This window comes from Arthrobacter koreensis, from assembly GCF_035792275.1.
GTDB classification, from domain to species: domain Bacteria; phylum Actinomycetota; class Actinomycetes; order Actinomycetales; family Micrococcaceae; genus Arthrobacter_B; species Arthrobacter_B koreensis_A.
Window position 1 is genome coordinate 168,961 of the sequence record NZ_JAMWKK010000003.1, and the last position, 112,255, is coordinate 281,215.

The 112,255-nt window shown below is 66.2% G+C and carries 106 protein-coding genes and 4 tRNA genes (2 of these 110 running past the window's edge); 37 read left to right on the top strand and 73 right to left on the bottom strand.

Annotated features, from left to right (window positions below; genetic code table 11):
- The 4 genes from NGB94_RS04315 to rpoB form a co-directional block, all read right to left on the bottom strand.
- Window positions 1-225: the 5' end (the start) of an IclR family transcriptional regulator gene (locus NGB94_RS04315; protein WP_325789303.1), read on the bottom strand. It extends 570 nt beyond the left edge of the window; 225 of the gene's 795 nt are visible here — the first part of the coding sequence; the start codon lies at window positions 223-225; the stop codon falls past the left edge of the window.
- 51 nt (window positions 226-276) lie between these two features.
- Window positions 277-1,002: a hemerythrin domain-containing protein gene (locus NGB94_RS04320; protein WP_325789305.1), complete on the bottom strand. Its 726-nt coding sequence runs from the start codon at window positions 1,000-1,002 to the stop codon at window positions 277-279.
- 209 nt (window positions 1,003-1,211) lie between these two features.
- Window positions 1,212-5,102, bottom strand: a complete 3,891-nt coding sequence (locus tag NGB94_RS04325) for a DNA-directed RNA polymerase subunit beta' (RefSeq protein ID WP_325789307.1) — start codon at window positions 5,100-5,102, stop codon at window positions 1,212-1,214.
- A gap of 191 nt (window positions 5,103-5,293) precedes the next feature.
- A complete protein-coding gene (gene rpoB, locus NGB94_RS04330) occupies window positions 5,294-8,794 on the bottom strand; it encodes a DNA-directed RNA polymerase subunit beta (RefSeq protein WP_325789309.1) in 3,501 nt (1,166 codons plus the stop codon).
- Window positions 8,795-9,353: 559 nt separating this feature from the next.
- Here rpoB and NGB94_RS04335 point away from each other — a divergent pair.
- Window positions 9,354-10,592: an acetyl-CoA C-acetyltransferase gene (locus NGB94_RS04335; protein WP_325789310.1), complete on the top strand. Its 1,239-nt coding sequence runs from the start codon at window positions 9,354-9,356 to the stop codon at window positions 10,590-10,592.
- Window positions 10,593-10,597: 5 nt separating this feature from the next.
- On the top strand, window positions 10,598-11,077 hold the full coding sequence (locus NGB94_RS04340; protein WP_325789312.1) for a YbaK/EbsC family protein: 480 nt from the start codon (window positions 10,598-10,600) through the stop codon (window positions 11,075-11,077).
- An 87-nt stretch (window positions 11,078-11,164) separates the two neighbouring features.
- Here NGB94_RS04340 and rplL read toward each other — a convergent pair whose 3' ends face one another.
- The 8 genes from rplL to NGB94_RS04380 form a co-directional block, all read right to left on the bottom strand.
- Window positions 11,165-11,542 carry a 50S ribosomal protein L7/L12 gene (rplL, locus tag NGB94_RS04345; RefSeq protein ID WP_091602597.1) on the bottom strand — a complete coding sequence of 126 codons (378 nt, stop codon included), beginning with the start codon at window positions 11,540-11,542 and terminating at the stop codon, window positions 11,165-11,167.
- A gap of 60 nt (window positions 11,543-11,602) precedes the next feature.
- On the bottom strand, window positions 11,603-12,169 hold the full coding sequence (gene rplJ, locus NGB94_RS04350; RefSeq protein WP_152226442.1) for a 50S ribosomal protein L10: 567 nt from the start codon (window positions 12,167-12,169) through the stop codon (window positions 11,603-11,605).
- Between the two features lie 272 nt (window positions 12,170-12,441).
- On the bottom strand, window positions 12,442-13,521 hold the full coding sequence (locus NGB94_RS04355) for a GNAT family N-acetyltransferase (RefSeq protein ID WP_325789314.1): 1,080 nt from the start codon (window positions 13,519-13,521) through the stop codon (window positions 12,442-12,444).
- A 123-nt stretch (window positions 13,522-13,644) separates the two neighbouring features.
- Window positions 13,645-14,352, bottom strand: coding sequence for a 50S ribosomal protein L1 (rplA, locus tag NGB94_RS04360; protein WP_325789315.1), 708 nt, complete (start codon window positions 14,350-14,352; stop codon window positions 13,645-13,647).
- A 134-nt stretch (window positions 14,353-14,486) separates the two neighbouring features.
- Window positions 14,487-14,918, bottom strand: a complete 432-nt coding sequence (gene rplK / locus NGB94_RS04365) for a 50S ribosomal protein L11 (RefSeq protein ID WP_091602584.1) — start codon at window positions 14,916-14,918, stop codon at window positions 14,487-14,489.
- 126 nt (window positions 14,919-15,044) lie between these two features.
- Window positions 15,045-15,842 carry a transcription termination/antitermination protein NusG gene (gene nusG / locus NGB94_RS04370; protein WP_325789316.1) on the bottom strand — a complete coding sequence of 266 codons (798 nt, stop codon included), beginning with the start codon at window positions 15,840-15,842 and terminating at the stop codon, window positions 15,045-15,047.
- A 98-nt stretch (window positions 15,843-15,940) separates the two neighbouring features.
- Complete coding sequence (gene secE, locus NGB94_RS04375; RefSeq protein ID WP_091602578.1) at window positions 15,941-16,210, bottom strand: preprotein translocase subunit SecE; 270 nt, start codon at window positions 16,208-16,210, stop codon at window positions 15,941-15,943.
- A gap of 102 nt (window positions 16,211-16,312) precedes the next feature.
- Window positions 16,313-16,385: transfer RNA gene (locus NGB94_RS04380), tRNA-Trp, on the bottom strand.
- Between the two features lie 305 nt (window positions 16,386-16,690).
- Here NGB94_RS04380 and NGB94_RS04385 point away from each other — a divergent pair.
- Window positions 16,691-17,914, top strand: coding sequence for a pyridoxal phosphate-dependent aminotransferase (locus tag NGB94_RS04385; protein ID WP_325789317.1), 1,224 nt, complete (start codon window positions 16,691-16,693; stop codon window positions 17,912-17,914).
- On the opposite strand, the gene NGB94_RS04390 is transcribed toward NGB94_RS04385, so the two are convergent.
- Entirely contained in the window at window positions 17,911-18,570 is a 660-nt protein-coding gene (locus tag NGB94_RS04390; RefSeq protein ID WP_325789319.1) for a response regulator transcription factor, read from the bottom strand. The genes NGB94_RS04385 and NGB94_RS04390 overlap by 4 nt on opposite strands.
- A complete protein-coding gene (locus tag NGB94_RS04395) occupies window positions 18,567-19,844 on the bottom strand; it encodes a PspC domain-containing protein (protein ID WP_325789321.1) in 1,278 nt (425 codons plus the stop codon). Before NGB94_RS04395 ends, NGB94_RS04390 begins: the two co-directional genes overlap by 4 nt.
- 134 nt (window positions 19,845-19,978) lie before the next feature.
- Between NGB94_RS04395 and NGB94_RS04400 the strand changes: the two genes are divergently transcribed.
- From NGB94_RS04400 to NGB94_RS04420, 5 genes are all read left to right on the top strand, one after another.
- On the top strand, window positions 19,979-21,493 hold the full coding sequence (locus NGB94_RS04400) for a PspC domain-containing protein (protein WP_325789322.1): 1,515 nt from the start codon (window positions 19,979-19,981) through the stop codon (window positions 21,491-21,493).
- Complete coding sequence (locus NGB94_RS04405; RefSeq protein ID WP_325789323.1) at window positions 21,490-21,777, top strand: hypothetical protein; 288 nt, start codon at window positions 21,490-21,492, stop codon at window positions 21,775-21,777. The genes NGB94_RS04400 and NGB94_RS04405 overlap by 4 nt, the downstream gene beginning before the upstream one ends.
- 79 nt (window positions 21,778-21,856) lie before the next feature.
- Complete coding sequence (locus NGB94_RS04410; protein ID WP_325789324.1) at window positions 21,857-22,096, top strand: PspC domain-containing protein; 240 nt, start codon at window positions 21,857-21,859, stop codon at window positions 22,094-22,096.
- A gap of 153 nt (window positions 22,097-22,249) precedes the next feature.
- Window positions 22,250-23,278: a 6-phosphofructokinase gene (locus NGB94_RS04415; protein ID WP_325789325.1), complete on the top strand. Its 1,029-nt coding sequence runs from the start codon at window positions 22,250-22,252 to the stop codon at window positions 23,276-23,278.
- A gap of 65 nt (window positions 23,279-23,343) precedes the next feature.
- The gene (locus NGB94_RS04420) at window positions 23,344-24,063 is read left to right on the top strand and encodes a GNAT family N-acetyltransferase (RefSeq protein ID WP_325789326.1); all 720 of its coding nucleotides are present in this window, start codon (window positions 23,344-23,346) and stop codon (window positions 24,061-24,063) included.
- Between the two features lie 57 nt (window positions 24,064-24,120).
- On the opposite strand, the gene NGB94_RS04425 is transcribed toward NGB94_RS04420, so the two are convergent.
- The 4 genes from NGB94_RS04425 to NGB94_RS04440 form a co-directional block, all read right to left on the bottom strand.
- The gene (locus tag NGB94_RS04425) at window positions 24,121-24,525 is read right to left on the bottom strand and encodes an ankyrin repeat domain-containing protein (RefSeq protein WP_325789328.1); all 405 of its coding nucleotides are present in this window, start codon (window positions 24,523-24,525) and stop codon (window positions 24,121-24,123) included.
- A 64-nt stretch (window positions 24,526-24,589) separates the two neighbouring features.
- Entirely contained in the window at window positions 24,590-25,687 is a 1,098-nt protein-coding gene (locus tag NGB94_RS04430; protein ID WP_325789329.1) for a YgfZ/GcvT domain-containing protein, read from the bottom strand.
- 61 nt (window positions 25,688-25,748) lie between these two features.
- Entirely contained in the window at window positions 25,749-26,348 is a 600-nt protein-coding gene (locus NGB94_RS04435; protein ID WP_325789331.1) for an FABP family protein, read from the bottom strand.
- A 223-nt stretch (window positions 26,349-26,571) separates the two neighbouring features.
- Window positions 26,572-27,324 carry a hypothetical protein gene (locus tag NGB94_RS04440; RefSeq protein ID WP_325789332.1) on the bottom strand — a complete coding sequence of 251 codons (753 nt, stop codon included), beginning with the start codon at window positions 27,322-27,324 and terminating at the stop codon, window positions 26,572-26,574.
- Between the two features lie 137 nt (window positions 27,325-27,461).
- Here NGB94_RS04440 and NGB94_RS04445 point away from each other — a divergent pair, with 137 nt between their 5' ends.
- The 10 genes from NGB94_RS04445 to asd all read left to right on the top strand — a co-directional run bounded on the left by NGB94_RS04445 (window position 27,462) and on the right by asd (window position 38,065).
- Entirely contained in the window at window positions 27,462-28,172 is a 711-nt protein-coding gene (locus NGB94_RS04445) for a response regulator transcription factor (protein ID WP_325789334.1), read from the top strand.
- Window positions 28,173-28,213: 41 nt separating this feature from the next.
- Window positions 28,214-29,185: a mycothiol synthase gene (gene mshD, locus NGB94_RS04450; RefSeq protein WP_325789335.1), complete on the top strand. Its 972-nt coding sequence runs from the start codon at window positions 28,214-28,216 to the stop codon at window positions 29,183-29,185.
- Window positions 29,186-29,277: 92 nt separating this feature from the next.
- Window positions 29,278-31,503: an RNA degradosome polyphosphate kinase gene (locus NGB94_RS04455; protein ID WP_325789336.1), complete on the top strand. Its 2,226-nt coding sequence runs from the start codon at window positions 29,278-29,280 to the stop codon at window positions 31,501-31,503.
- Window positions 31,500-32,549, top strand: coding sequence for an NUDIX hydrolase (locus tag NGB94_RS04460; protein ID WP_418910608.1), 1,050 nt, complete (start codon window positions 31,500-31,502; stop codon window positions 32,547-32,549). The genes NGB94_RS04455 and NGB94_RS04460 overlap by 4 nt, the downstream gene beginning before the upstream one ends.
- A gap of 91 nt (window positions 32,550-32,640) precedes the next feature.
- Window positions 32,641-33,165, top strand: coding sequence for a ferritin (locus NGB94_RS04465; protein ID WP_325789338.1), 525 nt, complete (start codon window positions 32,641-32,643; stop codon window positions 33,163-33,165).
- Between the two features lie 140 nt (window positions 33,166-33,305).
- The gene (locus tag NGB94_RS04470; RefSeq protein WP_325789339.1) at window positions 33,306-35,021 is read left to right on the top strand and encodes a hypothetical protein; all 1,716 of its coding nucleotides are present in this window, start codon (window positions 33,306-33,308) and stop codon (window positions 35,019-35,021) included.
- Window positions 35,018-35,419 (top strand): GntR family transcriptional regulator, encoded by a 402-nt coding sequence (locus NGB94_RS04475; RefSeq protein WP_325789340.1) that lies wholly within the window; start codon window positions 35,018-35,020, stop codon window positions 35,417-35,419. Before NGB94_RS04470 ends, NGB94_RS04475 begins: the two co-directional genes overlap by 4 nt.
- Complete coding sequence (locus NGB94_RS04480; RefSeq protein ID WP_263127466.1) at window positions 35,416-36,222, top strand: thymidylate synthase; 807 nt, start codon at window positions 35,416-35,418, stop codon at window positions 36,220-36,222. The genes NGB94_RS04475 and NGB94_RS04480 overlap by 4 nt, the downstream gene beginning before the upstream one ends.
- 13 nt (window positions 36,223-36,235) lie before the next feature.
- A complete protein-coding gene (locus NGB94_RS04485; protein ID WP_325789341.1) occupies window positions 36,236-36,913 on the top strand; it encodes a dihydrofolate reductase in 678 nt (225 codons plus the stop codon).
- A gap of 9 nt (window positions 36,914-36,922) precedes the next feature.
- The gene (gene asd, locus NGB94_RS04490) at window positions 36,923-38,065 is read left to right on the top strand and encodes an aspartate-semialdehyde dehydrogenase (RefSeq protein ID WP_325789342.1); all 1,143 of its coding nucleotides are present in this window, start codon (window positions 36,923-36,925) and stop codon (window positions 38,063-38,065) included.
- A gap of 93 nt (window positions 38,066-38,158) precedes the next feature.
- On the opposite strand, the gene NGB94_RS04495 is transcribed toward asd, so the two are convergent.
- The 9 genes from NGB94_RS04495 to NGB94_RS04535 form a co-directional block, all read right to left on the bottom strand.
- Window positions 38,159-39,400: an MFS transporter gene (locus NGB94_RS04495; protein WP_325789343.1), complete on the bottom strand. Its 1,242-nt coding sequence runs from the start codon at window positions 39,398-39,400 to the stop codon at window positions 38,159-38,161.
- Between the two features lie 25 nt (window positions 39,401-39,425).
- On the bottom strand, window positions 39,426-39,908 hold the full coding sequence (locus NGB94_RS04500; protein ID WP_325789344.1) for a MarR family transcriptional regulator: 483 nt from the start codon (window positions 39,906-39,908) through the stop codon (window positions 39,426-39,428).
- Between the two features lie 134 nt (window positions 39,909-40,042).
- Window positions 40,043-41,116 carry a UDP-N-acetylmuramate dehydrogenase gene (locus tag NGB94_RS04505; RefSeq protein ID WP_325789461.1) on the bottom strand — a complete coding sequence of 358 codons (1,074 nt, stop codon included), beginning with the start codon at window positions 41,114-41,116 and terminating at the stop codon, window positions 40,043-40,045.
- A 5-nt stretch (window positions 41,117-41,121) separates the two neighbouring features.
- Entirely contained in the window at window positions 41,122-41,553 is a 432-nt protein-coding gene (locus NGB94_RS04510) for a MaoC family dehydratase (protein WP_325789345.1), read from the bottom strand.
- A 2-nt stretch (window positions 41,554-41,555) separates the two neighbouring features.
- The gene (locus NGB94_RS04515) at window positions 41,556-42,005 is read right to left on the bottom strand and encodes an FAS1-like dehydratase domain-containing protein (protein WP_325789346.1); all 450 of its coding nucleotides are present in this window, start codon (window positions 42,003-42,005) and stop codon (window positions 41,556-41,558) included.
- The gene (locus NGB94_RS04520; RefSeq protein WP_325789347.1) at window positions 42,002-42,232 is read right to left on the bottom strand and encodes a hypothetical protein; all 231 of its coding nucleotides are present in this window, start codon (window positions 42,230-42,232) and stop codon (window positions 42,002-42,004) included. Before NGB94_RS04520 ends, NGB94_RS04515 begins: the two co-directional genes overlap by 4 nt.
- 58 nt (window positions 42,233-42,290) lie before the next feature.
- Window positions 42,291-43,202, bottom strand: a complete 912-nt coding sequence (locus tag NGB94_RS04525) for a DUF2797 domain-containing protein (RefSeq protein ID WP_325789348.1) — start codon at window positions 43,200-43,202, stop codon at window positions 42,291-42,293.
- A gap of 101 nt (window positions 43,203-43,303) precedes the next feature.
- Window positions 43,304-44,779 (bottom strand): aldehyde dehydrogenase family protein, encoded by a 1,476-nt coding sequence (locus NGB94_RS04530; RefSeq protein WP_325789349.1) that lies wholly within the window; start codon window positions 44,777-44,779, stop codon window positions 43,304-43,306.
- A 33-nt stretch (window positions 44,780-44,812) separates the two neighbouring features.
- Window positions 44,813-46,003 (bottom strand): acyl-CoA dehydrogenase family protein, encoded by a 1,191-nt coding sequence (locus NGB94_RS04535; protein WP_325789350.1) that lies wholly within the window; start codon window positions 46,001-46,003, stop codon window positions 44,813-44,815.
- 125 nt (window positions 46,004-46,128) lie between these two features.
- Between NGB94_RS04535 and NGB94_RS04540 the strand changes: the two genes are divergently transcribed.
- Window positions 46,129-47,652, top strand: coding sequence for a PucR family transcriptional regulator (locus NGB94_RS04540; RefSeq protein WP_325789351.1), 1,524 nt, complete (start codon window positions 46,129-46,131; stop codon window positions 47,650-47,652).
- Here NGB94_RS04540 and NGB94_RS04545 read toward each other — a convergent pair.
- From NGB94_RS04545 to NGB94_RS04565, 5 genes are all read right to left on the bottom strand, one after another.
- Window positions 47,637-48,851, bottom strand: a complete 1,215-nt coding sequence (locus NGB94_RS04545) for a CoA transferase (protein ID WP_325789352.1) — start codon at window positions 48,849-48,851, stop codon at window positions 47,637-47,639. The genes NGB94_RS04540 and NGB94_RS04545 overlap by 16 nt on opposite strands.
- A 174-nt stretch (window positions 48,852-49,025) precedes the next feature.
- Window positions 49,026-49,592, bottom strand: coding sequence for a type 1 glutamine amidotransferase domain-containing protein (locus tag NGB94_RS04550; protein WP_325789353.1), 567 nt, complete (start codon window positions 49,590-49,592; stop codon window positions 49,026-49,028).
- A 91-nt stretch (window positions 49,593-49,683) separates the two neighbouring features.
- Window positions 49,684-51,555 carry an AAA family ATPase gene (locus NGB94_RS04555; protein ID WP_325789355.1) on the bottom strand — a complete coding sequence of 624 codons (1,872 nt, stop codon included), beginning with the start codon at window positions 51,553-51,555 and terminating at the stop codon, window positions 49,684-49,686.
- A gap of 212 nt (window positions 51,556-51,767) precedes the next feature.
- Window positions 51,768-51,841, bottom strand: a tRNA-Met gene (locus tag NGB94_RS04560).
- Window positions 51,842-51,914: 73 nt separating this feature from the next.
- Window positions 51,915-51,986, bottom strand: a tRNA-Thr gene (locus tag NGB94_RS04565).
- 265 nt (window positions 51,987-52,251) lie between these two features.
- On the opposite strand from NGB94_RS04565, the gene NGB94_RS04570 reads away from it, so the two are divergent.
- Window positions 52,252-53,616 (top strand): GAF domain-containing serine/threonine-protein kinase, encoded by a 1,365-nt coding sequence (locus NGB94_RS04570; protein ID WP_325789357.1) that lies wholly within the window; start codon window positions 52,252-52,254, stop codon window positions 53,614-53,616.
- Between the two features lie 46 nt (window positions 53,617-53,662).
- The gene (locus NGB94_RS04575; protein ID WP_325789358.1) at window positions 53,663-53,947 is read left to right on the top strand and encodes a PLDc N-terminal domain-containing protein; all 285 of its coding nucleotides are present in this window, start codon (window positions 53,663-53,665) and stop codon (window positions 53,945-53,947) included.
- A 49-nt stretch (window positions 53,948-53,996) separates the two neighbouring features.
- Here NGB94_RS04575 and NGB94_RS04580 read toward each other — a convergent pair whose 3' ends face one another.
- The 3 genes from NGB94_RS04580 to NGB94_RS04590 form a co-directional block, all read right to left on the bottom strand.
- Window positions 53,997-55,913, bottom strand: a complete 1,917-nt coding sequence (locus tag NGB94_RS04580; protein WP_325789360.1) for a DEAD/DEAH box helicase — start codon at window positions 55,911-55,913, stop codon at window positions 53,997-53,999.
- 317 nt (window positions 55,914-56,230) lie between these two features.
- Window positions 56,231-56,896, bottom strand: coding sequence for an MOSC domain-containing protein (locus NGB94_RS04585; protein WP_325789362.1), 666 nt, complete (start codon window positions 56,894-56,896; stop codon window positions 56,231-56,233).
- Between the two features lie 10 nt (window positions 56,897-56,906).
- A complete protein-coding gene (locus NGB94_RS04590; RefSeq protein WP_325789364.1) occupies window positions 56,907-58,193 on the bottom strand; it encodes a glycosyltransferase 87 family protein in 1,287 nt (428 codons plus the stop codon).
- 243 nt (window positions 58,194-58,436) lie between these two features.
- On the opposite strand from NGB94_RS04590, the gene NGB94_RS04595 reads away from it, so the two are divergent.
- On the top strand, window positions 58,437-58,853 hold the full coding sequence (locus NGB94_RS04595) for a hypothetical protein (RefSeq protein ID WP_325789366.1): 417 nt from the start codon (window positions 58,437-58,439) through the stop codon (window positions 58,851-58,853).
- A gap of 21 nt (window positions 58,854-58,874) precedes the next feature.
- Here the strand turns inward: NGB94_RS04595 and NGB94_RS04600 are convergent, their stop codons facing one another.
- Both NGB94_RS04600 and NGB94_RS04605 read right to left on the bottom strand, forming a co-directional pair.
- Complete coding sequence (locus NGB94_RS04600) at window positions 58,875-60,023, bottom strand: cystathionine gamma-synthase (protein WP_325789368.1); 1,149 nt, start codon at window positions 60,021-60,023, stop codon at window positions 58,875-58,877.
- Window positions 60,024-60,080: 57 nt separating this feature from the next.
- Window positions 60,081-61,451, bottom strand: coding sequence for a cystathionine beta-synthase (locus NGB94_RS04605; RefSeq protein WP_325789369.1), 1,371 nt, complete (start codon window positions 61,449-61,451; stop codon window positions 60,081-60,083).
- A gap of 123 nt (window positions 61,452-61,574) precedes the next feature.
- On the opposite strand from NGB94_RS04605, the gene NGB94_RS04610 reads away from it, so the two are divergent.
- Window positions 61,575-62,528 (top strand): 3-methyladenine DNA glycosylase, encoded by a 954-nt coding sequence (locus NGB94_RS04610; RefSeq protein WP_325789370.1) that lies wholly within the window; start codon window positions 61,575-61,577, stop codon window positions 62,526-62,528.
- Window positions 62,529-62,566: 38 nt separating this feature from the next.
- The gene (locus tag NGB94_RS04615) at window positions 62,567-62,845 is read left to right on the top strand and encodes a putative quinol monooxygenase (RefSeq protein WP_325789371.1); all 279 of its coding nucleotides are present in this window, start codon (window positions 62,567-62,569) and stop codon (window positions 62,843-62,845) included.
- A gap of 70 nt (window positions 62,846-62,915) precedes the next feature.
- Here the strand turns inward: NGB94_RS04615 and amt are convergent, their stop codons facing one another.
- The 6 genes from amt to NGB94_RS04645 form a co-directional block, all read right to left on the bottom strand.
- Complete coding sequence (gene amt, locus NGB94_RS04620; RefSeq protein WP_325789372.1) at window positions 62,916-64,502, bottom strand: ammonium transporter; 1,587 nt, start codon at window positions 64,500-64,502, stop codon at window positions 62,916-62,918.
- Window positions 64,503-64,792: 290 nt separating this feature from the next.
- On the bottom strand, window positions 64,793-66,019 hold the full coding sequence (gene fdhA / locus NGB94_RS04625; RefSeq protein WP_325789373.1) for a formaldehyde dehydrogenase, glutathione-independent: 1,227 nt from the start codon (window positions 66,017-66,019) through the stop codon (window positions 64,793-64,795).
- Window positions 66,020-66,257: 238 nt separating this feature from the next.
- Window positions 66,258-66,656, bottom strand: a complete 399-nt coding sequence (gene trxA / locus NGB94_RS04630; RefSeq protein ID WP_325789374.1) for a thioredoxin — start codon at window positions 66,654-66,656, stop codon at window positions 66,258-66,260.
- A gap of 66 nt (window positions 66,657-66,722) precedes the next feature.
- Window positions 66,723-67,169 (bottom strand): MarR family winged helix-turn-helix transcriptional regulator, encoded by a 447-nt coding sequence (locus tag NGB94_RS04635; RefSeq protein WP_325789375.1) that lies wholly within the window; start codon window positions 67,167-67,169, stop codon window positions 66,723-66,725.
- 163 nt (window positions 67,170-67,332) lie between these two features.
- Window positions 67,333-67,414 (bottom strand) — tRNA-Tyr (locus NGB94_RS04640).
- Window positions 67,415-67,505: 91 nt separating this feature from the next.
- The gene (locus NGB94_RS04645) at window positions 67,506-67,877 is read right to left on the bottom strand and encodes a hypothetical protein (protein WP_325789377.1); all 372 of its coding nucleotides are present in this window, start codon (window positions 67,875-67,877) and stop codon (window positions 67,506-67,508) included.
- Between the two features lie 248 nt (window positions 67,878-68,125).
- On the opposite strand from NGB94_RS04645, the gene NGB94_RS04650 reads away from it, so the two are divergent.
- The gene (locus tag NGB94_RS04650) at window positions 68,126-68,617 is read left to right on the top strand and encodes a YajQ family cyclic di-GMP-binding protein (protein ID WP_055239270.1); all 492 of its coding nucleotides are present in this window, start codon (window positions 68,126-68,128) and stop codon (window positions 68,615-68,617) included.
- Between the two features lie 96 nt (window positions 68,618-68,713).
- On the opposite strand, the gene NGB94_RS04655 is transcribed toward NGB94_RS04650, so the two are convergent.
- From NGB94_RS04655 to NGB94_RS04665, 3 genes are all read right to left on the bottom strand, one after another.
- On the bottom strand, window positions 68,714-69,397 hold the full coding sequence (locus NGB94_RS04655; protein ID WP_325789378.1) for a histidine phosphatase family protein: 684 nt from the start codon (window positions 69,395-69,397) through the stop codon (window positions 68,714-68,716).
- A 33-nt stretch (window positions 69,398-69,430) separates the two neighbouring features.
- Entirely contained in the window at window positions 69,431-70,303 is an 873-nt protein-coding gene (gene htpX / locus NGB94_RS04660; protein ID WP_325789379.1) for a zinc metalloprotease HtpX, read from the bottom strand.
- 139 nt (window positions 70,304-70,442) lie between these two features.
- Window positions 70,443-71,714 carry an MFS transporter gene (locus NGB94_RS04665; protein ID WP_325789381.1) on the bottom strand — a complete coding sequence of 424 codons (1,272 nt, stop codon included), beginning with the start codon at window positions 71,712-71,714 and terminating at the stop codon, window positions 70,443-70,445.
- A 138-nt stretch (window positions 71,715-71,852) separates the two neighbouring features.
- On the opposite strand from NGB94_RS04665, the gene NGB94_RS04670 reads away from it, so the two are divergent.
- Complete coding sequence (locus NGB94_RS04670; protein WP_325789382.1) at window positions 71,853-72,596, top strand: MBL fold metallo-hydrolase; 744 nt, start codon at window positions 71,853-71,855, stop codon at window positions 72,594-72,596.
- Here the strand turns inward: NGB94_RS04670 and NGB94_RS04675 are convergent.
- Entirely contained in the window at window positions 72,593-73,333 is a 741-nt protein-coding gene (locus tag NGB94_RS04675) for an alpha/beta hydrolase (protein WP_325789383.1), read from the bottom strand. The two genes, NGB94_RS04670 and NGB94_RS04675, sit on opposite strands and share 4 nt — an antisense overlap.
- Window positions 73,330-74,088, bottom strand: a complete 759-nt coding sequence (locus tag NGB94_RS04680) for an alpha/beta hydrolase (RefSeq protein WP_325789384.1) — start codon at window positions 74,086-74,088, stop codon at window positions 73,330-73,332. Before NGB94_RS04680 ends, NGB94_RS04675 begins: the two co-directional genes overlap by 4 nt.
- Before the next feature lie 109 nt (window positions 74,089-74,197).
- Here NGB94_RS04680 and NGB94_RS04685 point away from each other — a divergent pair, with 109 nt between their 5' ends.
- Together NGB94_RS04685 and NGB94_RS04690 are read left to right on the top strand one after the other, a co-directional pair.
- Complete coding sequence (locus NGB94_RS04685) at window positions 74,198-74,665, top strand: Fur family transcriptional regulator (RefSeq protein ID WP_325789386.1); 468 nt, start codon at window positions 74,198-74,200, stop codon at window positions 74,663-74,665.
- A 43-nt stretch (window positions 74,666-74,708) separates the two neighbouring features.
- On the top strand, window positions 74,709-76,199 hold the full coding sequence (locus NGB94_RS04690; RefSeq protein WP_325789388.1) for a catalase: 1,491 nt from the start codon (window positions 74,709-74,711) through the stop codon (window positions 76,197-76,199).
- A 168-nt stretch (window positions 76,200-76,367) separates the two neighbouring features.
- On the opposite strand, the gene NGB94_RS04695 is transcribed toward NGB94_RS04690, so the two are convergent.
- Genes NGB94_RS04695 through NGB94_RS04720 form a run of 6 tightly spaced genes read right to left on the bottom strand, consistent with a single transcriptional unit; the run spans window position 76,368 to window position 81,519 of the window.
- A complete protein-coding gene (locus tag NGB94_RS04695; RefSeq protein WP_325789389.1) occupies window positions 76,368-77,255 on the bottom strand; it encodes a prenyltransferase in 888 nt (295 codons plus the stop codon).
- The gene (locus NGB94_RS04700; RefSeq protein ID WP_325789391.1) at window positions 77,252-77,590 is read right to left on the bottom strand and encodes a lycopene cyclase domain-containing protein; all 339 of its coding nucleotides are present in this window, start codon (window positions 77,588-77,590) and stop codon (window positions 77,252-77,254) included. Before NGB94_RS04700 ends, NGB94_RS04695 begins: the two co-directional genes overlap by 4 nt.
- A complete protein-coding gene (locus NGB94_RS04705) occupies window positions 77,587-77,937 on the bottom strand; it encodes a lycopene cyclase domain-containing protein (protein ID WP_325789393.1) in 351 nt (116 codons plus the stop codon). Before NGB94_RS04705 ends, NGB94_RS04700 begins: the two co-directional genes overlap by 4 nt.
- Window positions 77,937-79,547: a phytoene desaturase family protein gene (crtI, locus tag NGB94_RS04710; protein WP_325789394.1), complete on the bottom strand. Its 1,611-nt coding sequence runs from the start codon at window positions 79,545-79,547 to the stop codon at window positions 77,937-77,939. The genes NGB94_RS04705 and crtI overlap by 1 nt, the downstream gene beginning before the upstream one ends.
- On the bottom strand, window positions 79,544-80,464 hold the full coding sequence (locus tag NGB94_RS04715) for a phytoene/squalene synthase family protein (protein WP_325789396.1): 921 nt from the start codon (window positions 80,462-80,464) through the stop codon (window positions 79,544-79,546). Before NGB94_RS04715 ends, crtI begins: the two co-directional genes overlap by 4 nt.
- A 2-nt stretch (window positions 80,465-80,466) precedes the next feature.
- Entirely contained in the window at window positions 80,467-81,519 is a 1,053-nt protein-coding gene (locus tag NGB94_RS04720) for a polyprenyl synthetase family protein (RefSeq protein WP_325789398.1), read from the bottom strand.
- Between the two features lie 50 nt (window positions 81,520-81,569).
- Between NGB94_RS04720 and idi the strand changes: the two genes are divergently transcribed.
- Complete coding sequence (gene idi / locus NGB94_RS04725) at window positions 81,570-82,100, top strand: isopentenyl-diphosphate Delta-isomerase (RefSeq protein WP_325789400.1); 531 nt, start codon at window positions 81,570-81,572, stop codon at window positions 82,098-82,100.
- On the opposite strand, the gene NGB94_RS04730 is transcribed toward idi, so the two are convergent.
- On the bottom strand, window positions 82,048-82,833 hold the full coding sequence (locus NGB94_RS04730) for a glycosyltransferase family 2 protein (protein ID WP_325789402.1): 786 nt from the start codon (window positions 82,831-82,833) through the stop codon (window positions 82,048-82,050). The two genes, idi and NGB94_RS04730, sit on opposite strands and share 53 nt — an antisense overlap.
- Window positions 82,834-82,917: 84 nt before the next feature.
- On the opposite strand from NGB94_RS04730, the gene NGB94_RS04735 reads away from it, so the two are divergent.
- Window positions 82,918-83,547 carry a hypothetical protein gene (locus NGB94_RS04735; RefSeq protein WP_325789404.1) on the top strand — a complete coding sequence of 210 codons (630 nt, stop codon included), beginning with the start codon at window positions 82,918-82,920 and terminating at the stop codon, window positions 83,545-83,547.
- A 70-nt stretch (window positions 83,548-83,617) separates the two neighbouring features.
- Here NGB94_RS04735 and NGB94_RS04740 read toward each other — a convergent pair whose 3' ends face one another.
- The 9 genes from NGB94_RS04740 to NGB94_RS04780 all read right to left on the bottom strand — a co-directional run bounded on the left by NGB94_RS04740 (window position 83,618) and on the right by NGB94_RS04780 (window position 93,047).
- Window positions 83,618-84,805, bottom strand: a complete 1,188-nt coding sequence (locus tag NGB94_RS04740; RefSeq protein WP_325789405.1) for a TerC family protein — start codon at window positions 84,803-84,805, stop codon at window positions 83,618-83,620.
- A 182-nt stretch (window positions 84,806-84,987) separates the two neighbouring features.
- Window positions 84,988-85,611, bottom strand: coding sequence for a nucleotidyltransferase family protein (locus NGB94_RS04745; protein WP_325789406.1), 624 nt, complete (start codon window positions 85,609-85,611; stop codon window positions 84,988-84,990).
- Between the two features lie 98 nt (window positions 85,612-85,709).
- The gene (locus NGB94_RS04750; protein ID WP_091602360.1) at window positions 85,710-86,009 is read right to left on the bottom strand and encodes a DUF4193 domain-containing protein; all 300 of its coding nucleotides are present in this window, start codon (window positions 86,007-86,009) and stop codon (window positions 85,710-85,712) included.
- A gap of 118 nt (window positions 86,010-86,127) precedes the next feature.
- Entirely contained in the window at window positions 86,128-88,749 is a 2,622-nt protein-coding gene (locus NGB94_RS04755) for an MMPL family transporter (RefSeq protein WP_325789408.1), read from the bottom strand.
- A 36-nt stretch (window positions 88,750-88,785) separates the two neighbouring features.
- Entirely contained in the window at window positions 88,786-89,397 is a 612-nt protein-coding gene (locus NGB94_RS04760) for a TetR family transcriptional regulator (RefSeq protein ID WP_325789409.1), read from the bottom strand.
- Between the two features lie 140 nt (window positions 89,398-89,537).
- Window positions 89,538-89,924: a hypothetical protein gene (locus NGB94_RS04765; RefSeq protein ID WP_325789411.1), complete on the bottom strand. Its 387-nt coding sequence runs from the start codon at window positions 89,922-89,924 to the stop codon at window positions 89,538-89,540.
- A 116-nt stretch (window positions 89,925-90,040) separates the two neighbouring features.
- Window positions 90,041-90,445: a DUF779 domain-containing protein gene (locus NGB94_RS04770; RefSeq protein ID WP_325789412.1), complete on the bottom strand. Its 405-nt coding sequence runs from the start codon at window positions 90,443-90,445 to the stop codon at window positions 90,041-90,043.
- Window positions 90,445-91,464 carry an alcohol dehydrogenase AdhP gene (gene adhP, locus NGB94_RS04775; protein ID WP_325789413.1) on the bottom strand — a complete coding sequence of 340 codons (1,020 nt, stop codon included), beginning with the start codon at window positions 91,462-91,464 and terminating at the stop codon, window positions 90,445-90,447. Before adhP ends, NGB94_RS04770 begins: the two co-directional genes overlap by 1 nt.
- A gap of 59 nt (window positions 91,465-91,523) precedes the next feature.
- On the bottom strand, window positions 91,524-93,047 hold the full coding sequence (locus NGB94_RS04780; protein WP_325789415.1) for an aldehyde dehydrogenase family protein: 1,524 nt from the start codon (window positions 93,045-93,047) through the stop codon (window positions 91,524-91,526).
- Window positions 93,048-93,239: 192 nt separating this feature from the next.
- On the opposite strand from NGB94_RS04780, the gene NGB94_RS04785 reads away from it, so the two are divergent.
- Window positions 93,240-94,904, top strand: a complete 1,665-nt coding sequence (locus tag NGB94_RS04785) for a DHA2 family efflux MFS transporter permease subunit (RefSeq protein WP_325789417.1) — start codon at window positions 93,240-93,242, stop codon at window positions 94,902-94,904.
- On the opposite strand, the gene NGB94_RS04790 is transcribed toward NGB94_RS04785, so the two are convergent.
- Both NGB94_RS04790 and NGB94_RS04795 read right to left on the bottom strand, forming a co-directional pair.
- The gene (locus NGB94_RS04790) at window positions 94,901-96,229 is read right to left on the bottom strand and encodes a GAF domain-containing protein (protein ID WP_325789418.1); all 1,329 of its coding nucleotides are present in this window, start codon (window positions 96,227-96,229) and stop codon (window positions 94,901-94,903) included. The two genes, NGB94_RS04785 and NGB94_RS04790, sit on opposite strands and share 4 nt — an antisense overlap.
- 193 nt (window positions 96,230-96,422) lie before the next feature.
- Entirely contained in the window at window positions 96,423-97,850 is a 1,428-nt protein-coding gene (locus NGB94_RS04795; protein WP_325789419.1) for an FAD-dependent oxidoreductase, read from the bottom strand.
- A gap of 138 nt (window positions 97,851-97,988) precedes the next feature.
- On the opposite strand from NGB94_RS04795, the gene rarD reads away from it, so the two are divergent.
- Complete coding sequence (gene rarD, locus NGB94_RS04800) at window positions 97,989-99,017, top strand: EamA family transporter RarD (protein WP_325789420.1); 1,029 nt, start codon at window positions 97,989-97,991, stop codon at window positions 99,015-99,017.
- A gap of 58 nt (window positions 99,018-99,075) precedes the next feature.
- Here rarD and NGB94_RS04805 read toward each other — a convergent pair whose 3' ends face one another.
- From NGB94_RS04805 to NGB94_RS04815, 3 genes are read right to left on the bottom strand one after another with little or no spacing between them, the layout of a single operon-like run.
- Window positions 99,076-100,632, bottom strand: a complete 1,557-nt coding sequence (locus tag NGB94_RS04805) for an APC family permease (protein ID WP_325789421.1) — start codon at window positions 100,630-100,632, stop codon at window positions 99,076-99,078.
- On the bottom strand, window positions 100,629-101,510 hold the full coding sequence (locus tag NGB94_RS04810; protein WP_325789422.1) for a universal stress protein: 882 nt from the start codon (window positions 101,508-101,510) through the stop codon (window positions 100,629-100,631). Before NGB94_RS04810 ends, NGB94_RS04805 begins: the two co-directional genes overlap by 4 nt.
- A gap of 6 nt (window positions 101,511-101,516) precedes the next feature.
- Entirely contained in the window at window positions 101,517-102,881 is a 1,365-nt protein-coding gene (locus NGB94_RS04815; protein WP_325789423.1) for an NAD(P)/FAD-dependent oxidoreductase, read from the bottom strand.
- Window positions 102,882-103,079: 198 nt separating this feature from the next.
- On the opposite strand from NGB94_RS04815, the gene NGB94_RS04820 reads away from it, so the two are divergent.
- The gene (locus NGB94_RS04820; protein WP_325789424.1) at window positions 103,080-103,736 is read left to right on the top strand and encodes a TetR/AcrR family transcriptional regulator; all 657 of its coding nucleotides are present in this window, start codon (window positions 103,080-103,082) and stop codon (window positions 103,734-103,736) included.
- A 101-nt stretch (window positions 103,737-103,837) separates the two neighbouring features.
- Here NGB94_RS04820 and gabT read toward each other — a convergent pair whose 3' ends face one another.
- A complete protein-coding gene (gene gabT / locus NGB94_RS04825; protein WP_325789425.1) occupies window positions 103,838-105,193 on the bottom strand; it encodes a 4-aminobutyrate--2-oxoglutarate transaminase in 1,356 nt (451 codons plus the stop codon).
- Between the two features lie 170 nt (window positions 105,194-105,363).
- Between gabT and NGB94_RS04830 the strand changes: the two genes are divergently transcribed.
- The 3 genes from NGB94_RS04830 (at window position 105,364) to NGB94_RS04840 (ending at window position 108,020) form a co-directional block, all read left to right on the top strand.
- On the top strand, window positions 105,364-106,788 hold the full coding sequence (locus NGB94_RS04830) for a PucR family transcriptional regulator (RefSeq protein WP_325789427.1): 1,425 nt from the start codon (window positions 105,364-105,366) through the stop codon (window positions 106,786-106,788).
- A 79-nt stretch (window positions 106,789-106,867) separates the two neighbouring features.
- Entirely contained in the window at window positions 106,868-107,500 is a 633-nt protein-coding gene (locus tag NGB94_RS04835; RefSeq protein ID WP_325789429.1) for a putative glycolipid-binding domain-containing protein, read from the top strand.
- 97 nt (window positions 107,501-107,597) lie between these two features.
- Window positions 107,598-108,020, top strand: coding sequence for a hypothetical protein (locus tag NGB94_RS04840; RefSeq protein WP_325789431.1), 423 nt, complete (start codon window positions 107,598-107,600; stop codon window positions 108,018-108,020).
- Window positions 108,021-108,081: 61 nt separating this feature from the next.
- Here NGB94_RS04840 and NGB94_RS04845 read toward each other — a convergent pair whose 3' ends face one another.
- From NGB94_RS04845 to NGB94_RS04855, 3 genes are all read right to left on the bottom strand, one after another.
- A complete protein-coding gene (locus tag NGB94_RS04845) occupies window positions 108,082-109,092 on the bottom strand; it encodes a polyprenyl synthetase family protein (RefSeq protein WP_325789462.1) in 1,011 nt (336 codons plus the stop codon).
- An 88-nt stretch (window positions 109,093-109,180) separates the two neighbouring features.
- Window positions 109,181-110,518: a geranylgeranyl reductase family protein gene (locus NGB94_RS04850; protein ID WP_325789433.1), complete on the bottom strand. Its 1,338-nt coding sequence runs from the start codon at window positions 110,516-110,518 to the stop codon at window positions 109,181-109,183.
- Window positions 110,515-111,234, bottom strand: a complete 720-nt coding sequence (locus tag NGB94_RS04855; RefSeq protein WP_325789434.1) for a demethylmenaquinone methyltransferase — start codon at window positions 111,232-111,234, stop codon at window positions 110,515-110,517. The genes NGB94_RS04850 and NGB94_RS04855 overlap by 4 nt, the downstream gene beginning before the upstream one ends.
- A 140-nt stretch (window positions 111,235-111,374) precedes the next feature.
- On the opposite strand from NGB94_RS04855, the gene NGB94_RS04860 reads away from it, so the two are divergent.
- Window positions 111,375-112,255, top strand: partial view of an isochorismate synthase gene (locus tag NGB94_RS04860; RefSeq protein ID WP_325789463.1) — the 5' portion only. Its footprint extends 442 nt past the window's final position; the window shows 881 of its 1,323 coding nt (coding positions 1-881); its start codon is at window positions 111,375-111,377; its stop codon lies off the right edge, out of view.

The following is a 112,255-nucleotide window of genomic DNA, read 5'->3' on the forward strand; positions in this document are numbered from 1 at the left end:
CGCCAGTTCCCAGAGCCGCAGGCCCAGGCGCAGCTCACCGGTGTCCGAGCGCTGCAGCAGCCCCAGCGAGACCAGTTCCCCTGCCAGCCGGTGCGCGGTGGACAGCGGAAGGGCCGCCCGGCGGGCCAGGGTCGCCACAGGCATGGCCGGATGTTCGGCGTCGAACGCTGAAATCATGCGAACGATCCGCTCCGCCATTGAGTCGCCTGAGGGGGAATTGGCCATACCAGTACTTTGGCACAGGCCCGGACCGCCGAAGGACGCAGCGAGGGATGCCTAAAGCGTCTCCGGAATGCTGCGTCCGGGGAAAAGCGCCGAATACTGCCGCCGGTACAGCCGGCGTCCCACGACCAGGTAGGCGAGACGGACCGGCAACGGTATCTCCCTGAACAGGGCCTTCCGGTCCTCCAGCGGATTCGTGGCCAGCACCATCCCGAGATAGCCCACGAGGAATCTCTTGTCGAACTGCGCGATCCCGTGCTGACCGACCGCGTTCATTTCCTTTTCGCTGAGCACCCTGTCGGCAACAGGCATCATCTCGGTGACCTCGCGCCGGAGGTGGACCTTGAGCAGGGCGGACAGGTCCTCGTAGCGTTCAGCGGCTTCCTGGCCGGCGGCCGTGTCTGCCGTCTGCATCCAGCGCCGCCGGACCGGTTCAATTTGTTCAACGCGCTGTGCCACCTGGCGGTGGTGCTCCTGCATCTGGGCGATATGCAGTGCACACCCCGGTGCCCGGCTCTCCAGCCGGGGATACATCAGCAGGTCTTCGCCTTCATGGTGGATGTGGAGCGCCCGGTCAAAGTTGCCCAGCACGTCGCCAACATAGGCCGCGCGGACCGTATCCCCGGCATCGGCGGAGCGCACCAGGCCGGGTGCCTCGTCGTAGGCCCAGAGAAAGAAGCGGTGGATGCGCCGCATACCAGCGGTTCCCGTGCAGAGGACCGGCCCCGGCGGGAGCGGGGCCGGTGTCTCACCGGGTTCGGCCGTAAAGAAGTCAGCCATGTGGATTGCCCCTTACAGAAACTTCTGCGGGAGACGGGCCACTCCCCCGCCAAAAACTCTAGGCTCGTTGCCTCAGCCGGACAATGGCCCCTGCAAAATGGCCCCTGCAAGCGAATTTCGCCGGATCCCGGACTTAAACGGGGAAGGACCCCGCCTTTCGGCAGGGTCCTTCCTTCGCGGTGTGCGGTTCCGTTTAGCCTTTCAGCTCTTTAGCGGAACTCGCTGCCCATGTCGTAGTCATCCAGCGGGATGGCATGGAACTCAGGGCTCAGGCCACCGTCAACTCCGGCGTAGTCGAAGTCGCTGAAGGCGCTCGGGCCGGTGAAGAGATTGGCCTTTGCTTCCTCAGTCGGCTCAACCGTGACCTCGGTGTAACGGGGCAGGCCCGTTCCGGCCGGGATCAGCTTACCGATGATGACGTTCTCCTTCAGGCCGAGCAGCGGATCGCTCTTGCCTTCCATGGCCGCCTGCGTCAGGACGCGGGTGGTTTCCTGGAAGGAAGCAGCGGAGAGCCAGGACTCGGTCGCCAGGGATGCCTTGGTGATACCCATCAGTTCCGGACGGCCAGCGGCCGGACGGCGTCCTTCGGAAACCACGCGGCGGTTCTCGCTCTCGAACCGGCGGCGCTCGGCCAGCTCACCCGGGAGCAGGTCGGAATCGCCGGATTCGATCACGGTCACGCGGCGCAGCATCTGCCGGACGATGACTTCCACGTGCTTGTCGTGGATGCCTACACCCTGGCTGCGGTACACGCGCTGGACTTCGTCCACCAGGAACTCCTGAGCCTTGCGCGGGCCGAGGATGCGGAGGATCTGCTTGGGATCCACTGCACCTGCGACCAGCTGCTGGCCAACCTCAACGTGGTCGCCGTCGGCAACCAGCAGGCGGGCACGGCGCAGAACCGGGTAGGCGATTTCCTCGGAGCCGTCATCGGGAGTGACAACCAGACGCATCTGGCGGTCGGTCTCTTCGATGGTGACCCGGCCGGCCGTCTCGGAGATCGGAGCAACGCCCTTGGGGGTACGTGCTTCGAAGAGCTCCTGGATACGGGGCAGACCCTGGGTGATATCTTCCGCCGATGCAACACCACCGGTGTGGAAGGTACGCATGGTCAGCTGGGTACCGGGCTCGCCGATGGACTGTGCGGCGATGATGCCTACGGCTTCGCCAATGTCCACGGTCTTGCCGGTGGCCAGCGAACGGCCGTAGCAGAGGGCACAGGTTCCGACAGCCGACTCACAGGTCAGCACGGAGCGGACCTTGATGTCGGTGACGCCGGCCTTGAACAGCTTCTCGATCAGCACATCGCCGACGTCGTCGCCGCCCTTGGCCAGGACGTTGCCTTCAGCGTCGGAGACGTCGGTAGCCAGCGTACGGGCGTACGCCGAGTTCTCGACCTCTTCGTGCAGGACCAGTTCACCGTTGTGATCCGGAACAGCGATCGTGACGTTCAGGCCGCGCTCGGTACCGCAGTCCTCTTCGCGGACAATGACGTCCTGCGAAACGTCCACCAGACGACGGGTCAGGTAACCCGAGTTGGCGGTACGCAGTGCGGTATCGGCCAGACCCTTACGGGCACCGTGCGTGGCGATGAAGTATTCCAGAACCGACAGGCCTTCACGGTAGGAAGACTTGATCGGACGCGGGATGATCTCGCCCTTCGGGTTGGCCACCAGGCCACGGATACCGGCGATCTGCCGGACCTGCAGCCAGTTGCCTCGCGCACCGGAGGAAACCATGCGGTTGATGTTGTTCTGGATCGGCATGTTGTCGCGCATAGCCTTGGCAACCTCGTTCGTTGCCTGGTTCCAGATGTCGATCAGTTCCTGGCGGCGCTCGTCTTCAGCGATCAGGCCCTTGCCGTACTGGCTTTCAACCTTTGCGGCACGTGCTTCGTAAACCTCCATGATGGCAGGCTTGTCGATCGGAGCAGCGATGTCGGAGATGGCGACGGTGACGCCCGAGCGGGTGGCCCAGTAGAAACCGGCATCCTTCAGGTTATCCAGCGTTGCAGCGGTGACGACCTTCGGGTAGCGCTCGGCAAGATCGTTGACGATCTTGGAGAGCTGGCCCTTGTCCGCGACAGCCTCAACCCACGGGTAATCCACGGGCAGGGTCTGGTTGAACAGCACCTGGCCGAGGGTGGTCGGGATGAGGGCAGGAGTGCCTTCTTCCCAGCCTTCCGGAGCCGGCTGCTCATCGCTGGGCACGAAGCCTTCGACGCGGATCTTGACCGGAGCGTTCAGGTGCAGCTCGCCGAGGTCGTTCGCCATGATGGCTTCCGCCATCGAGGAGAACACACGGCCTTCGCCGGCTGCGCCCTCGCGCTTGGTGGTCAGGTGGTGCAGGCCGATGATCATATCCTGCGAAGGCAGGGTCACCGGACGGCCGTCCGACGGCTTCAGGATGTTGTTCGAGGACAGCATCAGGATGCGTGCTTCAGCCTGGGCCTCGGGGCTCAGCGGCAGGTGCACTGCCATCTGGTCACCGTCGAAGTCAGCGTTGAAGGCGCCGCAGACCAGCGGGTGCAGCTGAAGGGCCTTGCCCTCAACCAACTGCGGCTCGAAGGCCTGGATGCCGAGGCGGTGCAGGGTGGGTGCACGGTTGAGCAGCACCGGGTGTTCGGTGATGATCTCTTCCAGCACGTCCCAGACCTGCGGGCGGAAACGCTCGACCATGCGCTTGGCGCTCTTGATGTTCTGAGCGTGGTTGAGGTCAACCAGGCGCTTCATCACGAACGGCTTGAAGAGCTCCAGCGCCATCTGCTTCGGCAGGCCGCACTGGTGCAGCTTCAGCTGCGGGCCGACGACGATCACGGAACGGCCGGAGTAGTCAACGCGCTTGCCGAGCAGGTTCTGGCGGAACCGGCCCTGCTTGCCCTTGAGCATGTCCGAGAGCGACTTCAGCGGACGGTTGCCCGGTCCGGTGACCGGACGGCCGCGGCGGCCGTTGTCGAACAGGGAGTCAACGGCTTCCTGCAGCATGCGCTTTTCGTTGTTCACGATGATCTCGGGGGCACCGAGATCCAGCAGGCGCTTCAGGCGGTTGTTGCGGTTGATGACGCGGCGGTACAGGTCGTTCAGGTCGGAGGTCGCGAAACGGCCGCCGTCGAGCTGGACCATCGGGCGCAGTTCCGGCGGGATCACCGGGACGGCGTCGAGGACCATGCCCATGGGGCTGTTGGACGTCGTGAGGAACGCGTTGACAACCTTCAGGCGCTTCAGGGCACGCGTCTTGCGCTGGCCCTTGCCGTTCTGGATGATTTCGCGCAGGTTCTCGGACTCCTGCTGCATGTCGAAGTCTTCAAGACGCTTCTTGATGGCTTCGGCACCCATGGAGCCTTCGAAGTACAGGCCGTAGCGGTCGCGCAGTTCGCGGTACAGGCCTTCGTCACCTTCGAGGTCGCCGACCTTGAGGTTCTTGAAGCGTTCCCAGACCTGCTCGAGGCGCTCGATGTTGTTGTCGGCGTCGCGGCGGACCTTGGCCATCTGGCGGTCGGCGGAGTCGCGGGCCTTCTTCTTGTCCGCAGCCTTGGCGCCTTCGCCCTCGAGGCGAGCCAGCTCGTCTTCGAGGTCCTTGGCGATCGCGGCGATGTCGGAGTCGCGCTGGTCAACGAGGTGCTTGCGCTCCAGGTCGTGCTCGGCCTGCAGGTTCGGCAGCTCGGCGTGGCGGTTCTCCTCGTCGACCGAGGTGATCATGTAGGCAGCGAAGTAGATGACCTTTTCGAGGTCCTTCGGAGCCAGGTCAAGGAGGTAGCCCAGGCGGGAGGGAACACCCTTGAAGTACCAGATGTGGGTTACCGGAGCGGCGAGCTCAATGTGGCCCATCCGTTCGCGGCGAACCTTGGCGCGGGTAACTTCGACGCCGCAGCGCTCACAGATGATGCCCTTGAAGCGTACGCGCTTGTACTTGCCGCAGTAGCACTCCCAGTCACGGGAAGGACCGAAGATCTTTTCGCAGAAAAGACCGTCCTTCTCCGGCTTCAGGGTTCGGTAGTTGATGGTTTCCGGCTTTTTGACCTCGCCGTAAGACCAGTTGCGGATTTCGTCCGCAGTGGCAAGGCCGATTCGCATGAGGCCGAACGTGGAATCGTTGGACATGGGTCCCTGTTCTCTCTTGTTCTCTAAATCTGAATGTCTCGGGTACGGGAAGAAGCGAAAGGAAAGATCCAGCCCCAGCCCCGCGCCGGTGTCCGGAGGAAGGCGGCTTTAATATTCCTTGCGAGCTCTGCGAGCTAGGAATTTCGTTGCCGCCGTTCCGGTCACCGGTGCGGAGCCAGGACGGATGAAACCTAAACCTCTTCTACTGAGCTCGGCTCTGCGCGGGACAGATCAATACCCAGCTCTTCCGCGGCCCGGAAGACTTCTTCATCCGAGTCACGCATTTCAATCGTGTTGCCTTCGGTGGAAAGGACTTCCACGTTCAGGCAGAGCGACTGCATTTCCTTGATGAGCACCTTGAACGATTCCGGAACGCCGGGCTCCGGGATGTTCTCACCCTTGACGATGGCTTCGTAGACCTTGACGCGGCCGTGGATGTCATCGGACTTGATGGTGAGCAGTTCCTGCAGGGTGTAAGCGGCACCGTAGGCTTCCAGGGCCCAGACTTCCATTTCACCGAAGCGCTGGCCGCCGAACTGTGCCTTACCACCCAGCGGCTGCTGCGTGATCATGGAGTACGGACCCGTGGAGCGTGCGTGGATCTTGTCATCGACAAGGTGGTGCAGCTTCAGGATGTACATGTAGCCAACGGAGATCGGATCCGGGAACGGCTGGCCGGAGCGGCCGTCGAACAGGCGTGCCTTTCCGGAAGCACCGATCAGGCGGTCGCCGTCGCGGGTCACGTTCGTGGAGTCCAGGAGGTTGGTGATCTCATCCTCGCTGGCGCCGTCGAACACGGGGGTGGCAACGGTGGTGGGACCGGTTTCACGCGGCAGTGCGGGCAGGTCCTTGACCCAGTCCGGCTCGCCTTCGATCTTCCAGCCCTGCTTGGCAGCCCAGCCCAGGTGGATTTCCAGGACCTGTCCGACGTTCATTCGGCCCGGAACACCCAGCGGGTTCAGGACGATGTCGACGGGGGTGCCGTCTTCCAGGAACGGCATGTCTTCGATCGGGAGGATCTTGGAGATGACGCCCTTGTTGCCGTGGCGGCCGGCCAGCTTGTCGCCGTCCGTGATCTTGCGCTTGTGTGCCACGTAGACGCGGACCAGCTGGTTCACGCCCGGGGGCAGCTCGTCGTCGTTGTCGCGGTCGAAGATGCGCACGCCGATGACGGTTCCGGACTCGCCGTGGGGAACCTTCAGGGAGGTGTCGCGGACTTCGCGGCTCTTCTCACCGAAGATGGCGCGCAGCAGGCGCTCTTCGGGGGTCAGTTCCGTTTCGCCCTTCGGGGTCACGCGGCCAACCAGGATGTCTCCTGCTTCAACCTCGGCACCGATGTGGATGATGCCGCGCTCGTCGAGCTGGGAGAGGACTTCCTCGGACACGTTCGGGATGTCGCGGGTGATTTCCTCGGCACCAAGCTTGGTGTCGCGGGCGTCAACCTCGTGCTCCTCAATGTGGATCGAGGTCAGGACATCGTCGGAGACCATGCGCTGCGAGAGGATGATGGCATCTTCGTAGTTGTGGCCTTCCCAGGACATGAACGCAACGAGCAGGTTCTTGCCCAGTGCCAGTTCGCCCTGGTCCGTGGAGGGGCCGTCGGCGATGACGTCGTTGACCTCAACGCGGGTGCCTTCGGAGACGATCACGCGCTGGTTGTAGGCGTTGCCCTGGTTCGAGCGTGCGAACTTCATGATCGGGTAGCTGGTCTCGGTGCCGTCGTCGTTCATGACGGTAACCAGGTCAGCCGAAACCTCGGTGACGACGCCGGCCTTGGCGGCGGTGACGGAGTCACCGGCGTCGATGGCTGCGTACTTCTCCATGCCGGTGCCCACGACGGGACGCTCGGAACGGAGCAGCGGCACTGCCTGGCGCTGCATGTTCGCACCCATGAGGGCGCGGTTGGCATCGTCATGCTCGAGGAACGGAATCAGGGCCGTTGCGACCGACACCATCTGGCGCGGGGAAACGTCCATGTACTCCACGCCTTCGGGCTCGACGAGCACGGGCTCGCCGGATCCGCCGCGGGCACGGACGAGGACGAGGTCCTCTTCGAAGTGCATGTCTTCGCGCAGCGGGGCGTTTGCCTGTGCGATCGTGCGTTCGACTTCGTCATCTGCGGTCAGGTAATCGACCTGGTCGGTGACGACGCCGTCGACTACCTTGCGGTACGGCGTCTCGATGAAGCCGAAGGCGTTGATCCGGGCGTAGGACGCCAGCGAACCGATCAGGCCGATGTTCGGGCCTTCAGGGGTTTCGATGGGGCACATACGTCCGTAGTGCGAGGGGTGGACGTCTCGGACTTCCATGCCTGCACGGTCACGGGACAGACCGCCCGGGCCCAGGGCGGAGAGGCGGCGCTTGTGCGTCAGGCCTGCCAGCGGGTTGTTCTGGTCCATGAACTGCGAGAGCTGGGAGGTTCCGAAGAACTCCTTGATCGCAGCAACGACCGGACGGATGTTAATCAGGGTCTGCGGCGTGATTGCCTCGACGTCCTGGGTGGTCATCCGTTCGCGGACAACGCGCTCCATGCGGGAAAGGCCGGTGCGGATCTGGTTCTCGATCAGTTCGCCGACGGCGCGGATGCGGCGGTTGCCGAAGTGGTCGATGTCGTCGACCTCAACGCGGATGTCCACGTCCTGGCCGTCGCGCTTGCCCGGGATGGTCTTCTCGCCGGCGTGCAGTGCCACGAGGAACTTGATCATCGCGACGATGTCGTCGATGTTCAGGACCGAAGCGTCAGCATCGCCAATCGGCTTCTCGACGCCGAGCTTGCGGTTGATCTTGTAACGGCCAACCTTCGCCAGGTCGTAGCGCTTCGGGTTGAAGTACAGGTTCTCCAGCAGGGTCTTGGCTGCTTCGACCGTGGGCGGCTCTCCCGGACGGAGCTTGCGGTAGATGTCCAGCAGGGCATCTTCCTGGGTCTCCGTGGGGTCCTTCTCCAGGGTGGCGCGGATCGAGTCGTACTCGCCGAACGTTTCCAGGATCTGGCCTTCGGTCCAGCCAAGGGCCTTGAGCAGGATGGTGACGGACTGCTTGCGCTTGCGGTCGAGGCGGACGCCGACCTGGTCGCGCTTGTCGATTTCCAGCTCGAACCAGGCACCGCGGGAAGGAATGATCTTCGCGGTGTAGATGTCCTTGTCACTGGTCTTGTCGGCGGCACGCTCGAAGTAGGCGCCCGGGGAACGGACCAGCTGCGAGACGACGACGCGCTCGGTGCCGTTGATGACGAAGGTGCCCTTGTCGGTCATCAGCGGGAAATCGCCCATGAACACGGTCTGCTGCTTGATTTCGCCCGTGTTGTTGTTCATGAACTCGGCCTTGACGTACAGCGGCGCCGAGTACGTTGCGTCCCGGTCCTTGCACTCGGCCATGGTGTACTTCGGGTCAGCGAATTCCGGCTCCGAGAAGCTCAGGGACATGGTGCCCTGGAAGTCCTCGATCGGAGAGATTTCTTCGAAGATGTCCGCGAGGCCGGAGGTGGTGGCGAAACCTGCGTCGCCCTCTTCCTGGGCCTTCCGCAGGCGTTCCTTCCAGCGCTCGTTGCCTACGAGCCAGTCAAAGCTGTCCGTCTGCAGGGCAAGAAGATTGGGAACATCCAGCGGTTCGTGAATCTTTGCGAATGAAATCCGGGAAGCTGCGTTCTCCGGAGTGGTAGCGGTTGCATTATTAGAGGTGCTCGAGGCGACCAAGAGGGATCCTTCCACAGACCTTCAGGCGTGTTTCGCGCTCCCACTCTGCACTGACGGACCTGGTCCGCGTGCGTCCTGGCGGTCCCGGGCGCCGTAACTGTCCAGCGCGTGTGCGTGAAACGCCTGCGTGAACACTCCGGACGCCGCCTGGCCCGTGACACAGCCCACCGCTATATGAAGGCTGAAGGTTAAGAGAGGGAAGCAAATATCTACTATAGGGCATTGGGGACACAGAAGTCTACCCGGTAATCGAAACCCCTGCCAGCTCAACCCCGGATCCTGCGGCGGGAACTTCAAAGTTCCTCAGCTGCGGCTTCCTGTTGGGGAGCTGCGGGCGGTGCCAGCGAACCGATATGACGCTTGGCTACCCACATAGAGTACCCCAAGTCCGGCGGATCTGCGCGATTTCTTTCCGCTGACGCCGGTGCGCCTGCCTGTGCAGAAGAAAATGCGAATGCCGGCAGGTTCCCAATGTGTCCCGCACCACTGCAAGCGGGTAGCCTAAAGGCAAAATTCGCAGGACAAATCGGATCACCTTCTATGAGAGTGGATTAGCGGCATGAGCACTGACGCATATGCAGGAACCGGGGCACTTGCGGGATCCGGGACGGAGCCGGCACCCGAGGTTGTCATAGTCGGCGGGGCACGGACCCCGCAGGGACGGCTGAACGGCCAGCTTGCGCCCTTCACCGCCGTCGAACTCGGCGCGTTTGCCATCGCCGGCGCACTGGAGCGTTCAGGTGTGGACGCCTCCCAGGTGGACAGCGTAATCATGGGCCACGTGGTGCAGGCGGGCTGCGGCCAGAATCCGGCCCGGCAGTCCGCCATCAAGGCCGGCCTGGGCTGGGACGTCCCCACCGTCACCATCAACAAGGTCTGCCTCTCCGGGCTCGCTGCGGTGATCGACGCGGCACGGCTGATCCGCGGCGGCGAGGCCACCGTGGTGGTGGCCGGCGGCCAGGAATCAATGACGAGGGGCCCGCACCTCCTGCCGGGTTCCCGGCAGGGCTGGAACTACGGAAGCATGTCCGTGCTGGACTCCGTGGCACATGACGGCCTGACGGATGCCTTCGACAACGAGTCGATGGGCGTCTCGACTGAACGCGGCAACGGTGCCCTGGGCATCAGCCGAACCGCCCAGGACGAGGTGGCTGCCGCTTCGCACCAGCGCGCCGCCGCAGCCGCCGCAGCCAGCATTTTCGACGTCGAGATTGCACCGGTCACGGTTCCCCAGCGCAGGGGCGAGCCGCTGGTGCTTACCGCCGACGAGGGCGTCCGCCCGTCCACGACCGTTGAGACGCTGGCGGGCCTGAGGCCCGCGTTCGACCCTGAGGGCACCATCACCGCAGGGAACTCATCCCCGCTGTCCGACGGCGCCAGCGCCCTGGTCCTGACCACCCGGGCTTTCGCCGAGGAGCAGGGGCTGTCCATCCTGGCTGCAGTAGGCATGCCCGGACAGGTTGCCGGACCGGACAACAGCCTTCACTCACAGCCCTCGAATGCAATCTCCCAGGCGCTCAAGCGGGCCGGCTGGACCGCGGCGGACCTGGACTTTGTGGAGATCAACGAAGCGTTTGGTTCGGTCGCCGTGCAGTCGCTGCAGGAACTGGGCGTCGACCTGGCGGACTGCAACATCCACGGCGGTGCGATCGCCCTGGGCCACCCGATCGGTGCCTCCGGCGCGCGGCTGGCCCTGCACGCCGCGCATGAGCTGAACCGGCGCGGCTCCGGGCGTGCCGCCGTCGGGCTCTGCGGAGGCGGTGGCCAGGGTGAAGCCCTGCTGCTGTACCGGAACTAGGTTTGGTGCCCTCCCCCGCCGGCCGTGAGCGGGTGCTGGCAGCCGCGGACCGCCTTGGCCTCGACGTCGAGATCACCGAGCGGCCCGCGGCTTCCAGCCTGGCTGAAGCGGCCCGGCTGCTCGGCATCACCCCGGCAGACATCGTCAAATCCCTGGTTGTCCGCCGCAGGGCAGGTGAGTACCTGTTTGTCCTCGTTCCCGGCGACGCGCAGATTTCCTGGCCCAAGCTGAGGGCGGCTGCCGGCGCCAACAAGCTGATGCTGCCGCCTGCGGATGAGGCGTTCGAGGCCACGGGATATACCCGCGGGACCATCACACCGCTCGGCAGCACCATGGCGTGGCCGGTCTTCGCCGCACCGGATATCCGCGGCCGCCGCGTCTCGATGGGGGCCGGTGAGCACGGTGCCAGCCTCTTCGTCGACGGCGACGCCCTGCTTGCGGCCCTGGACGCTACCGTTGCGGACATCACCGATCCGCTTCCCTAAGCCGCCGGAACCCGGATACGCAAAACCCCCGCTTCGCGAACGAAACGGGGGTTTTGCGTATCCTGCGGCAGTGCCGCAGAAGCAGTACTACTTGAGGGTAACCGTGGCGCCGGCAGCCTCGAGGGCTTCCTTGGCCTTGTCGGCGGTCTCCTTGTTGGCGCCTTCGAGGATAGCCTTCGGAGCACCGTCAACCAGGTCCTTGGCTTCCTTCAGGCCCAGGGAAGTCAGCGCGCGGACTTCCTTGATCACTGCGATCTTCTTGTCGCCAGCGGCTTCGAGGATAACGTCGAATTCGCTCTTCTCTTCAGCAGCTTCAGCAGCGCCGCCGCCGGCCGGACCGGCAACTGCAACAGCAGCAGCGGTGACGTCGAAGGTCTCTTCGAAGAGCTTCACGAAGTCGGAGAGCTCGATGATGGACAGTTCCTTGAAAGCTTCAATGAGCTCTTCGTTGGTGAGCTTCGCCATGATGTGGCGTCCTTCCTATAAGTGGTGCGCGGAGCACCGGGAGTTGAGGGTGAAGAGTTATTACTCTTCGGTGGCTGCTTCGGCGGCCGGTGCTTCTTCTGCGGCAGCCGGAGCTTCTTCCGCAGCGGGAGCAGCAGCGCCGCCTTCTTCTTCGAGCTTGATGCGCAGGGCATCGACCGAGCGGGCCAGCATGGACATCGGGGCCTTGAGGACACCGGCGACCCGTGCAAGCTGGAACTCGCGGGACTCGAGCGCAGCCAGGGCAGCAACACCGGAGGCGTCAAGGGCGTTGCCCTCGAAGATACCGGTCTTGATGATCAGCTGCGGGTTGGTCTTTGCAAAATCCGTCAGGCTCTTCGCAGCGGCAACTGCGTCACCCTTGATGAAGGCGATTGCAGTGGGGCCGGAGAGCTGGCCATCGAACGCGTCGATGCCGGCTTCCTTGGCTGCAATGCCCGTCAGGGTGTTCTTGACGACCGAGTACTTGGTGTCCTGGCCGAGCGAACGGCGCAGCTCCTTGAGCTGTGCAACGGTGAGCCCGCGGTATTCGGTTAGGACAGCAGCGGTTGAATCCTTGAAATCGTTGGCGATTTCTTCAACTGCTGACACCTTGGTTGGCGTTGCCATAACCCTCCTTCCGGGGAAATAATGCCGGTTGATCGGGTCCCAAACACAAAAAACGCCCCGGGCAGATGCACGGGGCGGCACTCAACGGAACTGGATTCCGGAGTTCACTTCGTTCACCTGCGCAGGCCGCCCTTGGAAGGGACTTTCGGATGGTTCTCCAACCGGATTCCACACGCGGAAACTGAAGGTTCAGCTTGGCTGTGGGATTGAAGGCACATCGACCGACGGTCTTTGGTAGTTCAAGAGTACGTGAGATCCGGGCAGGGACCAAATCACCGTCCCAGCCGCTTCTGCCACTGGCCGGCCCAGCCCGCAGGGCGGAAACCCAGCGCCTCGTTGATCCGCAGCATGTGCCGGTTCTCTGCTGCGTTCCACGTGTACACGCGCCGCACATCCGGGTACTGCGAGCGGAGCCGGCCGAGGTTGGCAGCCTTGAGCAGCAGGCCCAGGCCGTTCCCCCGGTGCTCGCGGAGCACCAATGTGTCATCCTGCATGGCCACGTCGGGACGCTCCCTGTTGACCTCCAGCACCGTGTGTCCGGCAAGCTTTCCGGAGGCTGAGTCCCTAACGGCGGTGCACAGCACCTCGTAACCGGCGGCCGCGCGGGTCGCCTCGCTCAGCCGCACCCGGGAAGCGTCCCAGTCTTCCTCTTCCCAGTCGACGTTGCCCATCGGCGCGTCGGTGCTCATCCGGCGGCGGAGCAGTGCATAGTCCTCCAGCACGTCCTCCGGCGCACTTCCGGTCCATGCGACCAGCTCGTAGCGGCCCTGCAGCTCCTCGAGGGCGCGGTCCAGAACCGGTTCCGGATCTGTTTCAGCTGTCTGCAGCAGGCTGATCCGGTCCGCTTGTTCCAGCGTGAATCCCGCTGCGCCGGCGAAACGGGCCGCCCGGTCCGCAGGAACCTCCCCGGCACCGGTGGCGGGGACCAGCACGCGGCTGCCTTTGGAGGCAAAGCGGTGTTCTGTTTCCCCCTCCAGGACGGTTCGGCCCTGCTCCGCGGCGTACGCTTCCGCAGCCTGCAGCAGTGCCCTGCCGAGCCCCTGTCCCTCGGCACCGGGGTCCACCAGGATGTCCAGCCATGCAAGGTGGGTGTTGTCAGCCAGCGGCAGGATGAGCACGGCAGCACCGGCGGGTTCAGCACCCTCCGGAGCCAGGATGATCCGGATACCGTCCTTCCGCGGCTGCATTACCGCCAGCTGGGCGGCCGCGGATTCCTCAAAGTCCGAATGCCCCCACAGCTTCCGGTACCGGTTATTGAGCATGCGGACGACGGCGAGGAACACATCGGCGCCTTCGCCGCCAAGACTGCGCGGCACCGGGGAGACCCGTACCGGGCCGAACGTGGTAGTCATGGATCCATCCTGCAGGCAGGCCCGGCACCTGTCACCCGGAGACACTCCGGACACGCAAAAGCGGCCGCAGCGTTACGCTGCGGCCGCTTTGAAGGCTGCCGGCCAGGGCCGGAAGCGGTAAGGCTACGCTTCGGCGAGGACCTTGGTCACGTTCGGGTCGACGGCGATGCCGGGGCCGAAGGTGGTGGTCACGGTTGCCTTCTGGATGTAGCGTCCCTTGGCCGCAGACGGCTTCAGGCGGAGTACTTCTTCCAGGGCAGCGGCGTAGTTCTCGGCCAGCTTCTGGGCGTCGAAGGACGTCTTGCCAATGATGAAGTGCAGGTTGGAGTGCTTGTCGACGCGGAAGTCGATCTTGCCGCCCTTGATGTCGGAGACAGCCTTGGCGACGTTCGGGGTCACGGTGCCGGTCTTCGGGTTCGGCATCAGGTTACGCGGGCCGAGCACGCGGCCCAGGCGGCCAACCTTGCCCATGAGGTCCGGAGTAGCCACTGCGGCGTCGAAGTCGGTCCAGCCTGCTGCAACCTTTTCGATCATGTCGTCGGAACCAACGAAGTCGGCGCCGGCAGCGATAGCTGCTTCAGCCTTCTCGCCGGTGGCGAAGACGAGGACGCGGGCGGTCTTGCCCGTGCCGTTGGGCAGGTTGACCGTGCCGCGGATCATCTGATCAGCCTTGCGGGGGTCAACGCCCAGGCGGAAAGCAACCTCAACGGTGGCGTCCGTCTTGGACGGGTTGGTTTCCTTGGCCAGTGCTACGGCTTCAACCGGCGCGTAAAGCTTGTCCGCGTCGATCTTTGCCACAGCGGCTTCATATGCTTTGCTGCGCTTTGCCATCTGCTTTTTCTCCTTGTGCAGTTGTGGTCTGTCGGACCGCGCTCGGCCCTGCCACGTGCCGCGGCGCCCAGTGCGGGCGATTCGGCTGAATGATTTTGGATGTGCCCGGCGCTAGGCCGTGCGGTGAGGCTTTATTAGCCTTCGACGGTGATGCCCATGGAGCGGGCGGTGCCGGCGATGATCTTGGCGGCGGCCTGGACGTCGTTGGCGTTCAGGTCTTCCATCTTCTGGGTGGCGATCTCTTCGACCTGTGCCTGGGTCAGCTTGGCAACCTTGACGGTGTGCGGGGTGCCGGAGCCCTTGGCAACGCCTGCAGCCTTCTTGATCAGTTCAGCCGCCGGCGGCGTCTTGGTGATGAAGGTGAAGGAGCGGTCTTCGTAGACCGTGATCTCGACCGGAATAACGTTTCCGCGCTGGGATTCCGTTGCAGCGTTGTACGCCTTGCAGAATTCCATGATGTTGACACCGTGCTGGCCAAGGGCAGGACCAATCGGAGGAGCCGGGTTGGCGGCGCCTGCATTGATCTGCAGCTTGATAAGGCCGGTGACCTTTTTCTTGGGGGCCATGAAAGGGTCCTTCTCTGAAATAAGTTCCCGAAGGACAGGAGCGTCCGTCCGGGTTGGTGGCCGCCGTGGCGCGGCGGCCGTACGCTGCCGTGCAGGATAAAGCGGTCCTGCACGGAGCGAAGTCTGTTACTGGATCTTGGTGACCTGTCCGAAGGAGAGCGTAACCGGGGTTTCGCGCTCGAAGATGGTCACCAGAACCACCAGCTGCTGGGATTCGGGCTTGATCTCGGAGATCGTGGCCGGGAGGGTCTCGAACGGGCCCTCGTTGACGGTCACGGACTCGCCCACTTCGAAGTCCACGGCAATGGCAGCCTGCGCGGCCTTGGCCGGTGCTCCGGAGGCAGTGGTCTTCGGGGAGACCACGGTGTGCTCAAGCATGGAGAAGACTTCGTCCAGGCTCAGCGGGACCGGGTTGTGTGCGTTGCCCACGAAGCCGGTGACACCGGGAGTGTGGCGGACAACGCCCCAGGAAGCGTCCGTGAGTTCCATGCGCACCAGCACGTAGCCGGGAATGCGCACGCGGTTCACGATCTTGCGGGTGGTGTTCTTGATCTCGACGACTTCCTCCATCGGGACCTCGATCTGGAAGATGTTCTCTTCCATGTCGAGGGTCTGGATGCGGGTCTCGAGGTTGGCCTTCACGCGGTTTTCGTAACCGGCGTAGGAGTGGATGACGTACCAGTCACCTTCCTGGCGGCGCAGCTTTGCCTTGAAGGCGGCAACGGGATCTTCTTCGGGCTCGGCGGCAGCGGGGGTTTCCTCCCCGGCTTCTGCGTCTTCGGCGGCAGCCTCTTCAGCATTCTCCGCGTCTTCGGCCGATGCGTCACCGGCATCCGCCGCAGCGTCTGCTTCGGTCACCTGATCCTCGGTGTCCAGATCAGCGGTTTCGTCATTGATCTGTGAATCGAGTTCTTGCTCGGACACGTAGATTCCTGCTTTCTTCTTCAGCTCTATTGGTCTGTCACTAGCTCAGTTCTTCGAACGGACCTTCCCCGCACGGCGGGCGGAAGGGAATTCGATGGCTAGCTTTCGCCGCCGCCCGAACCGAAGATCCACAGTGCGCCAGCACCAAAGACAAAGTCCAGAAGGGACACGATGATAATCATGACCACCACGAAGGCGAGAACCACGATGGTGAACCGGACCAGCTCCTTGCGGGTGGGGGTCACTACCTTCTTCAGTTCGGCGATGACCTGGCGCAGGAAGAGAGCGATGGCGCCGAAGAAGCCCCGCTTCTTCGCAGGCTTGCCGGAGGGGTGTCCCTTGGAGCTGCTGGCAGCTGTCTCGGTCACCTTTCGCCTCACTCATCTGTTCGGTTCACGGTGCCGCAGCCTCAGGCTGGGCACCGCTGCTTCATGAAGGACTGCTTTAGACGGCGAAACCGACGTCATGCGCAGGGCAGACAGGACTCGAACCTGCAACCTGCGGTTTTGGAGACCGCTGCGCTACCAATTGCGCCACTACCCTTCGGGAGAGTTCCACTTTACCGGCACATCCCGCATACGACCTAACCGGTCCGCGGGCATGCTCCAGCATCAAGAGAACAACACCGAGGAACAAGTCTACGCAATCTTTGCCCCGGAGTCGAACCGGCCCCCCGGCACGGCCCAAACGCCGCCCCCGAGCGGGCCGGGAGCCTGGAACGGAGCCGTAAATCAGGGCACCGGACCCGGCCGGGGAACTGTAAAAGACTGAAATGTGTTCTCTGCGCAACTAAGCTTGTTTTGCATTCAATACCGCACGCATCCAGTACCAAACCAGACGGGAACGCCATGCCTTCCAACGGCCGAATCTCAGAGCGCATCGCCTCCATTGCAGAATCCGCCACCCTTGCAGTTGACGCGAAGGCCAAGGCGCTGAAGGCGGCCGGCCGGCCGGTCATCAGCTTTGGTGCCGGCGAGCCGGATTTCCCGACTCCCGGCTACATCGTCGACGCCGCCGTGGCCGCTGCGCAGGATCCGCGCTTCCACCGCTACTCCCCTGCTTCAGGACTGCCTGAACTGAAGAAGGCGATTGCGGAGAAGACCCTGCGTGATTCGGGCTACTCGGTGGATCCGTCCCAGGTGCTGGTAACCAACGGCGGCAAGCAGGCCGTCTACGAAGCGTTCGCAACCCTGCTCAACCCGGGTGACGAAGTCCTGGTCCCCACCCCGTACTGGACCACGTACCCCGAGGCGATCCGCCTTGCCGGCGGTGTGCCGGTGGAGATCTTCGCAGGCCCCGAGCAGGATTACCGCGTCACTGTCTCCCAGCTGGACGCAGCACTGACCGAGAAGACCAAGGTGCTGCTCTTCGTCTCTCCGTCCAACCCGACCGGCGCGGTCTACCCGTCGGACGACGTCGCTGAGATCGGCATGTGGGCCGCGGACCACGGCCTGTTTGTGGTCACCGACGAGATCTACGAGCACCTGACCTACGGCGGCGTGCCCTTCACCTCCATTGCCACCCGCTGCCCCGAGCTGGGTGACAAGGTGGTCATCCTCAACGGTGTGGCCAAGACTTACGCCATGACGGGCTGGCGGGTCGGATGGATGATCGCAGCCCCCGATGTCATCAAGGCGGCTACCAACCTGCAGTCACACCTGTCCTCCAACGTCTCGAACATCTCGCAGATGGCCGCGCTGGCCGCGGTCTCGGGGCCGCTGACTGCCGTGGATGAGATGAAGATTGCGTTCGACCGCCGTCGCCGGGCCATGGTGGAGGCGCTGAACTCGATCGACGGCGTCGTCTGCCCGATGCCCGAGGGTGCTTTCTATGCCTACCCGGATGTGCGGGGCCTGCTTGGCAGGGAATTCCCCAATGCCGGTGGGGCTGTCCGGCCGCAGACCTCGGCGGAGCTTGCTGCGCTGATCCTGGACGCTGCCGAAGTCGCCGTGGTTCCGGGCGAAGCTTTTGGCCCTTCCGGGTACCTGCGTCTCTCCTACGCCCTGGGCGACGAGGACCTCGCCACCGGCATGGACCGGCTGAAGGATTTCCTGGGTCAGGCGAAGGCCTAGAGCAGCCTGCGGGCTGCAGCCCATCTGGTCAGTTCATGCCGGGATGAGAGCTGCAGCTTCCGCAGGACCGCTGAAACGTGGGTTTCGACGGTTTTCACCGAGATGAACAGCTCCTTGGCCACCTCTTTGTAGCTGTAGCCGCGGGCTATCAGCCGCATGACTTCCCGTTCGCGGACAGAAAGCCGGTCGAGTTCGTCCTCTACGCTGACCGTTGTGGATGCTCCGAAGGCATCGAGCACAAACCCGGCGAGCCGCGGCGAGAACACGGCGTCGCCGCCGGCCACCCGGACGACGGCGTCGGAAATCTCCGCACCGGAGATGGTCTTGGTGACGTAGCCGCGGGCACCCGCCCTGATCACCGTAACCACGTCCTCAGCCGCGTCCGAGACGCTCAGGGCCAGGAACCGTGTTGTGCCGAGCAGGTCGGCGCATCCCGCAATGACCTCGGCGCCGCCTCCTCCGGAACCGCCGGGAAGGTGGACATCCAGCAGGACCACCGCGGGGCGTGCACTCCGGATGGCCGCAATGGCGCTTTCCACCGTTGCCGCCTCGGCGAGTACCCGGATCCGGGCGTCAAGGTCGGCCTTGAGACCGGACCTGAAGATGGCGTGGTCGTCCACTACCACCACATCGATGGGTTCTGCCGCGATGCTCACGTGTTCTCCGCTTCCTTCTGCTGCGCGGCCGGTGAGTCCGTGCCGGCCAGGGGCAATGCCAAATGTATCTCGGTGCCGTTCGGACTGGTCCGTACCCGGGCAGTGCCGCCGTGCCGCTTCATGCGGCCCATGATCGATTCCCGCAGGCCCATCCTGTCCTGCGGCACTGACTCCGGGTCAAACCCTGCGCCCCGGTCGCGGACGAACACCTCCGCGGTCTCTGCGCTGCACTCCAAATACAGGGAAATCTGTCCGCCAGCGTGCTGGGCTGCATTGAAGAGGGCGGCCCTGGCCGCCTGCACCAGGGCTGAGCTGTGGACCGTCAGCTCTGCTGTTCCCACCGCCACGAAGTCCACCGGATGCCCGTAGGCGTCTTCCACTTCGGCGGCGACGGCCTTCAGCGCGTCCGCCAGGGTGCCGGTGCCTTTCTCCGGGTCTGCGTAGAGCCACTGGCGCAGTTCCCGTTCCTGGGCCCGGGCCAGCTTGATGACATCGGACTCGGACCCTGCGCGGTTCTGGATCATCGCCAGGGTCTGCAGCACGGAGTCGTGCAGGTGCGCGGCGATCTCCGCACGCTCGGTCTGCCGGATGCGGCCGGCACGTTCAGCCTGGAAGGCCCGCCACCACCGAACGGCCCAGGGCGCCAGCACCAGTGCAATGCCGGCCAGGACTGCCAGGGACGCAAGCGAGGCAGCCAGCAGTACGTCCCAGGTGATTGAGCCGGAAACAACGAGCAGGAATCCTGAGATGACCAGCACCAGTCCGGCGATAAGCCTCAGCAGTCCCATTCTGCGGTCTGCTCCGGCCCCGGCAACCAGCCCGGCTTTCCGGCTGGCGTCGAGCTGGGACCAGGCCAGGACTGCGCCGGCGGCGATCACCGCGAAGGGGAAGAGCAGCTGGAGGTTGATCTGGGCCCCCAGGGCCTGGGCCACCACTGCGGCGGCCAGTATCAGCAGGGCGAGACCAATGAGGATTTCGCGGCTGCCGATCAGCCCCGCCTTGGTGCCCGTCCGTGTTTCCTGGCCCTGCTGCAGGTACCGGGCGAAGTTCTCCGCCACGCTGCGCGGGTTCTTGTCCCCCGCTGCTGCCTGTTCCTCCGCGGTGGGCACCATGATCCAGAGCCAGCCGTAAAGGACGATCCCGGCACCGGCTACCAGCGAAAGGGCAGCCATCAGGATGCGGACCGTAGCCACCGGCATGCCCAGATGGACAGCCAGCCCGGAGCAGACGCCGGCAACCACCTTTTCGGGTGAGCGGAGCAGGGGAGGTCTCATGGTCCAATCCAAGCACGGCAGGGGCCGGGAACCGGCACATATTTCCTTCCCTGTGCGAGGTTCAGGGGTACGTTCAGGGGCGCCTCAGGGGAAACCCGGATGTAACCGCACCGCCTGGTTGGAAGACTGGAACCATGAACTCGCATCCTACTGACCCCGGAGTGCCGGGCGGGGACCACACCCGGCCGGTACCGCCGCCCATGCCCGGCCCGGCGCCCCACGGCCCATTCCCCGAGAATTCCTTCTTCACCTGGATCCGCCAGCTCGGCATCCACCGCTCTCCCGACCGCTGGATCGGCGGCGTCGCCGGAGGAATCGCCCGGCGTACCGGACTCGACCCGGTGCTGGTCCGCGGCATCGTCATCGTGCTCTCCATCTTTGGCATCGGCGTCGTCCTGTACGGCGTCGCCTGGGCGCTGCTGCCCGAGCCCGACGGCAGGATCCATCTGGAGGAAGCCGTCCACGGAACCTGGTCTTCCGGGATGACCGGAGCCCTTGTCTTCACCATCCTGGGCGTGAGCGGGCCCGGCATTTCGTTCTGGGCCAATGACGGCTGGCTGGGTTCCATCTTCTGGGGCCTGTTCTGGATAGCGGCCGTGGTGCTGGGCATCTACTGGCTCAGCACCCGGAACAACGGCAGGGACCGGGTCGCCCCGAACATGTCCGGGGGTCCTTCCACGTACGTATCTCCGAACCAGGGCGTTCCGAGCCAGGGCGTTCCGGGCCAGGCACCGGCAGGCGAGCAGGACTGGTCTTCGGCCGGCACCTATTCCGGGACACCGGACCCTGCAGGGAACGGACCGTTCCGGCCCGCTGCGCCCGCGGCCAGCCGCGCACCCGCTGCCGGATACCCCGGCCCCGAAGCTCCGACGATGCCCCTGGCGTATGGAGCGCACCAGGCTGATCCGGCCGGGCCGGGGCACGCTTCCACCCGGGACTTCGACGGCATCTACGTGCAGTTCCCTCCGCCCGGCAAGGATCCGAAGCCCGTAAACTGCCACCCGCCGGCGTCGTGGGTTGCGCTGATCTGCGGGTTTGCCCTCCTGGCAGCCGGGGCACTGCTGGCCCTGGATTACGCAGGCATTTACGAAACCGGTTCCCCCGTCACCGTGGCCCTGGCCGCAGCCGGCGTTGTCCTCGGTCTCGGGATCGTGGGACTGGGTGCCGCCGGCAGGTCATCCGGGCTGGCCGGCGGACTCGGCGTCCTCACCCTGATTGCCGCACTGCTGTTCAACGGCAGCTTCGCCTACCGGAACCTTGTGGTGGCCAACCAGTCCAGCTGGAGCGCCAGCCAGTCCGGAACCGCCGCGGAGGGCTACAGCGTCGCAGCTGCGGACGGAAACCTCGACCTGCGCGGCGTGGCCGACGACCTGAAGGACGGAGACATCACTGTTCCGGTCAGCGTGGCAGCCGGAGACCTCAGCATCCTGGTACCCGATGACGTGCCCGTCTCGGTCTACTCCGAAATGGCCCTTGGCAACGTAGAGCTTGAATACGGCGGCACGCACACCTCTGCGGGCGGCCTGTGGGTGGGCCCGCAGGAACGGCAGCTCAATCCCGGGGCGCGGGGCAACCGCATCATCATCGAAATCAAAGGTGTCGCCAGCAACGTCCTGGTGACCACAAACGAAAGCAGCCTGGACCGATGAGCGAATCCCCAAACGAACCCCGCAATTACGACGCCGATCCGGCTTCCTTCGGCACACCGGCGGGTTATGTACCCGCGCCGGAACCCGAACGCCGGCCGCTGCGCGTAGGCACCATCGTCTGGGGCCTGGTGCTGGCGGTGGTCGGAGCACTGATCCTCGCAGTCCAGCTCACCGGCATCCGCCTGGACACGGGGATGGTGCTGCTTGGCCTGCTCATCGGTGCCGGCGCCGCCCTGGTGATCGGCGGCCTGCTGGCCGTCCTGGGCAGGAACCGCGAGGCCTGACCCGCTGCCCCTTTTCGCCCCTGGCCGAAAGTGCCGTGCACACGGCCCGGAACACCACGAAAGAAGGAAGAATCAACCGATGGACAAGTTTTTCGACGTACTCCGCTCCTCCCCCATCAAACGCGCCCGCGGCGGCTGGCTGGCCGGAATCTGTGCCGGCATAGCCCAGAAGTTCGGGTGGGACGTTTCGCTGGTCCGGATTGTGGTCCTGCTCAGCTTCCTGCTGCCGTTCATCGGCATCGGCACCTATCTGGTGGCCTGGCTGCTGCTGCCGACCACGGACGGCACGATCCCGCTGCAGAAGTTCATCAAGCGCTGACCCAGGCCGGGCCCGGCAGCTTCTGTTACGCGCCGCAGGAACTAATCCGCGTAATGCCGGGCCCCGGCGGAGTGCCGGGTACCGGGCGGCCGCCGGCTGGTGGCTAGAATCATAGGAGGCCGCCGCCCACCTACCAGATCCAGGGGTCACGTAATGAAGATCGGCATCCTTACCAGCGGGGGCGACTGCCCCGGACTCAACGCGGTTATCCGCGGAGCGGTACTCAACGGGATCAAGACCCATAACGTGGAGTTCGTCGGTTTCCTCGACGGCTGGCGCGGCGTAGTCGACGGCGACATCATCGACCTGCCCCGTACCCGGGTCCGCGGCATTTCAAAGCAGGGCGGCACCATTCTGGGGACCTCCCGCACCAATCCTTTCGAAGGTCCCAACGGCGGCCCGGAGAACATCCGGAAGACACTCGAACGGCTGGGGATCGACGCCGTCATTGCCATTGGCGGCGAAGGTACCCTTGCCGCCGCGCAGCGCCTCACGGACGCCGGGTTGAAGATCGTGGGCGTTCCCAAGACCGTGGACAACGACCTGGATGCCACGGACTTCACCTTCGGATTCGACACGGCCGTGCAGATTGCCACCGAAGCGATCGACCGCCTCCGCACCACCGGCGAATCCCACCACCGCTGCATGGTTGCGGAAGTGATGGGCCGCCACGTCGGCTGGATTGCACTGCACTCCGGCATGGCTTCCGGAGCCCACGCCATCCTCATCCCCGAAAAGCCGGTGAGCCTGGACCAGATCGCCCAGTGGGTGAACGAGGCCCGGGAACGCGGACGTGCACCCCTGGTAGTGGTGGCGGAAGGTTTCGTCACCACCGACATGGAGGCCCCGCACTCCGAACGCGGACTCGATTCGTTTGGCCGGCCCCGGCTTGGCGGGATCGGCGAGCTCCTGGCACCCGAAATCGAGGCGCGTACCGGCATTGAAACCCGGGCCACCGTCCTGGGCCACATCCAGCGCGGAGGTGTCCCCACCGCTTTCGACCGGGTGCTGGCCACCCGGCTTGGCATGGCCTCAGTCGATTCGGTCATGGACGGACTGTGGGGCACGATGGTGTCCCTGCATGGAACGGACATTGTCCGGGTCGGATTCGAGAAGGCACTGGGCAACCTCAAGACGGTTCCGCAGAGCCGCTACGACGAAGCCGCCATTCTTTTTGGTTAGGTCCCCTATTAGTTTGCCATCCGCACCTTGCGCCGCCCTGCGCACACCCGTGTAGCTTGAGTCGTATGGACCTAGACCCCGGCACTGTTGCCATCATCCAGCTCGCCTGGTCCCGCAGGCTGGGGCTGGAAGACGACGCCCTTTCAGCCGCAGTGGACGAAGAGCGCATTTACGACGTCCAGGACGAGGCGAGCGAAGTGAAGTTCGTCCGCCTGTTCGGACGCGAAGTTTTTTCCGGACCGGAATGGGCGGCCAAACAGGTTCGCTCCAAGAGCACGGCCGAACTGAGCAGCTTCTCCGGACTGCTGCGGCTCTCCCTTGACCATGGCGGACGGGGAATGGCGGAGGAACACCTCTACTACACGGATTCGTATCCGCCGATCCCGGTGGCCGAAGAACTGGCGGTGGCGGACGACTATCAGTACGCAGAGGCCCTTGAGCGGCTGTGCCCTCCGGACGACGTCGTGGAAGCCAAGCTCTCCGGCCACGACATCCTGTTCGTCCTGGTCGATGACACAGGCCCGGGAACTCCCGTCCCGTTGGCGGGAGCGGGCTACACGATCCGCGAGGGCATCCTGGCCGATGTTGGCACCCTGACCGCTCCGGACCACCGGATGCGGGGACTGGGTTCCTATGTCACGTCGATCGCAGTGGAAGACGCAATGGCGGCGGGACTTATCCCCCAGTCCCGCATCCAGTCCAATAACCTGGGTGCCAGCCGTACCGCAGCGGGTGCCGGTTTCGTCTCCGCCGGCCTTTGCACCTCAGTGTCCCTGCCTGCCTAGCGGTCCAGCGGAGGTGGGCCGGGGCGAACGCTCCCCTGCTCCGCGTCTGCGGGCGGACTAGCCCTCGAGCAGGTCGGCGCGCTGGAAGTAGGCGGCTGTGGCCCGGGCCGAAGGGTTTCCGGTGTCAGCATCCGCGCCGGCAGCCAGCAGCGTGCGGACAACGTCCGCATGGCCCTTGAACACGGCTCCTGCCAGCGGGGACTGTCCCCGGTCATTGAGGGTGTTGACGTCCGCGCCCAGCCCAATCAGCGCCTGGACCGTTTCGGCGTGGCCATGGTAGGCCGCGAGCATGAGCAGGGAGTCTCCTGCTGCATTGGTCAGGGTGACGGGCACACCGGCGTTTACGTAGGTCCGCAGCAGCTCAGTGTCTCCCTGGCGCGCGCCGTCGAACAGGCGTTCGGCGAGCTCCAGCATCTCCTGGTCAGCTCCGCCGTCCTGCGTCTGGTCCGGTGTTTCATTCATCTGGCTCGTCCTTCCGTGCCGGCGGCTGCCGGCCATTGTGAATCTTGTCCTTGGCGGGCCGGGCCTAGCTGCGCGGGCGCGGGGTGCGCAGCAGTCCGCTGGGACGTCCCACGGCCTGGCCGGCGTTCGGGGAAACGACCAGTTCCTGCGCCGCTGCGTAGAGTTCGCCGTCGTCCTCGACGACCAGCTCGGCGTCCGGATCCACCGAGCGCTTGATGACGGCCAGCGCGACCGGACCCATTTCATAGTGCTGTGCCACAGAGGTCACCCGTCCTACCACCCGCTCGCCGAGCTTGACCGGGCTTCCTGCCGCCGGGAGGGTGTGCTGCGAACCGTCCAGCTGCAGGAACACCAGCCGGCGCGGGGGATGTCCCAGGTTGTGCACGCGCGCGATGGTCTCCTGGCCCTTGTAGCAGCCCTTCGCCAGATGGACGGCCGTGCGGATGAGGTCCAGTTCGTGCGGGATGGTCTTGTCGTCGGTCTCAGCCCCCAGCCGCGGGCGCCAGGCGGCGATGCGGAGGGCCTCGGCCGCCATGGATCCGGCCACGGGGCGCCCGGCGGCGCTGACAGCCGTCTCAAGGCTGTCCCGGGGAATCAGGTACTCGTACCAGGGCCGCTCGTACCCCGGGTGGGCGGGATCTGCGGTTTCGGTGTACGCGTGTCCGCCCGGGCCCACCCGGGGCCAGGGATCCGTCCAGACTGCGAAGTCCGACCAGGCAGGCACCGGCGCAACCGATCCCGCCACTGCCCAGTCGGCAGTGACATCCCGGACTTCCACCCGGAGCATGAACTTCATGCTGTTCAGCCAGGCAGCGAGCTCCGGCGCCTCAGCACCTTCAACAATCAGCCAGGCGCGTTCGCCGTCGTCGAGGATGCGGGCGTCGTGTTCGATCCTGCCCTGGATGCTCAGCAGCAGCAGTTCAGAGCTCTCCCCCGGCTTGAGGGCAGCGACCTGCTGGGAGGAAAGGGTATTGAGCCAGCTCAGCCGGTCAGCTCCGGAGACAGTGACGACGCCGCGGCTGGAGAGGTCCGTAACGGCTTCGCCGCGTGCCAGTGCACGCTGCTCGCGCAGGGGGTCGCCGTAGTGGGCTGCCGTACCGGCATCGGCGCCGGCGGCTTCGACAGCTCCGGGGCGGGCAAGGAGGGGGCTTTTGATGCTCATGTCAGGTGCAACGTCCTAGCCTGGGAACGGTATTCCGTTCCCCTTCGAATCGAACTCCGGTTCAGTCCTTCTTCTTGAGGATCGCCGAGGCGTGCGCTTCGAGGGCCTTGCCTTCGGCTGCAACGTCCCAGCGCCAGTAGAGATCACCGTTCACCAGGCCGTAGATCCGGGTAGCGGCGGAATACTCCTTGGAGTTCACCCCGCGCATGACCAGGTCCGTGGTGAGCTGGATCTGCGGGCCCTTGATCTGGCCGTAGTAGAGCTCGGCGATTCCGCCCGGGTGCACAATCGTGGCCGTGATGTCGAAGCCGCCCGAATCGTTGCGGAGCTCTTCGACTTCGTCGGCGCTGCGCAGGGCCGGCACGATGTCCGCGGGAATGAGGCCGGGGCCGCCGTCGGCGTCGTTAAGCGGACGGTCCAGCGCCCAGAACCCGGTCTCGACGGCGAGCGGGCGCAGCACTGTGCCCTCTTCGTCCGTCAGCCAGCTCTCCGCCGTGTACTGCAGGTAGGGCAGCCCGTTCTGGCGGAAGGTCACCCGCTGGGAGAAATGCTCGGACTCGGCATCCCCCTCGCCGAGGCGGCCCGTTCCTTCCCAGACGCCCAGCAGCCAGGACAGCGGGACGAGTTCGGGCGTGAGGTCTGTGGGGATCTCCATTGGCATGGCCGGACCCTTCCCTTTTCAGCTCGGGGTGGTGTTGGGGGCTGGGGTTACTTCTGGCCCTTGTACAGGCGAGCAACAACCAGGGCTGCGAAACCTGCCATGGCCAGGCCAGTGATACCCAGAAGGACAATGAAGAAGATTTCAAGAGCAAGAAGCGACATGCCTACATCCTAACCCGCCGCGCGGGTGCTTTGTCTCTTGTGACTCCCTGCGCAGGGGCGGTCTAGGGGACCAAAAGGCGGCCGGCAAAGTACACGGCTGTGCCCAGCGCCAGGACCGGCGAAGCTCCGGCGGCGACGATTCCCAGGATTCCCGGGGAGTCGTCCCGGATCAGCGCCAGACGGCGGACGGCGACGATCACCGCAGCGCAGAGCGCACCGACGAAGGCTCCCGCCGGAATAGGCAGGCCCGGTACCAGCGCGGCAGCGCCGGCAGCCGCGAGGGCTCCGGCAACGACGCCGACCGGCGCGGTAATCCTGTCCGCGAGCGGAATCAGGGAGATAAGGATGGCTACGGCGACGGCCGCCGCTCCCGCCGAGATGAGCCCTTCGGGGCCTTCTCCGCCCGGAAGGCGGTCTGCGGCAACCCAGCCGGCAGCCATGCCGGAAACGAGGGCCCCGGCAATCACGCCGATGGTCGATTCAAGCCGGTGCGGCTGACCGGTGCCGCGCAGCAGCTGGATAAGGAACACGGCGCCCACGCCAACGGCCACGATGCCGGGCATCCAGGTCAGCATGGCGGTGGCGGGGGCAAAGTAGGCAGCGGCCACGCCGCCGGCACCCACGAGGGCCAGAACCAGCCCCTGGCTCTTGCGTGCGGGAACGCCAAGCAGGTACGGCCAGCCAAACCCGGCCAGGGCGGCAGCGGCACCGGTGAAGAGCGCCGTAGCCTCGGGGGAAACAAAGGACGCCACCACGATTCCGACCAGTACAATCGCCGCCGGCACCGCTATGCTCCAAAGTTTCACCCTAGTCATACTGCCTTATTACGCAGCGTGGATAAAAGCTACGGGGTGCCGGGCTGCCGCTGGGTATACTTTCAACCACTCTTCGGCCGCTGGGGACCGGATGGGATAACGTGCCCGATGATGTGCGCCTAACTTTCGGAGGATCTATGTCGCACATTCTGCTCCTGACCAACAGTCCGGGGTCATCCGTCGAGGTCCTGCCTGCCCTGGAACTGCTCAACCACAAGGTGCACATCCTCCCCGCGGAACCCACTGCGCTCCTTGATATCGACCCCTGCGACGTCGTCCTGGTGGACGCCCGCAAGGACCTGGTGGGGGCACGGTCGCTGACGCAGCTGCTCAAGGCCACCGGGCTGGGCACCCCTCTGGTCCTGGTCCTGACCGAGGGCGGCATGGCGGCCGTCGCGGCGAACTGGCTGGCCGACGACGTCGTCCTGGACACTGCCGGGCCGGCTGAACTTGAAGCCCGCCTTCGGCTGGCAGTTTCCCGGACCGAGGCCGCCGCCGAAGAATCCAGCACCGAGATCCACGCCTCCGGCGTCGTGATTGACGAGGCCAGCTACACCGCACGCGTCAGCGGCACGGCGCTGAACCTGACCTACAAAGAGTTCGAGCTGCTCAAATACCTGGCACAGCACCCCGGCCGCGTCTTCACCCGCGACCAGCTGCTGCACGAGGTGTGGGGCTACGACTACTACGGCGGCACCCGCACCGTGGACGTTCACGTTCGGCGCCTGAGGGCAAAGCTTGGACCGGATCACGAAAACCTGATTGGCACCGTCCGCAACGTGGGCTACCGCTTCGCGAAGGCACGAACCCACGAGGAGCAGACAGCAGCGGCGGGGCACGAAGCCTGAGCCGTCTCCCGTCCGGCCGCCTGAGTGGTTAGTCTTCTTCAATGAGCGAGAACCCCCTGACCACATGGCCTGTCCTCACTACGCGCGGCACCCCGGAGGAATCCGCCCTGCGCGGCATCCTGGAACTGGCCGCCGCCGCTGCCGAAGCCGACGGCAACCCGCCTTTCTCCGAGCAGACCCTCGTTGACCTGCGCTCCTCGTCGGCGGATCCCGACCGGGTGCGTGTTTTCCTGGCCCTGACCCACGATGAGCACTCGGATCCGGCTACGGCCCAGGAGCTTGCCGGCGCAGCGGTCCTCACCCTTTCCGCGGATGACGGCGGCGGCGTGCTGGAACTGGTGGTTCATCCCAACTACCGCAACAAGGGCGTCGGCACTGCCCTGGCCCAGGCCGCCCGGGAAGATGCCGGAGAGAACTTCAAGGCATGGTCACACGGGAACCATGAGGCTGCCGTGAAGCTCGCTGCCCGGTTCGGCTTCCACCCGGTACGCGAACTGTGGCGGATGCGCCTGTCCCACGACGCACTGTCCCAGGGTCTTCCTGCCGCTGACCTGCCGGAGGGCGTGCAGCTGCGCCCGTTCGTGCCCGGCCAGGACGAGGAGGCGTGGCTGGCTGCGAACGCCGCGGCTTTTGCCCACCACCCGGAACAGGGCGCGATGACCCGGGCTGACCTTGAAGCGCGGATGGCCGAAGACTGGTTCGACCCCAGCGGCTTCCTGCTGGCGGTCCGCGAATCCGACGGCGAGCTGCTGGGCTTCCACTGGACCAAGGTCCATCCGCGCAGCGGCAGCCACCCGGCCATCGGCGAGGTCTACGTGGTTGGCGTGACGCCGCAGGCCCAGGGCTCAGGCCTCGGAAAGGCCCTGACCCTGGCGGGAATCAGCTACCTGCACGAGTCCGGCCTGGACGCCGTCATGCTCTACGTGGACGCGGACAACACTGCCGCGGTGGCCCTCTACCGCAAGCTCGGTTTTGTGCGCTGGGACGTGGACGTGATGTACGCGGCCGAATAAGCACCGGCTGCTTGTAGGGTTGAGGATGAGGGCCTTCGCCGCCTGCGATGCAGGGGGCAATTGGCCTGCCAGAACTGCCAGGGAGAAACACTATGGATTCCGACACTGCAGCCGGCGCACGGTCGCCCTTTGGGTCATCCGAGGCAATGCCTGCACCGCGGGCCACACAGGACCGCATCGATATTCCGGATTTTGGGCCGGCCCTCCTGCCCAGCGGTGACATTACCCCGGAGCGTTTCCTGGACCGGGAAATCAGCTGGCTCCATTTCAACGCCAGGGTGCTGGAACTTGCCGAAGACCCGGACCTCTACCTGCTGGAACGGGTCAACTTCCTCTCCATTTTCGCTTCCAACCTGGACGAGTTCTTCATGGTCCGGGTGGCGGGCCTGAAGCGCCGCATCGCAACGGGACTGGCCGTTCCTTCCGCCGCGGGCCTGAGCCCGGTGGAACAGCTGGAACAGATCACCGAAGCGGGCTACCGGCTGCAGCAGCGCCATGCCGAGGTCTTCGCCCGGCAGATCCGTCCGGCCCTGGAGAAAGAGAACATCCACCTGGTGGGCTGGAGCGATCTTGACGACGCTTCCAAGGCCCAGCTGCACCGCCAGTTCGCAGCCAAGGTCTTCCCCATCCTCACCCCTCTGGCAGTAGACCCGGCCCATCCCTTCCCCTACATTTCCGGGCTCTCCCTGAACCTCGCCGTCGTGGTGCGCAACCCGGTCAGCGGCAAGGAGTTCTTTGCCCGCGTGAAGGTCCCGGACCAGCTGCCGCGCCTGATCTCGGTGGACGGACCGCGTGCCGGGAACGTTGCCGGCCGCACTGCCCGGTTCATCCCGCTCGAAGACGTCATCGCCGAGCACCTGGACCAGCTGTTCCCCGGCATGGACGTGGTGGAGCACTACACCTTCCGGGTAACCCGCAACGAGGACCTGGAGGTCGAAGAGGACGACGCCGAGAACCTGCTGCAGGCGCTGGAGAAGGAACTGCTCCGCCGCCGGTTCGGACCGCCCGTCCGGCTGGAAGTAACACCGGACATCAATCCGAGCATCCGCCAGCTGCTGGTACGTGAGCTGGGAGTCGAAGCGGACGAGGTCTACACGCTTCCCGGCCCGCTGGACCTGCGCGGCCTGAGCCCGATCAGCCAGATCGACCGTCCGGACCTGCACTACCCGAAACAGGTTCCGCACACTTCCCTGCACCTGAAGGAATCCGAAACGTCCAAGCCGGCGGACGTCTTCGCGGCCATGCGGCGCCGGGACATCCTCCTGCACCACCCCTACGATTCGTTCTCCACATCGGTACAGGCCTTCCTGGAACAGGCTGCCGCCGATCCCCGGGTGCAGGCCATCAAGCAGACGCTGTACCGGACGTCAGGCGACTCCCCGATTGTGGATGCGCTCATTGACGCCGCTGAATCGGGCAAGCAGGTGCTTGCCCTGGTCGAGATCAAGGCGCGCTTTGACGAACAGGCGAACATCTCCTGGGCCCGGAAGCTGGAGCAGGCCGGCGTCCACGTGGTCTACGGCATCGTGGGCCTGAAGACACACTGCAAGCTTTCGCTGGTGGTGCGCCAGGAAGTTGACGGGCTGCGGCGCTACTGCCACATCGGCACCGGCAACTACCACCCGCGCACCGCCCGCTACTACGAGGACCTGGGCCTGCTCACCGCGAACGAGAAGGTCGGCGAAGACCTGACCAAGCTGTTCAACCAGCTCTCCGGGTACGCCCCCAAGTCCACGTTCAAGCGGCTCCTGGTGGCACCCCGTTCGGTGCGTTCGGGCCTGATCGACCGGATTGAACGCGAGATCGCCAACAAGAAGGCCGGGCTGGACGCCCGGGTCATCATCAAGGTGAACTCGATGGTGGATGAGGCGATTATCGATTCCCTTTACCGGGCATCCCAGGCCGGGGTTCGCGTAGACGTGATCGTGCGCGGCATCTGCTCGGTGCGCCCCGGCGTACCCGGGCTCAGCGAGAACATCACCGTCCGGTCGATCCTGGGCCGTTTCCTGGAGCACTCGCGTGTCTTCGCCTTCGCCAACGGCGGCGATCCCGTGGTGTACATCGGTTCAGCGGACATGATGCACCGCAACCTGGACCGCCGGGTGGAGGCCCTGGTCCAGCTGGGTTCCGCCGAGGACATCGCCGACCTGATCGAACTCATGGACCGTTACCTCGATCCCGGAACCGCCAGCTGGCATCTGGACGCGGACGGGATCTGGACGCGGCACCACATGGATGACGAAGGCAACCCGCTTGAGGATGTGCAGTCCTGGCTGCTCGCCTCCCGCTCGCGCCAGCGCGCACTGGCCCGCCGCTGATGCACACGGAGGAGCCCGCTGCGGAAAACCTGCCGCTGGACACCCCCGGGGGTGGAAGGGACACACCGGAGGACACCGCTGCGCTGCTGCTGGACGGCCGGACGACGGCCCTGGACCTGGCCGGGGAACCCAAGGTCATCGCTGCCGGGGCCCTGTGCTGGCGGGTGCGCGGCGACCAGCTTGAAGTGCTGCTGATCCACCGGCCGCGCTACGACGACTGGTCCTGGCCCAAGGGCAAGCTGGATTCCGGGGAAACCATTCCCGAATGCGCGGTGCGGGAAGTCAAAGAGGAAATTGGCCTCGATATCCGGCTGGGCATCGCCCTGCCGGAAACACGGTATCCGGTCTCTTCCGGGATCAAAGCCGTGCACTACTGGGCAGCCAACGGAACGAACGCCAAACCCCGGCCGGACGGCAAGGAAGTGGACGGAGTCCGCTGGTGCTCCCCGGAGGAAGCGGCGGGACTCCTGACCAATCCCACCGACCGGCTGCCGCTGGAAGCCCTCGTCACCGCTTTCCGGGCCGGCGACCTTGAAACCTGGCCGCTGATCATCGTCCGCCATGCCAAGGCCAAGCCGCGTTCGTCCTGGGCCCGGGCCGAAGGCGACCGGCCGCTGGCTGCCACCGGCCAGCGGCAGGCGAAGGCCGTTGCCCGGCTGCTGCAGGCATGGCATCCGGACCGTGTGGTCTCCAGTCCCTGGCTGCGGTGCGTGCAGACCATGGGCCCGTATGTGAACACGCGGAAACCAAAGTTCAAGACGGTGGACGCCATCACCGAGCACAACGCCAAGCGCAAGCCCGCCAAGGCACGGCTGGCCGTGGATAACCTGTTCGAGAAGGCCCGTGCCGTGGCGCTGTGCACGCACCGCCCGGTGCTTCCGCTGGTCTTCGGCGTCCTTGCAGACCAGATGCCGGACCGGATGGCGGCGCTGCTGCCTGAAAAGGACCCCTATCTGGCACCGGGCGAGATAGTCGTGTGCCAGGTCAGCCGGCGCAACCCCCGCCGGGTGGTCTCCCTGGAACGGTACCGGCCCTTCGACGACTAGTGTCCGGGCACGCTGCTGAGGCAAGCCAAGCCTTGGCGAGCTAAGCCTATCCGTCCTTTTCTGCGCAGGTCAGCGGGCATATTGTGGCTCCATGAGCAAATTCACTGATCTTCTGGAAGCCCAGATTGGCAACGAATTCAACGCGTCGCAGCAGTACGTGGCCATGGCCGTGTACTTCGACGGCGAAGACCTTCCCCAGCTGGCCCGCCACTTCTACGCCCAGTCAGTCGAAGAGCGGAACCACGCAATGATGCTGGTCCAGTACATGCTTGACCGTGACCTGCCGGTCCGTATCCCCGGCGTCGATCCGGTGAAGAATGACTTCAGCGACGTCGTGGAGCCGATCGCGCTGGCCCTGGCGCAGGAGAAGCAGGTCACCTCCCAGATCGAGGCGCTCTTCGCAGCAGCACGCGAGGAAGGCGACGCACTGGGCGAGCAGTTCATGCTTTGGTTCCTCAAGGAGCAGGTGGAGGAGGTTGCCTCCATGAGCACGCTGCTGACCGTAGCCCGCCGCGCTGACAACCTGTTCGACCTCGAGAACTTCATGGCCCGCGAGCGCGTGGGCGACGGCGGAGACGACGCCGGCGCTCCCGAAGCTGCCGGCGGCGCCCTCTAACCACCGAAAGGCCAGTTGCGGCTGCTTTCAGCCCTGAAAAGAGCCGTAACTGGCCTCTCGGTGGACGGGCAGGGGTTGACCCCCGGAGTTATGTACCAGAGACTTGGCACAATCTGACATTCAGAGCTCCGGGGGATCCTATGGCTGCGGCCGCACTGTCTGTTCTTGGCACCATTGCCTTCTGCGCCGCCGTCGTTGCTTTTGTGGTGCTCACGGTCCGGCCCAGGCCCGGGACTGATCCGCGGACTGTTACCGAAGCGGCACAGAAGTACGCCCGCCGTATCGGCATGGTCGCCCTGGGCACAGCCCTCTGGCTCCCGGGAGTGCTCCAGCCCGTGCTCCGGGAAACCGGCGGCGAGCTCTGGTGGAACGGGCACTATGCCCTCTCCTCCGCAGTGGTCCAGCTGGGCGCTCCCACAGTCTTCGCCCTGGGCGTACTGGTGGCCGGTGAACTGACCTGGCCCCGGCCGCGGGGATCGGTCCGCACCGCCCGTCTGGAGCACCGCGGAGTCATCGCCCTGGTCCCCCGCTACATGACCGCGGTGGCTGGCTTCTTCCTGGCCTACAACCTGCTTATCCTGGCGACGACGCTGGCCCGGGACCCCGGATCCGCGTCCGCACAGCAGCTTTTGGCAGGCTGGGCGCCGTGGCTGCTGCTCACCGTGGCAGCGGTGGCCGGCGTCCTCATGCTCATCTCCGTGCGGCCCGTGGTTCCGGGCACGGCACCCGAAGCCGACGCCGCACTCCGCCTGGCGTCGGCCCATCGGGTCCTGCGCGCCGCGGCCGGGGTCATGATCATGCTTGCCTGGTCCGGAGGCGTCTTCCTCTCGAACTACCCGAATCCACCCGGACTCAGCGCGGGCGGTGAAGCGCTGCGGTATGTATCCCTCTGGATCACCTTCGGCGGCATCCTGGCCCTCCTGGTCCGGGCGCCCAGGATTCCCCTGCCGGAGCCGTCCAATGCCGACGGCGCTCCCCCTCCCTCTTCTCCCCTGGCGGTGAAGGCCACTGCCACGAGCCTCCGCCTGACGATTGCCGGACCGGCAGCCGCAGGCGCCCTCGGGATCGTCGTGTTTGGGCTGGCCATGGAGCACCGGATGGCCGCAGTCCTCGCCCTGGCTGCCGCGGCGGTCACCTTCACGGCGCTGTGCGCGGTGACCGAATATACCCATGCGCGCCGTATCCGGAGGATTCATCCCACCGCGGAAGCGCTGGATGAGGAGTCCGCAGACTTCCTCCGCCCGCCGCGCTGGCTCAGGTGGACCGGCACAGCCGGGGCAGCGCTGACCCTCTGCATCCTCCTGGGCGCGGCATTGCTCAGCCCGTCCATTGACCGCGCGGCCCGGAGCTACGCCGAAGATGAAGCCGGCATCCGCAGCGTCCCGGGTCTGCCGTCCGCGGGACAGGCAATTGTTCCCGAGCCCTTCTTCGAGTGGCGGTTTGCCCTCGGCTCCGCCCTGCTGGTCCTGCTCCTGCCGCTGGTCACCGATCTGGTGTCCCGGAAGGTTCTGGCCCGGCCTGCGCTGCCCGGAGACCGGGACGTTGACCTGAGGCTGCGCCGGGTGGCGCTGTTCCGCCTGGCCCGGACCAGTACCGCAACCTGTCTCGCGGCCGCGGGCCTGGTGCTCACCGATGTCTCCCGCCAGAGCCGCTGGGCTACCACTTACGCTCCGGACATCGATCTTGAACCGCCGCTGGACTGGCTGGCTCCGCTGGTCCAGCAAAGCAGTGCGGTCAGCACCCTCCTGCTGCTCGCCGCTGTTGTGGTGGCGTGGCGCCAGTTCGGCCCGTCGCATTTCCCGGATGATCCGCGCTACGCGGAGCAGGCAGACCTCCCTCCGGCGCAGCGGGCATGAGCGCACAGATCCGGGTGGATCTGGCCTCTCCCGTTCCGCCGTATGAACAAATCCGTTCGCAGGTGAGTTCCCTCGCAGCAGCGGGAATCCTGGCACCGGGTGACCGGCTTCCCACCATCCGCACCCTGGCCGCGGACCTTGGCGTGGCTCCGGGCACGGTGGCCAGGGCTTACAAGGAACTCGAGTCCGAGGGAACCGTCACAGCGCTGCGCCGCCGGGGCACCGTCATAGCGCAGCGTGCTGCTGCGCCTGCCGGCGAACCGGGAGGTGTCCCCGCCGAGGTGGGCAACGCCGTCGGACAGCTTGCGGAGGCGGCACGCCGGCACGGGGTTCCCGACGCCGTTGTGCTCAGCCTGCTGGCTTCAGCCATGAGCCGCCCTACTAGACTGGAGCCGTGACCACGATTCCCACACCGTACGAAGACCTGCTGCGCGACATCCTGGCGCACGGCACCCCGAAATCCGACCGCACGGGCACCGGAACGCGCAGTGTCTTTGGCCGGCAGATGCGCTTTGACCTCAGCGAGTCCTTTCCGCTGATCACCACCAAGCGGGTGCACTTCAAATCCGTGGCGCTGGAGCTGCTGTGGTTCCTGCGCGGAGACTCGAACGTGCGCTGGCTGCAGGAACGCGGCGTCACCATCTGGGATGAATGGGCGGACGACGACGGCGAGCTGGGGCCGGTCTACGGCGTCCAGTGGCGCTCCTGGCCCACACCGGACGGCGGCCAGATCGACCAGATCGCCAAGCTCATTGACGGTTTGAAGAACAACCCGGACTCGCGCCGGCATATCGTCACTGCCTGGAACCCGGCAGAGGTGGAGAACATGGCGCTGCCGCCGTGCCACGCGATGTTCCAGTTCTACGTCGCGGACGGCAAACTCTCCTGCCAGCTCTACCAGCGTTCGGCTGACACCTTCCTGGGCGTGCCCTTCAACATCGCTTCCTATGCGCTGCTGACCCTGATGGTGGCGCAGCAGGTGGGCCTGGAACCGGGCGAATTCGTCTGGACCGGCGGCGACGTGCATATCTATGACAATCACCTGGACCAGGTCACAGAGCAGCTGTCCCGTTCACCGTTCCCGTATCCTAAACTGCGGCTGAGGCGGAAGCCTGCCAGCATTTTCGACTACGAGCTTGATGACTTCGAGGTCCTGGACTACCAGCACCACCCCGGCATCAAGGCACCTATCGCCGTGTGAAAGGGCACCCGTCTTGACTGAATCGAACAGGTTCGCTGATTCCACCCGTTACTATCCCGTTGGCCGCGCCGGCGAAGAAGGGCTGGAACTCGACGACGCCCTGGCAGCCCGGGGCTACGGGAACACCGGTGTGCCGCTCGTTGGCATGATCTGGGCCCAGACCACGGACGGCGTGATCGGCAAGGACGGCGGGATGCCCTGGCACCTGCCCGAAGACCTCGCCCACTTCAAGGCCAGCACCCTGGGCCACCCGGTGATCATGGGCCGGCGCACCTGGGAGTCCTTCCCCGAAGCGTTCCGTCCGCTGCCGGGGCGGAAGAACATTGTGATCTCCTCCCGCGAAGGGCTGGCCGCCGAGCTGGAACCGGCGGGCGCCGTCGTCGTACCCTCCCTGGAAGCGGCGCTGGAAGCGGCCGAAGGCAGTGACGGCGGCAGCCGGATCTGGATCGTCGGCGGATCCCAGGTGTATGCCGCCGCTGAGCCCCTGGCGGATGTTGCGGTTGTCACTGTGATCAACACCGCGACCGACGGCGACAGCTACGCGCCGCACCTGGGCTCGGACTGGACGTTCAGCGGCGTCAGCCCGGCGCAGGACTGGTACACATCAGCGAACGGCCTGCAGTACCGGTTCGCGCTGTGGACCCGGAACCGGAACGTAACCGAGCAGGACGGCCGCCAGCCCCTGCCCTAGACTGAAACCATGACTTCAGCAGCTTCTTCTGTTCCCACCGCGGGCTTCGTCGGCTGGCGGGGCATGGTCGGTTCCGTCCTTATGCAGCGCATGCAGGACGAAGGTGATTTCGACCTGATCAACCCCGTCTTCTTCTCCACCTCGAACGCGGGCGGCGCAGCGCCGTCCTTTGCCGAAGGTGCCGGTGCCCTGCAAGACGCCTACGACATTGAGACGCTGGCCAAGCTGCCGATTATTGTCACTACCCAGGGCGGTGACTACACCTCCGAGGTGTACCCCAAGCTGCGCGACGCCGGCTGGGACGGCCTCTGGATTGATGCCGCCTCCACGCTGCGCATGGATGACAGCGCGATCATCGTGCTGGACCCGGTTAACCGGGACGTCATCGACGCCGGTTTGGCCCGCGGAGTGAAGAACTTCGTGGGCGGCAACTGCACCGTGTCCTGCATGCTCATGGGCCTGGGCGGACTGTTCCGCAACGGGCTTGTGGAGTGGGGCACGTCCATGACCTACCAGGCAGCTTCCGGCGGCGGCGCCCGGCACATGCGCGAACTGCTCAACCAGTTCGGCGCGCTGAACTCCGCCGTGGCAGCGAACCTGGCCGATCCGGCGTCGGCCATCCTGGAGATCGACCGCGCAGTACTGGCCCAGCAGAAGGATCCCTCCATGGGCTCCTCCCAGTTCGGCGTTCCGCTGGCCGGCTCAGTGATCCCGTGGATCGATGCCGACCTGGGCAACGGCCAGTCCAAGGAAGAGTGGAAGGGCGGCGCGGAGACCAACAAGATCCTGGGCCTCGGCTCCGATTCCGGCCGGATCCCCTTCGACGGGCTCTGTGTCCGCATTGGCGCCATGCGCTCACACTCCCAGGCGCTGACCCTGAAGCTCACCGAAGACCTGTCCGTCGCCGAGATCGAGCGGATCATCGACGCGGACAACCAGTGGGCCAAGGTGGTTCCGAACACCAAGGAAGCCACCATGGAACAGCTCACCCCGGTAGCCGTGACCGGCACGCTGGACATTCCGGTGGGCCGGATCCGCAAGCTTGAAATGGGACCGGAGTACATCAGCGCGTTCACCATCGGCGACCAGCTGCTCTGGGGCGCCGCGGAGCCGCTGCGCCGGATGCTGCGCATCGCCACCGGCAACCTGTAGGCCTGAAACCTTAATGACTGAAGCCGTCCGTTTGGAGTTCCAAACGGACGGCTTCTGTCATGAGGCGCGGCTTCGTGCGCGCCTGCAGGCAAGCTAGTCTGCGCCGACGGCGGCAGCCGCTTCGGGTACGGCGTGCGGATCCGGGTCACCCGCCCCGCTGCGCAGGAGCAGCAGTCCCGCAGCCGCCGCACAGCAGATCGCTCCTATCCAGAACGGCGCCCGCATGCCCAGCCACTGCGCAACGTGCCCCACCAGGATGGCTGAGACTGCGCCGCCGAACCAGCGAAGGAAGTTGTAGCCGGCGCTGTTCACAGCACGCGGGCCCGCCCCCGAACTCATCGCCGTGCCGGTGAAGAGGGTGTTCAGGATGCCTGAGAAGATGCCCGAGACGATGATGCCAATCACCACAACGGCCTTGTTCCCGGCAGCCATGCCCAGCAGTACCAGGGCGTAGATGAGCACGGTAATCACGGCTCCGCCGCGTTCACCGAACCAGCCGGCCACCTTCGGTGCCAGCACCACGGAGGAGACCGCCACGCACAGGCCCCAGCCGACGAAGACAAAGCCGACGAAGAAGGCGCCCTCCTCCAGGACGAAGGGCGACCAGGCGATGATCGAGAAGAACGCGGCGGTATAGAACGCGGAGCCAAGGGAAGTCATCAGCAGGTTCCGGTTCCGCAGCGCCAGGATCGGATCAATGAGCCGGATCTTCTGCCGCGCGGATTTGTCCTTGTCCTTCGCCAGCAGGGCAGTGCAGAGGATGACGCCGATGGCCATCAGCACTGCGGTCCCGGCGAAGGGCCCGCGCCAGGAGATGGTGCCCAGCACTGCGCCCAGGAGCGGCCCGACGGCGAGCCCGACACCCAGTGCTGCCTCATAGAGCAGGATCGCCCCGGCCTGCCCTCCGGCGGCGGCACCGACGATCACGGACAGGGCTGTGGCGATAAAGAACGCGTTGCCAAGTCCCCAGACGGCCCGCAGCCACACGAGCGTCTCGATGCTGTTGGCGAGCGAACAGGCCCCCGCCGCCAGGACAATTAGCACCAGTCCTGTCACCAGCGTGCGTTTGGCACCGAAACGGTAGGACATCACGCCGGTCAGCAGCATGGCCAGGACCTGGACACCGAGGTAGGAACCGAAAAGCAGGGTGGTTTCAGTGGGAGACGCGCCGAGTTCCTCGGTGATGGTGTTCAGGATGGGGTCCACCAGCCCAATGCCCATGAATGCGATCACGGCGGCAAACGCCGTGACCCACACCGTTTTCGGCTGGCCGCGCAGCGCGTCCGCGAGCCGTGGATGTGCGGATGCCTCCCGCACGGCTGCAGCTTTACTCATATTTGTGGTGCCTTTCGAAGTGTCTTTAGCCGTCCGCTAAGTGACGGGAGCCGGGCTGGTCAGCCTCCGGCGCATCCGGTCCCAGGGACAGAAGCCGGGTGACTGCCGGAACGGCGTCCCGGAGGAGTCTGCGGTCCTCTTCGGGGAGCCGCTCGAGCAGCAGGGCAAAGGAGTGGTTCCTGCGCTCCACAAGCTCATCCACCTGCCGGCGGCCTTTCCCGGTCAGGTCAATGACGACGGCGCGCCGGTCGGCTGGATCGGCACGGCGTTCCACGAGGCCCAGTTTGACCAGCCCGTTGACCACTGAAGTGGCGGAGGGCAGCTGGACGCCTTCCAGTGCGGCAAGCTCACCCATCCGCAGCGGACCGCGGTCCACGAGGGTGCTCATGACCGAGGACTGTGAGGCCGTCAGGTCCCAGCCCGGAATCCGGCGGCGGCTCAGATGGTAGAGCCGGGGCAGCATCGGGCGCAGCTGCTGTGACAGCTGCAGGGACTCATCGAAGCTCATAGTTAAAGATTCTAAGTATTCGAAGGTCTAAGTACAATTTCTCCGCGGTGCTGAAACAGCCCGAGACAGCAGAAAACTGCCCGTTGGAGTTCCAAACGGGCAGTTTCTGCTGTCTCGGTGACTGGGGAAGAGCGCTACAAAGCGCAGTTGATCAGCAGCGGTTCCGGGTGCAGCCGGATGCCAAAGCGGTGCTCGACGCCGTCGGCCACCGCACGGGCAACGGCCAGCAGGTCTTCGGCCGTTGCGCTGCCGCGGTTGGTGACGGCCAGGGTGTGCTTGGCGGAAAGCGATGCGCGGCCGCCTGCGAGGCCCTCCCCGGCGGTGCCCGGGAGTCCGAACCCCTTGCCGAAACCTGCATGCTCGATCAGCCAGGCTGCGCTGAGCTTGACCATGCCCGGTTCAGCAGCCGGATAGCGCGGTGCTTCGGCAGGCAGCCGGTCTGCATCCGGTGCGGGCAGAATGGGGTTCGTGAAGAAGGACCCGGTGCTGTAGGTGTCCGGATCCGCAGGATCCAGGACCATTCCCTTTCCGGCCCGCAGGCGCAGCACCTCGCGGCGGACGTCGGCGGCATCGGCGCTCTCGCCGACCTCGACGCCCAGGGCGCGTGCCAGCTCGGCGTAACGAACGGGGACACTGGCCGTCCCCTTGGTCAGAGCGAACTCCACGCTGAGGACAACGTAGCGCGGAGATCCGTTCACCGTGGTGCGCTTCAGCAGCGAATCACGGTAGCCGAACCCGAGTTCAGCCGCGCCGAAACGGCGCCGGGAGCGTTCCCGGCGGTCCCAGGCAAGGACCGAGACAATGCTGTGCGAGACGTCGGAGCCGTAGGCACCCACGTTCTGCACCGGCGTCGCCCCTGCCAGCCCGGGGATTCCGGAGAGCGCTTCGAGACCCGCATAGCCTTCGGCCACAGTCCTGGCCACGAGGTCATCCCAGGGATGTCCGGCCTGGACGTCGACGACGGCAGTGCCGCCGTCGCCTTCCCGGAACTCGATCCCGCGGTTGCCAATGTGCACCACGGCGCCGTCGAAACCTGCATCGGAAATGAGCAGGTTGGAGCCGCCGCCAACGATCAGCAGGGGCTCGGAGGCTTCATCCGCCGCGCGGACCATGGAGACAAGCTCATCGGGGGTTTCGGCGTTCAGGTAGCGCCTGGCCGGCCCGCCCACGCGGGATGTCGTGAGGGATGCAAGCTGCATCGAGGTCAGAGCGCTCACCAGACCCGCACAACCGCCTGGGCCTTGACCAGTACCTTCTGGCCGTTGAACGTCACTGCCAGATCGATCCTGGCGGTGGAGTTGTCCGCATCGACGGCGCCAACCATGCCGGTGATTTCGACGACGGCACCCGGGGCGTCATCCACGTCCTCGACGGTGACCGGGCGGGTGAAGCGGGTCTGGTAGTCCAGGACCGCTCCCGGGTCCCCGATCCAGTCCGTGACCAGCTGGACGGCAGCTCCCATGGTGAACATGCCGTGGGCAATAACCCCGGGCAGGTCCACGGAGCGTGCAAAGCGTTCGTTCCAGTGGATCGGGTTGAAGTCTCCCGACGCTCCGGCATAGCGGACGAGGTCCGCGCGGCTGATTTCCAGGGTGGTCCGGCCAATTTCCTGCCCGGCCTGCAGTTCACTCAGTGCAATGGACATGGCTACTGGCCTTCTCCCCGGACGAGGATCGATGAGACCGTGGTGGCGACCTTCTCGCCCTCCACAGTGGAGATTTCCGCGCGCGTGGTGACCAGGGCGCCGTCGCCCATCGCCCGCACGGTGTCGACATGCAGTTCCGCCAGCAGTTCATCGCCGGCCACGATCGGGCGGTGGTGGGTGAAGCGCTGGTCTGCGTGGACCACGCGGGAGAAGTCGATGCCGGCATCCGGGTCCCGGATCAGCTGGGCGTCGGCCTGCTGGGCCACGATGATCGCGAACGTGGGCGGGGCAACCAGGTCGGCGTAACCGAGCTTCTGCGCCGCAGCGGTCTCGAAGTGGGCCGGGCTGGTGGCCTTCACGGCACGGGCGAACTCCCGGATCTTCTCGCGGCCCACCTGATAGGACTCACCGGCGGGGTACCTCCGGCCCTGCAGTTCGGGGTTGATGCTCATTTGTTTCCCTTCATCCGGCGTCGGGCGTCACGGGCTCGCACCACCATACCGCTCAGGTGAACGCTCATACCCACAACAATCACCGGCAGGGCCAGGTACATGATGACCTGCTGGTTGGTCACCGCGCCCAGAATGACCATCAGGATTCCCGCGCCGGTCACTGAAAGTGCAACGACGACGAGGCGGCGGTAGAGCGGAGAACCGGTTTCCCAGGGGGTGTTAAGCATGGCTTCAGAATACAGTCGCGGTGCCGTGGGCACCGAAACGGCGAAGCACTCCCGACCGTCAGAAGAGCGGCTGCTGAAGTGCAGGCAGGCCGGTGCGGAAGTCCCCGAATTCGATCCGCTGGCCCTTGAGGGCGGTGAGGTCAGCGAGGAAACAGAGTCCGGCGTCGTCCGTTGCTGCGAGCGCAGTGCTGCCCAGCATGCCGCGGATCACCAGTCCGTGCTCGCCGGCGGAAAGCGGCAGCGGGTAGAGGCCCGGAGCAGGCTCTTGAAGGACTGTCCGGAACGCGTCCGGCCGCGGCCAGGCCTCCTTCACTATCTCGAAACCCTCCGGGTCCCGGTCGAACAGGACTGCCCTGGCGGCGTCGGCGTGGCCAGCGTTGACGGCGGCGAGTTCAGCCTCCGGCAGCGGAGCAGCCAGGGCCGCGCATTTGTGTCCCGCGCGCACGGCCTGCGGCAGGTCAAGTGCGGCGGAAATCTCGTCCTCCAGGACCCGGACCTGCAGCCCGTTGGCAGCGCGGGCGACATACTGGGCGGCGAGGGCGCCCTGCTCAGTCAGGCGCAGCACTTTCCTCCGGTCGGCTGCAGTGCCGACCTTGGTGGTTCCGTCCGCGAAGGTAGCAATGTAGAGCCACTGCGGGCGGGCGAGGTAGCTCCGGAGCCCGGCAGGCAGCCCGCCCCCGCGGTGGCTGTTGTGTACCAAACGGCCCTCGTCCTGGAAGAAGCAGCGTTTGCACTGGTAGCCCCGCTCCGCAGCGGCATTGGCCGGGCAGGAGTGGGACCTGCGTCCGCTTTCTTCCACCAGTTCGTAGCCCAGGCAGTAGCGCGCGGCCTCGGACCGGACCCGGAAACGCAGTTCCGACCCGGGAGCGAGCCTCAGCACGGCCCTGTTCCCGCCGGGCTGGACCAGGCGCAGGAACGCTCCCTCGCCGTCCCAGGCCGTGCCGCCGCACAGGTACATCGAGTCGGTCATACGGCGGGGCCTCCGGAATGCTAGGGGTTCCATTTCACGGTATCGCACGCAGACAGTCCCGCCCGCGCCGGGCCCGGGGCCGGATTCCTCCGGGCAGGGCCCTAGGCGGGTGTGCCTCCGCGCAGGTAGACCGTGGTGGTGTGGGTGAAGAACTCCTTGGCGGACTGTCCCTGTTCCTTCGGACCGTACCCGGATTTCCGGGCCCCGCCGAACGGAACATGCGGGTCGGCCCCGGCAGATTCGGAGTTCACGTGCAGGATTCCGACGTCGATGCCGTCCACGGCGCCGAGCACCCGCGTGATGTCCTGGGTGAAGACGGCGGCGGAGAGCCCATATTCGCCCTGCCCTGCCCACTCGAAGGCCTGTGCGGCACCGCTGGCGCGGCGGACTGCGAGCACCGGGCCAAACAGCTCCTCGGTCCACGCGGGGTTGGACTCCGCGGCGTCCGCCTCTGCGGGCAGTTCAAGGACGGTCGGCGGAACGAATGCCGCCCCGGCGTCCTCGGGCAGGCTGCCCTGGAACGCCAGACGGGCACCGCCGGAAAGCGCTGCATCGATCCCCCGCCGCACACCCTCCGCCGCGGACCCGGACACCAGCGGTCCCATCTGGACGAACGGATCCGCCGGGTCGCCGGTTCTCCACTGCTGCAGCCTGCCGGTGAGCCGGGCCAGGAAGTCATCAGCGATCGGCTCCTCCACGATCAGCCGTGAGGTTGCCGTGCACTTCTGGCCGGTCGAGCGGAACGCACCGAAGAGCACCTGCTCCGCGGCCAGGTCGAGGTCCGCGCCGGCCAGGACCACCGCGGCGTTCTTGCCGCCCATTTCAGCCTGCACCGGCACTCCCCGTGCCGCGCCGGCCGCGGCCAGCCTTCGGCCAACTCCGGTGGACCCGGTGAAGGTGAGGCCGTCCAGCAGCTGATGTTCCACCAGGGCCGTGCCCAGCGCACCCGATCCGGCCACCAGGTTCAGCACACCCTTGGGCAGCCCCGCTTCATCCAGTGCCTCGGCCAGGCGCTGGGCCAGCAGGGGTACCGTGCTGGCCGGTTTCCAGACCACGGTGTTGCCGTAGACCAGGGCCGGGGCGATCTTCCACGCCGGAATCGCAATGGGAAAGTTGAAGGGCGTAATGACGCCGATGACGCCCAGCGGTTTGCGTACCACGAGGATCTGCTCCCCGCGCCGCGGCGAGGAGAACACTTCACCGGCTGCCCGGTCCCCTTCATTCCCGTAGTAGCGCAGGATCTGCGCTGCCCGCGCAACCTCTCCCCTGCCCTCGGCCACGGTCTTGCCTTCTTCCCGGGCGAGCTCCAGCCCAAGTGCGTCCGCAGCCGCGTCCAGTATTCCGGCGGCACGGACCAGGATGGCACCGCGTTCGTGCATGGGTGCCGCGGCCCAGGCCCTGGCCGAGCCGGCGGCAGCCTCCACGGCCCGCTCCAGCTGTTCCGGAGCCGCCTGCCGGCCGGCGGCCACGGTTTCCGCCGGCCGGGCAGGGTTGGACGAGACGAGGTCTGCGCCGTCGCCGTCTTCCCACTTGCCGGCGATGAACTGCCGCAGGGCGGCGGGGATGCTGTTGGCCAAGGCCTTCTCCTGTGCTGGGTGGAACGGTGCAGGCTAGCGGAAAGCGGGGACTCCGGTGAGCTGCTGGCCGAGGATCAGGGTGTGGACCTCATCCGTGCCTTCATACGTCCGCACGGACTCAAGGTTGTTGGCGTGGCGCAGCGGCGAGTAGTCGAGGGTGATGCCGTTGCCGCCCAGGATGGTCCTGGCCTCCCGGGCAATGGCGATCGCTTCCCGGACGTTGTTCAGCTTGCCCACGGAGATCTGGTGGTTCTGCAGCGATCCGGAGTCCTTGAGCCTGCCCAGGTGCAGCGCCAGCAGGAAGCCCTTGTTGATTTCCAGTGCCATGTCCACCAGCTTCTGCTGGGTGAGCTGGTAACCCGCCAGCGGCTTGTCGAACTGCAGCCGGTCCTTAGAGTAGGCCAGTGCGGCTTCAAACGAATCCCGGGCTGCTCCCATGGAGCCCCAGATGATCCCGTAGCGTGCCTCATTGAGGCAGGCGAAGGGTCCGCGCAGGCCCCGCGCATCAGGAAGCACGGCGTCGGAGGGGAGCCGCACGCTGCTGAGTTCGATTTCGCACTGGATGCTGGCCCGCATCGAGAGCTTGGGTTCAATCGGGGTGGCCGTGAAGCCGGCCGTATCGGTGGGCACAACAAAGCCGCGGATGCCGTCGTCGGTCTGCGCCCAGATCACCGCCACGGAGGCGACGTTGGCCAGGCCGATCCAGCGCTTGGTGCCGTTAAGGACCCAGTCGCCGCCCTCACGCCGGGCGAAGGTCTTCATAGCCGAGGGGTCGGAACCTGCCGTGGGTTCGGTGAGGCCGAAACAGCCGATTTCCTCGCCCCGCGCCATGCCCGGAAGCCAGCGGGTCTTCTGTTCTTCGGACCCCCATTTGGAGATGGCGCTCATGGCCAGTGAGCCCTGAACGGACACGAAGGTCCGCAGCCCTGAATCCCCTGCCTCGAGTTCGGCGCCGGCCAGACCGTATTCGACAGCCGAGCGGCCGCTGCAGCCGTATCCGTGCAGGTGCATGCCCAGCAGTCCCAGCTTTCCCATTTCCGGAACAATTTCCAGCGGGAAGTGCGCCGCTTCGAACCAGCCCGCAATGTTGGGCCGGATTGCTTCATCCACAAAACTGCGGACCTTTGCCCGGAGTTCCAGCTCCCCGCTGCTCAGCAGGGAGTCAAAGCTGATCAGGTCGGAGGGATCCAGGGTTTCCGGGGCCGGGACAGCTGTGGTGCTCATGGTGCTCTTCTCTCTTGGAATGCCGGCGGCGAGGTGAGGGACATCAACACACGCTACGGAGGCGCGCGACATGCGTCATTGAGCATTCGGGCCAATTTATGGGCGTATACCGGATGATTTATCCCATGGTTTCCCTTGCTGAGCTCTGCACCGTCCTCGGGACACATCTGATACCCGTCAACGGACGGTCCCTTCCCGCCCGGGACCTGACCGGCGTCCACGTTTCAGAGCTTGAGGATCCCACGCCCTACCTCGACGGCGGTGAACTCCTGCTCACTACCGGAATGCCGCTGGGTGGAAACCCTGCGGCCACGGGGCGTTATGTCCAGCGGCTTCGCAGCAGGGGGGTCCATGCCCTGGGAATTGGGCTGGGGCCGTGGCTGGCTTCGGTGCCGGACTACTTGTCCGCGGCGTGCGACGAGGCGCAGATCCATCTGCTGGCAGTGCCCGACGGCGTGCCGTTCCAGAACGTCTCCCGTGCCTTTTGGCGGCTCTCAGCCCGGACCGGCGAGGCGGAGCTGCTGGGGAGCCTTGGCACGCAGACATCGCTTGCGCAGGCAGCGATGCGTCCGGGCGGCGCCGCTGCCGTCATCCGGGGCCTGGCACAGGCCCTGGGCGGCTGGGCGGCCTTCCTCCCCTCCGGCGCAGAGCCGGCACGGTACTGGCCCGAAAGCACCGTCACGCTGCTTCCCCTGCTGCGGGAGGAGACTCTTCGGCTGAACCGTGCCGGCACTCATGCAGCGGCGACGTTCGAACTGCACGGACAGCCGGTGGTGGAGTACCCCATTTCGGCCGGCGGCCGGATTCACGGTTTCCTGGCCGTGGGGCCCGGCCGGAAGCTTGCTGCACCGGACCGTCAGGTGATCATGACGGTCTGCACCCTCCTGGCGCTGAAGGCCCGTCAGCGGGAAGCTGCCTCGGATGCGGCCGCGGTCCTGGAGGCGGCGGTGGCCAAGCTTGTGCTCCACGGCCACACGGAAGCGGCCCGGATCCTGGCTGAGGACGCCGGGCATCCCGAGCTGCCGCGGCGGATGAGGGTCCTGGCACTGGCTGCGCCCGGTGATTCCGTCCCCGGTCAGCTGCTGCTCGCGGCACCGGCCCTGAAACCCGCGCCGGGAGTGCCGCCGCTGACGGCCCGGCTGCCGGACTGCACGCTCCGCCACGAACGGGACGGGGTGCTGTATGTGCTCCTGCCCGAAGACGGGAGCACCGGGGCCGGGGACACCGGCGCCGGGACCAGCCATGCCTGGAACGAAGCCGCGGATGTGCCGGCGGAGCCTGCCGAACTGTCCGGGGCTGTCAGCGATCCGGTGAGCCTGTCGGAAGTTCCGGGTGTGCTGCCGGGCCTGCGCCGCGCACTGGCCCAGGCCCCGGCCGGAACGCTCGCCGGAACAGCGGCGCCTGCCCATGCAGCAGCACAGGCCTGGGTGCAGGAGTTGGCCGGGTATTCCCGGGCGGACCTGGTGGGAACAGTCACCGAGTACCTGCGGCACCGGGGGCACTGGGAGAACGCCTCGCGTGCGCTGGGCATCCACCGCAACTCGCTGCGGCACCGGATGGCCCTGGTCTCGTCACTGCTGGGCGTCGACCTGGATGATCCGGATGTGTTCGCGCCGCTGTGGCTGGAACTGCGTCAGCGCGAGGCGTAGCGTCCGTCCGCCGCGGCGTCACCGGGCGGCTCCTGCAGCCACTTCAGGACGTCTTCCGTGTGCTGCCCCAGCCTAGGCGGGGCATCGGCCCGCGGGGCGAGGGCAGGCTCCCACAGCGCCGGGTGCCGGATCTGCCGGCCAGCCGGAGCGCCGTCGGCGTCCCGCAGCTCAAGCACCGGATCCAGTCCCAGGGATTCGGCGTAGGCGATCCCCTCATCTATGCCGGCGACCTTACCGGCAGGGATTCCGGCCCGGCTCAGCCGTTCCTGCCAGTGGGCGGCCGGGGCCGCGGCCAGCCGCTCCTCCAGCAGCGGAATCAGTTCCCCCCGGTGCTTCACCCGGGCACTGTTGGTCGCGAACCGCTCATCATCTGCAAGTCCGGGAGCGTCGAGCTCCCGGGCCAGGGCGGTGAACTGCGAATCGTTGCCGCACGCCACCGCCAGCGGAACGTCTGCACAGCTCAACAGCTGGTACGGGACGATCGACGGGTGGGCGTTGCCCATGCGGCCGGGCACCACGCCGGCTCCAAGATAGGCCTGGGCCTGGTTGGCCAGTGCTCCCTGCAGGCTGGAGAGGAGGTTCAGCCGGACATGGCTTCCCCTGCCCGTGGCGGTCCGGGCGTGCAGCGCGGCCAGTACCGCGGTGGCGGCGTCCTTGGCCGTGAGTACGTCAACCAGGGCCACTCCGGCTTTCATCGGCGTCCCGCCGGGCTCGCCGGTGATGCTCATCAGCCCGCCCAGGGCCTGGACCACAAAGTCGTAGCCGGGCAGGTCCCGGCCGCCCCCGTCGCCAAAACCGGAGATCGAGGCATACACCAGGCCTGGATTCGCCTTGCTCAGTTCCGCGTAGCCCAGTCCCAGCTTCTCCAGGCCGCCGGGTTTGAAGTTCTCCACCAGCACGTCAGCCCGCAGCGCCAGCTCCCGGGCGAAGCGCACCCCGTCTTCATCGGCAAGGTCCAGGCAGACGGATTCCTTGTTCCGGTTCACGGACTCGAAGTAAGTTGCCCCCGTGCCGGACCACGGCGGTCCCCAGCTGCGGGTGTCGTCTCCGGTTCCGGGCCGTTCAACCTTGATGACCCGTGCTCCGAGGTCTGCCAGTGTCATGGTGCAGAGCGGACCTGCCAGGACCCGGGAAAAGTCCGCCACCAGGATTCCTTCCAGCGGCCGCTGGCCGTCCGGCAGCTTCTCTCGGCTGGTCACACGTGCTCCCCTTCGCTGGATTCCTTAGTCTCCCCCACCCTAGGTGTGCACGGCGGAAAGGACTTGGACGTCTCATCCAACCAGGTGGTCAAGCTGTACAGGCCGCGACCGGCTGCGGACAGCACTCCGCCCCGGGAGCCTGACGGCTGCCGGGGCGGAGCGTGAAGGGAAACGTCAGGCGTGCTGCCCTGCGTGCTGTCCTTCGGAGATCTCTTCGACCACCTTGGCGTTGAATGCTTCAAGGTCGTCCGGGGTGCGGCTCGTGACCAGGCCCTGGTCCACCACCACCTCTTCGTCGCTCCAGTTGGCCCCTGCATTGCGCAGGTCTGTGGCCAGGGTGTGGAAGGAGGTGAGGTCACGTCCCTTGACCACCTCGGCGTCGATCAGCAGCCACGGTCCGTGGCAGATCGCTGCCACCGGCTTGCCGGCCTCGAAGAAGTCCCGGGCAAAGCGCTGGGCATCCTTGTTCACGCGCAGGTAGTCGGCGTTGATGACGCCGCCGGGCAGGACCAGTGCATCGAAGTCTGAAGCGCTGGCATCCGCCACGTCCAGGTCCACGGTGAAGGTGTCACCCTTGTCCACGCCGTTGAAGCCCTGGATGCTGCCGCTGGACGGCGAAACCAGGACCGGTGATCCACCGGCTTCCTTTACGGCTTCCCAGGGGCTGGTGAGTTCGACCTGCTCCACGCCGTCCGTGAGCAGGAAAGCGACCTTCTTGCCGGAAATATCATGTGCTGACATTTTGCCTCCGTTCGTGGTCAGGCGGTCCGGTCTGAACCGCCTCTGCCCTCTACCCTAGGAAAAAACAGCAATGATAAGCAAGCTGATCTTTCTACAGGCCTCCGGCTACGGCTGCCGCTGCCCTCAGCCAGGCACGCTGGGTGGCGGGCCGGAGCGAGGCGTAGCGGATCTGGCCCTTCACCAGCGCAGGGTCGTACGGAATGGTCACGGCCGCGCGGGCCAGCACCTTGAACGCCTCGGCGACCCTCCGCGCCTGCGCCTCAGTGCCGTTGCGGTCGGCCTGGGAAACAATGACGACGGCGCCGCGCGCCAGTTCCGCATACTTGCCGCCGCGTTCCTGCAGCGCTTCAAGCAGCAGTGCGCCCGCCTCGGCGTGTTCCTCAACGGTGGTAGTGGCAATGACCAGCTGGTCGGTGTGGTCGATCATCCGCAGCCAGCGTTCGGCGCTTTCGTCGTTGCCTGAATCCACGACGTTCAGGCGGAAGTACTTGGACGCCACTGAGTGCAGCGCGTCGAAGTCCGCCTTGGTGACCTTCTGCTCCGAGGCCAGCACGTTCGGATTCGAGCGCAGGACGTCGTACTTGTCATCCGTCTGGTGGTGGACGAACTTCGCCAGCATGGCCGACTGCGCCGCCGGGGAAAGCAGCAGCCCGGTCTCAGGCAGCAGGTCCATGACGGTGGCGTCATGCTGTGCCTGTTCCGTCCGCCAGCCGAGGGTGCCCCGGGTTTCGTTGTTATCCCACGCCAGGACCGGACCGCCGCCGTTGCGTGCAAAGATGGCGGCCAGCATGACGGTGGTGGGGGTTTTGTTCGCCCCGCCCTTGCCGTTGACCACGGAGATGGTACGCGGCCCAGGCCAGTGCTGGCTGACGATCCGGGTATCCCGGCGTTCCTCCAGCTCCCGGGCAGACGGCGCGATCCGAATGCCCAGCGACGCCAGGAAACCGCGGAATCCGCGCGCGGCAGGGATCTTGGCGGTCTGGGTGTCCAGGAAAGTTGCCCGGCGCACGTCATTGGGCTCCCCGCGCACCGCGGCGCGGGTGCGTTCGCGCAGGTCAACCGGCATCTGGGCAGGCTCCAGAGGCAGGCCGGAAGGATGGCCGGCATACGGCTCAATCGAACCGCTGCCACGGATTTCAATCTCCTGCTGCGGCCCGGCAGGCGGCGCGGCCGGCGGTTCCGGAAGCACGACGGCGAGCCGCTGGCTGTCTTCCCCGGCATCCGGCGCAGGTGCTGGCTGCACCGCGGCCTCAGCCGCTGACTCGGGTTCCACGTCAGCCTCCGGCTCAGGCTCAGGCTCCGGCTCCGGCGCTGATTCGTGTTCGGACCCGGATTCAGGGGCGTCAGCCTGTTCCGTCGCATCCCAGGAAGGTTCCCAGCGCGGCTCGGCGCCCGGGGACTCAGCGTCCGTGGACTCAGCATCCGTGGATACCGGAGCGGGCGGCTCCGGCGCATACTCTTCGGCCGGCCAGTCCAGCTGCGGTGTTTCGGGCATCTGCGGCTCCTCGCGGCTGGCCTGTTCCTGGTACGTTTCGGCTTGCCACGGCTCATCGGTGCGCAGCGCTGTTTCGAGCTCCCCCGGCACAGGCGCACCGTGCGCGGTTTCGGGGGCGCCGTCTTCCCGGTGGCGGAATCCCGGCTCCGGATCCTCCGGCGCTTGCGGGCCGGCAGCGTCCTGTTCGTCGACCAGCACCGAAGGCGATCCGTCCACGGCATACCCGTTACCGGCGTCGGGCGCTGCGCTGCTCCCCCAGGACCTGAGCTCAGCCCGGGCACGGCGGCGGGTCAGAGGGGCTTCCTCGTCCCGGGCCGGAGGCTCGGCACGGCCCGGGGCGCGTCCCTGCGCCTGGCGCCGTTCCCCGGCACTGTCCGCCGGAGCGGATCCCTCGCGGCTTTGCACTGCCCGCCGGGCGCGCCGGGTCGGCAGGGCCTGCTCTTCAGCGGCAGGGTTCTTCTCTGTCATCGGGTCTGCATCTTTCGTTCCGTGCTCGGGCGATTGACTTAGGACGGCGCTCTCCCAGTGATCCTACAAGCCGCCCCCGTTCCGCCCGGGCGGAGCGCTGCGTGTCACACCCACATTCCGGCGGGCCAAATCCACCGGTGCGGCGCACACGGCAGTGTCCCGGAAAGCAGAAAACCCCCGGGAATCTCGCGGATCCCGGGGGTTTTTCTCTGTAGCGGTGGGGAGGCTCGATCTCCCGACCTCACGATTATGAGTCGTGCGCTCTAACCAACTGAGCTACACCGCCATAAATGAGTCAAGCCCGCGTGCTTCGCCTAGTCTTGAACAACAGGCTTACAAACGCGGACCCTCCCATTGAGAGCCCCGACCGGGAATCGATCCCGGGACCTCCATCTTACCAAGATGGCGCTCTACCACTGAGCTATCGGGGCATCGCCCCTTACCGGGGCAACGACATAAGACTCTACCAGTACTTTCTCCGCATCACGAAATCGATTCGGGCCAATCCGGTCATCTGTGACCGAAGACACTGTCCATGCAGGTCAGCAGCCTGTCTTGCCGCCCTGGGAGGGCCCGCGACCGTAGAATGGGAAACAGGAAACAACAGGGTTTCCGCTACCGCCGTTTCCCCCGCCGGCAGGATTAGATTCTTACAGGAGTGCGCGGATGCCAAGGCAAATGGGTCCAGGAACGGTTGTGGGCGGCAGGTACCGCCTGCAGGAGCGGATCGGCTCCGGTTCCATGGGATCGGTTCACCGCGCCGTGGATCAACTCCTGGGCCGCGAAGTGGCCGTGAAACTCATCGCTTCCCTTGCCCGCACCGAGGAAGAGCGCAGCCGGAACGAGGCCGAAGCCAAGGTTCTGTCCCAGCTCAACCACCACAGCCTGATCACACTGTTCGACGCCGGAACAGAGGTCTCTCCGTCCGGCACCTCGATTGTGTGGCTGGCCATGGAACTGGTCCAGGGTTCGGACCTGAGCCGCCGGCTGAGCAAGGGCACGCTGCCGCCGCGCCAGGTTGCGTACCTGGCTTACGATCTGGCTATCGGCCTGGACTACATGCACCGCGGCGGCATTGTGCACCGGGACATCAAGCCCGCAAACATCCTGCTCTTCGACTACCGGGAAGATGAGACCCGGCTGCGTGCCAAACTGACCGACTTCGGCGTCGCGCAGATGGCCGGAGACCCCAGCCCCCAGGGCGACGAATTCACCGGTACTGCCGGCTTCATGAGCCCTGAACAGGTCCGGTCGGAGCCCGCCGGTCCACCCAGCGACGTCTACTCACTGGGACTCGTGCTGCTGCGGTGCCTCACGGGGGAACGCGCTTTCCCGGGCATGGCGGTGGAGAGCGCCCTGGCCCGCCTGTTCCGCGGTCCGGTCATCCCGGATTCCGTGGGACCGGAGTGGGCGGGGGTTCTGGAGGCCATGACTGCACTGGAGCCGGGTGACCGGCCCTCCGCCCACGAAGTCTCCGAGGTTATGCAGGACCTCACCAGGGCCGGGCGCGGACGGCGCAGCACCGAGGCGTTCGAAGATCCTGATCGTGTCCGTGCAGCCGAGGAGCTGGGGCCCACTGTTGAAGCCGAAGGTGATCCGGCGCTGGATCGGATCACGGCACTGACTTCCAGACTGCTCGGTGTTCCCGTAGCCGCCGTGTCCATTGTGGGCGCCGACCGGGTGTGGACTGTGTCCGGAAGCGGCACACGGCGGGGTTCAGCGGCAGCCCAGGAGTCTCTGTGCCCGGTTACCGTCCGCGAGGACACCCCGTTCATAGTCGACGATGTGCAGCATGACCTGCGCACCGCTGCTGATCCGCTGGTGGTCGCTTCGCCGGGCTTCGGCTTCTATGCCGGAGTGCCGCTGCGCAATGCTGAGGGGCTGGCCCTGGGCACCCTGTGCGTCATGGACCGCGCGGCGCGCAGCCTCACCGGCGACCAGGAAGCCACGCTGCGCGACCTCGCAGCGCTTGCGGCGGATATCCTGCAGCTACGGCAGGACGTACGGGACGCCCGCGATACCGCTGGCTACGTGCCCGCGGAACCTGCTGTGGCAGACTGACCCGGAACTGCGCCGGCATCCGGCAGCGTTCACAGAGGAGGACACCATGGACCAAGGCGCCAACCCGATAATGCCCATGTGGTGGGAGTTCACAGTCACCGCCATGGGCGCCGTGGTCCTGGTGCTGACCGTCGCGGCGGTCATTTCCCTGGCCCGGCAGAAGAACCTGGCACCGGGCATAAAGTTCCTGTGCCTGCTGGGCGTGCTTGGCTTCCCCGTCCTGGGACCCGCACTGTGGTTCGTCCACCTGTACCGCGCCCACCGAAGCCGCCCCGCTCATCCGGCAGAAGCGGCACGGATGGCTGCCAGCCGGGGAGCCAACCGGCGTTAAACGCAGGTTGGGTGCCCCCTCCCGGGAACACCCAACCTGTTGGCAATTCTTAGTCGCGGAAACGCGGCTTGCCCGCACCGGCACCGGCCGGCTTGCCGAAGCTGCGGTCGCCGTCGAACTTCTTCTTGTACGGACGGTCCGAACCGCGGTCACCGAAGGACCGCTCGCCGTCACGCTTCTTGAAATCCTTCTTGAAACCGCGGTCAGCGCGGTCGTAGGAGCCGCCTTCACGTGCGGGACGGCGTCCCTTGTCCAGTTCCAGGTGGATCAGCTCGCCGCCGATCCGGGTGCGGGACAGGGCGCGCAGCTGGTCCTTGGAAAGGTCAGCGGGCAGTTCCACGAGGGTGTGGTCGGCGCGGATGTCGATGCCGCCGATCTGCGAGGAGGACAGGCCGCCCTCGTTGGCGATGGCGCCCACGATCGAGCCGGGCATGACACGCTGGCGGCGGCCGACGGCGATGCGGTAGGTCGCGTTGCCTTCGGTCAGCGGGCGCGTCGGGCCGCGGGAGCCGAAACCGTCGTTGCGGCCTTCGGAACGCTCGCGCTGGCGGGCCGGTGCCTGCGGAATTTCTTCCATCAGCAGCGGGCGTCCGCCCTGGGCCATGACGGCCAGTGCAGCGGCGATCTCCTCGGCGGGAACGTCGTTCTCGGCGATGTACTTGGTAACCAGCTCACGGAAGACCGAGAGGTCCTCGGAGTTGCGGGTCTCGGTGATCCGCTCGGAGAACTTGGCCAGGCGCTTGGCGTTGACAACGTCAACACCGGGCAGCTGCATGTGCTCGACGGGCTGGCGGGTAGCCTTCTCGATGGCGCGCAGCAGGTACTTCTCGCGCGGAGTCATGAAGAGGATGGCGTCGCCGGTGCGTCCGGCACGGCCGGTACGGCCAATGCGGTGCACGTAGGACTCGGTGTCGTGCGGGATGTCGTAGTTGAAGACGTGGCTGATGCGCTCAACGTCCAGACCGCGGGCGGCGACGTCGGTGGCGACCAGGATGTCGATCTTGCCCTCGCGCAGTGCCTCGACGGTGCGCTCGCGCTGCTGCTGCGGAATGTCGCCGTTGATCGCCGCTGCCTTGTAGCCGCGGGACTTCAGCTTGTCCGCGAGGTCCTCGGTGGCCATCTTGGTGCGCACGAAGGCGATGACGCCGTCGAAGTCCTCGGTTTCGAGGATGCGGGACATGGCATCGAGCTTGTGCGGCCCCATGACCTGCACGTAGCGCTGGCGCGTGTTGGCGCCGGTGGTGGTCTTGGACTTGACCGTGATTTCGGCCGGATCGTTCAGGTACTTCTTGGCGATCTTGCGGATGGCACCGGGCATGGTGGCGGAGAACAGGGCAACCTGCTTCTCGTCCGGGGTGCTGGAGAGGATCTGCTCAACGTCTTCGGCGAAGCCCATGCGCAGCATTTCGTCAGCTTCATCCAGGACCAGGTACTGCAGGTTGGACAGGTCCAGGGAACCCTTGGAGATGTGGTCGATCACGCGGCCCGGGGTACCAACAACAACCTGTGCACCGCGGCGCAGGCCGGCCAGCTGGGGACCGTAGGGGGATCCGCCGTAGACGGGGAGGACGGTGAAGTCGTCCATGTGCACGGCGTAGGAAGTGAAGGCCTCGGCTACCTGCAGGGCGAGTTCGCGGGTCGGGGCCAGGACCAGGATCTGGGTGTCCTTGGTAGGTCCGTTGACCTCGGCCAGCTCAGCCATGCGGGAGAGGGCGGGAACAGCGAAGGCGGCGGTCTTGCCGGTGCCGGTCTGGGCCAGGCCCACGACGTCGCGGCCTTCGAGCAGGACGGGGATGGTGGCTGCCTGGATGGGCGACGGAGTCTTGTAGCCAACGTCGGTCAGCGCAGCAAGGATGCGTGCATCCAGGTTGAAATCGGAGAACAGCACCTGGGCTTCTTCAGCTTCGGCGGCAGTGTTTTCTTCGACAATTTCTTGGGTGTTCTCAGGCAAGGGGATATTCCTCATCAGTGGGGCCGGGCAGCCGGTTCTGGCGGCTGCGAGTACATAAGTCCGGGCACTGTTGCAATCCCAGGCAGGACTCTCCGTCACAGCTGTGGGCCAGTATCACTGGGTTGCGACCGCGGCTCGGTGTGACGATTTCTTTGCCGGCGCTCCCAGGAGATGAATCTGCCCGCATGTTTCATGCGGGCCCCAACACAACGTACCTGCAATGGACTCAAGTCCGCAGGGAAATCAGGGAATACCGGAGTGGGGGATTACTCAAGTGTACGGCATGGCAGCCGCTTACCCGCCGCTTATCGCCGTGAGGTCCGGCACATGGCCTATACGGCGCCCGGCACCGCATCCTGCCCCACGGGCTGCCGGCGGAGCACTTTGCGGATCTCCGGAGACAGGTACATTCCCGAGGAACCGGCTTCTGACAAGCGGGAATGTTGTTCCGGGGAGAGCCCGCCGAACACATCGGCAACGCTGACGCCGTGCTCCGGCCGGGAGATGAGCTCCACGCTGTCTCCGGCCTGGATCGAACCCCGGGAAACGACGCGCAGGTAGGTTCCCAGCCGTCCGGCCGCGGCGAACCGGGCCACCCACCGGGGCTGGCCCATGTACTGCGCGAAGTTGCGGCAGGGCGTGCGTGGGCAGGTCACTTCGAGCACCACGTCCGCGCCGATCCGCCACTGCTCCCCCACCACTGCATGGGATGCGTCGATGCCGGCCACCCGCAGGTTCTCACCGAACCGGCCCGGCTGCACCGGCTCACCCAGTTCCGCCGCCCAGTAATCAGCATCTTCCTGGGAGTAGGCGTAGACGGCCTTTGATTCGCCGCCGTGGTGCCGGCGGTCTGCCTGCACGTCGCCGGTGAGTCCCAGGGCGTAGACCTTGACGGGTCCGTCAACGGCCCGCTTGTCGATCGCGCTCACGCCAACGGCGTCGGAGGTGGGCCGCAGCGCGTGCACACGGCAGATAGCCAGGAGGGATCCGGAAGTCATGGGCAACAGTCTAGGTGCGCGGAACCTGGATCGGCCGGGAAACCGGTGCGGCGCGCCACCAGCGGCGGGGCCTGCCGGGCCACAGCAGCACGAGGAACCAGACGAACATGCCGGCACCGCAGAAGACTCCTGCGCTGGCGGCCATCAGCCACAGCTCCGGAGTCTGGGAGTCCAGGTTCCGGGCGCCCAGGAGCCCGCCTATGCCCTTGGGTGTGAGGTAGAAGGAAACGGCCGTTGCGGCGAGCAGGATCCAGCCGGTGATGCGCATGGCCCGCCGCTCCCGCGGCAGCGCCAGGACTGCTGCCCCGACGAGCGGCAGGCAGACCGCCACCCAGACCCAGTGGTGCGACCAGGAAACCGGTGAGGCAAGGAGCATCAGCAGCGCTGCGGCGGCAAGCGCCAGCAGGTCGGCCCCCGCCAGTGTGGCAAGCCGGATGACGACGGCGGCGGCGCCCGCAGCGGCCAGGCACAGCAGGAGCCACGGAACGGTGACATCCGCCTCCGGGCCGGCAAAATGCAGCAGCGCGCCGCGGAACGAGAGGTTGTCCACGTAGGCTCCCCCGCCAACACGTGAGGTGTCCGGGAGCAGTTCGCCCCAGTAGATCTTGGACTCCCGGGGCAGGATCAGGAATCCCAGCCCGAAGGTGGCCAGGAAACCAAACGCCATGTTCCTCAGCCCCCGCCAGTCACCGCGCACCAGGAAATAGAACGCGAACGCCAGCGGCGTCAGTTTGAGCCCGGCAGCCACTCCGGTGAGCAGGCCCCGCGGCCACTGCTCGCTGCGGTTCAGGAAGTCGATCATCACCAGGGCGAAGAGGATGATGTTGATCTGGCCCAGGGCAAGGGTGTCCCGCCACGGGCCGAGAGCTGCCGTCAGCCCGAACGCCGTGATGGCCGCCGGACGGAGCCAAAACCCCTTGAACACTGCCCTGATGCTGCCCGCGCCGCTGAAGTGGGCCACCAGCCACAGCGCGGTCAGGGCCGTCAGGGCAAGGGAGATGCCGAAGAAAATGTTGAAGCCGATGACGTCCCCGAAAGGCGCCAGGACGGCGAACACCAGTCCGGCTGCGGGCGGGTAGGTGAACATCAGCGACGGGTTCGGAGGGTTGGGGATGCCAACGGAATAGAGTTCGCCGCTGGCCTTCAGCACAGTCTGTCCGCCGGCCACGTAGACCCGGAAGTCGATGCCGTCCCGCGGTGCGAGGAGCAGGGCAAGAGCCAGCAGTCCGGCGCAGACCGCGGCCGCGCCGAGCATCAGTGCCGCTCCCGCGGCCTGTGAACGCAGTCCCTGGGCCATCTGCTTCCCTCCTGCGCCGCCGCCGTTCGGCGAGCGGGCGAGCGAGCCACACTCTACCCGCCTGCCTTCGCCAAGTGGCGGCGGACGGGGTTTTTGACACCGATCTGCCCGCATTCGGGAAAAGCGCTGCTCCTGAGGCGGCTCAGCTCCGGCAGCCTGCCGCCCGGTGCCGCTACCGTAGTCAGTGAACGGGATACCTGCACAGCCTGCTGCGGCACAGGATCCCCGATAAGGAGAACCAGGTTGAGCAAGACACATCCACTGACGCCAATGCCGGGAACGATGCGGCTGGCTGCTGCTGCCTGGCTGGTGGCCGCCGTCGTCCTGATCCTGGCCGGCGCGTCTTTCCTGTTTACGGCACAGACCCAGCGCCAGGATTCCCAGGGCCTGCTGACGCTGGGCATCCTCGGCATTGCCCTGGGCGCCCTCACTGCCTTCTACGCACTGCGGCTTCGCCGCGGCAGGCGCAGCAGCCGGGAAACCCTGACCACCCTGGGGCTGATCGCCGGCGTTCCGCTGCTGTTCCGCGGCCCCTCGCTCATGGCGCTGGGTGCACTCCTGCTCGCCTGCGCCGTGCTGCTCTGGCTGCCCCAGAGCACCCGCTTCTACGGCCAGACGGACCCCAAGGTCCGGCGGCGCCGCCTCACGGGGCGCCGCTGAACCTTCGGACTGCTTCGGGGTCTAGAGCTGCTTCAGCGCCTGGTCCAGGTCCGCGATGAGGTCCTCAAGGTCCTCGATGCCGACTGAAAGCCGCAGCAGGTTCTCCGGAACGGCCAGCTCGGTGCCCTTCACGGAAGCGTGCGTCATTTCCGACGGGTAGTTCATCAGGGACTCGACTCCGCCCAGGGACTCGGCCAGAGTAAAGACCTTCGTGGACTCGGCAACCTTGCGGGCGGCGGCTTCCCCGCCCTTGAAGCTGACCGAGACCATGCCGCCGAAGTCCTTCATCTGGGCTTTGGCCAGGTCATGCCCGGGATGGTCTTCCAGCCCCGGATACAGCACGGACTCGACGGCGGGCTGCTCCCGCAGCCAGCGGGCAACCGCCATGGCGTTGGAGGAGTGCCGGTCCATGCGAACCCCCAGGGTCTTCAGGCCCCGCGTGGTCAGCCAGGCTTCCATCGGGGCGGACACGGCACCCGCGGCGTACTGGATGAACCCGATCTTTTCCGCAGCGCTGTCGTCGTTCAGGATCACTGCGCCGCCCACGGCGTCGGAGTGGCCGCCGATGTACTTGGTGGTCGAATGCACCACGATGTCCGCGCCGAAGGCCAGCGGCTGCTGCAGGTACGGGGACGCGAAGGTGTTGTCCACTACCAGGAGGGCACCGGCGTCGTGTGCTGCCTTCGCCACGGCGGAGATGTCGGAGATCTTCATCATCGGGTTCGACGGCGTCTCAAGCCACACGATCTTGGTGTTCCCGGCCGCAATGGCAGCTTCCAGGGCAGCGGCGTCGGACATGTCCACGGCGGCGTTGGTGATGCCCCAGGCGGAGAGCACCCGGTTGATGAGCCGGTAGGTTCCGCCGTAGGCGTCGTTGCCCAGGACAATGTGGTCCCCGGGTGCCAGCAGTGCACGGATCAGGGCGTCTTCGGCTGCCAGGCCGGAGCTGAAGGAGAACGCGTGGCGTCCGCCTTCCAGTGCGGCGAGCTGGAGCTGCAGTGAATCCCGTGTGGGGTTGGTGCCCCGTCCGTATTCGTAGCCGTTGCGCAGCCCGCCGATTCCGTCCTGGGCATAGGTGGTGCTCTGGTACAGCGGCGGGATCACTGCGCCGGTGGTCGGGTCCGGGGTCTGCCCGGCGTGAATGGCGCGGGTATTGAAGCCTTCAGTCATGGTTTTTCCTCCTGTGCCGGCGGCGCGGCGGTCGGGATTGGACTCTGCGGACGGCGCCTAGGCGCTGAGGTAGGAGAGCAGGTCGCGGCGGGTGAGGATGCCGTGCCAGGTTCCGCCGGAGGCGACCAGCAGGGCGTCGGCGTCAGCCAGGCGTTCCATGGCGGCAGAGACCGGTTCCCCGGCTCCAATCTGCGGCAGCTTGGCAGAGAGGTGGTCGCTGACGGGGTCGCCGGGCTTGGCTTCGCCGCGGAAGAGCTTTTCGGTCAGCGAGCGCTCGTCCACTGAACCGTGGACTTCGCCCAGTACGGCGGGCGGTTCGTGCGAGAGGACCGGAAGGCTGCTGCCGTGCCGGCCCAGCAGTTCAACGGCCTCCAGCACGGTGGCGGTCTTGGGCACGTACGGTGCTGCCTCGCTGCCCCGGGCTGCCAGCACGTCCGCCACGGTGGCATCCTGGCCGGTCTCGTCCAGGAACCCGTGGGATTTCATCCAGCCGTCGTTGAAGATCTTGCCAATGTAGCCGCGGCCGCTGTCCGGCAGCAGGACCACCATGACGTCGTCGGGGCCCAGGTCCTTGGCGGCGCGCAGCGCGGCCACCACGGCCATGCCGGAGGAACCGCCCACCAGCAGGCCTTCCTCACGGGCCAGGCGGCGGGTCATGGCGAAGGACTCGGCATCGTTGACGGCAATGACCTCATCGGGAACCGAGGGGTCGTAGTTGCCGGGCCACATGTCCTCGCCGACGCCTTCGACGAAGTACGGGCGTCCGGTGCCGCCGGAGTACACCGATCCGTCCGGGTCAGCGGCGATGATCTTCACCGGGCCGGAGTCGCGGTCCGCGGAGACTTCCTTCAGGTAGCGGCCGGTGCCGGTGATGGTTCCGCCGGTGCCTGCGCCGGCCACGAAATGGGTGAGCCTGCCGTCGGTGTCCTTCCAGATCTCGGGACCGGTGGACTCGTAGTGGCTGGCCGGGGCGGCCGGGTTGGAGAACTGGTCAGGCTTGTAGGCGCCGTCGATTTCCCGCACCAGGCGGTCGGAGACACCGTAGTAGGACTCGGGGCTTTCGGGTGCGACGGCGGTGGGGGTCACTACTACCTCGGCGCCGTAGGCGCGCAGCACATCACGCTTTTCCACGCCCACCTTGTCCGGGGTGACGAAGATGCAGTTGTAGCCCTTCTGCTGGGCTACCAGGGCCAGGCCGACGCCGGTGTTGCCGCTGGTCGGTTCAACCACTGTTCCGCCCGGGCGGAGTTTGCCCTCCGCCTCGGCCGCTTCAATCATTTTCACGGCGATGCGGTCCTTGATGGATCCGCCGGGATTGAGGTACTCCAGCTTCACCAGCACCGTGGCTTCGATGCCTTCGGTGACGTGGTGGAGTTTCACCAGCGGGGTGTTGCCGATCAGGTCCAGGACAGTGTTGGCATACTTCATGGGCACCACGTTACTGGCTGCACCGCGCAGGAACAGGCCGGGCTGAACACGGCGTAGCAAACTTGCCTACGGCCGCCGTGGTTTTGGGACAGAAGTTCACACCGGACGTGCGAGCATGGTGACATGTCTTCCGGTTCGGCCTCCAGTCGCGGTGAGTTCGAATTCTCCCGCCCGCTGGAGCTCGCCCGCACCCTGAGAACCGTGGCGCACGGATCCGCCGATCCCTCGGTACGGATCCTCCCTGCCGGCGCCTGGCTGGCTTTCCGTACCGGCTCCGGGCCGGCCACCCTGTTCCTTACCCAGCATGCCGGTGCCCTGCGTTCCCCGGCGCGGGTGTCCGCCCAGGCCTGGGGTCCCGGCGCCGCGGAGGCCGTGGCCTCTGTTCCGGCACTGCTCGGCGAACACGACGACTGGTCGTCCTTCGACGAGCCGGGCTTCCTGGCGACCCTGCCGGCGGCGCTGCGGGAAGCCCGGCGGCGCCATCCCGGACTGCGGCTGCCCAGTACCGGAAGGATGCTGCAGACACTGGTGCCGGTAGTGCTGGGACAGAAGGTCACGCAGATGGAAGCCGTGCATGCCTGGCGCTACCTGGTCCAGCGCTTCGGTGAGCCTGCTCCGGGGCCGGTGCCCCCGGGGCTGATGCTTCCCCCTGATGCCGCCGGCTGGCGGAGGGTACCCAGCTGGGAATGGCACCGCGCCGGTGTTGATTCGCACCGTTCCCGGACCATCCTGCGTGCCTGTGCGTCGGCGTCGGGCGTGGAACGGCTGGCCGGACTGCCCGCCGGGGAGGCCAGCGCCAAGCTGCAGTCCCTGCCCGGGATCGGGCCCTGGAGTGCTGCGGAAACGCTGCAGCGCACGCACGGCTCCCCCGACCTCGTTGCCGTTGGGGACTTCCACCTGGCCGCGGAGGTGGGCGCCGCGCTCACCGGTAAGCGGACTGACGACGCCGGCATGCTGCTTCTCCTCGAGCCCTGGCGCGGACACCGCCAGCGGGTGGTGCGCCTGATCGGACTGACGGGTTTCCGCAAGCAGGCCTGGGGGCCGCGGCTGGCTCCCCAGGACCACCGCCGTCACTGATCTCCGCCCCGCCATCCGGTTCGCCTACAGTTGGGTAAATGAGCGCACCCGTAGACCTGACAGCCGTATTCGTTCCCAACCCCGGAGAGTTCTTCCGCGTGAAGCTGGCCCTGGAGATCGCGATCGAGCAGGTCCAGGCGGAGCCCGGCTGCCTGCGGTATGAAATCACCGAGGAGTCCGAGGACCGGATTGTCCTGACCGAGCAGTGGGCCTCCGAGGAAGACCTCGCCCGGCATTCCCGCGGCACCGCAAAGCAGGACCTGGATGAATCCCTCAGCGCCCTGCTGGCAGAACCCGTGGCACTGCACCGCGGCTAGTCCCCTGCAAAACTGTTCCCGGGCCGCCAGTGTGCGGCCCGGGAAGAGTTAAGGGTCACGGCGCCGGCCGCTACGGACTGATTTCCACCCGGTGGATCGATTCCGGTTCAGCGCCGAAGCGCCGGAGGACAGCTGCGACTGCCTCTTCGTGCTCGTCGTCGACAGCTGCGTACACCCGCATCCGGTCTTCGAAGTCCAGCTGCCGTACGTCCGAGCGGAAGACCTCGGTGTGGACCCGGCCGGTGTAGACCGTGGTCTCCATCAGTTCAATGGACCGGGCGCCGGCCATCAGCAGTGCATCGCGCAGCCCGTCGATCCGGTCGGTGTTGACGATTGCACTGATCACGTGCCGGGGCCCGCCCGCCTGAGCGGCTTCGGCTTCCGGCGTATCCGCACCGCGGCCGCTGGTAGTCGGATGGGCGGTGACCCCGCTGAGGGAGTAGGCCGCCTGGCCCTGCTGCACCTTGTCCAGTGAATCCTGTTCAGGTCCCGGCTCGCGCAGGCCGATGGTCCGGCTGATGATGGCCGCTGCCAGCCAGCTGATCACGAAGGAGAACACCACCACGCAGACGATCGCCACGATCTGGTGCCAGAGCAGGATCCCGCCGCCGCCCGCGAACAGGCCGTCGGCGCTGACCGGGTTCACTCTGCTGTCCGCGAAGAAGCCCAGCATGAAGGACCCAATGAGGCCGCCGACGAAGTGCACAGCGATCACGTCCAGAGCGTCGTCGTAGCGCAGCAGGTGCTTGAGCCGGACGGCGAAGCAGCAGACGCAGCCGGCGATCAGCCCAATGAGGAGCGCGGAGCCGGTGTTGACGAATCCGGCGCACGGGGTAATCGTGGCCAGGCCCGCTACGGCTCCGGACACTGCCCCAACCAGCGTGGAGTGTCCGCTGGTGAGGCGTTCAACCAGCAGCCACGTGAGTATGGCGGCTCCGCCGGCCACGTGGGTGTTGATCAGGGCCTGGGCTGCGATGTCGTTGGCCTGCAGCCCGTCTCCGGCGTTGAACCCGAACCAGCCGAACCACAGGATGCCCGCCCCGACCAGCATCAGCGGCAGGTTGTTGGGCGAGGTCTTCAGCCGCGGCCAGCCCCGGCGGCGTCCGACTACCAGGAGCACGGCTACGGCCGCTGCGCCGGCGGACGCATGGACCACCAGCCCGCCGGCCCAGTCCTGCGCGCCGAGCTGGGCGAGCCACCCCTTGGGATGCCAGAGCCAGCGTGCCACCTGGGGGTAGACCAGGATCGAAAAGGCAACCAGGAACACGGTCCAGCCGGCAAACTTCAGCCGTCCGGCTGTTGCACCGGTGAGCAGGGCCGGCGTGATGATGGCGAACATCATCTGGTAGGCCACGAAGGCCAGGGCAGGGATGGTCACGCCCGCAGCGACGGTGTGGAACTGGGGGGTGTCCACATCGAGCAGCGCGAACGCGTCGAACTCGCCCAGGACGGAATTCCCCTGGTTGCTGAATGCCAGGGTGTAGCCCACCAGAACCCAGGTCAGGGTAATGATGCCCAGCGGAATGATGTTCTGCATCATCATGGTCAGGACGTTCCGCACGGGAACCATCCCGCCGTAGAAGAGGGCCAGTCCCGGCGTCATGAACAGCACCAGTCCGGCGCAGACCAGGACCCAGGCGGTATCCGCCCCGTTCACTGGAGGGCTCCGGCCCGGTGGGGATCCCTGGCCCAGGACGGCGGGGACGTGCCCCGGTCCAGGGCCGGCAAAGCATCCCGGCGTTTGAGGAGTTCGCGCATGTTGTCCCCGCTTCCAACTCGTGTCCCGCATGAGTGGTGCCGCCGGAGGTCCATGACACTGGAGGGGTATCTCCGGCCCGTCGAGTCTAGCGAGGCGGGTTCTGCGGGCGGAAGGTGCGGGCGCGCAAAGGGCCGCCGGGGAAAGCAAATCGTGCTGATGCCGTCCCGGCGGCCCGTCGCGGAAGGTCCCTAGTTGGCGTTGGCGCCGGTGACCCCGTGCGGATCGATGACGTACTTCTTTGCGGCACCGGAATCGAACTCCCGGTAGGCCTCGGGCGCATCGTCGAGCCGGATCGCGGTGGCGTTCACTGCCTTCGCGATCTGCACCCGGTCATTGAGGATGGCCATCATCAGGTCACGGTTGTACTTCATCACCGGACACTGGCCGGTGGTGAAAGACAGGGACTTTGCCCAGCCGGTCCCCAGGCTGAGGGACAGCGAGCCGACCTTCGCTGCCTCGTCCACGCCTCCGGGGTCGCCGGTGACGTAGAGCCCGGGGATGCCCAGCGCTCCGCCGGCTGCAGTGATGTCCATCAGTGAATTCAGGACCGTTGCCGGCGCTTCGTGCCCGGCCCCGTGTCCATGGCCGCGGGCTTCGAAGCCCACCGCGTCAACACCGCAGTCAACTTCCGGAACTCCCAGGATCTGCTCGATCTGGTCCCTGGGGTCGCCCTTGGAGACGTCTACGGTTTCGCAGCCGAAGCTGCGTGCCTGTGCCAGCCGGTCCTCGTTGAGGTCACCGACTATGACGACGGCGGCGCCCAGCAGCTGCGCTCCCGCCGCTGCCGCCAGCCCCACCGGGCCAGCGCCCGCGATGTAGACCGTGGAGCCGGTGCGGACGCCCGCGGTGACGGCCCCGTGGTAGCCGGTGGGGAAGATGTCGGAGAGCATGGTCAGGTCCATGATCTTCTCCATCGCCTGGTCTGAATCCGGGAACTTCAGCAGGTTCCAGTCTGCGTAGGGCACCAGTGCGTATTCCGCCTGGCCGCCCACCCAGCCGCCCATGTCCACGTATCCGTAGGCGCTGCCGGGACGGTCCGGGTTCACGTTGAGGCAGATCCCGGTCTTGCGTTCCTTGCAGTTGCGGCAGCGGCCGCAGGAAATGTTGAAGGGCACGGAGACAACGTCCCCTACCTTGATGAACTCCACATCCGGACCGGTTTCAACCACCTCGCCGGTGATCTCGTGGCCCAAGATCAGGTTGGGCGGCGCCGTGGTGCGTCCCCGGACCATGTGCTGGTCGGAGCCGCAGATGTTGGTGGTCAGGACCTTGAGGATGGCCGCGTGGGGCAGCTTCCGGCCCACGTTTGCCGGGTTCACACCCGGGCCGTCCTTCAGCTCGAAGGTCGGGTAGTCGATGTCCTGGACTTCCACAACACCGGGTTCGATATAAGCAACTGCTCGATTACCGCTCATTGGTATTCCTCGCCTTTAACCTTGGTCGTCTTTGACTGGTTTCCCCGGCGGGCGGGCAGCCGGCGGCCGCACAGCTCCCCCCGGGTGTCCGAGCCTACAACCGGAAAGTGCCCGCGGCTAGGGAAGATATGTGCGGTCCAGGAAGTCTTCGCGGGCGCTGCCCAGGGCGTTAAAGCGCAGCAGGGAGCTCCTCCATAGCCGGAGGAGCTCCCTGCGTGTCTGCGCTGTGGGGGGGGTGTTAGCTGGCCTGGCCGTCCTGGCCTGCGGCAGCCTGGCCCTGTTCCTGGGCGGCGATCTGCTCGTGGACCGCCTTCATGTCCAGACCCTTGACCGCCTCGACCAGTTCGCTGAACTGGTTCGCATTGAGGGCGCCGGGCTGGGAGAACACCAGCACCTTCTCACGGAAAGCCATCAGGGTGGGGATGGAGGTGATGCCGGCGGCGGCGGCAAGGCCCTGCTCTGCCTCGGTGTCCACCTTCGCGAAGGTGATGTCCTCGTGCTGCTGCGAGACGGCGTCGTAAACCGGTGCGAACTGCTTGCACGGGCCGCACCAGTCCGCCCAGAAGTCAACGAACACAATGTCGTTGTCCTCAATGGTTTCGGGGAACGTTGCCTCGGTGATGTCGATAGTTGCCATACCAGCCACGCTATCGCCCATGGCGGACGATGTCTGCAATTGTTCGCTCTGCGGTGAAGAACGGATTCAGCTGATGGTAGAGAATCCCATGTTCGTCACCTTGGCAATCACGGGCAGGGCCTGACGGAGTTTTTCGCGTTCCCCCGAGCCCAGCTGGCCCAGAAGGTCCGAGAGCAGCGACTCCCGCCGCTCCGTTTCAACGGCGAGTTTGCGCCGCCCGTCAGGCGTCAGGCTGACCCGTACCCCGCGGGAATCCTCCGGATCCGGACTGCGGCGCACCAGCCCGGCATGCTCGAGGCGGATGATCTGCTCCGTGGCACTTGGCACTTTGACGCCCAGGTTCCTGGCGATGTCCGAGACGCGCATTCCGTCCCCGGCAACCATCCGCAGGGTTCCCAGCTGATTGGAGGTGATTCCGAACTCCGTATCCATATGGCGCACCAGGAAGACGGCCTCGCGCAGCGCTTCCCGGAAATCTTCGGCAAGCCGGTCCAGAGCCAGGTCCTCTTTCATGCTTAGAAACACTAGACGCCCTAGTCACTTAGTTCTTGGGGGCGTGCCCATATCGGGCACTTTTGTGCCGAGATTTTGGCTGCGGGCCACGTTCGGCGGCCCCGGGACGTGCGGAAACAAAAAAACATCCCCGGTCCTCAGACCGGGGATGCTCTCTCTTCGGTGGCAGATGAGGGATTCGAACCCCCGTAGGCATTGCCAGCTGATTTACAGTCAGCCCCCTTTGGCCGCTCGGGTAATCTGCCGAAGGCCTTCTTGCGAAGACTTTGTCCGCGGTAACCGCGGGCAAGACAACTTTACAGAACATTCGTCCAAGAATCGAATCGGCCCCCGGGCCTACAGCCCGCGGGCAATCCGGGCGCTGATCTGCGCGTAGAAATGTTCCGCCTGGGCAGCTGTCACGCTGCCCCAGGCGACGGCATTGGCCAGGTCCCGGCGGACGCCCGCGAGCCGTTCCGAGCTGTCCGGGGCAGCGGCGGCCTGAACCGGACGCAGGGCGGCGGCCGCCTCGTCCTCGGCGGGATAGGAGAAGGAAGCCTCCTGCGGCTCCCGCGCCTGTGCTGATACCGCACCCACCCCTGTCACCGAGACTGCTGCAAGCATGGAGGACGCTGCCGCACGCCGCAGCAGGATCCCGGCGGACCGCCGCGGCAATGCGGCAGGCACCTGGGCTGCTGCCCCGGGCGGAAGCGGCATTCCGGACTGCACCGGGGTCCCTTCCCTAGCTCTGGCCGGAGCCCCGTCCCGGGCCCGTGCCGGCTCGGCTGTACGCGGAGGTTCCTTTGGATCAGTGGGGTGCGTGCTCATGTTCCCCACCCTTTCCCAGCAAGATGGGAGGACCGTCCGCTCCCGCTGGATACTTGCTGTGAGCGCCCGCGGCTGCCCTCCGGCGGCGCCCACCTATTAGGCTGGTGCACAGGACAAGTCCGTTTACCCACGCACCAAAGGAGCGCATTATGGCCAGCGAGTCATCATTCGACGTCGTCAGCAAGATCGATAAGCAGGAAGTCGCCAACGCCCTGAACCAGGCGCAGAAGGAAATCGCGCAGCGCTACGACTTCAAGGGCGTAGGCGCCGAGGTCGATTTCAGCGGCGAAAAGATCCTGATGAAGGCCAACTCCGAGGAACGCGTCAAGGCCGTACTGGACGTCTTCCAGTCCAAGCTGGTCAAGCGCGGCATCTCGCTGAAGTCCCTCGATGACGGCGAGCCCTATGCCTCCGGCAAGGAGTACCGCATCGAGGCCTCCATGAAGGAAGGCATTGCCCAGGACCAGGCCAAGAAGATCAACAAGATGATCCGCGACGAAGGCCCCAAGGGCGTTAAGTCACAGATCCAGGGCGATGAGCTGCGCGTCAGCTCCAAGTCCCGCGACGACCTGCAGGCCACCATGGCCATGCTGAAGGGCGCAGACCTGGACGTCGATCTGCAGTTCATCAACTTCCGCTAGGCGTTCGCCCTCCGGCGTACGGGCAGCGAAACGAACGACGGCGGTGCTCCCCTCCCAGGGGGGAGCACCGCCGTCGTAGTTTTGCCTGCCTTGCCGCTAGGGCGCCAGCTCAACGTCCTCGGCTGCCGGTCCGTCGGTGTCCGGATCTTCCAGGGCAGAACCGCCAACCGCTTCTCCCTGCCAGGTAAGCAGCTCCCAGGCATGCCCGTGGGCCTCGGGACGCGGCCTGGATTCAAGCACCACGATCCCGGTGTTGCTCAGCGTGTTGTGGACAATGAAATCCGGTCCCACGTTGCGGGCGCGGGCGGTGGCCCAGGCCCGGATGATCGCTCCGTGGCTGAAGATCACCGGTGTCTGCTGCCCGGAGCGCTGCAGCTCGGTCACCACCTCGTCGAAGCGGCCCAGGGTCTCCTCGCCGTCCGGCCCGCCCGGCATGGCCAGCGAGAGGTCGCCCTGCACCCAGGCATAAACGGTGCGCAGGTACGCCTGGATGGATTCGCTGTCACCGCGCATTTCCAGGTTCCCCGCGGAGATCTCCCGCAGCCCGTCCCGCACCTCGATCGGCTGGGCCAGCGCATCGGCCAGCGGCGTGGCAGTGAGCTGCGTGCGGACCAGGTTCGAGGCATAGACTCCGCTGATCTGTTCATGTCCCAGGGCCTGCGGCAGGGCGGCCGCCTGGGCCAGGCCCAGTTCGGTCAGCCCGGGCCCGGGGGCACCGGTATCCAGCAGCCGTTCAATGTTCGACGGTGTCTGGCCGTGGCGGACGAGGATCAGCCGCATCTGTGCTCACTCTCTGTTTCGAGGCCGCTGCGCTTAGGAACCGAGCGGGCGTCCCGCCATGTTTTCGAGGCGGCGGATCCGGTCGGCCATCGGCGGGTGGGTGGCCAGCAGGCCGCGCACACCGTTGCGGAACGGGTTGGCGATCATCAGGTGGGAAGTGTTGACCAGCTTCTGGTCCGTGTTGGGCAGCGGCGCCTGCTGCGTACCGGATTCAAGCTTCCGCAGCGCCGAAGCCAGCGCCAGCGGATCATCCGTCAGGGTGGCGCCGTCCTCATCGGCGTCGTACTCCCGGGTGCGGCCAATGGCCATCTGGATCAGCGAGGCTGCCAGCGGGGCGAGGATGGCCATGGCGATCATGGCCAGCGGATTCTGGTTGCGGCGGTCACCGCCGCCGAAGAAGAGCAGGAACTGTCCAAGTGAGGTGATGACGCCGGCTATCGCAGCTGCCACCGAGGAGGTGAGGATGTCCCGGTTGTAGACGTGCATGAGCTCATGTCCCAGCACTCCGCGCAGCTCGCGTTCATTGAGCAGCTGCAGGATGCCCTGGGTGCAGCACACCGCGGCGTTCTCCGGGTTGCGGCCCGTGGCGAACGCGTTCGGCGCCATGGTCGGCGAGATGTAGAGGCGGGGCATCGGCTTGTTGGCCTTGGCAGAGAGTTCGCGGACAATCCGGTACATTTCCGGGGCCTGCGCCTCCGTTACCGGCACGGCATGCATGGCACGGATGGCCAGCTTGTCGCTGTTCCAGTAGCTGTAGGCAGTGGTGGCAAGCCCGATCAGAAGGAAGATCCAGATGAACGAGGAATTCCCCGTGCCGCTGGAAAGCAGGCCGCCGATGCCCAGCAGCACGGCGAAGAGCACTCCAAAGAGGAGGGCGGTCTTCAAACCGTTGAAATGTCGGTGCACGTGTACACGATCCTTCCTGGGCGGAAGGCCCAGCCCTCCCACCAGGAGCGCAGGTCCAAAACCTTCCGCAGTACTTTTCGTAAGCCTTAACGTATCCGGGACCCGCACTGTTCCGCGCCTGCCGGGCCGGTGGCGCAGCTCACGGCGCCGGATGCCGGGCATCGTAGCGGGCAAAGCCCGGCTGAAGCCGGGACAGGAGCAGGACGGCGGCGACGCAGGCCAGGCCTCCGGCAACTGCGGCCCAGCCTTCGCCGAGGAAGGACGCATCGACGCCGGCAACCAGGTCACCGAGGCGCGGACCGCCGGCCACCACCACCACGAAAACGCCCTGCAGCCGGCCGCGCATCGCATCCGGTGTCGCTGCCTGAAGAATCGTGGAGCGGAAGACGCCGCTGATCGAGTCGGCAATTCCGGCAGCTCCCATGGCCAGCGCGGCCGGAAGGAGCCACGGTGAGACACCGCCGCCGTCGTGCTCTCCGGCCAGGACCACCACAATCCCAAAGGCCGAAACGGACAGCCCCCAGGCGACCACCGCCCACATCACAGCCAGGCCCTGCCGCCGCACCAGACCCAGCGGACCCGAGAACAGGCCGGCCAGGAACGAGCCGGCAGCGGTGGCAGCCAGCAGGATCCCGACCGTTTCCGCGCCGCCGCCAAGCATCAGGGCACCAATGGCGGGCAGCAGTGCCCGCGGCTGGGCCAGCACCATGGCGGCGAGGTCGACGATGAAGGTCATGCGGATGTTGGGACGGGTGCCCAGGAAGGTGAATCCCTCCAGCACGGATTTCAGGCCGGCTTTCTGCACCTGCCCGATGGGCGGCATGGGATCCAGGCGGTACAGCGCCCACATCGCCGCAGTGAAGGTGACGACGTCGATCGTGTAGGTCCAGCCGTAGCCGACCTGCCCCACCAGCACGCCCGCCAGCAGCGGACCCGCTGCCATGGCGATGCCGAAGGTGATCATGCTCAGCGCATTGGCGGCGGGCAGCAGTTCCGGGCGGACCAGGCGCGGAATAATCGCGCTGCGGGCCGGATGGTTCAGTCCCCCGGCGCCGGCGTTGACGGCCACCAGCGCGAAGAGCAGCCACACGTTTTCCAGGCCGAGCCAGGCCTGGACCGCAATGCCGATGGTAGTCAGCCACAGGACGGCGGCAGAGAACAACGCCACCTTCCGCCGGTCATAGGCATCCACCACCGAGCCCCCGTAAAGGCCGGCCAGGACCAGCGGCACCAGTCCCACCACACCCAGCATGCCGACGTAAAGGCTGGATTCGGTGAGCTCGTAGACCTCCAGGCTCACGGCCACAAGCGTCAGCTGCGTGCCGACGGCGGAGAGCGCGGTTCCGGTCCAGAGCCGGCGGAAATCCCGGCTTTCACGCAGCGGGGTAAGGTCAGCTAGCAGTCTGGGCACCAGAGCAGTCTAGGCGAGCGCGTCCGGCTGTCCCGGCGCCGCGCTCCGTACGCCGCGGCCCACCATCCCCGGCGGGGCAAAGCATGCTTACCATATTGCCCTGACCGTCCGTCCAGGACGCCCGTACCAGGAGGATCCATGCTGACCCGCAACGTTGCCGACGGTATCCACTTGATTGAGCACGCCTACACCAACGCCTACCTGGTTGAGGGCGACGGTGAAGTGCTGATCGTCGACTCCGGGCTGCCGGCCGCCCAGCACGAGATTTCCTCGGCTGTCCGCTCACTGGGATACGGGCCGGGTTCGGTCAGCGCGATTGTCCTGACCCACGGGCACTTTGACCACGTGGGCACCGCCGCAAAGCTGCGCACCGAATTTCGTGCCCCGGTCCTCGCCCACCCTGCGGACCACTACATTGCAGCGCACCCCTACCGTTACGGCCACGAACGGCCCCGGTTCCAGTATCCGTTCCGGTTCCCGGGCTCGCTGCGCCAGCTTGGCGCCATGACGATGGCCGGGGCCCTGCTGGTCCGCGGCGTGGCAGATGTCCACGACCTGGATGCAGCGGCCGCGGCCGGACTGCCCGGAGCGCCGGTGGCGATACCCACGCCGGGGCATACTGCCGGGCACACCGCCCTGCATTTCCCGGACCGCGGAGCCCTTATCGCCGGGGATGCCCTGGTGACGCTGAACCCGTACACCGGAGGACGGGGCCCGCAGATTGTCTCCGGCGCAGCAACAGCAGACAGCGCTGCGGCCCTTGCCTCGCTGCAGGCGCTGGCGGACACCGGGGCCGGGACAGTGCTCACCGGCCACGGCGACCCGTGGACCTCCGGTGTCCAGTCGGCCGTGGAGCAGGCACTGGCCAAGGGGCCGAGCTAGGGTTTCCCTTCCTGCAGTTCGCGTACCACCAGGCGGTGCAGCTCAGGATCGCCCAGCGGGCGGAAATGTCCCATCGATTCGAGCTGGATATTCCGGGCGCCGTCGAGCCCGCTGCCTCCCGGAATATGCGGGTCGAACGCTGCGTAAACCGATGTGATCCGGGTGTTCGCCTCGAGGCTGGCCTGGAGGCTGCGCAGCAGCGCATTGCGCGGCGAGAAGGCGCGGATGGACGGGATCAGGAAGTACCGGGCATACGGGGAACCGGAGAACGGCGTATTGACCGCGACCATGCGGCGGATGCGGTTCCCCTCGGCACCCAGCAGGACCTGTTTGCCGATCAGTCCGCCCTTGCTGTGAGCCACTATTGCCGCATCCTCAAGTCCGGCGGACACCAGATAGGACTCGACCCGGCGGGCCATCTCATCGATCCTGCCGCGGTTGTAGCCCAGGGTCTTCACGGTGTGGACCGGGTGTCCCTCCGCGGCCAGGGCCGCGGCCAGCGGACGCAGCAGCTGCCAGTCCTCATAGACTCCGGGAATCAGCACCACCGGTTCGCGGAGCGCCGTCCCCTGGGCCGGCTGCAGGTAACCGGAGGGATCCTCCCGGCACACAAACCCCTGCACCTGCCACCGCGCTACGTAGGCATAGTCCGCTGCCCACGCGGCGGCGAGCCGCAGCCGATGTCCCAGCCGGTGTCCCAGCCGGTGCGCCGGGTGGGGCAGACGGGGGCCGCTCACTGCACGCCCTTCCGGAGTTTACGCACCCACTCTGCGGTTTGGCCGGCGTGCGTCCACATCAGCACATGCGGGGCAGCGGGAATTTCGCCGAGAGCGACGCCGCTCCGGGCAGCTTCCAGCCGCAGCAGCCAGGAGCGGGGCACAATCGGGTCCGTGCTGCCGCTGATCACCGCCACCGGGCATTCCACCAGGGCGAGGCGTTCTTCCATCCGGTGGTCCATCATCCGGCGCAGGGTGCCCAGGTACCAGCGCGGGCCGGCACGCAGATAGTCCGTAAAGACGATCCGGTTCACTGCAGCGCTTTCGCGCAGTGTGTCCTGGGCCAGCCGGAATGCCTGGGCGGCGATGCTCCGTTCAGCCTGGTTCACGGTTGGGGCCAGGAGCAGGAGGGACGCGGCGAGGTCCGGATCCGCCAGTGCTGCTTCCACCACCACCTGGCACCCCATCGAGTGGCCCGCCAGCAGGGCGTCTTCGACCCCCGCCTGGCGCAGGGCAGCGGCGACGGCGGAGCCGTACCCGGCCATGGTCGGGGCCTCCCGCGGACGCTCCATTCCGGCATGCCCGGGCAGCTCCACCAGATGAACGCTGCAGTCCCGGGCGAGCTCAGCCGCCAGCCGCTCAAAGTAGCGCGAGGAGGCACCGATTCCGTGGACGAGGACCACATCCGGCCCCGGCGTTCCCGACGAGCGCAGCCCCACTTCCGCCTCCCCCACGCGCACGCGGCGCACCGGGGACCGTGCTGCTGTTGCGGACACTGTTGCCTCCTGATTCGCGGCAGTGCTCACGGCCGCAACCCCAGCCTAAGCCGAAGCACTTAGGCGGACCTTATTATGAATAAATCACAATAACCGGTACGGTAGTCGCATGACTTCCACAGCAGCCTCCGCGGCAACCACTGACAAGTGGTCAGCGCAGCTGCGTGCACACGGACGCCGGGTCACCAAGCAGCGCCTGGCCGTGCTGGACGCCGTCGACCATTCACCGCACGCAGGTGCGGATGAGGTCGCAGCTATTGTGCGGGCCACCCTTCCGGACATCAGCCTCCAGTCCGTCTACGTCGTCCTCACGGACCTCACGGAAACGGGCATGCTGCGCCGGATCGAGCCGCCGCACTCCCCCGCACTCTATGAGACCCGCGTTGATGACAACCACCACCACGCGATGTGCACCGGCTGCGGACGCATCGAGGACGTTGACTGCGCTGTCGGACACGCACCGTGCCTGACCCCCAGCAACACCCACGGCATGACCATCCAGATTGCCGATGTGCTGTACCAGGGGCTCTGCGCAGACTGCGCGGCCAAGCCGGACACTCCCGGCAAGACTTCCTGACCCTCGGCTTAAACACTCCACCCAAAAAGAAGAAAGAGAGAGAATGTCGAACTTCACCACCACCCAGACCGGCACTCCGGTTGCCAGCGACGCACACTCGCTGTCCCACGGAGCTGACGGCGCGGTTGTACTCCACGACCGTTACCTGGTTGAGAAGCTGGCCCAGTTCAACCGGGAGCGCATCCCGGAGCGCATCGTGCACGCCAAGGGCGGCGGCGCATTCGGCGAATTCACCGTCACTGAAGACGTGTCCATGTACACCCGTGCCGCTGTTTTCCAGCCCGGCACCACCACCGAAACCATTCAGCGGTTCTCCTCCGTTGCCGGAGAAATGGGCTCCCCCGACACCTGGCGCGACGTCCGCGGTTTCGCACTGCGTTTCTACAGCTCCGAGGGCAACTACGACATCGTCGGCAACAACACCCCGGTGTTCTTCATCCGCGACGGCATCAAGTTCCCGGACTTCATCCACTCGCAGAAGCGCCTTCCGGGTTCCGGCCTGCGTGACGCTGACATGCAGTGGGACTTCTGGACCAACTCCCCCGAGTCCGCACACCAGGTCACGTACCTGATGGGCGACCGCGGCATCCCTCGCTCCTGGCGCGAAATGCCCGGCTTCGGCTCGCACACCTACCAGTGGATCAACGCTGCCGGTGAGCGCTTCTGGGTGAAGTACCACTTCACCTCCAACCAGGGCAACCACGAGATCACCGGTGCAGAAGCAGAGCGCATCGCCGGCGCCGACGCCGACTACTACCGCCGCGACCTGTACGAGAACATTGCCGCCGGCAACTTCCCGTCCTGGGACCTGCACGTTCAGGTCATGCCGTACGACGACGCCAAGAACTACCGGTTCAACCCGTTCGACCTGACCAAGGTCTGGCCGCACGCTGACTACCCGCTGATCAAGGTGGGTACCCACACCCTGAACCGCAACCCGGAGAACTTCTTCGCCCAGATCGAGCAGGTGGCACTCTCCCCCGCCAACCTGGTCCCGGGCATTGCAGCCTCCCCGGACAAGATGCTGATGGCCCGCATCTTCTCCTACCCGGATGCCCAGCGCTACCGCGTTGGCACCAACTACAACCAGCTGCCGGTCAACGCACCGAAGGCTCCGGTTAACAACTACTCCCAGGACGGCTACGGCCGCTTCTCCTTCAACTCCCCGGAGACCCCGGTCTACGCCCCGAACACCCTGGGCGGCCCCGTGGCCGACCCGGCACTCGCAGGCGAAGGCACGTGGGAGAACGACGGCGCCCTGGTGCGTTCCGCCGCGACCCTGCACTCCGAGGACAGCGACTTCGGCCAGGCCGGCACGCTGTACCGCGAGGTGTTCGACGACGCCGCCAAGGCCCGTTTCCTGGAAACCATCACCGGTGCAGTCTCCGGTGTGCAGCGCCCGCACATCCGCGAAGCTGCCATCCAGTACTGGACCAACGTTGACGCCGACCTCGGCGCCAAGCTCCGTGCCAACCTCGCCAGCGGCGAGACCACGGCCAACGAGCAGGCTGAGTTCGTAGGCGTCGCAGAGTAATCTGCCCGCCCCAGCGGATAGCAAAAGGCGGCCGGTCCCTTCGGGAGCCGGCCGCTTTTTGCGTTCCCCGGCCCCTCCTCCACCATCGAAAGGCCAGTTACGGCTCGTTTCAGCCCTGAAAAGAGCCGTAACTGGCCTCTCGGGGGAGGGAGGGGCGAGGAGGAAGGGTTAGCGGGAAGGCCAGTACCAGATCAGCAGCATGGTCACGAGGAAACCGGTCAGGAAGTTCAGCTTCAGGAACCGCTTCCAGCCGGCATTGGCTTCCTCGGACCGCTCGTCCGTGATGCCCAGGAACGGCAGCAGGTTCAGCAGGTACGGCACTGCCAGCAGTGAGCCGAGCTGTGCCGGCCACGGAGTGAGCAGCATCAGCGCGCCGGCCGCGGCGTAGGCGGCGAAAGCCAGCCGCACCACGGCCTTGCCGCCCAGCACCGTGGCGATGGAGGACAGTCCGCCCTCCCGGTCCGGAACGATGTCCTGTACCGCTCCGAACGCCTGGCTGGCCATGCCCCAGAGGAAGAACGCGCCCAGGACCGCCCACAGACCGGGTGTGAACTGGGCACCGGCCAGCACCAATCCGTAGACGGCAGGGGACACGAAGTGTGTGCTTGAGGTGATCGAATCCAGGAAAGGCCGTTCCTTGAACCTCAGTCCCGGGGCGCTGTAGGCGATGACTGCGAAGACGCTCACGGCCAGCACCAGCCAGGACAGCGGGGAACCCATCAGCACCAGCACGACCAGGAACGGCACATTGGTGGCCATTGCAGCCCACAGCGTGATCCGGTGGAACCGGCGGTCCAGCAGGGCGCCCTCGACGCCGCCCTTGCGCGGGTTGCGCAGGTCGGATTCGTAGTCGAACACGTCGTTGATGCCGTACATCGCCAGGTTGTAGGGAATCAGGAAGTACAGCGTGCCGATCACCCACGCGGCGTCGATCCCGCCGGTGGTCAGCAGATACGCCGCGGCAAAGGGATAGGCAGTGTTGACCCAGGACAGCGGCCGGGAGGAGAGCAGCAGCATCCGCAGGGTACCGGCGTTGCGGGTGGCAGGGGCGCTCATTCGTTCTCCTCGGAAAGGGCGGCGGTACGCGGGGCCAGAAGTTCCCAAAGGGCCGGAAGCAGAAGGACCGCCGCCAGCGGATAGGCGAAGTCCTCCAGCGGAGCCAGGCCCAGGAAGGCACCGGAGATCCGGTCCGGGTTGTAGCCGAAGAGGTCCACGGCGATCATCAGGTTGTCAAAGACAGCGGTCAGCAGCAGCAGAACGGCAGCCGTGCCGGCCAGACGCAGGACAAAGGTCCGGTTACGCATGCCGGAACGACGGCGGCGCAGCAGCGCCGCGGCAAGCACGGCAGCCGCGGGGACCAGGAAGCAGAGGTTCAGCAGCCAGTAGGTCACCGCCGGACCGCCTCTCCGGACCGGTGCCGGCCGAAGTGGGCAGCCGCCGTTTTCAGCAGGCCGAACAGGACCATGGTCAGGTAGCAGAGGAAGGCCAGGAAGAAGGCTTCCTCCAGCGGCAGGTGGGGTGCCAGCTCGAGTCCGAGCATGAACCGGGTTTCGCCGCGGTAGAAAATGTCCAGGCCAATGCCAGAGAGGTCCCAGACCAGGAAGAACACCAGCCCGGTGACCAGCACGGCGGCTGCGCGCAGCGGTGCCCCTGAGAAAAAGAACAGCTTGAAGCGGTGGTCCAGCAGCATCATGCAGCCGATCGATGCGAGAAGGAACAGCAGGTACAAAGCGCCCATCAGCGGGCCTGGTCCGGCGCCCGGGGCGGCTCGGGCAGGGCTTCGGTGCTGGTGTCCCCGCGAAGCCGCTTCAGCACAAGTTCCGCGCTGATCAGGCACATGGGCAGACCGATGCCCGGCAGGGTGGATCCCCCGGCGTAGAGCAGGCCGTCCACCTTGCGGCTGGCATTCGCGCCGCGGAGGAAGGCGCTCTGCTTCAGCACGTGGGCCGGACCCAGCAGGGTTCCCCGCCACGAGTTGAAGTCCTTGCTGAAGTCGCCGGGCCCCACCGTCCGGCGGACGGTGATGCGTTCAGCCAGGTCCGGGATGCCGGCCCAGCCGGCAATCTGCCCGATCACCGTGTCCGCCATCGCTTCGAGCCGCGGATCACCGGCACCGTCCACCCCTCCGGTGCCCAGCGCCGGGTCCGAGGGAACGGGCACCAGTACAAAGAGGTTTTCCTGGCCAGCCGGGGCGGCGTCGTCATCCGTCGCAGAGGGCCGGCAGATGTACAGAGAGGCCGGATCCGGAACCGACGTGTGCTTCCCGAAGATCTTCTCGAAGTTCGCTTTCCAGTCCTTGGTGAACAGCAGCGTGTGGTGCGCCAGCTGGGGCAGCTCCCCCTTAACACCCAGGTGTAGCAGGATCCCGCCGGGACCCGGGATCCGGGACTCCCAGTATTTGGGCGGATAGGTCTGCAGCTGGGCCGGCAGCAGCTGGGTCTCAGTGTGGTGCAGGTCCGCGGCGGAAACCACCAGGTCTGCGTCGAGCGCCGCCGGCGTTCCGGCGGCGTCGCGGTATTCAACTCCGGTGGCCCGCGCCTTGCCCTTGCCGGTGCTCTCCGTGCGGATGGCGGTGACGTTGGCGTCCAGCTGGATCTTCACGCCCTGGGACTCCGCCAGTGATGCGATCACCGTAATCAGCCGGTGGAACCCGCCGCGCGGATAGAGCACGCCGTCGGACAGGTCCAGGCGGCTCATCAGGTGGTACATGCTCGGGGTCGTGAACGGAGAGGACCCCAGGAACACTGCCGGATAACCCAGGATCTGCCGGATTCGCGGGTCGGTGAACCGCTTCGCCACGAAGGAGCTCAGCGGCTGCAGCAGCAGCTTCGCCAGCCGCGGCCCGCGGGAAAGCACATCCGGACGCAGCAGCGGCAGGAAGGAGGCGAAGGTGCTGTAGAGGAAGCGCTTCTTGGCCATGTCATAGACTTCGGCCGCGGAGTCCAGGTATTTTTCCAGCCGGGCGCCGGCTCCGGGTTCCAGGGATTCGAACAGTTCCACGTTCTTCTCCCGGGTGGCCTGGACATCCACCGGCTCCTTCTCGCCTTCGAAGTACACCCGGTAGCCGGGATCAAGCTGGACCAGGTCCAGCTGTTCGGCGGCACTGGTACCGAGCATCCGGAAGAAGTGGTCGAACACCTCGGGCATCAGGTACCAGGAGGGCCCGGTGTCGAAGCGGAAGCCGTCCGTCTCCCAGTTCCCGGTGCGTCCGCCCGGTGTGCTGTTCTTTTCCAGGACGGTGACGTCCAGGCCCTCGCGGGCCAGCAGGCCAGCGGTGGCCAGGCCGGTAATGCCGCCGCCAATGACGACGGCGGTGCGGGGCCTGGGCTTGGTTTTTCCGGAGGTCATGGCGCCCTTTCGGCGTCGGGGGCGGAGAATGCCGGCGCGGAGGAGCGCCGCAGCCTGTGCCGGTAAACGGCATCGGCAGCGATCCTCAGCTTGACGGGATTGGGTACCCGGATCCTGGTGGTCCGGAGCCTGGAGGCCGGAGTACGGCGCAGCCTGCGGGCCAGTTCGGCGAACAGTTCCTGGGCAAGTGCGACGGCGGGGCGGCAGTCCCGGGGAAGTTCGGCGATGGCCGCGCCGGATACGAGAAGGTCTGCTTCGATGTCATCGAGCAGGCGGTGTTTGTCAGCCTCGGTGAAGGCGTCCACGGTCACGCCCGGGAAATAGCTGCGGCCAAGGGATTCGAAATCCTCGGCCAGGTCGCGGAGGAAGTTCACTTTCTGGAAGGCGGAACCCAGCCGCTGGGCACCTTCCCGCAGCCGCTTTTCCTGGTCGGCGGGAACGGTGTGCCCGTCCAGGAAACACTGCAGGCACATGAGGCCGATCACCTCGGCGGATCCGTAGACGTAGTCCTCGAAGCTGGCCTGGGTGTGTTCGGCCCGGGTGAGGTCCGCCCGCATGGACCGGAAAAACGGGCCGGTGAGGTCCGTGCCGATTCCGGTGCGCCGCGCAGTCAGTGCGAAGGCGTGCACCACCAGGTTCACGCTGTAGCCGGTGCGCAGGGCGCTGGCGGTTTCGGCCTCGAGCTCATCGAGCATCCGCCGGATGCCGGCGGGAGGAATCTCGGCCGCCGCGGCGACACCGTCCACGATCTCATCGGCCAGCCGCACCAGGGCGTAGATGGTTTCAATCTGGCGCCGGGTCCGGGGCGCCAGCAGCCGGGAGGCCAGTCCGAAGGACGTGGAATAGGCGCGGATCATGACCGCTGCCGTCTCCAGGGCCGCCTGGTTGTACAGCGGAAGTCCGGTTGCCTGCCCCACGGCTACCGGCCCCGGTTCACGGAGGAGGAGACGACGTCGTCCAGCACGGCAGCGAGGCCGGCCGGCACTTCGGCGCATTCAAGGTGGCTGCGGGCGCTGGCCGCATACTGGGCCGCGAGGTCCTGCGCGTACTGGCGGGCCCCGCAGTCCACCAGGATGCCGCGGGCACGGTCAGCGTCCCCCGGGCCCATGTCCGGCCGGCCGATGATCCCGGAAAGTTCGGCCCAGCACGGAGTCTGCGCGGCGTAGGCGATCAGCACGGTGCGCTTGCCCTCCCGGAGGTCTCCCATGCTGGATTTGCCCGTGGCGCTCTCATTCCCGAAAACGCCCAGCAGGTCATCCACCAGCTGGTACGCAATACCCGTGTCCCGTCCGAACCGGCCCAGGGCTGCGGCAACCTCGGTGCCGGCGCCGGCCAGGACCGCGCCCGCGCGCAGGGGGGCTTCGAATGAATAGACCGCAGTCTTCAGGCGCTCCATGTCCAGGATCTCCGCGACGGGCGGTGAACCTGCGGCGAAGGAGAAGTCGACGTCGATCAGCTCTCCTCCGGCTGAAGCGAAGACGGCCTCGTCGAGGATGCCGGCCAGGATTTCGCGGGTCAGCGGATCGGTGGAGACTGAGTCCAGCATCCGGAAAGCGCCGGTCAGGGCGAGGTCTCCGGCAATGATGCCGACGGACATGCCCCGGTGCCGGGCAACTTCGGCGGGTTCGCCCGCAGTTTCCGCCATCCGGCGGTACACCCCGGAAACGTTGTCCTGTCCGCGCCGGACAAAATCAAGGTCAATCACGTCATCGTGGACGATCAGCGCGGTGTGCAGCAGTTCAAACGCGGCACCCACCCGGGCGGCCGCTTCAAGATCGGTTCCCCCGAGGTGCGTGTAGGCCGTCATCACGATCTGCGGGCGCAGCCGCTTGCCTCCGACCGTGGATTTTTCGAGCGTCTCCCAGAGGCTAAGGTAGCTGGGACTGATCCGCTCGGCGCGTTCCTTGGCCGCGGTGAAGAACCCGTCCAGGACACGGTCCACCTGCTGATGGCCAATTCTCTCGTCAGGCAAGTGTTCTGTCTCCATGCATAAAGTAAACACGCTGATCGTTAGGGGAAGAAATGCCGCAACGCCGGGAAGAAGTCATTCTGGTCGATAAAGGGGGCCAAATGATAGGTACCGCGGACAAGATGACCGTGCATACCCGCGATACGCCGCTGCATCTGGCCTTCTCAACGCACGTCTACCATCCGGACGGACGCATCCTCGTGACACGCCGGGCGCTGTCAAAACTCACCTGGCCCGGAGTCTGGACCAATTCGTTCTGCGGCCATCCCGGCCCCGGTGAGGCCACCGAGGACGCCGTGGTGCGCCGGGCCGAGCGCGAGCTGGGACTGAAACTGAACAGCATCGCCGTCGCGCTTCCGGATTTCCGCTACCGCGCCGTGGATGCCTCGGGGATCGTGGAGAACGAAATCTGCCCCGTCTACACGGCGGTGGCCGAGGCGGATCCCGTGCCCGCAGCCGATGAGGTCATGGACTGGACGTGGGCCGATCCTGCCGCGCTGGTTGAATCCGTGCGCCTGACCCCGTGGGCTTTCAGCCCCTGGCTGGTGCTGCAGCTTCCCCTGCTGTACCCCGGAAACGCCTGACCCAGCGTTCCCAGGGCGGTACGGCCCGCCAGTGCACCGCGAGTGTATGGAAGGCGCGGCGGAACCTGCGGACCAGGTTCGCGCGGCCAATGACCGCCCGCGGGGCCATGCCCACCACCAGGCTCCGGTCCCAGCCGCAGCGGTAGCCAAGGACCAGGTGCGCGCTCAGGCAGACGTCGTCGTGCTGTTCGGCGTCCTCCCGGTGCACGTCCGGGCCAACCTCGCGCCACACATCCGCCCGCAGTGCCAGGTTGGACCCGAACAGCGGCCGGCGGGCCAGCGCCAGGGTCATTGCCTGGTAGTAGGAACCGAGGTAGGCGACGGAAAGGATCCGCCCAAGCCACGGAGCAAAGCCGTAGAACCGTCCGGGACCGCTGACGGCGGCCAACCCCGGATCGGCAGCGAAATGTTCAGCTAACTGCTTAATCCAGTGCGGCGGCAGGATGCAGTCCGCGTCGCATCTGGCAATGATGTCCGACGCCGCCGCGTCGTAGCCGGCGGCAGCCGCCGCCGGGATGCCCGGGCGGGGTTCGAAAACCACCCGGGCACCAAATTCGGCAGCCACCTGGGCGCTGTTGTCCGTGCTGTTGTTATCGACAACCACAATCTCCGCGGGCTGCACGCTTTGTTCAGCGAGCGAGGCCAGGCACCCGCGGAGGGCTTCGGCGTCATTGAGGCATGGAATCACGACGCTAACCGAGGGAAAACCGGAGGGCAGGGCAGGGGCTTGCATGCCAGTGATCCTACGTGCAATTCCGGTCTCCCTGCCGGTCACGGAGTCTGGGCGGCTCCAACTCTGCTCGGCTACCGTAAGTACATGATCGATGCCCTCCTGCGCCGTCCGGCCTCTGCCGCCGAGGTGGCTTCGGACGGCGTTCGCCTGCTCGGTGCAGTGAGCCTGCTCGCGGCCCTGCTCTGGCACGGCCCGGTTGAGGCCGCCTTGTTTGCGCTGGTGCTGCTGGGCCTGCTGGTCTCCCGCTGCCTGCCCGCGGCCCCGCTGTTTTCCTCCCTCTACGGGCTGACGCTGCTGCTGGCGGCCTGGAGCAGCGTGATGGACCTGTACGCCCGGATTTCCTGGTGGGACCTTGCCGTGCACTTCGCTGCGACCGGGACCATTGCCGTCATGGCCTGGTACCTCCTCGCTGCCTACGGCGCGGTGACCGCGTGGCAGGATTCCGGCCGCCCGGTGCCCGCATTCGCCGTTCCCGCCGTTGTGACGTCGCTGGGCCTGGCGCTGAGCGTGCTCTGGGAATTCGGCGAATGGTGGGGGCACTACTACGTGGACGCCACGATCAATGTTGGCTACCGCGACACCATCGGAGACCTCGCCGCCGGCGGCCTGGGTTCAGTGCTTTCCGGCATCCTGCTGGCCCGCCTCATCCGTCGGAACCCGCCGCCGCACGCCGGAACGTCCGGCGCTCCGCTGCAGCGGCGCCTGCAGGGCTGACTCCGGGCTCCTGATACAGGAAGGGCCCTCCGCAGCCTGACAGCTGCGAAGGACCCTTCCCGGTAACTAACTACTTGCTTGAGTAGCGGGCGTGCTCCTCATGGGCACGGGCAACCTCGGCACGGATATCTTCAATGTCCTTCACCTTGTCCCGGTACTTCTTGTCCATCTGCAGGATCTGCTTCTCTTCGTCGCAGAGGGCCCGGTAGATACGCTCCCGCTCGGACTCATCCGAGGTGTAGGAGAGATCCAGGTAATCGTTGGCGTGGCGGCGGGCATTGTTCACGGCGGTCTGGGCCTTGCCCGCCGGGCTTACCAGCGATGCGATAACGGTGACCAGCAGGACGCCGATGATCACGCTGAGGGACAGGCCGGTGCTGACCTCGACGACTTCCACATGCTCGCCGTTGTTGATGAACGGCAGGGTGTTTTCATGCAGGGCGTGCAGCACGAGCTTCACGCCAATGAAGGCGAGGATGGCGGCCAGGCCGTAAGAGAGGTAGATCAGGCGGTCCAGCAGTCCGTCGATCAGGAAGTAGAGCTGGCGCAGGCCCATCAGGGAGAACGCCGTGGCCGTGAAGACAATGAAGGTGTTCTGTGTCAGGCCGAAGATGGCGGGAATGGAGTCCAGGGCGAAGAGGATGTCGGTTCCGCCGATGGCCACCATGACCAGCAGCATCGGGGTGAGGACCTTCTTGCCGTTCTCCACGGTCATCAGCTTGTCGCCGTCGTAGTGGTCGGTGGTGGGCAGCACACGCTTGGCGATGCGGATGATGAAGTTGTTCGCTTCGTCCTTCTCGCTGTCCTCGGGCTTGAGCAGGTTGCCTGCGGTGATCAGCAGGATCAGGCCGAAGAGGTAGAAGATCCAGGAGAAGGAGTTGATCAGCGCCGCGCCCAGGAAGATGAAGCCGGTGCGCGCAATCAGCGCGAAGACAATGCCGAAGAGCAGGACCTTCTGCTGGTCCTCCCGGGGCACCCGGAAGGACGCCATGATGATCAGGAAGACAAACAGGTTGTCCACGGAAAGGGCCTTCTCGGTGATGTACCCGGCGAAGTACTCACCGCCCATGGTCACCCCGCCGAAGACGAGAACCAGGATGCCGAAGATGATGGCCAGGCCCACGTAGATGGAGGACCAGACGGCCGCTTCCTTCAGCGTGGGTATGTGCGCCTTGCGGATGTGGAAGAAGTAGTCGAAGGCCAGCAGGCCGAGGATGACAACGATCGTCACGCCCCAGATCAGGGGGGAAACAGTCATGGAGTCTCTGCTTTCGTAGGGTACGCCAAAGGACCGCAAGTCTCTCCGGCAGCCATTGGCTGCCCGCTGGCCCCGGCCGGGCGTCGGTGCCCTACGTGTTGACGAGGTTCAGCGTGGGTGGATACTCCCCTACGAAGGCTCCACTTTACCTGATCCGCTCCGGTGCCTGCGACGAACACGGCCTATCCCTCCGATCCGGGCGCACGCCGGCTCTCCAGCAGCCCCAGGTCTTCCGGGGTATCAATGTCCCGCCCGTCGCCCTCCGGACCGCATTCAACCAAATCCACCAGGCCCGGATGGGCGGCCAGGAAGGAGCGGGCACCGGTATCTCCCCGGGCACCTGCTGCGGCGGCCCTGGCCAGCTGCGGCGCGAAAAGGACGGGATGGCCGCGCATCAGGTTTCCGCCCGGCACCCGGTAGGCCGCACAGGAGACCCTGGCGGGCGCAGCACGGGAGATCAGCCGCGCCACCGTTTCCGCGCTCAGCCCGGGCTGGTCCGCCAGCGCAACCAGCACCGGTTCCTGCGGGGCGAGCGTGATGGCCTCGGCGATGCCGGCCCGGAAGCTGGAGCCGACGCCGGTTTCCCAGTCCGGGTTGATCACCACGTGCATTCCGGCCAGGTTCGCTTCAGTACTCACCCGGGCAGATCCGGCACCGAGGATGACGATGACGCGCGAGCACCCGCCGCGCAGCAGTTCCGCTGCGAGGTGTTCAACCAGGGGGCGGCCGTGAAAGGGCAGCAGGGCCTTGGGACCGCGGCCCAGCCGGATCCCTGCCCCCGCTGCCAGAAGGACCGCGCTGACCATGCAAGGTACGAAAGCACACCGGCCGCCTTAACCACAACCGCCGCACCCGAATCCGGGTGCGGCGGCGGTGCCCGGTCCTGGCAGGACCGGCAGGGTCTCTAGCCCTCGCAGTCCTTGCAGTACTTGGTGCCGTTCTTCTCCACGGCGAACTGGGACCGGTGACGGACCAGGAAGCAGGAGCCGCAGGTGAATTCGTCCTCCTGCGCCGGCACTACCCGGACCAGCAGTTCCTCGCTGGAAAGGTCCGCGCCCGGAAGTTCAAAGGCTTCCGCGGCCTCGGATTCGTCCACGTCCACTACGGCTGACTGCTTGTCGCTCCGCCGGGCCTGAAGCTCTTCGATTGAGGCGGTTCCGGCATCCTCTTCGACCTTGCGCGGTGCGTCGTAATCAGTAGCCATATTCAGGCTCACTCTCCAATGCTTGGTGGGGGCTGTAGGACGGGGCAGTGCACCCCGATGGTAACCGGTACTGTCTGCTGTGCAGGCCAGAAGCGCAACAAGTGTGACATATTTCGGCTCAGCGTCCAGCCGATGCGAGTTCCTGTTCCGTTTGGGCCCCGCCCCGGTCCTTCGCCGCCTGCAGCAGCCCGGAGCCTTCCACATCCACGTCCGGAAGGATCCGGTCCAGCCACTTCGGGATCCACCAGGCCGACTTGCCCAGCAGGTGCAGCACGGCCGGAATGAGGGTCATGCGGATGACGAAGGCATCCAGCAGGACACCGATGGCCAGTGCAAAGCCGATCGGACGGACCATGGTCAGGTGGGCGAAGATGAACCCGGCGAACACGGAGACCATGATGATGGCGGCGGCCGTGACCACGCGGGAAGCATGGTCGAAGCCGTTGCGGACGGCCTGCCGCGGGTCTTCCCCGTGGACGTAGGCTTCGCGCATGCCGGAGACCAGGAACATCTGGTAGTCCATGGCCAGGCCGAAGAGCACGCCGATGAGGATGATCGGCAGGAAGCTCAGTACGGCTCCGGGGTTGTGCACGTCGAAGATGCTGCCCAGCCAGCCCCACTGGTAGATCGCCACGACGGCGCCGAAGCTGGCGGCCAGGGAGAGCAGGAACCCTCCGGTGGCAATCAGCGGCACCAGGACGGACCGGAAGACCAGCAGCAGCAGGACCAGTGACAGGCCCACCACGATCAGCAGGTACACCGGCATGGCATCCATCAGCTTGTCCGAGACGTCGATGTTGATGCCGGTTTGGCCGGTAATGGCAATTTCGACGCCGGTGTCATCCTTGATCTGCCCCGCGTCGTCGCGGATGGTGTGCACCAGGTCTTCGGTGCCTTCGGCGGCAGGACCGCCTTCGGGGATGACCTGGAAGACGACCATGGTTCCGTCGTCGCTGGTGGAAGCGGGCACCACTGTTGTGACGTGGTCCAGTTCGCGCAGCGAGTCCGCCACTTCGTAGGTGAGGTCGGAGGTTTCGCTCTCCGAGAGCCCATCGGGGAGGTATCCGACGACGATTACGGGGCCGTTGATGCCTTCGCCGAAGCTCTCCCCCAGGCGCTGGTAGGCCTGGTAGGCCGTTGAATCAACCGGTTCCGATCCGCCGTCGGGCAGTCCCACGCGCAGCGAGCCGGCGGGAATGGCCATGGTGCCCAGCAGCAGGACACTGAGAATGACGGTGATTACCGGATGGTTGGTGACCAGCCGGCCCCAGCGGCGCGGGCTGCCGTTTTCCTTGTGCTCTGCGGCCGCGGCCTGGTCTGCGGACGAGAGCCGGGCGTGCGGACCGGGAGGCGTGATGCCGGCCTTGGTCCAGGCCTTCTTCGAGAGGATGCGGTTCCCGATGAAGCCCAGGAACGCCGGGGTCAGTGTCAGCGCGACGAGGATGGCCATGGCCACGGTGCCGGCAGCCGCCAGGCCCATGACACTGAGGAACGGCAGTCCGGGGACGGCGAGCGCGGCCAGGGCGATCACGACGGTCAGGCCGGCGAAGAGCACTGCATTGCCGCTGGTCCCGGTGGCCACGCCGGCGGATTCTTCCAGTTCCATGCCGTGCAGCAGCTGGGTGCGGTGCCGGTTGATGATGAACAGCGAGTAGTCGATCCCGACCGCCAGGCCGAGCATCAGCGCCAGCATCGGGGAGATGGAGGTCATTTCCACGACTCCGGTAAGGGCCATGGTGGTGCCGACGCCGGCGATCACGCCGACGACCGCCATCAGCAGCGGCAGCCCGGCGGCCACCAGCGTGCCCAGCATCAGGATTAGCACGACGGCGGCGACGGCCACTCCGATCGCTTCGGACGGCCCGAAGAGGGAGGAGACGTCCTCCACGATTTCCTTGCTGAAGAACACCTGGACCCCGGAGTCCGTAATGCGGCTGGCGGTGTCCTGGACTTCCTGGCGCTGCTCGGGGGTGACCGAGTAGGACTGCTCCTGGAACTGGACCTCGGAGAATGCGGTGGCTCCGTCCTCGGAGACGAAACGCAGTCCGTCGGTGGCTTCTGCCATGCGCTGTGCGTCCGTTAGCTCCTGTTCGCCTGCGGCCAGCCGGGCGACGCCGTCGTCATAGGCTGCCTGCTGCTCGGCAAGCTGCGCTTCTCCGGCGCTGAGCTGCTCTTCCCGGGCGCTGAGCTGGGCACGGATAGCCTCAGCCTGCTGAACCTGTCCGGCGGCTTCCAGCTGTTCAGCCTGCATCCGGGCCAGCGACAGCTGGTCCCGTCCGGCTGCCAGCTGGGCGGCTGCGGCGTCGAGCTGCGGCTTGCCGGCCTCCAGCTGGGCGCGGGCAGCGTCCAGCTCTGCCTGGCCGGCTGCGAGCTGTTCTCCGCTGCCGTCCAGCTGCGCCTGCATTTCGAAGGGATCGCTGACCGACTTCAGGAAGTCCAGGCCGTTCAGTTCCGCCACGGTGTCCGTGACCGCCTGGCGCTCGGCCTCGGTGAAGGCCTCTCCCGATTCGGTTTCAAAGACGATCCTGCCGGATCCGCCGGACGCATCCGGCACCCGCTCGCGCAGTTCGTCCAGGACCCGCTGGCTCTCCGAGCCGGGGATGGTGAAGTTGTTCGAGGTGGGGGCGCTAAAGGCGGCAAACGCTCCGCCAATGCCAAGCAGCAGCACGAGCCAGGAGCTCAGGAACCACCAGCGGTGCCGGAAGCTGAATTTGCCGAGCCGGTAAAGCAGGGATGCCATGGAGTGTCTTTCTTTGAACGGTTCAGGTGGTGGGATCTAGCGGCTAAAACCGTCACGGAGGAATCCGACGGCTTCGGTAAAGAGTTCTTCGAGCAGCGTGAGGGTCTTCGGGTTGATCTCCCCGTGCGTGCGCCGCTGCCATTCGGCGAACGCACTGCGCCCGCAGGCGAGCACCGCGGCGACCAGCGTGGACGTGTAGAACGGGTCGGCGTCCTGTCCCAGCCGGGTCCGCAGCAAGTCGACAATGCGGTGTTCGGCGTGGTCCCAGGCCTCAAGGTGGACGCGGCCCATGTCCGGATGGTCTTCGGCGAGGCCGTGGAGTTCCGCCATGACGGCCAGGTTCGCCGGATCGGCCGGCTGGGAAAGGGCTTTGAGCATCGAGTCAACGATGTTCTCGTGGTGCGGACGCGCCTGGAAGTGCCCAAGCACCCCGTCGAGGAAGTCCTCCATGGCCACGTTGAGTGCCGCAGAGGTACTGGGAAAGTAGTTGAAGAACGTGCGCCGGGAAATGCCGGCCGCATCCGCGATGTCATCAACGGTGAACTGGCCGGCACCCCGGCTGCGGACCAGCCGGAGCGTGGCATCGGCAATCGCCCGGCGGGTTGCCGTCTTGTTCTGCTCCCTGCGGGAAACCTGCTGCTCTGTCACGCCGCTACACTATGTGCAAGTTTGCACGAGAGGCAAATTCTTTTCCCGGGGGCGGAACCCGGGCAGAACAATGCCCGCCCCGGGATTCCCGGGACGGGCATTGTGCGGCGGCGGTGAAGCCGCCCCTGCATCCAGTCGGGCTAGCGCCCTTCGGGCTGCGGGCGCGCCGGATCCATCGTGGAGCCGCCGCCGGAGGTGTGGGAGCGGTCCGCCGGATTGGCGGTTCCCGCGACCGTCGACGATCCGCTGGAACTGCTGGAGCTGCTGGAGTTGCTGCCCGACGTTCCTGAGCTGCTGCCCGTGACGCTGTCCTTCGCGTGCGAGGCCGCATCCTTGGCGGAGGAAGCGGCATCCTTGGCAGCCCCCGTGACCTTCTCCTGCAGTCCCGGAACCTTGTCCTTGGCCCAGTCAGTACCCTGGCTCACGGTGTCCTGAACCTTGGGGTCGTTCCACAGGGACATAATCTTCTCCCGGCCGGCCTTGGAACCAATCAGGTAGCCGACACCGATTCCTGCCAGAAAAGTCATCTTCTTAACCATGGTGTTCCTCATTCCCGCCCCGCTCGAGGCATCATGATGTACCGTCCGATCCTTTCCAGCCGGCGGCCGGAAAGGAATTAAACAGCAACCTTACTACTTGGGGGCTATCCGGGCACATCCAGGAGCTTCGAGCGGATCAGGAAACGCTTTCCCTCCGGCGCTTCCAGGGAAAATCCGCTCCCCCGGCCGGTCACGACGTCCACCGTCAGGTGCGTGTGCTTCCAGTACTCGAACTGTTCGGCAGACATCCAGAACCCGATGTCTTCGCCGTCCAGGTCAAACACTCCCAGGAGAACATCGGCATCTGAGGTGATGAAGTCTCCCTCGGGATAACACATGGGTGAGGAACCGTCACAGCAGCCGCCGGACTGGTGGAACATCAGCGGCCCGTGCTGCTGCTTCAGTGTCCTGAGCAGTTCCCGGGCGGCGGGCGTAAGCCCCACCCGGGAAACTGTTTCCCCGGGCAGGGCCGGCGCGGCGTCCAGGACCGAAGCTGGAAGCGGATCCATTAGTACTGGACCACTACCCGTCCGTCGATCCGGCCGGCGGCCAGTTCATCCAGGACGTCGTTGATGTCATCCAGCGGACGGGTGGCAATCTTTGGGTGGATGAGGCCCCGGGCATAGAAGTCCAGCGCCTCCACCATGTCCTGCCGGGTCCCGACGATCGAGCCCCGGATGGTCAGGCCCTTGAGGACGATGTCGAAGATCGGTGCGGGGAACTCCCCGGGCGGCAGGCCGTTGAACACGATTGTTCCGCCCCTGCGCGCCATCCCGATGGCCTGGCCGAAGGCGGAGGGGTGCACGGCCGTGACCAGCACCCCGTGCGCTCCGCCGGTCTGGGCCTGGATGGCTTCGACCGGATCCTCGTTCAGGGCGTTGACCGTGACCTCGGCGCCGTATTCACGGGCCAGGGCCAGCTTGTCATCGGCAATGTCCACGGCGGCGACGCGAAGTCCCATCGCCCTCGCGTACTGCACGGCTACGTGGCCGAGCCCGCCGATGCCCGAGATCACGACCCACTGTCCCGGCCGGGCCTCGGTCACTTTCAGCCCCTTGTAGACCGTGACGCCGGCGCAGAGCACGGGGGCTACCTCCACCGGATCTGCGCCTTCGGGAATGCGCGCTGCAAACTTTTCATCAACCAGCATGTACTCCCCGAAGGATCCGTTGACGGTGTAACCGCCGTTCTGCTGCTGCTCGCACAGCGTCTCCCATCCGGTGCGGCAGTATTCACAGACGCCGCAAGCGGACCACAGCCAGGCGTTGCCGACCATGTCCCCTTCCTTCAGCTCGGTCACACCTTCACCGAGCTGCACCACGCGGCCCACGCCTTCATGTCCGGGAATGAAGGGCGGCGTGGGCTTCACCGGCCAGTCCCCCTGTGCTGCATGCAGGTCCGTGTGGCAGACCCCGGTTGAGACGAGTTTGACCAGGACCTGTCCCGGGCCGGGGCTGGGAATATCGTTCTCTCCCACCGTGAGCGGCTCGGCGAGGGTATTGACGACGGCGGCCTGCATGCGTTCCATGTCGATCTCCTTGTGTTCGGGGGTGTACTGCTGGGGGGACTGGCAGGTGGAACCGGACTCTAGAAGAAGCCCTGCTTGGATTCGGCGTAGCTGACCAGCAGGTTCTTGGTCTGCTGGTAGTGGTCCAGCATCATGGCGTGGTTTTCGCGTCCGATGCCGGAGGATTTGTACCCGCCGAATGCCGCGTGCGCGGGGTAGGCGTGGTAGTTGTTCACCCAGACGCGTCCGGCCTGGATGTCCCGCCCGGCACGGTAGGCGGTGTTGCCGTCCCGGGACCAGACTCCTGCGCCCAGGCCGTAGAGGGTGTCATTCGCGATTGCCAGCGCCTCGCCGTAGTCCGAGAACCTCGTCACCGAAACCACCGGCCCGAAGATCTCCTCCTGGAAAATACGCATGTTGTTGGTGCCTTCAAAGACGGTGGGCTCAACGTAGTAGCCGCCGGCCAGGTCGCCGTCGAGAACGTTGCGCTTGCCTCCGGCCAGGACCTTGGCGCCTTCCTGCCCGGCAATGTCCATGTAGGAGAGGATCTTCTCCAGCTGGTCGTTGGAGGCCTGGGCGCCCACCATGGTGCTGGTGTCCAGCGGGTTGCCCTGAACCATCGCAGCGGTACGGGCCAGTGCATCGGACATGAAGGAGTCGTAAATGGATTCCTGGACCAGTGCGCGGGACGGGCAGGTGCAGACTTCGCCCTGGTTCAGGGCGAACATGTTGAAGCCCTCCAGCGCCTTGTCGTAGAACGCGTCGTCGCGGGCGGCCACATCGGCGAAGAAGATGTTTGGGCTCTTGCCGCCCAGCTCCAGTGTCACAGGAATCAGGTTCTGGCTGGCGTACTGCATGATCAGGCGGCCGGTAGTCGTTTCACCGGTGAACGCGATCTTGCGGATCCGCTTTGAGGACGCCAGCGGCTTGCCGGCCTCCACTCCGAATCCGTTGACGATGTTCAGCACGCCGGCAGGCAGCAGGTCGGCAATCAGTTCAGCCAGCACCAGGATGGACGCCGGGGTCTGCTCCGCAGGCTTGAGCACGACGGCGTTGCCTGCTGCGAGCGCGGGGGCAAGCTTCCAGGTGGCCATCAGGATGGGGAAGTTCCAGGGGATGATCTGGCCTACCACGCCCAGCGGCTCGTGGAAGTGGTACGCCGTGGTGTTGTCGTCGATCTGGGAGAGGGTGCCCTCCTGGGCGCGGATCGCGCCGGCAAAGTAGCGGAAATGGTCCACGGCCAGCGGCAGGTCGGCTGCCAGCGTTTCGCGGACCGGCTTGCCGTTGTCCCACGTTTCCGCGACGGCAAGCATTTCGAGGTTCTCCTCGATCCGGTCGGCGATGCGGTTCAGGATGTTCGCACGCTCCGCCACGGAGGTCTTGCCCCACGATGGCGCTGCCTTGTGTGCTGCATCCAGCGCCAGCTCGATGTCCTCGGAGGTGCCGCGGGCAACTTCGCAGAAGACCTTGCCCGTCACCGGTGAAACGTTCTCAAAGTAGCCGCCCTTAATCGGGGCGACCCATTCTCCGCCGATCCAGTTCTCATAGCGAGGCTTGAATGAAACAAGTGCCTCGCCCTGGCCGGGCTGCGCGTAAACGGTCATGACTTGTCTGCTCCTCGTTTTGAGCGTTGGTACACGACCTCGGTGTCGTGTCCGTCGGTGCGCGCAACGCTACGCAGGCGGACGTAGCATCCGCGTAGCAGGACCGGTTCGGCACATGTCTGGCGGCTTCCCACAAGGAGGTTTATGGTTACCTAGGGCAATTTCTTATGGACCGAGATACAAGGGACGCTAATGACTTCCGAACGCAGTGGCAGCGGCGCGGAGCCGCAGCCAAACCGGTATGTCCGTTACCGCTGGTGGGGCCTGCTGGCCATCAGCCTGGGCGTCGCGATGATTATCATGGACGCCACGATCGTGTCCGTGTCTGTTCCGTCGATTGTCGGGGACCTGGGCATTTCGAGTACCCAGATCCAGTGGGTCCAGGAGATCTATACCCTCCTCTTCGCCGCACTGCTGCTCACCTGGGGACGCATTGCCGACCGGGTGGGCCGGCGGCGGATCATGCTGATCGGCGTCGTGCTCTTTGTGGCGGCGTCCGTGCTGTGTGCCCTGGCTGAATCAGGCGGCGTCCTGATCCTGGGCCGGGCGCTGCAGGGCCTGGGCGGATCGATGATCCTTCCCACCACCCTCGCGCTGCTGAACGCAAACTTCCAGGGCCGGGACCGCGGCATTGCCTTTGCGGTCTGGGGTTCAACGATCGGCGGCATGGCTGCCATCGGCCCGCTGCTGGGCGGCTGGCTGACCGAGCACGCCAGCTGGCGCTGGGCGTTCGGAATCAACATTCCGGTGGGCGTGCTGGTGGTTGCGGGACTGCTGCTGTTCGTGGCGGAATCCTCCGAAGCCATCACCGGCGCCGCGCAGCGGCTGGACCTCGGGGGCGCCGCACTGTCCATCCTGGGCTTCGGCGCGCTGGTCTTCGGCCTGATCGAGGGCCGCAGTTACGGCTGGTGGAACGCCACCGAGGACGCACCGTTCCAGGTGGGCACCCTCTCCCCCGTGCCGCTGGCCTTCCTGGTCGCGGTGGTGGCGCTGGTCTGCTTTGTGCTGCTGGAACGCTCACGGACCGCGGCGGGCAAGGGCGTCATCCTGGACCTGTCCCTGTTCCGTATCCCGTCCTTCGCCAACGGCAACGTGACTGCCCTGATCGTGAGCTTCGGTGAATTCGGGCTGATCCTCTCCCTGCCGCTGTGGTTCCAGAACGTGCTGGGCTACACCGCCTTCCAGGCAGGTCTCGCACTGCTTCCCCTGGCCGTTGGCTCCTTCCTGGCTTCCGGAGGCGTGGCCTCCCTGGCCAGAAAGTACAGTCCCGTGGTGGTGGTGCGGATGGGCCTGGGGCTGGAAATCCTCAGCATCGCGGCCCTGGCCCTGCTGATCCGTCCGGACAGCACAGCCTGGCTGACTTCCCCCATCCTGCTCTTCTACGGAATCGGCGTTGGCCTGGCCACGGCCCAGCTGACCTCGGTGATCCTTGCCGAGGTTCCGGTCGCCAAGAGCGGACAGGGCTCCGCCACGCAGAGCACCGCCCGGCAGACAGGCTCGGCGCTGGGCATCGCCGTGCTGGGAACGGCGTTCTTCACCACTCTGCGAACCGGAACCGAGAACCAGACAGCGGAGGCCGTTGCCGGCGCGCCCCAGCTGGCCGGAGCCGTGGATTCGGTGAATGCCACGTCCGGCGGCAGCATCACGGCTCTGGCCGCCGATCCCCAGACAGCATTCATTGCCGACGCTGCGCGTGAGGCGATGACGAACGGGGCGTCCCTGGCGGGCTGGATCGCCGCCGGTGCCCTGCTTATCGGTTTCCTGACCAGTCTGCGGATCAGGCCGGTCATTGGCCCGCAGGCCGGTGAACCTGCCGGCGTCCGGGCGACGGAAACCGGCGGCGAGGCCCGCTCCTAGGAAAGGTCCCGCTCGATCCGCTGCAGCCCTGCAACTATCCCCGCCCGGCGCGGGGAACGCGGGGGCAGCAGCTGGAGCGCCAGCCGCCACGCTTCGGCGTCGTCTGCTGCTTCCTCGAGTTTGAGGTACTGCAGCACCGTCTCGATCCCGGCCTCTCCGAGAACCGCCTCACGCAGTTCAGCGCTCAGGCCGCGGCGCAGCTCCACGATGCCCGGGGCCTGGGAATGCGGCAGCACCGGCCCCTTGTAGATGTTCAGGGCCAGCCGGTGGGCACCGCGGGACAGGCAGGCGCGCACCTGACCGGCGTCCAGGACCAGGTCCGCGGGCAGGCGGTACGGCCGTGACTCCGGCACGATCCGTGCCGATGCTGACCGGGACAGCAGTTTGCGCAGCCGGAGCATCTCCGCCCGGACGCTGCCTACCGAGGCTTCCTCCGGATAGGCCAGCACAGCCAGTTCCTCTGCGGTCAGTCCCCGCGGATGCAGCGCCAGCAGGGTCATCAGCTCGGAGTGGCGCTGGCTGAGCTGAACCCGGATGCCGTCCACGCACAGGTCCGCGGTGTCTGTCCCCAGAACCTGCAGGCTGTCCTGGTACAAGCTGGAGCGGGGAGTCCGGGTGCCGGCACCACCGCGGGCGGGGCGGTCCCCGCTGAGCTGGAGGCGTTCGACGCGCAGCTGGGCAGTGGCTGCCGCTACGGCCGCCTGGACAAGGGCCAGCGTGTGTACGGCAACGGCTTCTTCCTTGCCGGTGATGTCCACCACGCCCAGCACGCTGCCGGATTCGGGGTCCTGGACCGGGACTGCGGTGCAGGACCAGGGGTGCACCTGCGGGCTGAAGTGCTCGGCGCCGGCGATCTGCACGCTCCGGCCCGTAGCCAGCGCGGTGCCGGGAGCACTGGTCCCCACGGCGTTTTCCGACCAGTCCGCCCCGGGCATGAACATCATGTTCTCGGCCCGGCGCAGCAGCTCGGGATCGCCGTCCACCCACAGCAGCCGGCCCAGCTGGTCCCCTACTGCCACCAGCAGGCCGGTGTCGCGGCCGGGTTCAACGAGGAGCCGCTGGATCACCGGCATGATGGAGGCCAGCGGGTGCGACTGCCGGTAGGCGGCCAGCTCCGCGCCTTCCAGAACCAGGGCCGACCTTGCGGCGTCGGGATCAGGGTGGTGCTGCAGGGAGCGCTGCCATGATTCGCGGACCCCCGGGCGCAGGACGTCCAGGACTTCGCCCTGGGCGCGCAGGCTTTCGTGGGCCAGCCAGGCATCACGCTGGAGTGTTTCGGGGCTCCGGAAAACCCTGCTCTGCAGGGCACTGGAAGACTGCTGCACCGTCCAACCTATCCGCGTTGATAAGGAGACCGTTCTGGCCGGAGCCGGGCCGGGGTTCTGCCGCTGCTCCGGGCAGCCAGCGGCTGCCCGTCCATAGTGACACGGCTCACCCTGCAGTTCCAGAGCAGCCCCGTTAACGCACCGAAGCCAGGCCCGCAGTGCGGTGCCTGGCTTCGGCGGGGGTGTTCAGGCCCTAGTTGCTGCCTTCACGGGAAATGCGCGTCATCTCTTCGCGGTCAACAACCTTCACGCGTTCGCGGACCAGGTCGCCGATTCCGGGATCGCCGTGGACATAACCGGCGCCGAGCGACTTCTCGTGGGCATCGAGCCGCTTCCAGCCTTCCCAGGTGGTGTACTCGACGCCGCGCTCCTCGAGCAGGCGGATGATTGCCTCCGGCTCCGGCTCTTCAGCGGCGGGCAGGGTCCGGCGGTCCTCAAGGAGGTAGCCGATGGTCTCCAGTGCATCGCCCTTGGTGTGGCCGATCAGGCCAACCGGGCCGCGCTTGATCCATCCGGTGGTGTAGATGCCCGGTACGGGTGCGCCGCTGGTGTCCACTACCCGGCCGCCCTCGTTGGGGATGACGCCGCGGCTGGAGTCGTAGCCGACCTCCGGCAATTCGGATCCGAAGTAGCCCACGGCCCGGTACACGGCCTGCACCGGGTAGTCGATGATCTCTCCGGTGCCCCGGGCATTGCCGGTGCCGTCCAGCTCGGTGCGCTCCATCTTGATGCCGGCAACCTTGCCGGGCGTCGCGGGATCATCGTGGATCTCCACCGGGGAATGCAGGAAATGCAGGTGCAGACGCCGCGAGGCTCCGGTGTCCTGTTCCTCGACCAGCCAGTTGGTCAGGGTATTGACCATGGTCTTGGTCTGGTTGTTGGTGCGGATCTGTTCGTCCGACGCTTCGTCGAATTCGAAGTCCTCCGGGTACAGCACAATGTCCACGTCGCGTGAATGCGAGAGTTCGCGCAGTTCCAGCGGAGTGAACTTCACCTGGGCCGGACCGCGCCGGCCAAAGACGTGCACGTCCGTGACGGGAGACTTCTTCAGCCCCTCGTAGACGTTGGAGGGGATTTCAGTGGTCAGCAGGTCATCGGCGTGCTTGGACAGGATGCGCGCGACGTCGAGGGCCACGTTTCCGTTGCCGATGACGGCGATTTCCCTGGCGTCCAGCGGCCAGTCACGCGGAACGTCCGGGTTGCCGTCGTACCAGGAGACGAAGTCCGCGCCGCCGAAGGAGCCTTCGAGGTCGACGCCGGGGATCTGCAGCGGGGCATCCTTCAGGGCGCCGGTCGCAAAGATGATCGCGTCGTAGAAGTGCCGGAAGTCCTTCAGGGTGAGGTCGCGGCCGTAGTTCACGTTGCCCAGGAAGCGGATGTCACCGCGGTCCAGCACCTTCTCGAGTGCGTTGACAATTCCCTTGATACGCGGATGGTCCGGGGCCACGCCGTAGCGGATCAAGCCGTAGGGTGCCGGGTACTGATCAAAGAGATCAATGCTGACTTCGAAGTCGCGGTCCGCTTTGGTCAGGATGTCTGCGGCGTAAACGCCGGCCGGACCAGCACCGATAATTGCGACTCGCATGGGACGCTGCGAGCTGTCCGGAGCTGAGTTAGACACTTAGAGTCCTTCTACTTGGGAGTCGTGGCACGCAAATGGCGCACGTTTTTATATTCTAATTGGCCGCTTCCGCCTCGTCTAAACGGATGGGCTTCCACGCGCGGGAATACGCCCACGGCGTAGCCGGTTGCAACGCTTATGGCCAATCAGAATTCCTCCGGCGCGCAGGCGTCCGGAGCAACGGCGCCTTCCGCCGCCCCGGTTTCCGCCGGAACCACCTCCCGCGCCGCTTCGCCTCCCCCTTCCGGTACGGACGAGAAGCCAAGCGGGTCCGGGCTCCTGTTTGGCATCGGTGCCTATGGGATCTGGGGTGTCCTGCCGCTTTACTTCCTGCTGCTGGAACCGGCCGGGCCGCTGGAGATCGTCGCAGCCCGCGTGGTGTTTTCGCTCGTGTTCTGCGCGGCCCTGCTGACGGTCATGCGTTCCTGGCGGCGAGCCGTCACTGCCATGCGGGACCGCAAAGCAGTTGCCACCCTCACCGCAGCCGCCCTGCTGATTGCGGTGAACTGGCTGGTGTTCGCCTGGGCGGTTCTGAACGGGCATGCCGTGGAAGCAGCGCTTGGCTACTTCATCAACCCGCTTATCTCCGTGCTGCTGGGTGTCCTGGTCCTGAAGGAACGCCTGCGGCCGCTCCAGTGGGCAGCGATGGCCGTGGGGTTCATAGCAGTGCTGGTGCTGGCCTTCGGCTACGGAACCGTGCCGTGGGTTGCGCTGGCACTGGCGTTCAGCTTTGGCCTGTACGGGCTGGTGAAGAAGAACGTCGGCGGGAAGGTGGACGCCGTCTCCAGCCTGACCATTGAGACCGCCGTGCTCACGCCCATTGCCGCCGTCGTGCTGGTGATCCTCGCCGTCACCGGTTCCGGAACCCTGCTGACCGAGGGCCCGGCCCATTTCTGGCTGCTGGCAGCCTCCGGTGTTGCCACCGCGGTTCCGCTGGTGTTCTTCGGCGCAGCGGCGCGGCGGCTGCCGCTGAGCACCGTTGGCCTGCTGCAGTACCTGGCCCCGATCCTGCAGTTCACGCTGGCCCTGCTGGTCTTCAAGGAGGCGATGCCCGCCGAACGCTGGGCCGGATTCGGCCTGGTCTGGCTGGCCCTGCTGATGCTCAGCATCGACATGCTGGGTTCGCCGCGGCGGGCACGCATCCGCCGGGCTGCGGCCGCCGTCTAAGCACTGCGGCCCCGGCCGTTCCGCGAAGGAAAGGCCAGGGCCGCGTTTGGATCTGTGGTTACAGGACCCCGGAGCGCTCGGCTTCGGCAGCTGACCGCGAGTTCCCGGTCCGCAGCGTTTCGCCGCGGAAGAATCCGGGATTGATCCGGTACATGATCAGCATCAGCACCGCGCCGAGCACGATCACGCCCATGCCCAGCACAAACACCAGGCCGACGCCGCCCACCGAGGATCCGGAACCGTAGTCGGGGTCCATGGAGTCGAAGGCCGTCTTGATGAACATGATGAACAGGATGATTCCGCCCAGTGCCGGCGCCAGGAACTTCAGCAGGAAGGACCGCACGCTCTCGAAGGCATCGCGGCGGAAGTACCAGACGCAGGCCAGTGCGGTAATGCCGTAGTAGAAGCAGATCATCAGGCCGAGGGCCGTGATGGTGTCCCACAGGGCGTTTTCCGAAAGCAGCCGCGTAACCACGTAGAAGGCGGACGCCGCAATGGCGGCAGCGACCGTGGCGTAGCCCGGGGACTTGTAGGCCGGGCTGATCCGGCCGAACCGCTTCGGCAGGGCACGGTAGTGTCCCATCGCCAGCAGTGTGCGTGCCGGTGAGACGAACGTGGACTGCAGCGAGGCTGCGGAGCTGGACAGGATGGACAGTGACATCAGGATCGCGAACGGTCCCATCACCGGCGTTGCCAGGACCGCGAAGATGCTCTCCTGGTTCTCCGGGTTGCCGGCACCAAGTTCGCCGTCGCCGACGCCCGCGTAGGAGATCACGGCCAGCGCGATCATCATGTAGATGAGCACGATCACAAAGACGGTTGCCGTCGCGGCGCGGCCGGGCGTCTTATCCGGGTCCCGGGTTTCCTCGTTCATGGTCAGGGTGACGTCCCAGCCCCAGTAGACGAAGATCGAGAGGGAAACACCGGCTGCAAAGGCAGAGAAGGACTCCACGGCGAACGGGTTGAACCAGTCCCAGCTGATCTGCGTAGCGTCGAAGGCTGTTCCCCCGGCCACGTGCGCGAAGGCTGCGATCGAGAACCAGGTCAGCACGATCAGCTGGAAGGCCACCAGCACGTACTGGACGGTCTTGGTGGTTTCCACGCCGCGGTAGGAAATCCAGCAGGCGATCGCCACGAACACCAGCGTGGTGGCGATGTTCAGCGGCAGGTTCAGGGTCAGGTCCGCCAGTGAATCATTGCCGGTGACCTGCGCAAGCATGAGGTAGAAGAAGTCCACCGCCACCGCTGCGAGGTTGGAGAGCACAATGATCGTCGCGGCGATCAGCCCCCAGCCTCCCATCCAGCCAACCCAGGGTCCGAAGGCGCGGGTGGCCCAGGTAAAGGACGTTCCCGAGTCCGGCATGGCGTTGTTCAGTTCCCGGTAGCCCAGGGCCACCAGGATCATGGGGATAAAGCCGACCAGGAAGATCGCCGGCAGCTGCACGCCTACTTCCGATACCGTGGGGCCGAGGCCGGAGGTCAGGGTGTACGCCGGCGCGATGCAGGAAATGCCAATCACGACGGCGCCGATCAGGCCTACCTGCCCGCCTTTCAGTCCCTTGCTGCTCAGTCCGCTGCCGCCGGGAGCGTTTTTGGTGCTGGTGCGGTTGCTCACTGCGGATCTCCTGACGTCTCGCGCTGCGGGGCAGGCGTGTAGTTCCGGGGCACGACCACCATGGGAACCGGCAGGCTGCGCAGGACCTTGGAAGCGGTGGTGCCCAGGAAGAGCTGGTTGCTCCGGGCCAGCCGGCTGGAGCCGATGATGAGGATCTCGCCGTCGTCGAATGCAAGGTCATCCACGGCGTTTTCGATGGTCCGGCCCTGGGCCACCACACCGGTTACCTCGCATTTGCCGCCGGTCAGGGACTGGGCACGCTGGACCCGGTCCGCAATATGCAGCCGGGCCTCTTCAACCGCCGCGTCCCCGGGGGCGTCCAGCGCCAGCAGGGAGAGCAGCCGCAGGGGCAGGCCGCGGCGGGCGGCCGAGGCGCAGGCCACTTCCAGGACATCCTCGGCGCCGCGCCGCTCCCCCACCGCGCAGGTGATGCGGGTGAGCGGATCCGTCCGGCTGTAGCCGCGCGGTGCCAGGGCGACGGGCACGCTGGCGGCGTGCAGCAGGGCATTCGCCACGCTGCCCACGGTGAAGCGCTTGAACAGCCCGTTGCTCCCGGCACCGACCACGATCAGTCCCGCACCGAATTCCTCTGCGGCTTCTATCAGTCCGCGCGCGTCCGAGTCGGCCGTCCGGATATGTCCCCTGGCCTCAATGCCCGCGGGAACCAGCGCCAGTGCCTCTTCCAGCCAGTCCCGAAGCTGGCGGGCCAGCAGCGACGAATATGTCCGCTCCGGCGGATACACCGCCGTGTAGGGCGACTCCTCCGGATCCACGATCACCAGGTCCAGGGACGCTCCCTGGGTGCGGGCAAGGGTGCAGGCCAGGAAGAGCGCATCCCGGCCCCGCTCGGTGGCCGTATAGCCGACTACGTAGCGCACCGGGAATCAGCCCTTGAACTGCGCGATGATGCGCTCGGCGGTCTTGGCACCCATGCGGACGGCGCCGTCGACGTGCTGGTAGCCCTCGGCTGCCAGGTCGGAGCAGGACCAGTAGATGGGGCCCACCGGCGCCAGCTGGTCCGGTCCGTAGCGGTGCAGGCCGCCGAGGTCGTAGCTGGCGGCGTACGCGCCGCGGGTCCACTCTTCCGAACCCCAGTCGGATTCGTAGTAGACCTCGGGAGTCAGCGCCTCGTCGCCGAGGTACCCGGCAATGGATTCCAGGATGGCCTGCTTGCGCTCTTCAGCACTGAGCTCGAACATCGCATCGGCCTTCTCATCGGAGACGAAGCCCACCAGGGTGCCGCGGGAGTCTTCGTGGTTCGTGTTGTCGTAGACCTCCTGGACCAGCTCATGCGCACCGAAGCAGGTGCCGGAGAGGCCGGCGTCGCGCCAGAACGGCTTAGAGTACACGGCGTGGACCTTGATGACCAGGCCCAGGGAAACGTGCTGGTGCATCTGGTGCTGGCGGCGCGGCAGCGGCGGGTCGAAGGAGACCCGCGAGTAGAGGTTCGGCGGCACGGCCATGACGGCGTACTGCGCGTGGACCGTGACGCCGTCGGCTTCTGCCGTGACGGAAGGGCCTTCCGCGTTCCACCGCAGGGTGCGCACCGGGGCGCCCAGCACGACGTCGTCGCCCAGGTCGGCGGCCATGCGCTCGGAGACCTGCTGCATGCCGCCGGCAACGCGGCGGTCGAGGATGAAGTTCTCATCCACGAGGTTGGAGAAGGACCCGGCGGAGGACGCCATCAGCAGCGCCTGCAGGGTGGAGAAGGAGTGCGCCGGCTTGGTGAGCATGCCGCCGGCCACGAACAGGCCGATGTTGTTGCAGGCTTCTTCATCCGATGACTGCTCGCGCAGCCAGGCGGAGAAGGAAATCGTGTCCAGTGCCCGGGCATCGGGGTGGGTCCACGGTGCTGCCGGATCGGTCTTGGCGGTGAGCTCGTCGAGGAGCGCAATCAGGCGTTCCATTTCCTGCGCGGTGGATTCCGCCACCGGGAACATGTCCCCGGTGTAGCGCACCGCGCGGTGGTCAGCGCCGATGTACACGGATTCGCCCTCGCGGTAGCGGGCGAAGGTTTCGAGGCCGAGCTCTTCGACGAGTTCGCTCAATGCTTCCTGGTCCGGGGAGATCCACTGGCCGCCGATTTCCAGGAAGGCGCCGTCGATCGTGTCAGACCAGGTGCGTCCGCCCACGCGGTCCCGTGCTTCGAGCACTGCCACGCTCAGGCCGGCAGCTTTGAGTTTCCGCGCCGCGGTAAGGCCGGATGGGCCTGCACCGATGATTACGACGTTCCGTTCCAGGGTTCGCACTTTAGTTCCTCTCTCCAGCGGCCGACCTCCGGCCGCTCAAACCGAACGCTGTCTTTGAATCCATGTGCATGAATCCTTGTAAATGAACAGCGTTCATTTTGTACCGACACTCTAGCCGACCCCCGGCGTCCCGGGGAGAGTCTGTGCGAATATTAATTTTGGGGGCACTCCGGGTGCCGCAGACCTTGGAGGTACCGGATGGCCGGAACACGCACGCGGCGCAGCGCAGGCCGCCCGTCCCAGCGTGTCCTGACGCAGGAGAACATCACCTCAGCAGCCCTTGAGGTCATCACCGCCCGCGGCTACGAAGGCTTCACCATGTCTTCGCTGGCCGCCAAGCTGCAGGTGGCGCCGTCGGCCCTCTACAACCATGCCTCCTCCAAGGCCGAAGTCCTCCGCTGGATCCAGGACGATCTGATGGCAGAGGTGGACACCACCTGCTTCACCGACCTGCCCTGGGAAGACGCGGTGCGGACCTGGGCGCGCTCCTACCGCGACGTATTTGCCCGCCATACTCCCCTCATCGCCGTCATCGCCGTCCTCCAGGTGTCGGGGGCGCCGCGGACACTGGCCATGTACGAGGCTGTCACGCAGGGATTCCTGCGGGCGGGCTGGGACCAGGCGAGGATCATTCCCGCAATCGTGGCGCTGGAGTCCTTCATCTTCGGGTCAGCGTTCGACGCCGTGGCCCCCGAGGACATTTTCGACACCGGTTCGCTGGCCGCAGAAAGCCCCCTGTTCACCGCAGCCGTCGCGGCAGCACCGGGCCGGGAAAGCGGGAAGGCTGCCGAGCAGGCCTTCGAGTCCGGCCTCGACGCACTGATCCGCGGCTTTTCGGCGTTCTCCGGCAGCTGACCCGCGGCAACCGCAGACGGCAGAGAAAAAGGGCGGCACCCGGGTTTCCCGGGTGCCGCCCTTTCCCGAGGGGAACAAATCCCCGGCGTTACGCGGCCGGCTTAGGCCTGGGCGCGGATGGCTGCTTCCAGCACGTCAAGGCCGTCGGACAGCAGTTCCTCGCTGATGACCAGCGGCGGGAGCAGGCGGATGACGTTGCCGTAAGTGCCGCAGGTCAGGATGATGACGCCCTCGGCCAGGCAGGCAGCCGCAATTTCCTTGGCGGCAGCAGCATCGGGGGTCTTGGTGCCGGGCTTGACCAGCTCGAGGGCCAGCATGGCGCCGCGGCCGCGGACCTCGCCGATCACGCCGGTCTCTTCGGCGACCTTGCGCATGCGCGGAACGGTGATTTCCTCGATCCGGCGCGCACGCCCGGCCAGGTCCTGGGTCTCCATCGTGTCAATGGCAGCCAGGGCGGAGGCACAGGCCACCGGGTTGCCGCCGTAGGTGCCGCCCAGGCCGCCCGGGTGGACGGCGTCGAGCAGGTCGGCACGGCCGGTGACGGCGGAGAGCGGCATGCCGCCGGCGATCCCCTTGGCCATGGTCATGATGTCCGGAATAACGCCCTCGTGCTCGACGGCGAACCACTCGCCGGTGCGGCAGAAGCCGGACTGGACCTCGTCCGCAATGAAGACGATGCCGTTTTCCCTGGCCCACTCGGCCAGCCGGGGCAGGAAGCCTTCAGCCGGAACAATGAAGCCGCCTTCACCCTGGATCGGTTCGATCAGCAGGGCAGCCAGCTGGTCGGCACCGATCTGCTTTTCGATGGCGAGGATGGCGCGGTCAGCGGCTTCGGCGCCGGTGATTTCCGGGTTCTCTTCGCGGTACGGGTAGCTCATCGGCATCCGGTAGATCTCGGAGGCGAACGGACCGAAGCCGGTCTTGTACGGCATGGCCTTGGCGGTCAGGCCCATGGTCAGGTTGGTACGGCCGTGGTAGGCGTGGTCGAAGGCGACGACGGCCTGGCGTCCGGTAGCCGAACGGGCAATCTTGATGGCGTTCTCAACAGCTTCGGCGCCGGAGTTGAAGAGCACCGTGCGCTTCTCGTGCGTTCCCGGGGTCACCTCGGCAAGCTTTTCCGCCACGGCAACGTAACCCTCGTACGGGGTCACCATGAAGCAGGTGTGGGTGAAGTGGGCAACCTGCTCCTGGGCAGCTGCGACGACGGCGGGATCGGATGCACCGACGCTGGTCACGGCGATGCCCGAGCCCAGGTCAATGAAGGAGTTGCCGTCAACGTCAACGATGATGCCGCCGTCGGCGTCCTGGACATAAACGGGGACGCTGGAGGCGACGCCCTTGGCTACCACAGCGGCGCGGCGCTCATTGAGGGCGGCGGACTTCGGGCCCGGGAAGGAGCCGGTGATGTTCCGCTTCTGTTCCAGCCGGAAGGCCGGGGCGGTAGCTGAGGTGCTCATGGATTGTTGCCTCTTTCGACGGGGGATCGGAAATGCGAAAAGTGATGGTTGCACTGGGCCGCAGTGATCCAAATTTACGCGCCGCGGCCCCTGGAGGGCACAGACACCCGCACAATGACATGTACTGATTGCGGTGCAAGCGCCCAAACGATTCCCCATATAGTTGTTCCGTGCCTATCTCGCTCACTGATCTGCTCTCCGCCGAGGACCTGGACCTGGCCATCCGGGGCAGCGCCGCTATTGCCCCCGTACCGGTGCAGTGGGTCGCTGTCACCGAACTGGAGGACCCCTCCCCCTTCCTGAGCGGCGGAGAGGTGGTGCTGACCACCGGCATGCGCCAGCGGACCGGCGCGGTGCAGCGCCGGTTCGTGGAGAGCGTGCACCGCGCGGGTGCACTGGCGATTGGTTTTGGCACCGGGCTCAGCCTGGAGAGGGTCCCCGGCCCCCTGCTGGAGGAGGCCAACCGCCTAGGCCTCCCGGTTTTCGAAGTTCCGTACCGCACCCCGTTTATCGCCGTGGGCAAGCTGGTGGCGGATGCCCTGTCCGCAGACCACGTCGAACAGCTCCAGGAACTGCTTTCCGGACATCAGGTCCTGGCCAAGGCGCTGCTTTCCGGCCGCGGTCTCACCGGGCTGCTGAAGGACCTGGCAGGAATCCTGGGCACTGAAGTCGCGCTCCACCAGTACGGGACCGAAGTCTTCTCCACGGCCCCGCCCAACGGCATTCCGGAGCAGACCGTCTGGCACCGCGTACCCATTGCCACCGGCATGCGGGACCGCTGCACCCTCTCTGTCGCGGAGCCGTTCGGCCATCCGGACCTGATTGCCTACGCGCAGAGCCTGATCAGCGTGGAGCTGAACAACCAGGCAAGGCGGCGGGTCCGCGAACGCGCGGTCAACGGCCAGCTGCTTGATGACATTGTGGCCGGGAAACTCACCGGCCAGGACGCTGTCCACCGGCTGCGGGCCTCCGGCGTCAGCACCGAACGCCGCCAGCTGACGCTGCTGGTGGAAGCCGCCGCTGCGCAGGCGAAGCTGCTTGCGTCGCTGCCGCTTCCGCCGGTGTTCCAGGACGCGGTAAGCGCCACCTGCGAGGAACGGCTGGCGGTGTGGATACCGGACGGGGATCCCGCTGCGCTGGCTGCGGAGCTGGGCCGCTACCTGCAGGAGGCCGGTGTCCAGGCGAAGGTCGGCGTGGGCGGCGCCTACGCGGAGCCGGCAGGCCTGCGCTGGGGCTACTACGAGGCCAAGGAAGGCCTCCTGCGCGGAGCCGCTGTGAATGAGCCGGACCGGCTGAGCCTGGCGTCCCTGCTCATGGCCAGCCGGGACGTTCCACTGGCTGACCTGGCTGCGGAAGCGCTGGATCCGCTGCTGGCCTTCGACCAGGCGCACGACGCCGAGCTGGTGCCGACGCTGGAGAAGTACCTGGCCGTGAACGGCTCCGTGGCGAAGGTTGCCCAGGCCCTGGGACTGCACCGGAACACCGTGCGCTACCGGCTCACGCAGATTGCGGACCTCTCCGGATATGACCCTGCGGTGACCGCAGACCGGGTGCACCTCTACCTGGCCCTGAACGTGCGCCGCCTCACCGCGTAGGCAGCCGGCCTGCCTTCCGGCCCATGGCGGCGGGCAGTGCGGTTTTGTGCCGGTTTGTACCGGACTTTACGCTGTAGGGATGGACTTGCCAGCTCAGCCCGCCAGGACCCTTCACTGGGCGGGCGTTGACGACCCCGGACGCCGGGATTCCGCGGTCGTATCCTTTCGCGAAAGCGAGCTGGCTGCCAGCGGCACCTCAACCTGCGATGACTACTGCGCAACATGGTCCCTGTCCACGTCTCCCGGCTGGGTGACCCGCCGGCTGGAAGTAACGGTCACCGGTGAGGGCTGGTCCCGTTCGCTGGAGCTGACCCGGTCAGTCGACGGACGCTGGGATTCCCACGTGAGCACCAGCGGGACGGTGGACCTTCCCGCTCCCGGCATAGAGGATCCCCGTTCCCTGGACAACGCCCAGGACTGCGACCTCGGCCTGTGCCCGCTGACAAACACCATGCCCATCCTGCGCCTGGACCTGCTCAACAACGCCGCGCCTCCGGATGAAACCAGGCTGACCATGGCCTGGGTGGAGATGCCCAGCCTGCGGGTCCTGGCCAGTGAACAGGTGTACTCCCAGGTCTCCCCCTACCGCGGTGAACGCGGAAATGCGATCGTCCTCTACTCTTCCGACTCCGGCGGCTTCACAGCGGAAATCACCGTGGATTCCGACGGCGTTGTCCTGGACTACCCGGGACTGGCCCGCCGCACCGCCTGAGCCTGCTGCGTCCCGCTGCGTCCAGTGCCCGTCAGGGACCGGCCTTCCCCGCGGCTAGGATAGAAGTACGTCCGCCTGCAACGTTGGAGCCCTGCAAATGAGTGAAATGTTCCTCGAAAAGTTCCGTGCCCTGGTCCCGAAGTACTTGGAGGACAGCTGGCGCCCCGACGACGGGCTGACCGCTGATGAACTCGACGAGATGCTCGGCGAGCACGACTTTTCCATCCCGCTGGTCCTGCGTGAGTTCTACCTCTCACTGGGCAACTGTGAAGACCTCATGGAGGCTTACCACTTCTTCTGGGATCCCGACGAGCTTGAGCTCGAGGACGGGTTCCTGCTGTTCCTGGAGGATGAGGACGAGAAGTTCACCTGGGGTTTCCGCGCCGACCAGCTCGATGTCCCGGACCCGATCGTATGGCGCCGCAACAACGCCCGCGGCGAATGGCAGAGCGAAGAGGGAACGTTCAGCGAGTACGTCTTCGACATGTTCGAGTGGGTCTTCGAGGACGACGAAGACTAGATGTTAAACAAATGACGGCTGTCCGGTGCGTACCGGACAGCCGTCATTTGTTTAAGGACTTCTACGCTTCGCGCTCCACGACGGCTTCGGCGAAGGCAGCCAGGGATGACTTGACCACTGAGTCCGGCATCGGTGCCAGGGCGGCGACGGCGTCGGCGGCCCACTGGCGGGCAACTTCCCAGGCTTCGGCAGTGGCACGGTTGCCCCGGACGGCCGCGACGGCGGCCGCCAGCGCTTCATCCGAGGTCAGGTCGGAGTCCACGAGTTCCAGCACGGCGGCGGCTTCTGCATCTCCGGCGGCAGCGTTTCGGCGCAGCAGCAGCACCGGCAGGGTGGGCACGCCTTCGCGCAGGTCCGTTCCCGGAGTCTTGCCGGACTTGTCCTGCAGGCCCGCCACGTCAATCACGTCGTCGGCGAGCTGGAAGGCAACGCCCACCTTCTCGCCGTACTCGACCATGATCTCGACGGTCTGTTTGTCGGCTCCGCCGAACAGGGCTCCGAGCTGTCCCGACGCCGCGATCAGGGAGCCGGTCTTCCCGGCAATAACGGAGAGGTAGTGCGCCAGGGGATCTTCGCCGTCAGCCGGACCCATGGTTTCGTGCAGCTGGCCCATGACCAGCCGTTCGAAGGTGCGGGCCTGGATGCCGAGGGCTTCGGCGCCCAGGAGCGAGACCAGCGAGGATGCCCGGGCGAAGATCAGGTCGCCGGTGAGCACGGCAACGGAGTTGCCCCAGACTTCATGTGCCGTGGGTGCACCCCGGCGCACGGGCGCGGAGTCCATCACGTCGTCGTGATAGAGCGTGGCAAGGTGCGTCAGTTCAACCACGACTGCTGCCATGCGCACCTGCTCGTTGCCCGGGTTGGGTCCGAGGTGGGAGGCCAGCAGCACCAGCAGCGGGCGGACGCGCTTGCCGCCGGCTTCCATCAGGTGCCGTGAGGTCGCGTCCGCGAACGGGTCGGAGTTGGCGATCGCCTCGCGCAGTTCTTCCTCGACCTTTTCCAGGCCGGACACGATGGCAGGGCCCAGAACGGGGTCTTCCGCGAGGGGGGTGAACCCGGGAGGCAGCGCCATCTCGGCGTCCCCGAGGGCATCCGGGCTGGCATTGGTGGATTCAGTCACTGTTCAAGGCTAACTTCTCGTGGGGACGGGTTGGCAGGGGTCAAACTCTGGCATTGCTGCCCGCGCCCCGTACGGGCCGGGACGCGCCGTCCTGGTTGGAGGCGGCAGGAACCAGCATTTCCAGCAACGCAATCACTCTATCCTCGATCCGGCGCGGAGAACCGTCCGTGAGGTTGGCCAGCATCCGCACCACAAAACGCATCAGCACGGGGATCGGCATGCCGGTGCGGAGCGCCAGCTTCATCACGGCGGGTTTGCCGATCAGGCCGGCGAACACGCGTCCGAGGGTGAAATGGCTTCCCCATTCGGACCGGACCCGCTCTGCGTAACCCGCCAGCGCGGCGTCGTACGCTGCCTGCGGCGAGAGCATGCCCGGGGTCCGCCGGGCCTGTTCGGCGGAAACAATGTAATCCGCCGCGAAGCGTGCGGACTCCATGGCGTAGGAAATGCCCTCACCGTTGAACGGGCTGACCATGCCGCCGGCGTCACCGAGCAGCAGGAGCCCGGGAGAGTAGTGCGGGGTCCGGTTGAAGCCCATGGGCAGCGCTGCACCGCGGATCTCCCCCACCTGGTTCTCCGGGGTGAAACCCCACTCTTCGGGCATGCCGGCGGTCCAGTCACGCAGGACCTGCCGGTAGTCCAGGCGGCCGAATTCCTTCGAAGAGTTCAGGATGCCCAGGCCCACATTGGAGGTTCCGTCGCCGACCCCGAAGACCCAGCCGTAACCCGGCAGCGGGTTGCCCGCGGCGTCGGGCAGTTCCAGCCAGCCTTCCATCCAGTCGTCGTCGGTGCGAGGAGAGGTGAAGTAGGTGCGGACGGCAACGCCCAGCGGGCGGTCGTCGCGCTTCTCAAGACCCAGGCTCAGCGCGGTGCGGGTGGAGTTCCCGTCCGCTGCCAGCACGACGTCGGCGGTGAAGCTGCGTGTTTCGCCCGTCTTCCGGCCCTTTTCATCCAGGATATTGGCGACGACGCCGCTGACCCGGCCGGAGTCGTCCCGGATGGCTTCGGTGACACTGTGGCGTTCAAGGATCCGTGCGCCTGCTGCGCGGGCATGCTGCGCAAGTTCTTCGTCAAAACCCAGGCGGGTGCGGACCAGCCCGTAGCCGGGAAAGTCATCCAGGTCCGGCCAGGGCAGTTCAATGGTGCGCCCGGAAGCGATCAGGCGCAGGCCCTTGTTGCGGCGCCAGCCGTCGGCTTCCTTGTGCGGCAGGCCGAGTAGCTGGATTTCCCGGACGGCACGCGGAGTCAGTCCGTCACCGCAGACTTTTTCACGCGGGAAGGCCGTCTTCTCCAGGACCGTCACGTCGATCCCGGCCGAGGCCAGGTAGTAGGCGGCAGTGGAGCCGGCCGGGCCGGCGCCGACAATGAGGACGCTCACGCTCCGGCGGCCTCCGCAGGATGAGCAGGCTTAACCGCACGGTGGATGGCAACGATTCCGCCCGAAAGGTTACGGTACGCGACGTCGTCCCAGCCCTCGGCGGCGATCCAGGCTGCGAGCTCATCCTGGTTCGGCCAGGCACGGATGGATTCCGCGAGGTAGACGTAGGCGTCCGGGTTGGATGCCACCTTGCGCGCGATCGGCGGCAGGGCACGCATCAGGTACTCCGTGTACATGGTGCGCCACAGCGGAACCACCGGAGAGGAAAACTCGGCGATCACCAGCTTGCCGCCCGGCTTGGTGACACGGAGCATTTCGGCAAGGGCCTTCTTCGGCTCGTTCACGTTGCGCAGGCCGAAGGAAATGGTGGTGGCGTCGAAGGAGTTGTCTTCGAAGGGCAGGTTGGTCGCATCGCCGGCCACGAAGTCGATGTCCGGGCGACGGCGCTTGCCCACCTTGAGCATTCCAAGGGAAAAGTCGCAGGCCACAACGGAAACGCCGGCGTCGGCATAGGGCTCGCTGGAGGTGCCGGTACCGGCTGCGAGGTCCAGCACGCGGGATCCCGGGCGGGCTCCTACGGCGTCCACCACCAGGCGGCGCCAGCGGCGGGTCTGGCCCATGGACAGCACATCGTTGACGATGTCGTACTTGGGGGCCACCTCATCGAACATGGCAGCGACTTCATCGGGGCGTTTTTCCAAAGTTGCGCGCTTCACCCGCTCATTGTCTCAAACAATATTCACGCCGCCGAACCGGCTCCTGCCGGTTTGCATTTGGCCACAGACCCGTGTGTTCCCGGACTCTGCCCGGGCGCATGGATGTGGGGCTATCAGGGAGGCGGAGTAGGGTTGGAGGCATTATGACCACCCTGCGTTCCCTAACTGTTCCCCTGGGCGTGCCGTCGGCCGCCATCGGGCTGCTGGAGTATCTGGTCCGCAATGACCAGCTGTGCTGGATCCGCCACGGCGAAGGCCTCGTGGGATTCGGCGAGGTCCTGCGCCACACTTCCACCGGCCCGGACCGCTTCAGCTCCGCCCGCACCTGGTGGAACGCAGTCCGCGCGGACGCCGCCGTCGAGGACGAGGTCCAGGTACCCGGGACCGGCCTCACCGCTTTTGGCTCCTTCGCGTTCTCCAAGCGCTCCCCTTTCCTTTCCCGCGTAGTAGTACCCGAAATCATTGTTGGTTCCCGCAACGGCACGGCCTGGATCACGCAGACCACAACCGATCCTGATGCGGTACTGGACCGCGAATCAGTGGTCGCCGCCCTGGCCGGGTACCTGGAGGAAATTTCCTCGGATTCGCTGTCCCTCGGCGGCGACACCATCCTCCCCGGGATGCTTTCCGAATCCGAGTGGAAGAACGCCGTCGCCCGGTCCGTGGCGCACATTGCCGCCGGGGAACTGAGCAAGATCGTCCTGGCCCGGGACATCGTGGCCAGCCTGTCCGCCCCCATAGCCACCGCCCAGGTGCTGCGGGAACTGGCGCTGCGCTATGAAAGCTGCTGGACCTATTCGGTGGACGGACTCATCGGGTCCACCCCGGAGATGCTGATCAAGGTGGAGGACGGCAAGGCCCGCGCCCGTGTGCTCGCCGGCACGCTGGACCGCGCCACCGCACCGCTGGATGATCCGGACTACGCCAAGCGCGTCCTGGCCGGGTCGCAGAAACAGCAGCACGAACATGCGATCGCCATAGATTCCGTGACCCGCCAGCTGGAGCCGTTCACTTCCTCCAT

Bases quoted from the DNA above. Each gene is read 5' to 3' on its own strand.
- NGB94_RS04520 (WP_325789347.1), bottom strand. From the start codon at position 42,232: ATGCTTAACACCCCCTGGGAAACCGGTTCTCCGCTCTACCGCCGCCTC.
- NGB94_RS04840 (WP_325789431.1), top strand. From the start codon at position 107,598: ATGAGTGAAATGTTCCTCGAAAAGTTCCGTGCCCTGGTCCCGAAGTAC.
- NGB94_RS04325 (WP_325789307.1), bottom strand. From the start codon at position 5,102: ATGTCCAACGATTCCACGTTCGGCCTCATGCGAATCGGCCTTGCCACT.
- NGB94_RS04425 (WP_325789328.1), bottom strand. From the start codon at position 24,525: ATGAATGAAACACCGGACCAGACGCAGGACGGCGGAGCTGACCAGGAG.
- idi (WP_325789400.1), top strand. From the start codon at position 81,570: ATGCCGCAACGCCGGGAAGAAGTCATTCTGGTCGATAAAGGGGGCCAA.
- rplK (WP_091602584.1), bottom strand. From the start codon at position 14,918: ATGGCCCCCAAGAAAAAGGTCACCGGCCTTATCAAGCTGCAGATCAAT.
- NGB94_RS04655 (WP_325789378.1), bottom strand. From the start codon at position 69,397: ATGCGGCTGATCCTCGTCCGCCACGGCCAGACACCGTCGAACATTGAA.
- NGB94_RS04650 (WP_055239270.1), top strand. From the start codon at position 68,126: ATGGCCAGCGAGTCATCATTCGACGTCGTCAGCAAGATCGATAAGCAG.
- NGB94_RS04515 (WP_325789346.1), bottom strand. From the start codon at position 42,005: ATGAGCATCAACCCCGAACTGCAGGGCCGGAGGTACCCCGCCGGTGAG.
- NGB94_RS04555 (WP_325789355.1), bottom strand. From the start codon at position 51,555: ATGACAGAGAAGAACCCTGCCGCTGAAGAGCAGGCCCTGCCGACCCGG.
- NGB94_RS04575 (WP_325789358.1), top strand. From the start codon at position 53,663: ATGGACCAAGGCGCCAACCCGATAATGCCCATGTGGTGGGAGTTCACA.
- NGB94_RS04525 (WP_325789348.1), bottom strand. From the start codon at position 43,202: ATGACCGACTCGATGTACCTGTGCGGCGGCACGGCCTGGGACGGCGAG.
- NGB94_RS04495 (WP_325789343.1), bottom strand. From the start codon at position 39,400: ATGAGTAAAGCTGCAGCCGTGCGGGAGGCATCCGCACATCCACGGCTC.
- NGB94_RS04755 (WP_325789408.1), bottom strand. From the start codon at position 88,749: ATGGCATCCCTGCTTTACCGGCTCGGCAAATTCAGCTTCCGGCACCGC.
- NGB94_RS04770 (WP_325789412.1), bottom strand. From the start codon at position 90,445: ATGGATCCGCTTCCAGCTTCGGTCCTGGACGCCGCGCCGGCCCTGCCC.
- NGB94_RS04320 (WP_325789305.1), bottom strand. From the start codon at position 1,002: ATGGCTGACTTCTTTACGGCCGAACCCGGTGAGACACCGGCCCCGCTC.
- NGB94_RS04455 (WP_325789336.1), top strand. From the start codon at position 29,278: ATGGATTCCGACACTGCAGCCGGCGCACGGTCGCCCTTTGGGTCATCC.
- NGB94_RS04420 (WP_325789326.1), top strand. From the start codon at position 23,344: ATGGACCTAGACCCCGGCACTGTTGCCATCATCCAGCTCGCCTGGTCC.
- NGB94_RS04690 (WP_325789388.1), top strand. From the start codon at position 74,709: ATGTCGAACTTCACCACCACCCAGACCGGCACTCCGGTTGCCAGCGAC.
- NGB94_RS04580 (WP_325789360.1), bottom strand. From the start codon at position 55,913: ATGAGGAATATCCCCTTGCCTGAGAACACCCAAGAAATTGTCGAAGAA.
- NGB94_RS04685 (WP_325789386.1), top strand. From the start codon at position 74,198: ATGACTTCCACAGCAGCCTCCGCGGCAACCACTGACAAGTGGTCAGCG.
- NGB94_RS04600 (WP_325789368.1), bottom strand. From the start codon at position 60,023: ATGACTGAAGGCTTCAATACCCGCGCCATTCACGCCGGGCAGACCCCG.
- NGB94_RS04605 (WP_325789369.1), bottom strand. From the start codon at position 61,451: ATGAAGTATGCCAACACTGTCCTGGACCTGATCGGCAACACCCCGCTG.
- NGB94_RS04500 (WP_325789344.1), bottom strand. From the start codon at position 39,908: ATGAGCTTCGATGAGTCCCTGCAGCTGTCACAGCAGCTGCGCCCGATG.
- NGB94_RS04745 (WP_325789406.1), bottom strand. From the start codon at position 85,611: ATGGTCAGCGCGGTCCTTCTGGCAGCGGGGGCAGGGATCCGGCTGGGC.
- NGB94_RS04610 (WP_325789370.1), top strand. From the start codon at position 61,575: ATGTCTTCCGGTTCGGCCTCCAGTCGCGGTGAGTTCGAATTCTCCCGC.
- gabT (WP_325789425.1), bottom strand. From the start codon at position 105,193: ATGAGCACCTCAGCTACCGCCCCGGCCTTCCGGCTGGAACAGAAGCGG.
- NGB94_RS04385 (WP_325789317.1), top strand. From the start codon at position 16,691: ATGCCTTCCAACGGCCGAATCTCAGAGCGCATCGCCTCCATTGCAGAA.
- fdhA (WP_325789373.1), bottom strand. From the start codon at position 66,019: ATGAGCGGTAATCGAGCAGTTGCTTATATCGAACCCGGTGTTGTGGAA.
- trxA (WP_325789374.1), bottom strand. From the start codon at position 66,656: ATGGCAACTATCGACATCACCGAGGCAACGTTCCCCGAAACCATTGAG.
- NGB94_RS04410 (WP_325789324.1), top strand. From the start codon at position 21,857: ATGGACAAGTTTTTCGACGTACTCCGCTCCTCCCCCATCAAACGCGCC.
- NGB94_RS04445 (WP_325789334.1), top strand. From the start codon at position 27,462: ATGTCGCACATTCTGCTCCTGACCAACAGTCCGGGGTCATCCGTCGAG.
- NGB94_RS04405 (WP_325789323.1), top strand. From the start codon at position 21,490: ATGAGCGAATCCCCAAACGAACCCCGCAATTACGACGCCGATCCGGCT.
- NGB94_RS04335 (WP_325789310.1), top strand. From the start codon at position 9,354: ATGAGCACTGACGCATATGCAGGAACCGGGGCACTTGCGGGATCCGGG.
- NGB94_RS04475 (WP_325789340.1), top strand. From the start codon at position 35,018: ATGAGCGCACAGATCCGGGTGGATCTGGCCTCTCCCGTTCCGCCGTAT.
- NGB94_RS04835 (WP_325789429.1), top strand. From the start codon at position 106,868: ATGGACTTGCCAGCTCAGCCCGCCAGGACCCTTCACTGGGCGGGCGTT.
- NGB94_RS04540 (WP_325789351.1), top strand. From the start codon at position 46,129: ATGGTTTCCCTTGCTGAGCTCTGCACCGTCCTCGGGACACATCTGATA.
- asd (WP_325789342.1), top strand. From the start codon at position 36,923: ATGACTTCAGCAGCTTCTTCTGTTCCCACCGCGGGCTTCGTCGGCTGG.
- NGB94_RS04355 (WP_325789314.1), bottom strand. From the start codon at position 13,521: ATGACTACCACGTTCGGCCCGGTACGGGTCTCCCCGGTGCCGCGCAGT.
- NGB94_RS04740 (WP_325789405.1), bottom strand. From the start codon at position 84,805: ATGACTGTTTCCCCCCTGATCTGGGGCGTGACGATCGTTGTCATCCTC.
- rarD (WP_325789420.1), top strand. From the start codon at position 97,989: ATGGCCAATCAGAATTCCTCCGGCGCGCAGGCGTCCGGAGCAACGGCG.
- rplL (WP_091602597.1), bottom strand. From the start codon at position 11,542: ATGGCGAAGCTCACCAACGAAGAGCTCATTGAAGCTTTCAAGGAACTG.
- NGB94_RS04785 (WP_325789417.1), top strand. From the start codon at position 93,240: ATGACTTCCGAACGCAGTGGCAGCGGCGCGGAGCCGCAGCCAAACCGG.
- NGB94_RS04705 (WP_325789393.1), bottom strand. From the start codon at position 77,937: ATGGGCGCTTTGTACCTGCTGTTCCTTCTCGCATCGATCGGCTGCATG.
- mshD (WP_325789335.1), top strand. From the start codon at position 28,214: ATGAGCGAGAACCCCCTGACCACATGGCCTGTCCTCACTACGCGCGGC.
- NGB94_RS04510 (WP_325789345.1), bottom strand. From the start codon at position 41,553: ATGTCCATTGCACTGAGTGAACTGCAGGCCGGGCAGGAAATTGGCCGG.
- NGB94_RS04430 (WP_325789329.1), bottom strand. From the start codon at position 25,687: ATGAGCATCAAAAGCCCCCTCCTTGCCCGCCCCGGAGCTGTCGAAGCC.
- NGB94_RS04780 (WP_325789415.1), bottom strand. From the start codon at position 93,047: ATGACCGTTTACGCGCAGCCCGGCCAGGGCGAGGCACTTGTTTCATTC.
- NGB94_RS04735 (WP_325789404.1), top strand. From the start codon at position 82,918: ATGATCGATGCCCTCCTGCGCCGTCCGGCCTCTGCCGCCGAGGTGGCT.
- NGB94_RS04615 (WP_325789371.1), top strand. From the start codon at position 62,567: ATGAGCGCACCCGTAGACCTGACAGCCGTATTCGTTCCCAACCCCGGA.
- NGB94_RS04395 (WP_325789321.1), bottom strand. From the start codon at position 19,844: ATGAGACCTCCCCTGCTCCGCTCACCCGAAAAGGTGGTTGCCGGCGTC.
- NGB94_RS04820 (WP_325789424.1), top strand. From the start codon at position 103,080: ATGGCCGGAACACGCACGCGGCGCAGCGCAGGCCGCCCGTCCCAGCGT.
- NGB94_RS04470 (WP_325789339.1), top strand. From the start codon at position 33,306: ATGGCTGCGGCCGCACTGTCTGTTCTTGGCACCATTGCCTTCTGCGCC.
- NGB94_RS04550 (WP_325789353.1), bottom strand. From the start codon at position 49,592: ATGTCAGCACATGATATTTCCGGCAAGAAGGTCGCTTTCCTGCTCACG.
- NGB94_RS04415 (WP_325789325.1), top strand. From the start codon at position 22,250: ATGAAGATCGGCATCCTTACCAGCGGGGGCGACTGCCCCGGACTCAAC.
- NGB94_RS04845 (WP_325789462.1), bottom strand. From the start codon at position 109,092: ATGGCGCTGCCTCCCGGGTTCACCCCCCTCGCGGAAGACCCCGTTCTG.
- NGB94_RS04750 (WP_091602360.1), bottom strand. From the start codon at position 86,009: ATGGCTACTGATTACGACGCACCGCGCAAGGTCGAAGAGGATGCCGGA.
- rplJ (WP_152226442.1), bottom strand. From the start codon at position 12,169: ATGGCAACGCCAACCAAGGTGTCAGCAGTTGAAGAAATCGCCAACGAT.
- NGB94_RS04670 (WP_325789382.1), top strand. From the start codon at position 71,853: ATGCTGACCCGCAACGTTGCCGACGGTATCCACTTGATTGAGCACGCC.
- crtI (WP_325789394.1), bottom strand. From the start codon at position 79,547: ATGACCTCCGGAAAAACCAAGCCCAGGCCCCGCACCGCCGTCGTCATT.
- NGB94_RS04730 (WP_325789402.1), bottom strand. From the start codon at position 82,833: ATGCAAGCCCCTGCCCTGCCCTCCGGTTTTCCCTCGGTTAGCGTCGTG.
- NGB94_RS04695 (WP_325789389.1), bottom strand. From the start codon at position 77,255: ATGAGCGCCCCTGCCACCCGCAACGCCGGTACCCTGCGGATGCTGCTG.
- NGB94_RS04765 (WP_325789411.1), bottom strand. From the start codon at position 89,924: ATGACTTTTCTGGCAGGAATCGGTGTCGGCTACCTGATTGGTTCCAAG.
- adhP (WP_325789413.1), bottom strand. From the start codon at position 91,464: ATGGAACGCATGCAGGCCGCCGTCGTCAATACCCTCGCCGAGCCGCTC.
- NGB94_RS04465 (WP_325789338.1), top strand. From the start codon at position 32,641: ATGAGCAAATTCACTGATCTTCTGGAAGCCCAGATTGGCAACGAATTC.
- NGB94_RS04535 (WP_325789350.1), bottom strand. From the start codon at position 46,003: ATGAGCACCACAGCTGTCCCGGCCCCGGAAACCCTGGATCCCTCCGAC.
- rplA (WP_325789315.1), bottom strand. From the start codon at position 14,352: ATGGCAAAGCGCAGCAAAGCATATGAAGCCGCTGTGGCAAAGATCGAC.
- NGB94_RS04440 (WP_325789332.1), bottom strand. From the start codon at position 27,324: ATGACTAGGGTGAAACTTTGGAGCATAGCGGTGCCGGCGGCGATTGTA.
- NGB94_RS04635 (WP_325789375.1), bottom strand. From the start codon at position 67,169: ATGAAAGAGGACCTGGCTCTGGACCGGCTTGCCGAAGATTTCCGGGAA.
- NGB94_RS04590 (WP_325789364.1), bottom strand. From the start codon at position 58,193: ATGGCCCAGGGACTGCGTTCACAGGCCGCGGGAGCGGCACTGATGCTC.
- NGB94_RS04585 (WP_325789362.1), bottom strand. From the start codon at position 56,896: ATGACTTCCGGATCCCTCCTGGCTATCTGCCGTGTGCACGCGCTGCGG.
- NGB94_RS04400 (WP_325789322.1), top strand. From the start codon at position 19,979: ATGAACTCGCATCCTACTGACCCCGGAGTGCCGGGCGGGGACCACACC.
- NGB94_RS04435 (WP_325789331.1), bottom strand. From the start codon at position 26,348: ATGCCAATGGAGATCCCCACAGACCTCACGCCCGAACTCGTCCCGCTG.